We start from the raw sequence: 102,044 nt of genomic DNA on the forward strand, positions 1-102,044 counted from the left end.
CCAGCGCCAGGCCCAGCTCGGCCAGACCCTCCACGGCGGCCTCCCGGATCCAGGAGGAGTTCTCCCCGACCCCGGCCGTGAAGGCGACCGCGTCCACCCGGCCGAGCACGGCCGAGTAGGCACCGATGTACTTCTTCAGCCGGTGCACGTACGAGGCCAGCGCGAGCTGCGCCGAGGCGTCGCCCTCCTCCGCCCGCCGCTGGACCTCGCGCATGTCGTTGTCGCCGCACAGGCCCAGCAGACCGCTCTTCTTGTTCAGGAGCGAATCGATCTCATCCACCGAGAGGCCCCCCACCCGGGCCAGGTGGAAGACGACCGCCGGATCGAGGTCGCCCGAGCGGGTCCCCATGACCAGGCCCTCCAGCGGGGTCATCCCCATGGAGGTCTCCACGCAGACCCCGCCGCGCACGGCCGAGGCGGAGGCGCCGTTGCCCAGGTGGAGCACGATCACGTTCACGTCCGAGGGCGCCTTGCCGAGCAGCGCCGCCGTCGCCCGCGACACGTAGGCGTGCGAGGTTCCGTGGAAGCCGTACCGCCGGATGGAGTACTTGTCGGCCGTCGCGGCGTCGATCGCGTACCGGGCCACGTACTCCGGCATCGTCGAGTGGAAGGCCGTGTCGAAGACGGCCACCTGCGGGATGTCCGCGCGCAGCGAGCGCGCCACCTCGATCCCCGTCACGTTCGCCGGATTGTGCAGCGGCGCGAGCGGGATCAGGCTCCGGATCTCCGCCAGCACCTCGTCGTCGATCACCGTCGGCTGGGTGAACCGCGTCCCGCCGTGCACCACCCGGTGCCCGACCGCGGCCAGTTCGGGTGAGTCCAGGCCCAGCCCGTCGGCGGCCAGCTCCGCCGCCACGGCCCGCAGCGCGGCCCCGTGGTCGGCGATCGGGCCGAGCCGCTCCCGCCGCCCGCCCGAGGCGCCGGGTCCGGCGAGGGGTTCGTGAACCAGCCGGGAGGTCTCCTCCCCGATGCGCTCCACCAGACCGGCCGCCAGGCGGGAGGAGTCCGCCATGTCGAGCAGCTGGTACTTGACCGACGAGGAGCCGGAGTTGAGGACGAGTACGCGCGATGCGGTCACGGTGAGGGGTCTTTCCTTCGGGTGCGGTCGGGTGCGGTGGAGGGTTACTGGGCCTGCGGCCGGGACTGCGCCTGGATCGCGGTGATCGCCACGGTGGTGACGATGTCCTGGACCAGCGCCCCGCGCGAGAGGTCGTTGACCGGCTTGCGCAGGCCCTGGAGGACGGGACCGACCGCGACGGCGCCCGCCGAACGCTGCACGGCCTTGTACGTGTTGTTGCCCGTGTTGAGGTCGGGGAAGATCAGCACCGTCGCGCGGCCGGCCACCTCGGAGCCGGGCAGCTTGGTCGCCGCGACCGAGGGCTCCACGGCCGCGTCGTACTGGATCGGGCCCTCGACCGCGAGGTCGGGGCGCTGCTCGCGGACGATCTCGGTGGCCTTGCGGACCTTGTCCACGTCGGCGCCCGAACCCGAGGTCCCCGTCGAGTACGACAGCATCGCGATCCGGGGCTCGACGCCGAACGCGGCGGCGGTGGCGGCCGATTGGACGGCGATGTCCGCCAGCTGTTCGGCGTTCGGGTCGGGATTGACCGCGCAGTCCCCGTAGACGAGGACCTTGTCGGCCAGGCACATGAAGAAGACGGAGGAGACGATCGACGCCTCCGGCTTCGTCTTGATGATCTCGAAGGCGGGGCGGATGGTCGCCGCGGTGGAGTGCACCGACCCGGAGACCATGCCGTCGGCCAGACCCTCCTGGACCATCAGCGTGCCGAAGTAATTCACGTCGGTGACCACGTCGTTGGCCAGCTCGACCGTCATGCCCTTGTGGGCGCGGGCCTTCGCGTAGTACTCGGAGAACCGTTCCCGCAGCGGTGAGGTCTCCGGGTCGATCAACTGCGCGCCCGAGATGTCGATGCCGAGGTCAGCGGCCTTCTTCAGGATCGCCTGCTCCTCGCCCAGCAGGGTCAGGTCGCAGACCCCGCGCCGCAGCACCACGTCCGCGGCGCGCAGCACGCGCTCCTCGGTGCCCTCGGGCAGCACCACCCGGCGCCGCTCGGACCGGGCCCGCTCCAGCAGCCCGTGCTCGAACATCATCGGGGTGATCCGCTCCGAACGGGCCACCGACAGCAGGCCGCGCAGCTCCTGGGTGTCCACGTGACGCTCGAACAGGCCGAGCGCGGTCTCCAGCTTGCGCGGGGTCGCCGAGTTCAACCGGCTCTGCAGGGAGAAGAGTTCGGCGGCGGTCGGGAAGCTGTTGCCGGCCACCGAGACCACCGGGGTGCCCGGCGCGAGCTTCGAGGCCAGCGTGAGGATGTCCTGCGTCGGGCGCTCGTTCAGCGTCAGCAGCACACCGGCGATCGGCGGGGTGCCCGAGGTGTGCGCGGCCAGCGCGCCCACGACCAGGTCGGAGCGGTCCCCGGGGGTGACGACCAGGCAGCCGGGCGTCAAGGCGTTCAGGAAGTTCGGCAGCATGGCGCCGCCGAAGACGAAGTCCAGCGCGTCGCGGGCCAGCCCGGCCTCGTCGCCGAGCAGCACCTCGCCGCCGAGCGCCCGGGTGATCTGGGCGACGGTCGGGGCGGACAGCGACTTGTCGTCCGGCAGCACGTAGCAGGGCACGGGGAGCCGGGCGGCAAGACGCTCGGCTATGACGTCGCGGTCCTCGGGGGCCACCCGGTTGACCACCATCGCGACGACGTGGCAGCCCAGGCTCTCGTAGGCGCGGTAGGCGTTGCGTGCCTCGGCGCGCACGGCGTCGGCGGAGTGCTTGGTGCCGCCCACCACGGGGACGACCACCGCGCCCAGCTCGTTGGCCAGGCGGGCGTTGAGGGCGAGTTCGTCGGGGAGGTTGGTCTCCGCGTAGTCCGTGCCGAGGACGAGCATGACCTCGTAGTCGCGGGCCAGCCGGTTGTAGCGGTCGACGAGCTGGGAGACCAGCTCGTCGGTGCCCTTCTCCGCCAGGATCGCCGAGGCCTCCTGGTACTCCATCCCGTAGGCCGTCGCCGAGTCCTGGTCTATCCGGTAGCGGGCCTTCAGGAGCTCGAAGAGACGGTCGGGTCCGTCGTGGAGCAGCGGACGGTAGACGCCCACCCGTCCCGTCTGCCGGGTCAGGATCTCCATGATCCCCAGCTCGACGACCTGCCGGCCGTCACCCCGCTCGATGCCGGTCACGTACACGCTGCGCGTCACGCGTGAATCTCCGTCCCATGGTGGAGTCGATTGACCCGATTGGTGTGGGCTTGCCCTCTTGACGATACCGCTGCGGACAGAGGGGACGCCCGCCAGGAAATGGGCCTGTCAGGGGGGTCGAAAGGCCTTCGGAGCGGAGCACCAGGAAGCGCGCCCCACCCCGGGCCCGTGGAACAATCGGACACGATTCACCAATACGCCCTTCATATCTACGGCCAGCCGGTCGCCCGCACGCGTACGGCCGGACGATCAGGAGCAGGAGACACAGCACGATGCGTATCGGAGTTCTCACCGCAGGCGGCGACTGTCCGGGCCTCAACGCTGTCATCCGATCGGTCGTACACCGGGCACTGGTCGGTCACGGGGACGAGGTCATCGGCTTCGAGGACGGTTTCAAGGGCCTCCTCGACGGCCACTACCGCCCCCTCGACATCAACGCCGTCAGCGGCATCCTCGCCCGGGGCGGCACCATCCTCGGCTCGGCCCGCATGGAGCGCGCACGTCTGCACGAAGCCGCCGAGAACGCGCAGGAGCTGGCGAAGCGGTACGGGATCGACGCGCTCATCCCGATCGGCGGCGAGGGCACCCTGACCGCCGCCCGGATGCTGTCGGACGCCGGAATGCCGGTGGTCGGCGTGCCGAAGACCATCGACAACGACATCTCCTCCACCGACCGCACCTTCGGGTTCGACACCGCCGTGATGGTCGCGACGGAGGCCATCGACCGCCTGAAGACCACCGCCGAATCGCACCAGCGCGTGATGGTCGTCGAGGTCATGGGCCGCCACGCCGGCTGGATCGCCCTGGAGTCCGGCATGGCCGGCGGCGCCCACGGGATCTGTCTGCCGGAGCGCCCCTTCGAGGTGGACGCCCTGGTGAAGATGGTGGAGGAACGGTTCTCCCGCGGCAAGAAGTTCGCCGTCGTCTGCGTGGCCGAGGGCGCGCACCCCGCCGAGGGCAGCATGCCGTACGAGAAGGGCGAGATCGACGCGTACGGACACGAGCGCTTCGCCGGCATCGGCAACCGCCTCGCCATCGAGCTGGAGCACCGCCTCGGCAAGGAGGCCCGCCCGGTCATCCTCGGCCACGTCCAGCGCGGCGGGACCCCCACCGCCTACGACCGCGTGCTCGCGACCCGCTTCGGCTGGCACGCCGTCGAGGCCGTCCACCGCGGTGAGTACGGCAACATGACGGCCCTGCGCGGCACCGACATCGTGATGGCCCCGCTGGCCTCCGCGGTCACCGAACTCAAGACGGTCCCCGAGGACCGCATGTACGAGGCCGAATCGGTCTTCTGAGCCCTCCGGCTCCCTCGGGTCCTTCGCCGCGCGGCCGGGACTTCCGACCCCACTTCCGCAGCCGAACGGCCCCGGGTCCGTCCTCCTCCAGGACGGCCCGGGGCCGTTCGCACACGACCCGACGTGTCCTAAGCCGCACCGCCGGCGAGGTTCCAGAAGCGGTCCACGATCTCGGCGAGGAACTCCCGCCCCGCGTCCCCGCTCGCCGCCTCGCCCCCGCCGCCGCCCCAGCTGAGCGTCGCGACCATTCGCGACTGGTACTCGGCGTGCAGCTGCTCCAGCACCCGCTCCAGGTGGCCCCGGGGGATCGGCAGCAGCTTGCCCAGCGGCTTCACGTACGCCTGCCAGCGGGTGGTCACCGCACTGCGCAGGGCGTCGGCGAGCTCCTCGTTCTTGCCGGTGGCGGTCAGGAACTGGGCCAGCGTCAGCCCCAGCACCGTCGCCAGCGCGGCGGACTGCCGCTCGTTGCCCTTCCAGCGCCCGGAGTCCTCCATCTTCTGGTAGGCACCCGGTTCCACGCCGATCCGCCGGGCCAGTTCCTCGGGGGCCAGCCCGCGGGCGATACGGTGCTCCCGCAGGGTGACCGGCTCGGCGAGCAGCTCCCCGGGTGAACACCACAGGACGCCCGCCAACGCTGTGAGCTCGGCGGACGTGGGCGATATCTCGCCACGCTCCCAGGCCATCACCGTCTCGGGCGCGACGACGAGTCCGTACTGGGCGTGAAGGCCGTAGGCGACGTGACCGGGTGCCATGCCCAGGGCCGCGCGCAGGCGGCGCGCGGCGGGGGCATTGAATGGTGGGCTGGATTGCACACGGCACACCGTAGAAGTGGCCAAGGCGCGGCGCCTACAGACCAAACAAACAAGCCCATAACTCGTAGGAAAGTCCTACGGTGTTAAGGGCTTTTGCCGGTCTGTGAGGCGACTGTCCGGTAATCGGGGCACTTGAAGATCCACTTCCGCATACGGTTCCAGGTCGAACCCGGCGGCGCAAGAGTCATCACATCCTCCTCACATGTGAATCGCCGTCCCTTCGCGCGTGCATCACTTTCTTGCCTTGACGTCGGCGTCAAGGCATAGCGTCGGGGCATGCGAATCGGCGAACTGGCGGAACGGGCCGGGACCAGCACGCGGACCCTGCGCTACTACGAATCCCGCGGGCTGCTGACCGCGCGGCGGAGCGGCAACGGGTACCGCACCTACGACGAGGACGACCTGCGCCTGCTGCGCCAGATCCGCATGCTCCAGGACTTCGGGTTCGAGCTGGAGGAGACCCGCCCGTTCGTGGACTGCCTGCGGGCCGGGCACCCCGCCGGGGACTCCTGCCCGGCTTCGCTGGCCGTCTACCGGCGCAAGCTCGCCGAGATGGACGCGCTGATCGGGCAGCTGGCCGACGTACGGGAGCAGGTCGCGCGGCAGCTGGCCGAGGCCGAGGCGGCCGCCGGGGAGCAAGCCGTTCCGCGCTGCGAGATGACGGGCTGAAGAGCCCACGACGTGAGAGGGGAAACGACGTGATCCGTGCCCATGGTGTGCCCGAGGTGACCGACGGGGATTTCGAGGCCGAGGTGCTCGCGGAGCGGGGCCGGCCCGTCCTCGTGGAGTTCACCGCGGACTGGTGCCCTCCGTGCCGGCAGCTCGCACCCGTCCTGTCCGCCGTGGCCGCCGAGGAGGCGGACCGGCTCAAGGTCGTGCAGCTCGACGTGGACAGCAACCCCGCAGCCGTCGCCCGGTACGGGGTGCTGTCCATGCCGACCCTGCTCGTCTTCCGTGACGGCGAGCCCGTCCAGCAGATGGTCGGCCTGCGCGCCAAGCGCAAGCTGCTCCAGGAGCTGGAGGAGGAGATGGCGAAGGCCGTTACGGCCTGAGCCAGATCGTCGCCAGCGGCGGGAGCGTCAGGCGCAGGCTCGCCGGCCGGCCCTGCGCCGGCACCGGCTCGGGCCGCAGCGGCCGCGCGTGGTGGACGCCGCTGCCGCCGTAGAGCTCCTGGTCGGTGTTGAGCACCTCCCGCCACAGCGGCACCTCTTCCGGGACGCCGATCCGGTACCCGTGCCGGACCACCGGGGAGAAGTTCGACACCGCCAGGAGCTGCGAGCCGTCCTGCGCGTACCGCAGGAAGGCGAACACGTTGTCCTCCGCCGCGTCGGCCTCCACCCAGCCGAAGCCCTCCGGAACGGTGTCCCGCTCCCACAGGGCGGGCGACGCCGTGTACGTGCGGTTCAGATCGCGCACCAGGTTCCGTACGCCCCGGTGGTCACCGGCCGCCGCGTACGAGTCGTCCAGCACCCACCAGTCCGGCCCGTACACCTCCGACCACTCCGACCCCTGAGCGAACTCCTGCCCCATGAAGAGCAGCTGCTTGCCCGGGTGGGCCCACATGAAGCCCAGGTACGCCCGGTGCGCGGCACGCTTCTGCCACCAGTCCTCCCCGGGCATCTTCGACACCAGCGAGCCCTTGCCGTGCACCACCTCGTCGTGCGAGATCGGCAGCACGTAGTTCTCGCTGAAGGCGTAGATCATCCCGAAGGTCATGTCGTGGTGGTGGTACTTGCGGTGCACCGACTCCTTCGACATGTAGCGCAGCGTGTCGTGCATCCAGCCCATGTTCCACTTCAGGCCGAACCCCAGCCCGCCCGAGTCCGTGGGCCGGGTGACCCCGTCCCACGCCGTGGACTCCTCCGCGATCGTCACCACGCCCGGGCAGCGCCGGTACACGGTCGCGTTCATCTCCTGGAGCAGCGCCACCGCGTCCAGGTTCTCCCGCCCGCCGTGCTCGTTCGGCGACCACTCGCCCTCGCCGCGCGAGTAGTCGAGGTAGAGCATCGAGGCCACCGCGTCCACGCGCAGCCCGTCGACGTGGAACTCCTCGCACCAGTACACGGCGTTGGCGACGAGGAAGTTGCGCACCTCCTTGCGGCCGTAATCGAACTCCAGGGTCCCCCAGTCCGGGTGCGCGGCCCGGCGCGGATCCTGGTGCTCGTACAGCGGCCGCCCGTCGAACTCCGCGAGCGCCCAGTCGTCGCGCGGGAAGTGCGCCGGCACCCAGTCGACGATCACCCCGATCCCCGCCCGGTGCAGGGCGTCCACCAGGGAGCGGAAGTCGTCCGGCGTGCCCATCCGCGAGGTCGGCGCGTAGAAGCCGGTGACCTGGTAGCCCCACGAACCGCCGAAGGGGTGCTCGGCGACCGGCATGAACTCCACGTGCGTGAAGCCCAGCTCCTTCACGTACACCGGGAGCTGCTCCGCGAGCTGCCGGTAGCCGATCCCGGGCCGCCAGGACGGCAGGTGCAGCTCGTAGACGGAGAACGGCGCCTGGTGGGCGGGGCGGGAGCCGCGCGTCGCCATCCACTCCGCGTCCTGCCACACGTACCGGGAGGAGGCGACCACCGAGGCGTTCGCCGGGGGCACCTCCGCGGACCGGGCCATCGGGTCGGCGCGCAGGGTGTGGCTCCCGTCGGGGCGCGTGATGTCGTACTTGTACAGCGCACCCGCGCCCACGCCCGGCAGGAACAGCTCCCACACGCCGGAGGAGCCCAGCGAGCGCATCGGGTAGGCGACGGAGTCCCAGTACGAGAAGTCCCCGGTGACCCTGACCCCCTGGGCGTTCGGCGCCCACACCGTGAACCGGGTCCCGGCCACGCCCTGGTGCTCCATCGGCTCGGAGCCCAGTGCCTTCCACAACTGCTCGTGGCGGCCCTCGCCGATCAGGTGCAGGTCCAGCTCGCCGAGGGCGGGCAGGAACCGGTAGGGGTCGTGGACCTCGATCTCGTCGCTGTCGTAGGTGACCAGCAGCCGGTAGTCCGGCACCCCGGTGAGCGGCAGCAGCCCGGAGAACAGCCCGTCGCCCTCGTCGAAGAGTTCGGCGCGCAGCCCCTTGGCGACGATGGTCACCGTCTTGGCGTACGGGCGCAGCACGCGGAAGGCCACGCCGCCGCGCTGGGTGCGGGCGCCGAGCACGGAGTGCGGATCGTGGTGGCGGCCCTCCAGGAGCCGGGCCCGTTCCTCCCCGCCGAGTGCCGGGGCCTGCCGGACCCCGTGGGGCGGGGCGGCGCGGCGGGCCCGCGGGGCGCGGGCCTTCTTCGCCGCCGCCGGTACGGGTGCAGCGGCTTCGTCGCGGACGGTCGGTGACGGCTGTCGTGCGGCGCTCACGCGAGCGGCCTCCTCGGGGGCTTCGGGTGGGGGGTGGTGCCCGGGGTGGGCGGGGGCATGCGGTGGGCGGGGCGCTGCGGCTCCGACAGCCGGCGGATCGCGGCCATCGGGACGTGCAGCCAGTCGGGACGGTGCCGGGACTCGTAACGGGCCTCGTACACCGCCTTGTCGGTCTCGTACGCGCGCAGCAGTACGGGATCCTCGCGCGGGTCGCGGCCGGTGGTGCGGGCGTAGCCCTCGCAGAAGGCTGCCCGGCAGTCGTCCGCCCAGGCCGGGGCGAAGGGCCGGTGCGAGCGGGCCGCGTAGTCGAAGGAGCGCAGTATCCCCGCGATGTCGCGGACGGCCGGTTCGGGGCGGCGGCGGTCCGCGAGCGGCCGGGCCGGTTCGCCCTCGAAGTCGATCAGCGCCCAGCTGCCGTCGGCGGTGCGCAGGGTCTGGCCCAGGTGGAGGTCGCCGTGGATGCGCTGGGCGGACACCCCGGTGCCCCGGGAGGCGGCCAGCGCGTCGAAGGCCCCCCGCAGTCCCGCCTCGTAGGGCCGCAGCGCCGGCACCTCCCGGGCGGTGGCAGCCAGCCGCGCCGTCATCCCGGCGGCCAGCCGGGCCGTCTGCTCCGGGCCCAGGGCGAGGGTGGGCAGGGCCGTGGCGAGCGCGCTGTGCACCTCGGCGGTGGCCCGGCCGAGCGCGTACGCCTCGGGGGTGAAGTCCGCCCCCGCGTCGAGCCGGCGCAGCGCCAGCTGCCAGCCGTCGTCGGAGCCGCGCAGGTACGGCTGGAGCACGCCCAGGGTCAGCGGCTCGCCGCCGGGCAGCCCGGCCTCGTACCAGGCGACGGGCGCCGGGACCCGGGTGCAGCCGGCGGACGCCAGCGCACGGGGCAGTTCCAGGTCGGGGTTGACCCCGGGGCCGACCCGGCGGAACACCTTCAGGATGTACGAATCCCCGTAGATCAGCGAGGAGTTGGTCTGCTCGCCGGAGAGCGGCCGGGGTGTGAGCCCGGCCGGGATCGGCGCGCCCGGGTCCCGGTCGAAGCTGAGCGGTCCGAGCGCGCCGGGGGAGCGCAACCGTTCCAGCAGCATCGCCGCGAGCCGGGGGTCGCCCAGTGCCTCGTACACCGCCCGGCCCCGGTAGGGGCCGTCCTCGGCGTGCCCGATCAGCGCGGGCGCGAGGGCCGGCGGCAGCGGGGACGGGCGGATGCCCAGGAGGAGCTGGTAGCAGTCCCCGTCGACGTCGAGGAGCAGGTGCAGCAGTCCGGGGGTGGATCCCGGCGGCAGCAGTTCGGCCGCCGAGACGGCCCTGAGCCTGCTGATGGTGCGGCCCTTGCCCGCGAACCAGCGTTGCGCGGGCAGCCAGGCCCGCAGCATCGGTTCCAGCGGGCCGATCCCGGTGGCCCGGTCGGCAGTCAGCCGGTTCCGGGCGGATGCAGCCTCCGACATGGCGTCGCGTCCTTTCCCCGGGCCGTCACAGAATGCGCAGAGTGTCCCGGATGTGCGGCAGTTGCTTCTCCGGTATGTGGGGGTGTCGGATCAGGATGATCCGTACAGGGGCGGGCGATTGACCCATCCGAGCCGCCCGCCCCGTACCGGGCCCTACTCGGCGCGCTGCTCGCCGCGCTGTTCCTTGCGTAGCCGGAACCAGTAGAAGCCGTGTCCCGCCAGCGTCAGCAGGTACGGCCACTCGCCGATCGGCGGGAAGCGCACGTCACCCGTGAGCTCCACCGGAACCCGCCCGTTGAACGACCGCAGATCCAGCTCGGTGGGCTGCGCGAAGCGGGAGAAGTTGTGCACGCACAGCACCAGGTCGTCCCCGAACTCGCGCAGGAACGCGAGCACCGCCGGGTTGGACGAGGGCAGTTCGGTGTACGAGCCGAGTCCGAAGGCCGGGTTCGCCTTGCGGACCTCGATCAGCCGGCGGGTCCAGTGCAACAGCGAAGAGGGCGAGGACATCGCGGCCTCGACGTTGGTGACCCGGTACCCGTAGACGGGGTCCATGATGACCGGCAGGTTCAGCCTGCCCGGATCGCACGAGGAGAAACCGGCGTTGCGGTCCGGGGTCCACTGCATCGGCGTGCGGACGCCGTCGCGGTCGCCCAGCCAGATGTTGTCGCCCATGCCGATCTCGTCGCCGTAGTAGAGGACGGGCGAGCCGGGCAGCGACAGCAGCAGGGCCGTGAACAGCTCCATCTGCTTGCGGTCGTTGTCCAGGAGCGGGGCGAGCCGGCGCCGGATGCCGATGTTGGCCCGCATGCGCGGGTCCTTGGCGTACTCGGCGTACATGTAGTCGCGCTCTTCGTCCGTGACCATTTCGAGGGTGAGCTCGTCGTGGTTGCGCAGGAAGATGCCCCACTGGCAGCGGTCCGGGATCGCCGGGGTCTTGGCCAGGATTTCGGAGACCGGGTAGCGGGACTCCCTGCGCACCGCCATGAAGATGCGCGGCATGACGGGGAAGTGGAAGGCCATGTGGCATTCGTCCCCGCCCTTCTGGTAGTCCCCGAAGTAGTCGACGACGTCCTCGGGCCACTGGTTGGCCTCGGCGAGCAGCACGGTGTCCGGGTAGTGCGCGTCGATCTCGGCGCGGACCCGCTTGAGGAGCTGGTGGGTGCGCGGGAGGTTCTCGCAGTTGGTGCCCTCCTCGGCGTACAGGTAGGGCACGGCGTCGAGGCGGAAGCCGTCGATGCCGAGGTCCAGCCAGAAGCGCAGCGCCGAGACGATCTCCTCCACCACGGCCGGGTTCTCGTAGTTGAGGTCCGGCTGGTGGGAGAAGAAGCGGTGCCAGTAGTACTGCTTGCGCACCGGGTCGTAGGTCCAGTTCGACGTCTCGGTGTCGACGAAGATGATGCGGGCGTCCTGGTACTGCTTGTCGTTGTCGGCCCACATGTAGTAGTCGCCGTAGGGGCCGTCGGGGTCCTTGCGGGACTGCTGGAACCACTCGTGCTGGTCGCTCGTGTGGTTCATGACGAAGTCGATGATCACCCGCATGCCGCGTTGGTGGGCGGCGTCCACGAACTCCACGAAGTCGGCGAGGTCGCCGAACTCGGGCAGTACGGAGGTGTAGTCGGCGACGTCGTAGCCCCCGTCGCGCAGGGGCGAGGCGAAGAACGGCGGCAGCCACAGGCAGTCGACGCCGAGCCACTGGAGGTAGTCCAGTTTGGCGGTGAGCCCCTTGAGGTCGCCCACGCCGTCGCCGTTGCTGTCGTGGAAGGAGCGGACGAGGACCTCGTAGAAGACGGCCCGCTTGAACCAGTCGGGGTCGCGGTCCTTGGCGGGGGTGTCCTCGAAGGTGTCGGGGACGGGATCGTTGATCATCATGTGGTGGGTGACCCTCCGGTGGGCGGGGACGGTCGCAGGGCGGCCAGTACGTGCGCGGGCGTGCGGCCCGGTTCCAGGCGTACGTAGTTCGCCCTGCCCCAGTGATAGGTCTCGCCGGTGAGCTCGTCGCGCACCGCGAGGGACCCGTGCCAGTCGAGGCCGAGTACCGGCATGTCCAACGAGACCGTCGCCTCCTGGGTGTGGTGCGGATCGAGGTTGACGACCACCAGTACGGAATTGGCGCCCGCGTGCTTCGAATAGGCGATCACCTGTTCGTTGTCGGTCGAATGGAAGTGGATGTCGCGCAACTGCTGGAGGGCGGGGTTGCGGCGGCGCAGCCGGTTCAGGGAGGTGATCAGCGGGGCGATGGTGCGGCCCTCGCGGTCGGCGGCGGCCCAGTCGCGCGGCCGCAGCTCGTACTTCTCGGAGTTCAGGTACTCCTCGCTGCCCTCTCGCACCGGCTCGTTCTCGCACAGCTCGTAGCCGGCGTAGACCCCCCAGGTGGGGGAGAGCGTGGCGGCGAGCACCGCGCGGACCTCGAAGGCGGGACGGCCGCCCTTCTGGAGGTACTCGTGGAGGATGTCCGGGGTGTTGACGAAGAAGTTCGGCCGCATCACCGAGGCCGAGGGCGTGTCCGCGAGCTCCGTCAGGTACTCGGTGAGCTCCGTCTTGGTGTTGCGCCAGGTGAAGTACGTGTACGACTGCTGGAAGCCGATGGAGGCGAGCGCCCGCATCATCGCGGGCCGGGTGAAGGCCTCCGCGAGGAAGATGACGTCCGGGTCGGACTTGTTGATGTCCGCGATCACCTTCTGCCAGAAGACCACGGGCTTGGTGTGCGGATTGTCGACGCGGAAGATGCGGACGCCGTGCTCCATCCAGTACCGCAGGATCCGCACGGTCTCCTCGACGATCCCGGCCATGTCGGTGTCGAAGTGGATCGGGTAGATGTCCTGGTACTTCTTCGGCGGGTTCTCCGCGTACGCGATCGTCCCGTCGGCACGGTGGCGGAACCACTCCGGGTGCTTCTCCACCCACGGGTGGTCGGGGGAGCACTGGAGGGCGAAATCCAGGGCGACCTCCAGGCCCAGCTCGCGGGCGCGCGCCACGAAGGCGTCGAAGTCCTCGATGGTGCCCAGGTCCGGGTGGACGGCGTCGTGTCCGCCCTCGGTGGAGCCGATGGCCCAGGGCACGCCCGGGTCCCAACACCCGGCGGAGAGCGTGTTGTTCGGGCCCTTGCGGTAGGTGGACCCGATGGGGTGGATGGGCGGCAGGTACAGCACGTCGAAGCCCATCGCGGCGATCGCGGGCAGCCGCTCGGCGGCCGTCCGGAAGGTTCCGCTGACCGGCGCCTCGTCGGGTTCGAGCACCGCCCCCTCCGACCGGGGGAACATCTCGTACCAGGAGCCGAAGAGGGCCCGCTTGCGCTCGATCAGCAGCGGCAGCGGCTTGGAGGCGGTGACCAGCTCGCGCAGCGGCTTCTTCGCGAGGGCGGCGGCCACGTCCGGATCGAGGGCGGCCGCGTAGCGCACGGCGACCTCGCCCTCGTCGTCCCGCATCAGCTCGGCGGCGGCCAGCACGACGTCGCGGCCGTCGCGCTTGGGGATCTTGGCGGCGGCCCGGGTGTAGAGCTCCGCCCCTTCCAGGAGGGTCAGCCCGGTGTCGATCCCGGCGGGGATCTTGATGGCGGCGTGCGCCCGCCAGGTGGCCACCGGGTCGCTCCACGCCTCGACGGTGTACGTCCACCTCCCCTCGACCTCGGCGCGGACCCGGGCCCCCCACCGGTCGGTGCCGGGGGCGAGCTCCTGCAACGGCACGGGCGGCCGCAGCCGTCCGGTCGGATCGCGGAGCACTACGTGCGCGGCGAGGGCGTCGTGGCCCTCGCGGAACACGGTGGCGGAAATCTCGAAGGCCTCGTCCACGACCGCCTTGGCGGGTCTGGCGCCGCAGTCGACGGCAGGGCGGACGTCCAGCACGGGAATGCGACCGATCATGATGGGATCACCTGGGGGCAGTTCGCAGGGCTCGGTGACAACAGGCCAGCCGGAATCACGGCTGGTAGTGCACGCTCTGTTCGCTCTGTTTCTAGCCGCTCAAGGGACGGCTGGGCTGCGGGCATGGCCGCTCCTGTCCGCGTTCACTCGGGTGGCGGGGAGAGGTTGTGGGCGGGTGCGCCGTGCGTGTACGGCGCGTGCACCGTGTCGTGCGTCGCGCGTACCCGGGGAGCCCTTCCCACTCTCGCCCCGCCCAATCCGGGTGCTTGGTTAACTACTCGTACGTACTGGCACGGTCGATACCAAGAGCCGGGTCGACATCCGCCGATGCTCAGTCAAGTCGGTTCCGGTGCAGCGTCCGTGGGCGGCGCGCGGGGGAGAATGGCCTGTCACCCCGAGGGGCGGGAGTGATCGATGGGGCGGGCGGGGGTCCTGGAAGATGTGGTCGAAAATGTCCTCGGCCGCGGTGCCGGCGGCGGACAGGTTCGAATGGTTCGCCGACGTCATCGCCGGCGAACTGGCACCGACGGAGCTCCTCGACCCCCCGGCCGGCGGCTTCCGGGCGGAGGCCGGGGCGATCGAGCTGGACGCCGTCCTGTTGTCCACTTTCGAGTGCAGCCCGTGCCAGTCGCGGCGTACACCCGCACAGGTCAGGCAGAACGACCCCGAGCGGTTCCAGTTCTCCCTCCTGACCGGGTCCCCCATGTGGCTGGAACAGAACCGCAACGGGTGCGAGGTGAACCCCGGTGACATGGTGCTCCTGGACACGGCACACGCCAACGCCGCCGGGGCTCTGGGCGAGGAACACGAGATCAGGAACATCGTCATCCAGCTCCCCAGGAACGAGCTGCCCCTCCCGTCCGACAAGACGGACCGGCTGCTCGCCCAGCGGATCTCCGGCGAATCCGGGATGGGCGCGATCCTGGCCGCCTTCATGACCTCGCTGGAATCCCACGCCTCCGAATGCGGGCCCGTCGAACGGAGCCGGCTCGGCCGCGTCGCCGTCGACCTGATCGGCGCCGTCCTCGCCGAGCGCAGCGACACGCACGACGCCCTTTCCCACGAGGCGCGGGGCCGGATCCTGATGGAGCGGATCGACTCCTTCATCGACCACAACCTCGGCGACCCGGGCCTGACCCCGCGGCTCATCGCCGACCGCCACCACATCTCGGTACGACGACTGCACCAGATGTTCCAGGACCAGGAGGACAGCGTGGCCGCGACCATCCGCCGACGGCGCCTGGAACACTGCCACACCGACCTCACCCGACCCGAACTCCTCACCCGCCCCATCGGCGCCATCGCCGCCCGCTGGGGCTTCGGCAACCCGGCGGTCTTCAGCCGCGCCTTCCGCGAGGCGTACGGCATCAGCCCGAGCGAACGGCGCGCGCACGCGGCGGATCCGGGGCAGCCGTGAGCGCGGGGGAGCGGTACGGACCGGTCACCGCGCGGCTCGGCTCGCCCGACCCCCGGGTGCGGGAGGCGGCCGCGCGGGCGGCGGCCGAGGTGGTGTGGGCCCCGCAAGAGGAGCGGAAGTGGGCCTCCGCGCTGGTGGCGGCCGCCCTGCGGGAGGAGGACGCGGACGCCTTGGCGGCGCAGGTCGACGCGCTGCCGTGCGTGGAACCGGCCCTGGACGACGCCGAACTGGACCTGCTCGTCCACCGGTGCGCCAAGTCGCCGGTGCTGGACCGGTTGCTCGAACGGGCCGGCCGGCTGACCGTCCACGACGCGCCGGACCCCGTCGGCGACCTGACACGGGTCGTGGTGCGGTGCCTGCGCGGGGCCCCGCGCCGCGGGACGGTCCTGCGTACGCCCCGCAGGTCGTGGGTGCGGATCGAGCGCATCGAGGGCCCCCTGACGGACCTCGACGTGCTCACACCCGTCCGCACGGCCCGGCTGACGCTGTCCGGCCCGGGCACGCGGGACCTGGCCGTCGGCGACGTCCTGGACGGCGACCCCGGCTCCCGCGCCCACGCGGCCGGGCTCCGTTCCCCCGACCCCCGGGTGCGGGATCTCGCAGCCGACGAGACCCGCGACTGGCCGGACTCCTGGCAGCCGGAGGTCGGCCGGTACCTGTGCGGTGCGCTCGCGATGGCCGCCGTACGGGAGCAGGACCACGGCGCGCTGGAGGCCCAGCTGAATGCCCTGAACGAGCTGAGCCGGTTCCTGGAGGAGCCCGCGCTCGCCGTGCTGCGCACGCTGGACCGCGCCGCGCTGCCCGAGGTCCTGCGGGAGTACCTGGACGACCTGTTGGAAGAGGAGGGTCCTCGCTAGCCTTCCGGGGGTGATGCGCGGGTGCACAGCGTGGTGCGGCCGCTCCGATCCGCAATCCCCTGCGAAGGTGGAACGTGTGAAGGCTATCCGTCGATTCACCGTGCGCCCTGTCCTCCCGGAGACCCTGCTGCCGCTCACCGACCTCGCGCGTAATCTGCGCTGGTCGTGGCATGCCGAGACCCGCGAACTCTTCCAATCCGTCGACCCCGAGGGCTGGCAGGCCGCCGGCGGCGATCCCGTCCGGCTGCTCGGGGCCGTCTCCGCCGCCCGCCTCGCCGAACTGGCCGCCGACCGCCGGTTCCTGCGGCGGCTCGCCGTCGTCGCCGCCGATCTCGATGACTACGTGGGCGGCGGGAGGTGGTACCAGGGGCAGGAGAACGGTGCGGAGCTCCCCGCCGCGATCGCCTACTTCTCGCCCGAGTTCGGGATCACCGCCGCCCTGCCCCAGTACTCCGGCGGCCTCGGGATCCTCGCCGGGGACCACCTGAAGGCCGCCAGCGACCTCGGCGTCCCGCTCATCGGGGTGGGACTCCTCTACCGGCACGGGTACTTCCGCCAGTCGCTCTCCCGCGACGGCTGGCAGCTGGAGCACTATCCCGTGCTCGACCCGAACGAACTGCCGCTCTCCCTGCTGCGGGAGGCGGACGGGGCACCCGCCCGGGTGTCCCTGACCCTGCCCGGCGGCCGCGCCCTGCACGCGCACATCTGGCAGGCCCGTGTGGGCCGGGTGCCGCTGCTGCTCCTGGACTCCGACGTCGAGGACAACGACGCCGCGGCCCGCGAGGTGACCGACCGGCTCTACGGCGGCGGCAGCGACCACCGGCTCCTCCAGGAGATGCTGCTCGGGATCGGCGGGGTGCGCGCGGTCCGTGCGTACTGCGCGATCACCGGGCATCCCGACCCCGAGGTGTTCCACACCAACGAGGGTCACGCCGGGTTCCTGGGGCTGGAGCGCATAAGGGAACTGGAGCGGGAGCAGGGGCTCGGCTTCGACGCGGCCGTCGAGGCGGTGCGCGCCGGGACCGTGTTCACCACGCACACCCCCGTCCCGGCCGGGATCGACCGCTTCGAGCGGTCCCTGGTCGCCCGGCACTTCGGGGAGGGCGGGGAGCTCGCGGGCGTACCGGTCGACCGGATCCTGGAACTCGGGGCCGAGAGCTATCCCGGCGGTGATCCCGGGGTGTTCAACATGGCGGTGATGGGACTGCGCCTGGCGCAGCGCGCCAACGGGGTGTCCACCCTGCACGGCGCGGTCAGCCGCGAGATGTTCGCCGGGCTGTGGCCCGGCTTCGACCCGGCCGAGGTGCCCATCACCTCCGTGACCAACGGCGTGCACGCCCCGACCTGGGTGGCCGCGGAGGTGGTCCGCCTGGGCGCCCGCCAGATCGGCGCGGGAAGGACGGAGGACGCCCTGTCCGTGGGCGGGTCCCAGCGCTGGGACGCCGTCGCCGAGATCCCCGACCAGGACGTGTGGGACCTGCGCCGGGTGCTGCGCGAACAGCTCGTGCAGGAGGTACGGGACCGGCTGCGCGCCTCGTGGCGCCAGCGCGGGGCGGCCGACGCCGAACTGGGCTGGGTGGACTCCGTACTCGACCCGGACGTGCTCACGATCGGCTTCGCCCGGCGCGTGCCCTCGTACAAGCGGCTCACGCTGATGCTGCGCGACCCGGAGCGGCTGCGCAGGCTGCTGCTGGACCCGGACCGGCCGGTGCAGATCGTCGTCGCGGGCAAGGCGCACCCGGCGGACGACGGCGGGAAGCGGCTCGTGCAGGAACTGGTGCGGTTCGCGGACGACCCGCGGGTGCGCCACCGCATCGTCTTCCTGCCCGACTACGGCATGGCGATGGCGCAGAAGCTCTACCCGGGCTGCGACGTGTGGCTGAACAATCCGCTGCGTCCCCTGGAGGCCTGCGGGACGAGCGGGATGAAGGCCGCGCTGAACGGCTGCCTCAACCTGTCCGTGCTGGACGGCTGGTGGGACGAATGGTTCGAGCCGGACTTCGGCTGGGCCATCCCGACCGCCGACGGGCTCGGCGCGGACGAGGACCGGCGCGACCACCTGGAGGCGAACGCCCTCTACGAGTTGATCGAGGGCCGGGTCGCGCCCCGCTTCTACGACCGGGTCGGCCGCACCGGACTCCCCGCGCGGTGGATCGAGATGGTCCGGCGCACCCTCGTCTCACTGGGACCGAAGGTGCTCGCGGGGCGGATGGTGCGTGAGTACGTGGAACGGCTCTACGCGCCGGCCGCACTCGCCCACCGGGCCCTGACCCCCGAGGCGGCGCGCGACCTGGCCTGGTGGAAGGGGCGGGTCAGGGCGGCCTGGCCGCGGGTGGGCGTCGAACACGTGGAGGCGCTGGCCGCGGCTCCGGTCAACGGCACCGCGGAGCTGGGGGCCACCCTCACCCTGCGCGTGCAGGTGTCGCTGGACGCCCTGAACCCCGAGGACGTGGAAGTACAGGCCTTCGCGGGCCGGGTGGACCCGCAGGACGTGATCCGGGACGGGCGGAGCTTCCCGCTCAAGCCGGCCGCCGGGCCCGACATGGAGGGCCGCTGGGTGTACGAGGGCCCGCTCGCCCTCGACCGCACGGGTCCCTTCGGCTACACGGTACGGGTCCTGCCCGCGCACCCGCTGCTGGCGACCCCGGCCGAACTGGGCCTGGTCGCCGCCCCCGTGGACACGGACGCGGGAGGCGGCGTACTGCTGCGCTGAGCCCGGCCCGACCCGGCCCGGTGCGTGGTCAGGGGGCGGGCGGCGGGTCCACCAGCCGCCCGTCCTCCACCAGCATCCCGGCCCGTTTGACGCTGCGCAGGGTCGGGATCACCTCCACCTGGCCCACGCCGTCCACCGCGCCGATCCGCTCGGTCAGGTAGGTGTACAGGGCGTCGGTGTCCCGGCACACCACCACCGCCATCAAGGAGGCCGCCCCGGTGACGGCCGCCGTGAAGGCCACCTCGCGGTGGCCCGCCAGCGCGGCCCCCACCTCCGCCAGCCGGGCCGGCGGCACGGTCAGCACCAGGGTCGCCTCCGCCTCGTAGCCGAAGAGCGCGGGGACGAACTCCACGTCGAAGAAGATCGCTTCGAGGTCCCGCAGCCGTTCGACCCTGCGCCGGGCGGTGGACTCCGACAGGCCCGTGGCCTCCGCCAGTTCCGGATACCCGGCCCGGCCGTCCCGCCTCAGCACGGCGAGCAGCGCGAGCTCGGACTCGTCCATGACGTACCGCTCGGGGGCGGGTCCGGCCGGCGGCCGCCGCAGGGCCTCGATCTGGTCGGGGCGCAGCGCGTCCATGCCCACCCAGGCGTCGCGCCCGCCGAAGAACTTCCGCAGGATGGTGTGGGCACTGATGCCGGTCACCCGGCGGGTGCGCGGCAGCTTGTCCAGCAGCAGGGCGTCGCGGTCCTTGCGGGTACGGGACCGGGTCATGCAGTGGATCTCCGTGCCACCCGAATTCAGGGTCACCCAGGCGATGTCCGGGCGGCGGGCGAGCGCCTCGGCCACCGGGAGCGCCACGTCCGGGGCGCACTGCACCCGCAGCCAGGACTCGAACAGCCCGAGGCGGCTGCCCGTCGGCAGCCCCACGACCCGGACCAGGCCGGCGGTCCGCAGGCGCCGGTAGCGGCGTACGACGGTCTGGTCGGACACCTCCAGGACCTCGGCGAGGCGGCTGAAAGCGGCCCGGCCGTCGATCGAGAGGGCCTGGACGAGGCACTGGTCGAGAGCGTCCAGCACCGCCGGCTCCACCGACTGCTTCTCCGTGATGTTCACGGTTTCCATCATCCCCGACGTGACGGCAATGGAAATCCGTCGGATGAGGATGTGTGGGTGGGGGATGCGTGCGGGGCACAGGCAGCCTGAGGCCACCGGGGAACCACCCCGCGAACCCTCCACCTCCCATCCGAGGAGAACTCCCATGCGTAAATGGCTGCCGTTGACGGCCGTCTGCCTCGGGGCCTTCATGCTCCTGGTCGACGTCACGATCGTGACCGTGGCCCTGCCGGACATGGCCGCCGACATGCACACCGGTTTCTCCGGGCTCCAGTGGGTCATGGACGTCTACGCCCTCGCGCTGGCCGCCCTGCTGCTCGGCGCCGGCTCGCTCGCCGACCGGATCGGCCGCCGCCGGGTCTACCTCGGCGGGATCGCCCTCTTCGCCGCCGCCTCGCTCGCCTGCGGGCTGGCCACCGGCCCGACCGCGCTGATCGCCTTCCGCGCCGTCCAGGGCATCGGCGGAGCCGCCATGTTCGCCACCACCATGGCCCTGCTCAGCGGCGCCTACCAGGGCCGCGACCGCGGAGTGGCCTTCGGGGTGTGGGGCGCGGCCAACGGCGCCGCCGCCGCGTCCGGTCCGATCATCGGCGGGCTGCTGACCGAGCACTTCGGCTGGCGCTGGATCTTCTTCATCAACCTGCCCGTCTGCGCACTGGCCCTGTACGTCACCCTGCGCGCGGTCGCCGAGTCCCGCGATCCGCACGCCCGGCGCCTGGACCTGCCCGGGATGGCCACCTTCACCGCGGGCGCGGCGGCCGTCACGTACGCCGTGATCCGGGGCGGCGAGAACGGCTGGACCTCCGCCACCACCCTCGCACTGCTCGGGCTCGGCGCGGCCGCCTTCGCCGGCTTCGTCCTCGTCGAACTGCGCGGCTCCCACCCGATGCTGGACCTCTCGCTCTTCCGCAGCCCCACCTTCGTCGCGGTCATGGCCGCCGGACTGCTCCTGACCGGCGCGGCGTTCTCGTACCTGATGTACGTCTCCCTGTGGCTCCAGTCCGCCGGGGGGATGAGCCCGGTCGGCGCGGGGCTGGCGCTGCTGCCGATGAGCGCGGCCGGCTTCGTCGTGGCCGCGGGGGCCGGGCGGCTGCTGCACGGGGTCTCGCCGCGGCTGACCATCGGCGGCGGGCTGCTGCTGGTCGGGGTGGGCGCGCTGCTCCAGGCCTGGATGCTGGACGCCGGTGACGGCTGGGCGGTGCTCGTCCCCGGGCTGCTCGTGACCGGAGTGGGCGTGGGCGCGGCGACCCCGGCGCTGGCCGCCACCGCCATGGGGGCCGTGGCCCCGGCCCGGGCGGGCATGGCCGGCGGAGCTCTGAACACGGCGCGGCAGCTCGGCACCGCCCTCGGCATCGCGGTGCTCGGCGCGGTCTTCCACGCGGGGCTGCGGTCGGGGCTCGGCGAGGGCGGCCGGGGGCTGGCGGAGCCGCTCGCCTCGGGCGGGGCCGGACAGTTGCTCGCGGCCGCACCCGCCGGCGCGGCACGCGACGCGCTGGCGGCGACGGTGGACGCCGCCTTCGCGAGCGGGCTGCGGGAGACCTTCCTCACCTCGGCGCTGATGGGCCTGGCCGGCGCCCTGGCGGTGTTCCTCCTGCTGCGGCCCACGGCCCGGCCGGAGGCGTCCGCGGCGGTCCCTCCCCAGGGGAAGGCCGCGACCCCTGCCCGGCCTCTCGGGTGAACCACGTACGACCCCAGGGCGATGAACCGTTCCGGCAGGCCTCCGCGCTCCTACGCTGCCCGCAGATGACGGGCGCAGCCGGTGTCCGCGGACCCGAGGAACGGACTTCCCCCATGCGTCTTCGCACCACCGCCGCCGTGCTCGCCGGAGCCGTCGCGCTCGTGCTGCCCACCGCCGGCCCGTCATCGGCCGACGACCACGACGGGCGGAACCTGGGCCTGCTCCACTACCGGTTCCTCGACGAGGCCGGCGAGGAGCGCACCGGGCAGATCCGACCCGCGGAGAACGACACCTGCTACGTGCTGACGCACACCTCCCGGGACGAGCCCGCCATCGAGATCTGGAACGACACGGAGTCGCTGGCCGTGCTCTTCGGCAACCGCAGCTGCGACGGCCACGCGGAACGGGTGCTGGACCCGGGGGAGCGGGCCCGGAACGTGGACGTCGTCTCCGTCTTCTTCAAGCCCGCCGACGGACGTCACGACTGGCACGGCGGCGGAGGCGACGGTGACGGCCGCGGCGACTGGAACGGCGGCGGCGGTGACGGCGGCGGCCGCTGGGACTGGAACGGCGGTGGCGGTGACGGCCGGGGCGACTGGAACGGCGGCGGCGAGGAACTCCTCCGCCGCTTCAGCGGGTACCTGACCCCGCGGCACTAGGCCGTGACCCCGGCCGCCATCCAGCGCACCACGTCCGCCGCCGCGTACGGCCCGGCGTCCGGGGAGAGGGCCGACAGGAACGACAGGTCCTTGCCGATCGTCACCAGCGGCGGCTCCACCCGGCCACCGGGACGCCGCTGGGCCAGGCCGATGGTGGCCGGCAGACCGTTGCACAGGCACCGGCGGCCCGACGCGTCGGCCGCGTCCCCGCCCTTGCGGACGTACGCGGCCACCGGCTCGGCCGCACACCGGTAGACCAGACCGCGCGGGCCGCGTACCGGCGTGCGCAGGAAGCCCAGGTCGCACACCCGGCGCCGGGCCGCGGCCACCTCCGGCTCGGAGACGGTGCCCGGCGGTTCGGCCGCCTTGAAGGGGAACGAGGTCGGCGAGGCGTCGGGGTCGTTGCGCACGGTGAGGGCGCCCGCGCAGGCCCGGCCGCGCAGCTCCGCGCGCAGACCGGCGGCCATCCCCGACTCCTCGCACAGCGCGAAGGCGCTGCCGACCTGCACCCCGGCCGCCCCCTGGGCCCGGGCGGCGGCCGGCGCCTCCGGGCCGGCCTGCCCGCCGGCCGGCCAGAACGGCAGCCCGAGCGCCGCCATCCTGGCGAGGTCGGGACGGGTCGCGCGGCCCGTACACCGGCTCGCCGTCCTCGTCGAGCCTCATCGGCCCGCGCGGCGGGGCGCTGTGCCCGCCCGCCCCGCTGGTCTCGATCACGAAGCCGTCGGGGCGGGTCGCCTCGTCGCGCGGGAGGTAGGCGGCCATGACGGGCAGCGACACGATGGCCGGCACGTCCGGGCGGCGCAGGGGGCCCGGCAGGTGTCCGCCGAGCAGGGCGGCCGGGTCGAAGACGTGGTCCAGTGGCTGTGCGTCGCCCTCGACGGCGATCTTCGTCACGCAGGGTTCGCAGCGCGCCGGCCGGTCGGCGAGGGCAGGGATCCGACCGGGTACTCCCGCGCCCACGAGCACGTGGTCGACACCTGCCAGGATCGCGCCGAGCGCCCCCGGCTACCGCTGGGAGGTGCCCCCCTGCGGGGGCGGTGGTCCCGGCGGCCACGGCCCCATGGGACAGGGCCGCCCGGGGAGGTCTTCCTCCCGGGCGGCCCCGTGTTCAGCGGTTCAGCAGGTGCTCATCCGGCCCCGGTGGGGGTCAGAAGGTGAGCTTCCAGCTGTCGATCTTGCCGGTGTCGGCCGACGCGTTGTCGCTGACGCGCAGCTTCCAGACGCCCTGGGCCACCTCGGAGGAGGCGTTGACCGTGTAGGACTTGATGATGTTGTCCGCGCTGCTGCCGGTGCGGTTGTGCAGGTTGTACACGCTGCCGTCGGGGGCGACCAGGTCGACCTTCAGGTCACCGATCCAGGTGTGGAGGATGTTGACGTCCACCTTCAGCGTGCTCGGCGCGTTGCCGGTGCGGTTCACGGTGATCGGCGACTCGACGGTGGAGTTGTCGTTGATCGCGTAGTCCGTGGTGTTCTCGAACACGGTCTGCTGCTGGGTGCCGACCGTCCAGGTGAACGCCGCCGTACCGGTCTGGTTCGCGGAGTCCTTCACCGTCACGGTCACGTTGGACGTGCCCGCGGTGCTCGCCGTACCGGAGATCAGACCGGTCGAGGCGTTGATCGACAGGCCGGCCGGGAGCCCGGTCGCCGAGTAGGTCAGCGCGCCGGCGTTGGTGCTGGTGGCCTGGATCTGGAGGCTCACGGCGCTGCCCGTGATGGTGGTCTGGTTACCGGGGTTGGTGACCGAGACGCCGTTCACGATGCGGGCGCCGACGCCGATGCCCGCCCACGCGTTGGCCGTGTTGTTGTAGGTCGCCGAACCGGCGCCGTACAGGTCGGCCGCCGCCTGCAGGGTGGCCGTACGGGCCGCCGCGTAGTTGGTGTTCGACTTGAACAGACCGGTGGTCAGGGCGCGGAACCAGATCTTCGAGGCGGCGTCACGGCCGATGCCGGTGACCGGGAGGCCGTCGGAGGTCGGCGAGTTGTAGCTCACGCCGTTGATGACCTTGGCGCCCGAGCCCTCGGAGGCCAGGTAGTACCAGTGGTTGGCCGGACCGGAGGAGTAGTGGACGTCGATGGAGCCGATGCCCGAGTACCACGAGTCCTTGGACGCGCCGTCCTTGCTCGGCTTGTCCATGTAGCGCAGCGGGGTGCCGTCGCCGTTGATGTCGATCTTCTCGCCGACGAGGTAGTCGCCGACGTCGGTCGGGTTGTTGGCGTAGAACTCGACCGCGGCCGCCATGATGTCGGAGGTGGCCTCGTTCAGACCGCCGGGCTCTCCGCTGTAGGTCATGTTGCCGGTGACCGAGGTCAGACCGTGGGTCATCTCGTGCGCGGCCACGTCGGTGGAGGTGAGCGGCTTGGCGTTGCCCTCGCCGTCGCCGTAGGTCATGCAGAAGCAGGAGTCGTCCCAGAAGGCGTTCACGTAGTTGTTGCCGTAGTGGACCCGGCTGTACGGGGCGACACCGTCGTTGCGCAGACCGTTGCGGCCGTGCACGTTCTTGTAGTAGTCCCACGTGACCGCGGCGCCGTAGTGGGCGTCGGCGCCGGCCGTCTCCAGGTTGGACGCGAGGTTGTTGCCCCAGATGTCGTCCGGACCGGAGAACAGGGTGCCGGTGCCCGAGGTGCCGTGGTTGAGGTTGTAGGTCTTGTGGCCGCCGCGCCCGGCGTCGGTCAGGTTGTAGGTGCTGCCCGACTGCGTGCTGCCGAGGGTCACCTGACCGCTGTACATGGTGTTGCCGGTGCCGGTCTCGATGGCCTGCCAATCGGTGATCTTGGCGCCGGTCTTGGCGTCGGTGACCACGTGGAGCCGGCTCGGGGTGCCGTCGTGCTGGAGGCCGCCGACGACGGTCTCGTACGCGAGGACCGGAGCGCCCTCGGCGGCCCAGACCACCTTGCGGGCGTTCTGGGAGGCCTTGGCCTCCTTGGCACCCGCGGCGTTGGCGGCGGATATCGCCTGGCCCTCGGCGGCGGACGCGGTGACCGTGGCGGAGGTGTCCACCTTGATCTCGTGGTTGGTCGCCTTGGTGACGGACTTGGTGACGCCACCCTTGGCGTGGACGGTGAGGTCGCCGCCGAGGACCGGGAGGCCGTCGTAGGTGCGCTCGTAGGTGGTGTGCGTGGTGCCGTCCGCGTCCTTGACCACATCGCGGACGACGAGCTTCTCGCCACTGCCGAGGCCGAGTGCCTTGGCGGCCTGAGCGGTGGTCGAGTTGGCCTCGGCGAGGAGCGTCGCACGCTCCGAAGCGCTGAGTTTGGCGGGGGCCGCGCCCGGGTTGGGCTGGGCGGCCGTGCGGGCCTGCGACGCGGTGGCGTCGGCTGATGCGGTACCGGCCTGAATGCCGACGGCGAGCATGGCCGCCGCGGCAACGAGCGCGCCGGCCGCAGTGGCACGCCTCTGGGGGGTGGACCTCAACGCAGACTCCTTCTGCAAGGGGGGTTCCGGACGGCTGGGTGGGCCGCCGGGCAGATCAGGGCTGGTGCGATGAACGGTCGAAGAGTGCCACCCACAGCAGGCAATGTCAGGACCGCGTCAAATGATTGGCCAAAAACGGTTCGTTGTTCGATGCGACATATCCGGTATCCGGACTGTTCACTTTTGCGTGCAAGGGGTGGAGTCCGGCATTCGGAGCGTCCGGCACCGCTTGCTAACACTTGGGCAACGGGAGACCGCGTTGCCCGAAACGGCATTTGCCGTACTGGCGTTTGTCGTACTGTTTCTCGGTGCGACCGTTGTCCGTTGCCTGGGGAAGCCGTGGACAGTCGCCGCTGTCATTGACCACGTGCCAGGGGGGCCCATGAGGCATGTCCATATTCCTGCGCAAAGGTTGGCCAGGGCTGCCCGGGACACCCTGGTGCCCGCAAGGAGCCTCGGTGACAAGGCCCGTTGGTACCTGCCCGCCGCACTCGCCGCGGACTTCTTCGGGGCCGCCGTACCCGTGGGCCTCGTCTTCCACGCGGCCCAGCAGGTACGACCCCTCTACTGCGCCCTCGCCGCCGCGCTCGCGTGGACCGGCGTGCAGGCGCTGCGCCGGCGCTACACGGCCCGCGCGCTCGGAGAATCCCGGGGCGTGCTGCCCGTCCTGCACGACTGGCTCATTCTGATCGGCGTCCTGGCCGTGGCCCGTGTGGTGACCGAGGAGGACACGCCCCGGCTGTCCGCGCTGGGCGCCCTCGTGCCCGCCCTCCTCATCACCATCGCCCACCACAAGCTGACCTACCGGCACCTTTCGGCCGCCCGGCGCGAGGCCCAGGCCGTCAGCCGGGTCCTGGTCGTGGGCGAGCCCGACGCCGCCGAGGACGTCATCGCGCACCTCGCCTCGCGCACCGACCACCCGTACGTGGTCGTCGGGGTGGTACCGGTCGGCGACGGCCCGCTCGGCAGCGGTGTACCCGAGGCCGCCCGGCTCGCCACCGACATGCCGGGGGCCCCGAACGGGGACTCCGCCGCCGTCCTCGGAGCCGTCGGCAGCCTCAACGTCGACCTGGTGCTGGTGGCGCCGGGCGCGCGGATCGCGGGGGAGCGACTGCGCCGGATCGCCTGGGCCCTGCACGACGCCGGGCTCGAACTCGCCGTCTTCCCCGGGCTCGTGGAGGTCTCCGTCAAGCGGCTGGAGACCCTGTCCGCGGGCGGGCTCGCCGTACTGCGGGTCGCGCCGCCGGTCAGCCGGGGCGTGCAGACCTTCCTCAAGTCCGCCCTGGACCGGGCGGGCGCCGCGGGCGGGCTGGTGCTGCTCGCACCGGTCTTCCTCGCGATCGTCCTCGCCATCCGCTTCGGCTCGCGAGGCCCGGCCTTCTACCGGCAGGAGCGCATCGGCCGCGACGGGGCCCCGTTCACCATGTGGAAGTTCCGCACGATGGTCGTGGACGCCGAGGCGCGCAAGGCCGAGCTGTCCGGGGCCAACGAGAACGACGGCCTGATGTTCAAGATGCGCCGCGACCCCCGGGTGACCCGGGTGGGCCGGCTGCTGCGTCGCACCTCGATGGACGAACTTCCGCAGCTGATCAACGTGTTGACGGGTCACATGTCGCTGGTCGGCCCGCGCCCGCCGCTGCCGGAGGAGGTGGCGCAGTACGACGAGGTCGAGCTGCGCCGGCTCACCGTGCGGCCCGGCATGACCGGGCTGTGGCAGATCAGCGGGCGGTCGGACCTGTCGTGGGACGAGACGATCCAGCTCGACCTGCAGTACGTCGACAACTGGTCCTTCACCAGTGACGTCGACGTGATGGGCCGTACGCTCCGCGCGGTCGTGGACGGTCGCGGAGCGTACTGAGGCAACCGGGGAGGGGTCAGCCGTTCCGTCCGCTGTCGTCGCTCTGCTCTCGCAGCCACCACCGGTAGGTGGCTGCGATGCCGTCGCGCAGCGGGATGCCGGGCTTCCAGCCGAGCGAGGTCAGACGGGCGACGTCCAGCAGCTTGCGGGGGGTTCCGTCCGGCTTGGAGGTGTCCCACGCGAGGCGGCCCTGGAAGCCGGTCACCTCGGCGACGGTCTCGGCGAGTTCCCGGATGGTCAGGTCCTCGCCGCAGCCGATGTTGACGGGCTCGTCGCCGTCGTACGACTCCAGCAGCACGGCGCAGGCCGCGGCGAGGTCGTCGACGTGCAGGAACTCCCGACGCGGGGTGCCGGATCCCCACAGCGCGACCTCCTCGCGCCCCTCCGCCGCGGCCTCGTGGAACCGGCGGATCAGGGCCGGCAGGACGTGCGAGGACTGCAGGTCGAAGTTGTCGCCCGGGCCGTAGAGGTTCGTGGGCATGGCCGAGATGTACGAGGCGCCGTACTGCTTGCGGTACGACTGGACCTGGACGATGCCGGCGATCTTCGCGAGGGCGTAGGCCTCGTTGGTCGGCTCCAGGGGGCCGGTCAGCAGGGCGTCCTCGTGGATGGGCTGCGGGGCCAGCTTGGGGTAGATGCAGGACGATCCGAGGAACAGCAGCCGACCGACGCCGGCGGCGTGCGCGCCGGCGATCACGCTGAGCTGGATCCGGAGGTTCTCCTCCAGGAACTGCACCGGGTAGGTGCTGTTCGCCATGATCCCGCCGACCTTCGCGGCGGCCAGCACGACGGCGTCCGGGCGGACGTCCTTCAGGTACGCCCCGGTCGCGGTGGCATCGCGCAGGTCGAGGTCGGCGCGGGCGCGGGTGAGCACCTCGTGGCCGTCGGCGGTCAGCCGCCGGGCGACCGCGGACCCCACGAGGCCGCGGTGCCCCGCGACGAAGACACGGGCGTTCGGGGGCAGAAGAGGCGTGCTTGTCATACGGCCGATGATGCCAGTCCGCTCCCGCGGGGGTGGCGGGACGGGGGGCACACCGCCGAGGGCGGTTCCGCCGGGGCCGGGCGCGCGCCGGGGCACCTCCTCGGGCGTCGAACGCTTCCAGGGGGCAAGAGGGAGAGGGTCGTTGCGTTCGGCGCCCTGCGGGGGCACCCCCGCCGCACACCCGGCCCCGTCGAAACCGGGGGCGGCGTGTACGGTACGCATCCAGTCCAGGTTCCGGACAGCGTCGATCCGGGGGGCGCCGCGCGGGGGCGCGACCGCCGGGCCACGGGAACCCGTAGGACACGACCAACTGCAACGAACGGCAACGCACCCCAGGGGGACCGCATGGGCAAGACCGCACTGATCACCGGAGTCACCGGACAGGACGGCTCGTACCTCTCCGAGCTGTTGCTCTCCAAGGGCTACACGGTGCACGGGCTCGTGCGGCGGTCCTCCAGCTTCAACACGGAGCGCATCGACCACATCTACCAGGACCCGCAGACGGCGAACCGCTCCTTCGTCCTGCACCACGCGGACCTCTCCGACGGCGTGGCCCTGGTGAACCTGCTCCGCGAGATACGTCCCGACGAGGTCTACAACCTCGGCGCGCAGTCGCACGTCCGCGTCTCCTTCGACGCGCCGATGTACACCGGTGACGTGACGGGGCTCGGCGCCCTGCGCCTGCTGGAGGCCATCCGGGCCAGTGGTGTCGACACCCGTATCTACCAGGCCTCTTCCTCCGAGATGTTCGGCGCGACCCCGCCCCCGCAGAACGAGGGGACCCCGTTCCACCCCCGCAGCCCCTACGGCGCCGCGAAGGTGTTCGCGTACTGGACCACGGTGAACTACCGCGAGGCGTACGACATGTTCGCCGTCAACGGGATCCTCTTCAACCACGAGTCCCCGCGCCGCGGCGAGACCTTCGTGACCCGCAAGATCACCCGCGCGGTGGCCCGGATCAAGGCCGGCCTGCAGGAGAAGCTGTACCTCGGCAACCTCGACGCCGTCCGCGACTGGGGCTACGCCCCCGAGTACGTGGACGCCATGTGGCGGATGCTCCAGCAGGACGAGCCCACCGACTACGTGGTCGCCACCGGAGTGGCCGCCACCGTCCGGGAGTTCGTCGAGGCCTCCTTCGGTCACGCCGGCCTCGACTGGAACGAGCACGTGCGCTACGACCCCAAGTACGAGCGCCCCAGCGAGGTCGACGCGCTGATCGGGGACGCTTCCAAGGCCGAGTCGCTGCTTGGCTGGAAGCCGACGGTCCTGGTCGCCGAACTGGCCCGGATCATGGTCGACGCCGACATCCGCCAGGTCGAGGACCAACTGGCGGGTGCAACGGTCCGCATCGACCGCTGAAGCCTTATATTTCGCCTACGATTTGCCGTGTCCCGGTCAGTCCGTCAGGTACGACCGGGTCAAACCTGCCGTATGTCCGCAGTGCGCCCTCCAAGCGGAACCTGTTGATTCCAAGTTGGTAGCAATGGGTCAAGCAAGGGGACCGGGCCCTTTCGCGAGCCCTAGTCTGCGCAGGTACATATGGCTGTTCGGACCGTTCCAGCCATCAACACCGGGCACTTGCCCTGGGGGGCTCATGCGTAGATCCAGAGGGCTGACCGCTGCCCTCGTCCTGTCACTGGCCGGTGCCGGCACGGGCATAGGCCTGGTGCTGATGCCCGAGGCGTCCGCCATCACGCCTCCGGTGGCGTTCACCGCCGACGAACTGCCCACCTGGCAGACGAACGGCGTGGTCTGGGCGATGGCCCAGGCGAACGGCACCGTCTTCGCGGGCGGCACGTTCTCCGCCGTGCGCCCGCCCGAGGGCACCGCCGGCACCGAGCAGGAGGCCGTGAACTTCGTGGCGCTCGACGCCGCGACGGGCAACCCCACCTCGTGCAAGCTGGCCTTCACCATCGGCGAGGGCACCGCGACGGTGCGCACGCTGGTCGTGTCGAAGGACAACAAGACCCTCTACGCGGGCGGTTCCTTCGGCGCCGTCAACGGGACCCCGGTGTCCAGCCTCGCCGCGATCGACATCGCGAGCTGCACTCCCAAGCCCTCGTTCCACCCGAGCTTCCCCGCCACCGTGCGCGCGCTCGCCGTCACCGACGACACCCTGTACGCGGGTGGCGACTTCAACTCCGTCGAGGGCCAGACCCGCGAGCGGTTCGCCGCGGTCGACGCCGGCTCCGGAGCGCTCAAGCCGTTCGTCGCCAACGTCGACGAGCCGGGCCGCGCCGTCGAGGTCACCCCCGACGGCAAGAGCGTGCTGCTCGGCGGCGACTTCTTCACCGTCAACGGCAAGACCAGCCACGCCCTGGCCGTGGTCGACGCCGGCACGGGCGCGGTCAAGAAGACCTACACCACCATCCCGTCGAACTCGGTCGTCAAGGACATCGCCACCGACGGCACCAACTTCTACACGGGCAACGAGGGCTCCGGCGGAGGCGTCTTCGACGGCCGCATCGCCCTGGGCCTGGCCGACTTCAACGAGAAGTGGCGCGACCGCTGCCTCGGCGCGACCCAGTTCGTGCTGCCGTACGAGGGCGTCCTGTACAGCTCCTCGCACGCGCACAACTGCTCCACCGAGCAGGAGTTCCCCGACGGGAAGCGGAACTTCCTGCTGGCCCAGAAGACCAACTGGGAAGGCGCCGCCCCGGAGCCCACGTACGGCTTCGTGCGCAGCCCCGGCAAGCTCGGCTGGCACCCCACGGCCAACGACGGCATGGAGGGCACCGAGGGCATCGGCCCGCGCGTCATGGCCGTGGCCGAGAAGAACGACGTCAAGTACATGTGGGTCGGCGGTGAGTTCACCCTCATCAACGGCAAGACCCAGTGGGGTCTGACCCGTTTCGCCTCCACCGGCGACCGCGGCGCCCCGACCACTCCGGTGGTCAGCGCGGGCAGCGTCAAGCCCGGTGAGGCCCAGGTCCGCTGGCGCACCAGCTACGACGCGGACGACAGCAAGCTGACGTACCGCATCTACCGCAACGGCTCGGGCACCCCGATCGCCACCGTCGCCGCGAACTCCCTGGAGTGGGAGCGTCCCCAGGCCTCCTGGACCGACACCACGGTCAAGGCCGGCCAGACGTACACCTACCGCGTGACCGCGACCGACGGCGCGGGCAACACCAGCGCCCTGTCGGCCACCGCCTCGGTGACCGTCCCGACCGCCGTCCAGGGCTACCCCAACCAGGTCCGCGCCGACGGCGCCCAGCTGTACTGGCGCTACGACGACTCGGTCAGCCCGTACGTCGCCGACTCCTCGGTCAGCGGCAACATGAGCGGCCTCCAGCTGAACACCCCGGCCCTGCGCCAGTCGCCCGGAGCCGTCTCGGGGGCCGGCACCGCGATGGGCTTCAACGGCACGAGCCAGCAGGTGTACGGCGACCGCCGCCAGACGGTCGGCAAGGCCTTCACCATCGAGACCTGGTTCAAGACGAACACCACCCGCGGCGGGAAGCTGATCGGCTTCGGTGACAACCAGAGCCGCAGCAGCGGTTCGTACGACAAGCAGATCTACATGACCAACACGGGGCGCCTGGCGTTCGGTGTGTACAACGGCGGGACGAAGGCCATCACCACCGGTCTCCTCGACACGTACAACGACAACAAGTGGCACCACGTGGTCGGCACTCAGGGGCCCACCGGCTTGGCCCTGTACGTCGACGGCAAGCTCAAGGACACGCTGAACACCACCAGCGACCTGACCTACCCGGGCTACTGGCACGTCGGCGGCGACAACCTGGCCAACTGGCCGAACCGCCCGACGAGCAACTTCTTCGCCGGGCAGATCGACGAGACGGCCGTTTACCCGTCGACGCTCACCGCGGCCCAGGTCAAGAACCACTTCGACCTGGCCAGCGCCCCGATCGACACCGTCTCCACGGTGAAGGCGTCCGAGGACACCTACATCAACCAGGGCGCCCCGAGCACCGCCTACGGCACGTCCGCCTCGCTCGCGGTGCGCGGCACCTCGGCGTACGAGACGTACCTGCGCTTCACCCTCCCGGCCGCCCCGGCCGGTCAGGTCCTGAAGTCGGCGTCCCTCCAGTTCAAGACCACGACGCAGACGGGTGCGGGCACCGCCGACAAGGTGTCCGTGGTCCCGGTCACCGGTACCTGGAGCGGCGCGGGCACCACCTTCAACACCAAGCCCACCCTGGGCACCACCCCGCTCGGCAGCATCGCGAGCGTGCCGGACGGCTCGGCCGTCCAGAACGTCCCGCTCGACACCGCAGCTCTGTCGGCCGCGCTGGGCAGCAGCTACAGCTTGGGCCTGACCAGCACGGGCACCGACCCGCTGTGGCTCTGGTCCTCGGAGTCCACCGCGGCGGAGGGCGCCCCGCAGCTGGTGCTCACCTTCGGCGCGAAGTAGCCGCAGGAGCGGGGCCCGGCCGCTGTGGCCGGGCCCCGCACCCCCCTTCAGCAAGTACGCACGTACGGGAGCCATCCGATGTACCGACGCCCCGCAGTGGCTGCTGTTCTGCTGGCCGCGGCCCTGACGCTGACCGCCTGCAGTTCGGACGGCGGCAAGGCCGACTCCGGCGCGGACGCCAAGGCGAAGCCCCCGGCCTCCTCGCCGGTCCCCGACCCCGCGGACACCCCCGCCCCGTCGACCGACCCCAACGCGAAGCCGACGGGCCCCGTCGTGCCCGACGCGAAGCTCACCCCGAAGACGGGCAGCTTCACCGCGCAGGAGAAGCAGTACCTGAGCGGCCGCGTCCCGGAGAAGATGGACCCGGCCGCCGTCCTCCAGGGAGGCCAGGAGGCCTGCCAGCGGGTCTCGCGCACGGCGAAGCACGACAAGGACGCGGCGACCGGGTCGATCATCGCCGGGGAGATCCCGGAGGCGAAGGACGCCATCCCGCTGCTGTGCCCGGAGCACAAGCCGATCCTCGCCGCGGCGGAGAAGGGCTTCCCGGACGGCACCCGCCAGTCGCCCGCGGCGGGCAACTACCGGGCGCTGACCCAGGCCACCACCTGCAAGTGGGAGGCGAAGGGCAAGGACGGCGCGACCCTGGCCGCGGGGCCCGAGGCGACGCCGAAGCCGGGCGACAAGATCACCGCCACGATCCCGGCCGGCACCGCCGAGTTCACCTCCACGGGCTGCTACGCCTGGATCCCCGCGTAAGGCCCCACCGGCCCTCCCCGGGGCTCCGCCCCGGACCCCGGTCCTCAAACGCCGGACGGGCTTGATTTGCCCTGCGGGCAATCCAGCCGCGCTTGCCGGACGGCAGCGGCAACTCCAGCCCCGCCGGCGTTTGAGGCGCGGGGGTCTGGGGGCGGAGCCCCCAGGAGCGGGTCCCGGGCGGAGCCCGGGGAACGGGGGAAGGGCGGGTAGGGGACGGCTCCGCGCAGCGGCCCGGCGGCTAGTGACGCACGGCGTCCCCGTACACCGACAGCAGCGTGTCCAGGACCCCGTCCATCGAGAAGGACTCCGCAGCCAGCTTGCGCGCGGCGCGCGACGCCTCGGCGTTGACCGCGGGGTCGAGCAGGGACAGGACCGCCGCGGAGACCCCCGAGGCCCCCGGATCCACGGCCCGCCCCGCTCCCGCCCCGGCGACATCCCGCGCCAGCCCGTTGGAGTGGGTCACCACCACCGGCACGCCCACCGCCAGCGCCTCCAGCACCGACATCGGGAACGGCTCGTCCACGGACGGCAGTACGTACACGTGCGCCCGGCGCAGCTCCGCCAGGACCTCCTCCGCGGACAGCGCCCCCGGCACCGTGAACCGCTCCGACAGGCCGAGCGCGGCGATCCGCGCGCGGACGGCCGCCAGTTCGCCCTCGTCCGGGCCCGCGACCACGAAATGGGCGTCCGGGTGCACGGCCAGCACCGCCGGCGCCGCGTCCACGAAGTCCACGGGCCGTTTGCGGGCCTGTAGCCGCGCCGAGTACAGGATCCGCGGCGGCCCGCTCGGCGCCGGCCGCGCCTCCTGCGCCGGGGTCCCGTTCACCAGCCGTACCGCACGGGTCAGCGGCGCGCCCACGACCGCCTCCAGGCCCTCCCGTTCGTACGGGGTCAGGTACAGCGCGGCGTCGGCGCCGCGCAGCACCCGGCGTACCGCCACCGCGTCCAGTACCTTCGCCAGCGGCTTCTCGCTCGGGTCCACCATCCCGTGGGTCTGCAACACCAGCGGCCTGCCCGCCCGCAGCGCGGCGAGCGCCACCGGCAGGGTCACCAGGTCCCGCGCCAGGTGCACGTGGACCACATCGGCCTCGCGCACCAGACGTCCGGCCGAGGCCAGCAGCGCGGGCGAGGTCATCCCGCTGAAGCCGAGGGGGAGGAGCCGGCGCGCCGGGAACAGCCTGGCGGGCACCCCCTCCACGGAATCGGGCCACGGCTCGCCGAACCCCTCGCCGAGCGCCACCAGCCGCGCCTCGTGGCCGCGCGCCCGCAGCCCCTTGGCCAGGTTCAGCGCGACCCGGACCGGTCCGCCGAAGGCGTGCGAGGGGGAGTGCAGCGTGACCGCGTGCAGAACCCTCAGACCCGTACCCGACATGCTCACTTCGGCTCCTCGACCGGGCGGCGCCGCCCGTCCTGGGTCTGGAGGGTCAGCTCCGGCAGGTCCCGGTGCACGACCGAGCCCGCGCCCGCGACCGCGCAGCGGCCCACGGTCACTCCGGCCAGCACGGTCGCCCGTACCGCGACCCACGCGCCGTCCTCGACGGTGATGGGCGCGTTGGCGTAGCGGAAGTCGGCGGCCCGGTGGTCGTGCGAGCCGGTGCACAGCAGGGCCTCCTGCGAGAGGCACACGTTCGAGCCGATCACGACCGGCTCCAGGTTCAACAGCCAGGCGCCCTCACCGATCCAGGTGTGGTCCCCGACGGTGAGCTTCCACGGCCACAGCACCCGCACCCGGTGCCGGATCAGCACGCCCTCGCCGATCTCCGCCCCGAACGCCCGCAGCAGCGAGACCCGCAGCCGCGCCGGGCAGAACCAGCTCATGAACAGCGTGTTCATCACCGCGAACCAGAGCGCCTGCGTCAGCAGACCGCGCCCCTTGTCGTATCCGGCCAGCGTGAAGGCAGGAAGGTCACGCAACTGAAGCCCCGATCGTGTCCGCCCCCGGATTCCGTCCGGGGGGACCGCCGCCGGCGCCTCCCCTGGCGCCGCGCGCTCAGACTAGACTGCGCGCGGACCAGGCACATGGGGTGGGGGCGGCAGTGGCAACGGACATACGCAAGCCCCCGATCGCACCCGGACCGCACGACGAGGTCGAGGACGAGTCGAAGTGGGGCAGGGTCACCACCCCGCGCACCCTGCTCTCACGGGCGCTGTCGGTCCCCCTCGCCCTCGGGTTCACCGTCTTCCTGCCGCTCTTCGTGGCCGTGCAGGCCGGTGAGGGCCGGCGCGACGCGGCCTTCTGGCTCCAGCTCCTGCTCACCATGTACGCGGGCGCCCGGCTCTCCGCGATGGTGCTGACCAGCCGCCGCAAGCTGTTGCAGGGCTCCTTCTGGCTGTTCGTCTACATGGCCATGGGCGTGGCCCCGCTCGCGCAGGCCGTCCTGGGCAGGGTTCCGACCCCCGTCGTCGGCCCCCGTTCCGACCTGACCGTCGCCATCGGGCTGGTGCTGCTCGGCTGCCTCGCCTTCGACGTGGGCGCCCTGCTGGCCAGGCACCGGCCGGCCGGCCGTGCGGGCGGCTCCCAGAAGGAGTCGCGGCCGGTCATGGCGCACCGGCGGCGCCTCCAACTGCTCACCGTGATCTCCTTCTTGTGCAGCGCCGCCTTCATCGTGAAGCTCGGCGGCCCGGCCGTCTTCTTCTCCAGCCGCCAGGAGATCATCGCGGGCATCGAGGAGGCGGGCATCTCCGACGGCGACGGCCAGGCCGGACAGGCGCTGCTGCGCGGCTTCGGCACCGTACCGGCGCTGCTCGCGCTGCTGCTGTACACGCGCTGGCTGATCACCTCGAAGTTCGCCCGCCGCAAGGTGTCGGTCATCGTCACCTGGGGGGCGCTCGCCCTCCTCAACCTGGTGGTCAACAACCCGATCTCGAACCCGCGCTACTGGTTCCTGACGGTCATGTTCGCCCTGCTGTTCACCGTCTTCCCGGTGAGCGCCGCGATGTACCGGGTGGCGCTCTCGATGGCGGTGGTCGTCGCCCTGCTCGTCTTCCCGTTCGCGGACCGCTTCCGCTACGACGAGAAGAACTACAAGCCGGTCGAGACCACCTCCTTCCTGGAGCCGATGGCGCTCAAGGACTACGACCAGATCGGCATGTTCGCCAACACCATCACCTTCTCCAACTCCGGCCCCGGCCATTTCTACGGACGCCAACTCGCGGGATCGGTGTTCTTCGCGGTGCCGCGCGCGGTGTGGCCGGGCAAGCCGCGCGACACGGGCGTGATGGTCGGCCAGTGGATGGGCACGGTCAACACGAACCTCTCCTCCCCGATCTGGGCGGAACTCTGGCTCGACTTCGGCCCGCTGGGCATGGGGGCGGGGCTGCTCGGCATCGGGTACGCCTCCGCCCGCGTGGACCGCCGGTACGCCAAGCGCGCCACCCGCAGATCCCCGCCGGGCAGCCTGATCTCGGTGGTGGTCCCGCTCGTGGCGGGGTATTCCTTCATCCTGCTGCGCGGACCGCTGCTCCAGGCGTCGGGCCGGGTCGCGATCGCGGCGATGTGCCTCGCGCTGGTGGCCACCCACCGGCAGGACCGGGCCACGACACTGCGCTGACCGGCCGCGCACGCGGCCGCACGCCGGCCACCGCACACAATCGACGGAAAGCGGGTCGGATGTCCTCCCTCGTGACTCTCGCGGTCGTCGGCGCCGGCGACCGGGGCACCGGTTACGCCCGCTGGGCCCTGGCCCACCCGGACCGGGCGCGGGTCGTCGCGGTCGCCGAGCCGCGCCCGGTCCGGCGTGACCGGTTCGCCGCCGATCACGGCCTGGACCCCGGGGCGGTGGTGGAGGACTGGCGTGAGCTGGCGGCCCGCGGCCGGATCGCCGACGCGGTCCTGATCTGCACCCTCGACCGGGACCACCTGGAACCGGCCCTGGCCTTCGCCGGACTCGGCTGCCACATCCTGCTGGAGAAGCCGATGGCGCTCACCGAGGAGGAGTGCCGGCGGATCGTGTCGGCGGTGGAGCGCGCCGGGGTGACCCTCGCGGTCGGCCACGTCCTGCGCTACACGCCCTATACGCAGGCGCTGAAGGCCGTCGTCGACTCCGGCCGGCTCGGGGAGGTCGTCAGCGTCCAGCACTTGGAGCCGGTCGGCTTCTGGCACCAGGCCCATTCGTTCGTACGGGGCAACTGGCGGCGCGAGGACCAGGCCACCACCATGCTGATGGCCAAGTCCTGCCACGACCTGGACTGGCTGCAGTACGTGCTCGGGCAGCCACCGGTCCGCGTCTCCAGCTTCGGCCGCCTCTCCCACTTCCGGCCGGAGAACAAACCGGCCGGCGCCGCCGACCGCTGCCTGGACTGCGCGGTGGAGACGACGTGCGCGTACTCCGCCAAGCGCGAGTACGGGGAACGACTCGCCCGCGGCGAGCACGGATGGCCGCTGCGCGTGGTGGTCGACGAGTTCGACCCGCGGGCCCTGGAGACCGCCCTGCGCGAGGGCCCGTACGGGCGGTGCGTGTACGCCTGCGACAACGACGTGGTCGACCACCAGGTGGTGGCCATGGAATTCGCGTCCGGAGCGACGGCCACCTTCACCATGACCGCCTTCACCGAATCGGCGGACCGCCAGACCCGCGTCTTCGGCACCCGGGGCGAACTGCGCGGCGATGGCCAGAGCCTGACGCTCTACGACTTCCTCACGCGCACCCAGGAGCCGGTCGGGCTCGCCGCCGAGGGGTCGATGGACGCGGGCGGTGGCCACGGGGGCGGCGACGCCGGGCTGATGGACGCCTTCGTCGCAGCCGTCGCCACCGGAGACCCCGGCCTGGTGAAGTCCGGCCCCCAGGAGTCCCTGACCAGCCACCTGACCGTACTGGCCGCCGAACGCGCCCGGCTGACGGGCACCGTGCAAACCGTCCGGCCGGAGCCGCCGGCGGACCGGGGCCGGCCCGCGCCGCCCGCCACCGCCGGCTGATCCGGTCCGATCCGGGGGAGGAGGCCTACGCCGCGGGCGCGAGGGTCGGTGCGGGATCCGGTCGCAGGCGGCTCACGCGCAACCAGCCGGCGGTCGCCTTCGCCGCCGAGCCGGCCGCCAGACCCCACGCGGCGCCCGCCACGCCCCACAGCGCGTAGCCGCCCAGCAGCAGGGCCACCGCGAGCAGGGAGTAGACCACCTGGAGCGACAGCGTGGCCTTCGGGGCGAGCACGCGCAGGGTGAGCAGCGCGCAGGTGCCCAGCCCCATCACCGCGTACTGCGCGCCGGTCGCGGGCAGCAGCGCGGACGCGGCCGCCCAGGTGTCGCCGAGCAGCGAGGAGCCCACCCGGTCGGGCAGCGCGTACAGCACGGCCCCCCAGCCGGCGCCGATCGCGGCCAGCGCCAGGCCCAGCAGGGCCGTGGCCCGGACGGTGGCCCGCTTGCCGCGCAGCCGCCCGAGGAAGGGGGGCGCGAAGGCGTTCGCGGAGTTGAACAGGACGTTGAGCGGGCCGAAGAGGGTGGTGGCGCCCCGGAGCGCGCCCACGGCGAGGGGGGTCGCGAAGACGCCGAGGCCCAGGACGGCGAGCTGGCTGGAGCCGTTGCCCACCGCGAACTCGACCACGAACCGCTGCCCGAGGTGACCGCGGCGCAGGTACGGCCGCAGGTCCGCGCGCCGCCCGCGTACGTACGGCCGCAGCAGGAACAGCCCGAGCGCCAGCGCGGGCAGCGCGGAGACGCCCCACACCAGCACCAGCCGCCCCGCGGACGCCCCTTCGGGCTGGGCGCCCAGCGCCGCGACCACGCACACCAGCCGCAGCGCGTCGGCCGCCAGCGCCCGCTCGGGCGTGCGCAGCGCGGAGAAGCAGTACCGCAGCCCGTCCTGCAGCAGCACCAGCGGCAGTACGAGGCCCAGCGCGACGAAGGCCCGCCCGGTCGACCCGGGCAGTACCAGACCCACGAGCGCGAGCACAGCGCCCACCGCGGCCGACGAGGCCCCGGTGAAACCGGCGGCCGACCGGGCGAGGTCGCCGACCCGGTCGCCCTTCTCCAGGACGAGGCTCTGGCCGACGTAGGCCATGTTCAGCCCGAGGAGCACGCTGAAGGCGACGTACACCATCGAGAAGTCGGCGAAGCCGGAGGCCGAGGACAGCCGGGCGGCCAGCACCAGCACCAGGATGTTCGTGGCGCTGGAGGCCGCCTGGTCCAGGACCGACGCGATCGCCGCGAGGCCGCGCCGCCTCACCGCCGGCCCGGGCGGACCGTACGCAGGGCGACCGTGTCCGTACCGTCGCCCGGGATGTGCTGCTCGCTCTCCCCGACCTCGTAGCGCAGCGGCTGGGCCTGCCGCGCGGGGGCCGCGACCGGTTCGGCGGGGGCGGCGGACCGGCCGCGGTCCTTGCCGCGGCCGCGCTTCTCGCCGGGCAGCGGAGCGTGCAGCACCGCGCCCAGCACGGTGCCGCCGGCGCCGCTGATGAGCTCGCGGATCCGGGACAGGTCGGAGCGGTGGACGGCGCGCGGGTCGCAGACGACGAGGACGCCGTCGACGCGGTCCACGAGCGCGAGGGCGTCGGCGTAGGACAGCACGGGCGGGGCGAGCACGACGACGGTGGAGTTGGGGGAGTCGGCCTCGGAGATCAGCCGGGTGGCGCGCGGCGAGGTCAGCGAGCGCGCGACGTTGCGCACCGGACGACCCGGGATCAGGTCGAAGGCGCCGGACTCGCCGGCGTCCACGACCAGCTGGCGCCCGTCGGGCCACTCCGTGTCCCCGTGCTGCGCGGGCGGCTGCCCCGCGCCCGGGCCGCCCGCCGCCTGGCTCCACCGCGGCCGTCCGCCCGCGTCGGTGGGCAGCTGGCTGGCCAGCAAGGGGGTGCGCAGGTCGGCCTCGATGAGCAGCACGTCCTTGCCGGTCTCCGCGAAGGACGCGGCGAGGTTCACGGCCACCGCGGCGGCCGTCTCGCTGCTGCCGCGCGGGGCGACGACGAGCAGCCGGCGCCGGTCGGCGAAGCGGGCGTCGTAGGCCAGCCGGAAGGCGACCGAGCGGTACTCCTCGGCGAGTTTGGGATCGGCCTCGCCCGCGGCGAGCAGCGGTCCGCCGCCGGTTCGGTCCCGGGGCAGGTAGCCGAGCACGGGGGCCCGCAGGGCCCGGGCCACGTCGCCCTCGGAGCGGGGCGCCGGGTCGAAGACGAGTCGGACCCAGGCGGCGAGCAGACCGAGGGCCAGGCCCACGGCCGCGCCGAGCGCGAGGGACATCACGATGCCGGGTCCGTCGGAGCCGGGCGGCGGGGTCGCCGCACTGGTGACCCGCCCCGGGGTCATGTCGAGGGCCTCGAGCTTGGTGATGTTGCTGTTGAGGGTGTTGACCTTGCCCTGAAGGTCGGTCTTGGACGCGTAGGCGGCGTCGCGTGCGGCGCCCGCCGGCATCGTGTTGACCTGTTTGACGAGGTCGTCGAGCTGCTTGGCGACCGGGTCGCGCTGCTCCTGGTAGCTCTTGACCATCTTGTCGCGGGTGACGTCGAGGGCTTCCTGCCGCTTGGTCAGGTACGCCTCCGTCATCACGTTGGCCCGCTTGGCGGCCTCCTGGGGGGAGGACGCGGTGTAGGTGAAGCGGAGCACCATCGTCTGCGGCGGGTTGGTCACCTGGAGCCCGCTGCGCAGGGCCGCGAAGCCGGAGGCGCCCACGCCGAGCTTCTTCGCCGCCTCGTTGGCTATGGAGGAGCTGAGCGCGACCTGGCGCTCCGAGCCGATGTTGATCGCCTTGTCGGGGGCGAGGCTCGGGTTGAACGGGTCGTCGGTGGGCGCGCGCAGCACCACGTCGGCGGTCGCGACGTAGGTGTCGGCCGTGGAGACACCGAGGTAGACACCGCCCAGCAGACCGACCCCGATGCCCGCCCCGATGAGCCGGCGGTAGCGCAGGAGTTGTCGGAACTGGTCCCGGAGGAGGTCTGGTTCGTCCTCGGCCGGGGCCGCTGCAGGGCGGTTCGTCTCGATCACGGCCGGGGACCCCCAAGTGCTTCGTCCATCAATGCGTCGATCCGGGCCAGGCCCGCTTCACGGCTCAGGTGGGCCGCCACGTGGCGCGGTCCGGCCGCCCCCAGTACGTCCGCGCCGTCCGGGTCCTCGGCGAGGATCCGCACGGCCTTCAGCAGGGCCTCCGGGTCCTCCGGTGGTACGAGCACCCCCGCGCCCGAGCGTTCCACTTCCTGGGCCGTTCCGCCTTCCGCCGCCACGGAGGCGACGACGGGCCGGCCGGCCTGGAAGTAGGAGGTGAGTTTCGACGGCACGCTCATGTCCATGACGGCGGCGTGCTGCGTGACCGCGAGCACGTCCGCCGCCGCGAGGATATCGGGGAACTCGCCGTCGGCGGCAGGGGGGATGATGTCCAGGTTGGGGACGTCGGCCGCGAGTTCGGCGAGCGCCGAGCGCTGGCTTCCGTCCCCCATCAGGACGAACCGGACGCCGGGATCGAGGCGGGCGGCGCCCACGAGGACTTCGAGTCCCTGCTTGAGCCCCATGTTCCCGGAGTGCAGTACGACGGTCTGGCCGGGGGCCCAGCCCAGGTGGTGGCGGGTCTCGTCGCGCGGCTTGGTGGGCTGCGCCACGTGTGACCAGTTGGGGACCAGTCGGATCTTGTCCGGGTCCACGCCCATGCCGACGACCCGGTCCACGAAGGTCTCGTGGATGACGCCGACCAGAGTGGCCCGCTTGAGGGCGTACGCCTCGGCGCGGCCCGCGATCGCGGCGGCCTTGTCTCCGCCGCTGATCCCGCTCTGCTCGGCGGCGGCGCCCATCAGGTCCTGGACCACGGGTACGTACGGGACCTTCCACCGGGCCGCCAGGCGGGCGGCGAGCACCCCGCCGGCCAGGCTGGGCATCTGGGCCAGGACGGCATCGGGCCTCTGCATCCGGGGCGGGGCCACGGTGCCGTGCAGCAGGATCGATCCTTCGAACAGGGCCCGCTTCACGGCGGTCTGACGCGGCGGCACCGTGTGCGCGCGCCGGTGCACGGTGACCCCCGCGCGCCGTTCCGTGCGCCGGAGCGCCCCCTTGTACTCCGGCTCGACCGACCAGGCCGGGTAGTGTGGCATGCCGGCCAGGACGTGCGTCTCGTGGCCGAGATCTGCCCAGTGCTCCGCGATCTGGGTGGCGTACGGCCCAATCCCCGCGTGCTCGGGAGCGTAATTCGTGGAAACCAGCAGCAGGCGCCGGTTGCCGGATCTCGACACTGAACGTTCCTTCCGCCCCTGGATGATGCGCAGGCCACCCTATTCGTTCACCCGCGTGGTACGGAACGTGCACGCTATTGTCTGCTAATCCGCCGCGCCGGGGGGCGCGGCCCTGGGGGTAAGAGATGACGGAGCGGGAAATGTCGGACTTTGGCGCGCCCGCGCGGCGAGACCACGCCAGGCCCTACCGAGTCGGATACGCACCAGGTGCCTACGACCTGTTCCACATAGGGCACCTCAACATCCTTCGGCACGCCCGCAGTCAGTGCGACTACCTGGTGGCCGGCGTGGTCTCCGACGAGATGGCCGAACTCGCCAAGGGACGGCGGCCGATGATCCCGCTCGTCGAGCGCCTGGAGATCGTCCGCAGCGTGAAGTACGTGGACGCTGCCTTCGTGGAGACCGTCCCGGACAAGGTGGAGACCTGGAAGCAGGTCCGCTTCGACGTCATCTTCAAGGGCGACGACTGGCGGGGGACCGCCAAGGGCGACAAGCTGGAACAGGACTTCGCCGCCCACGGCGTCGACGTCGTCTACTTCCCCTACACCGTGCACACTTCGAGCACCCAGCTGCGCCGGGCACTGGACGCGCTCGCCGAGGCCCCGGCCGCTCCGGGCCAGCTCACCGCCGAACTGCGCTGAGCTCCCGGAACCACTTCGTGAGGAACGCCGCCAGGAACAGCGCGGCGACCGCACCGAAGGCCGCGTAGACGTAAGGGAACAGCTCCCCGCCGCCGAGCAGCAGGAAGACCAGGCAGAACACCCCGTAGTCCACGGGCAGCAACGCCACCGCGCGCAGCGTCGACGGAGCCTCGGCGGGGCTGCCCGGGGCCGGCTTGGCCTTGAGCTTCTCGGTCAGCAGGCCGCCGAAGAAGGTGACCACCGCGGCGAGCTGGAAGCCCAGCGGCACCAGCAGCCAGCCGGCCGCTCCCGTCCCGTACGCGTCGGGGAAACGGTAGAAGGCGATCAGTACGCAGCTGTGCAGGCCGGTGAGTTTGGCGGCGTCCACGACGTGGTCGAGCCACTCGCCCGCCGCGCTGCCGCCCCCGCGCAGCCGCGCGAGCTGGCCGTCGGCGGAGTCGAAGGCGAACCCGAGGGCGAGGGCCGCCCACACGGCGAGCCCCAGCCCCCACGACGGCGCGGCCACGGCGACCAGGGCCACGGCGGCGAAACTGAGGGCGGCGCTGATCAGCGTCACCTGGTTCGGGGTGAGCCCGAGCGCATACGACCCGGCCGCCAGGTACCGCCCCACGGGCCGGTTGACGAACCGTGAGTAGAGCGACACCCCCTTCGCCGACTTCTGCGCCCCGCGCAGCTCTCGCAGCGCGGTTCCGACTCTGCCCATTCGGCGACCCCCTCGATGACGATGTCGATCGAACACATCATCGCAGGGCGGCGCGGAGCCCCTCAGTCGGCGGCTCCTCCTGGCCGGAAGCCGCCGACCCGGAGCAGGAGCACCGCGCGCGCCGGGACCGTCACCGTCTCCCCGCCCCGGTGCCGGGTGCCCGCAGGCGCGGCCTGGTCCTCCCGGGAGGTGTCGAGGACGACCTCGTACGCCTCCGCCCACGGCGCCCCCGGCAGCACCCAGGCCAGCGGCCGGTCCCCGGTGTGCAGCAGGACCAGGAAGCTGTCGTCCGTCACCGGAAGGCCACGCTCGTCACGGCCCGGGATGTCCCGCCCCGACAGGTACATCCCGAGCGCGGCGGTCGGCGCGTACCAGTCCCGCTCCGTCATCTCCACCCCCGCCGGGGTGAACCAGGCCAGGTCCCGCAGGCCGTCCGCTCCCTGTGGCCGCCCGGAGAAGAACGCCCGCCGCCGCAGCACCGGATGCGCGTGCCGCAGCGAGATCAGCCGAGAGGCCAGCGTGAACAGCGACTGCCAGGCCGGGTCCTCCAGCAGTGACCAGTCCACCCAACCCGTCTCGTTGTCCTGGCAGTACGCGTTGTTGTTGCCGCCCTGCGTGCGCCCGAACTCGTCCCCCGCCACCAGCATCGGCACCCCGGTGGAGAGCAGGAGCGTCGTCAGCAGGTTGCGCAGTTGGCGGCGGCGCAGCGCACCGATCCGGGGATCGACGCCCTCGGCGGGTTCCCCCTCCACTCCGCAGTTCCACGACCGGTTGTCGTGCGTCCCGTCCCGGTTGTCCTCGCCGTTGGCCTGGTTGTGCTTGCGCTCGTACGACACCAGGTCCCGCAGCGTGAAACCGTCGTGCGCGGTGATGAAGTTGACCGAGGCGTACGGCCGCCGTCCGCCCCACGCGTACAGGTCGCTCGACCCCGACAGGCGGTACCCCAGGTCCCGTACGTCGGGCAGCGCACCCCGCCAGAAGTCCCGCACGGCGTCCCGGTAGCGGTCGTTCCACTCCGTCCACAGCGGGGGGAACGCGCCCACCTGGTACCCGCCCGAGCCCACGTCCCACGGCTCGGCGATCAGCTTCACCCGCCGCAGCACCGGGTCCTGGGCGATCACCGCGAGGAACGGGGACAGCATGTCCACGTCGTGCATCGAGCGGGCCAGCGCCGCCGCCAGGTCGAAGCGGAAGCCGTCCACCCCCATCTCCGTCACCCAGTAGCGCAGGGAGTCCGTGATCAGCCGCAGCACGTGCGGCCGGCCCGCGTGCAGGGTGTTCCCGCAGCCCGTGTAGTCGGAGTACCGCCGCTGGTCGGACTGGAGCCGGTAGTAGCCGCGGTTGTCGACCCCGCGCAGCGACAACGTCGGACCGAGCTCGCCCGCCTCCGCCGTGTGGTTGTAGACCACGTCGAGGATGACCTCGATCCCGGCCGCGTGCAGGGCCTTCACCATCCGCTTGAACTCCCCGACCTGCCCGCCGGCCGTCCCGCTGGAGGAGTAGCCCGCGTGCGGCGCGAAGTAGCCGATGGAGTTGTAGCCCCAGTAGTTGCGCAGGCCCCGCCGCAGCAGGTGGTCCTCGTGCGCGAACTGGTGCACCGGCAGCAGCTCCACCGCCGTCACGCCGAGCCGCGTCAGGTGCTCGATCGCCGCCGGATGGGCGAGCCCGGCGTAGGTGCCGCGCAGCTCCTCGGGAACACCCGGATGGCGCATGGTGAAGCCGCGCACGTGCAGTTCGTAGATCACCGAATCGGCCCAGGGGGTCTTCGGCCGGACGTCGTCCGCCCAGTCGTCGTCATCGTGGACCACGACCCCCTTGGGGACGAACGGCGCCGAGTCCCGGTCGTCGCGCACGGTGTCCGCGATGTACTGCTGCGGCCAGTCGCGGACGTGCCCGTACACCTCCGGCGGGAGGCGGAAGTCGCCGTCCACGGCCCGCGCGTACGGATCCAGGAGCAGCTTCGCCGGATTGAACCGGGCGCCCGTCCAGGGGTCCCAGCGGCCGTGCACCCGGAACCCGTACCGCTGCCCGGGGCGCACGCCGGGCAGGAAACCGTGCCAGATCTCGTGCGTGAGCTCGCCGAGCGGACACCGGGTCTCCGTGCCGTCGGCGTCGAAGAGGCACACCTCCACCGCCTCCGCGCCCTGCGCCCAGAGCGCGAAGTTGGTGCCCGCCGTCCCGTCGGCGGCGTCGGAGCCCGGTCGGAACCGGGCTCCCAGGGGATGCGAGGACCCCGGCCACACCGGTGGCCCGGGGCGCGCGGACGCCCTCGCCACCTGGCCCCCGACCAGGCCGTTCGGCTGGATCCCGGCGCCGTCGGCCCGCGGTGCGGGCGCGGCGGCGCCGCTCCGCACCGCCGGTACGGCGTTCATGACGGCTTCCACCGCCTCTTGCTCGGCTGCGCTCGACACTGCACGCCTCCACGGCTCCTGGGTACCGGCGGAGGTGCGGCCCCGGCGTCCCGGCCAGGCCCGCCCCCGTCTGGTCCTTCACACTGTTCTGCCCGGACTGCCGTACCCGGAACGTCGACCGCGCTCACGTTTCCCCCGGAGGGGCCCGGTCGTTGGAGGGAACGTGACACTTCTGACGAGGCGGGCAGGGGCGGGCTTGGCCGCCGTGGCGGCTTGGGCGGGCCTGCTCGGCGGCCTGACGGGATGCACCGAGGACGGCCGCTCCCCGGTCGAGATCGCGCTCCCGGGCAAACCCCGCTCGCCGGACGAGGCCATCCGCATCACCCCCGAGGACAACGCCAAGGACGTGCCGGCCGACGGGCGGCTCGTGGTCGCCGTGCCGGAGGGCCGGCTGGAGCGGGTCGTGGTCACCAAGGTGGAGGACGCGCAGGAGGAGCAGGTCCCCGGCTCCATCGCCGAGGACGGGCTCAGCTGGAGCCCCGACCCGGGCTCCGCCCGGCTCGCGCTCGCCGCCAAGTACACCGTGGACGCCGTCGCCCTCGACGGGCACGACCGCCGCCAGGCCCGCCACACCACGTTCACCACCTACGTCCCCGAGGAACGGTTCATCGGCTACTTCAAGCCCGAGAACCGCTCCACCGTGGGCACCGGCATGATCGTCTCCTTCGGCTTCAGCCACCCCATCGAGCGCAAGGTGGAGGTGGAACGGGCCATCACCGTCACCTCCGAACCGCCGGTACCGGTCGTGGGCCACTGGTTCGGCAAGGAACGGCTCGACTTCCGGCCCAAGGAGTACTGGAAGCCCGGCACCCGCGTCACGGTGAAGGTGAACCTGCGCGACGTCGAGGGCGCCCCCGGCTCCTACGGCATCCAGGACAAGACGATCACCTTCACGGTGGGCCGCTCCCAGACCTCGCTGGTGGACGCGGCCGCGCACACCATGGAGGTGCGCCGGGACGGGCAGCTGCTGTCGACCGTGCCGATCAGCGCCGGAGCACCCAAGACCACCACCTACAACGGGAAGATGGTGGTGATGGAGATGTTCGACGTCACCCGCATGAACGGCCAGACCGTCGGCTTCGGCGGCGAGTACGACATCCCCGACGTCCCCCACGCCATGCGGCTCACCTCCTCGGGGACCTTCCTGCACGGGAACTACTGGCTCAGCCCCGACACCTTCGGCTCCAGCAACATGAGCCACGGCTGCGTGGGCCTGCGCGACGACAAGGGCGGCGGCTCGGACACCCCGGCGGGCTGGTTCTTCGACCGGACCCTGGTCGGGGACGTGGTGGAGGTCGTCAACTCGCAGGACAAGACGGTGGCTCCCGACAACGGCCTGGGCGGCTGGAACATGTCCTGGGCGGACTGGGTGGCCGGCTCCGCCATCGCCTGAGCCGTGCGGGTGATCCGTGTGATCGGAATGCCGTACCGGACGAGTGTCCTCCCGCACTCCCGTACGAGGCTCCGCGCAGCCTGTCAGGGCGGACAGGCCCGCCCCACGGACGGAGTGCCATGACAGGCAGGACAGCACGGACAGCGGCGAGGGCGAAGGCGTGGTCGCTCGGCCTCGCGGCCGTGGCGGTGCTCGCCGCGGCGCCGGCACCCGAGTCGGCGAAGGTGGTGCTGCGGCAGACCGACGTGGACACCGGGGCTCCCCTGCGCGGCGCCCGGTTCGAGCTCTGGCGGGAGGCGAACGGCCGGGCCGGACTGCAGACCACCGGCGCGAACGCCGACCGGCTGCGCGGCAGCGGCTGCGTGACCGACGCCAAGGGCACGTGCACGGCCACCCCGCCGGTCGGCGAGACGTACTACTGGCGCCAGACCGCGGCCGCCGTGGGCTACGAGGGGACCGCGGACCCGGTCACCCCCTTCGACCTGGAGGAGGAGGACCTGCCGGAGGGCATCGTCCTCAACGTCCCGCAGCGCAGGAAGGGCGCGGTGCACCGCGGCTCGATCCGCGTCCTGAGCAAGGACGCCAAGACGGGCCGGCCGCTGCGCGGCACGGTGTTCGAGGTCTGGAAGGAGACCAACGGCACCAAGGGCCTCCAGGACCACGGCATCGCTGCCGACCAGCCGACGGGCGGACCCGGCCTGGTTTCCGACGCGGGCGGCATCAGTGACTTCACCGGCCTCTCGGACGGCTCGTACTACCTGACCGAGCGGGACCTCCCCGAGGGGTACGTGATGCCGGAGCGACCGGTGACCGGCCCGCTCGCCCTGGGCGCCGCGACCCCGGGCCGCCGCCTCGTGGTCACCGTCAAGAACGCGCGCGACTACTACGGCAAGCTCCCCGACACGCGGGCCCGCTGAGCCGTCGGGGTGACAGCGTTCACCCCGATGGGCCGGCCCCGGGCGCCGCCACCCCGCCCGGCCGGGTTGGCTGGGGGCAGCGGGGCCCGGCCGGCGGGCCCGAGGAGGCTCCGATGGCCGCAGCCCGGACGACAGCCGTGACGGTCCGCGCGGGCGCGCTCGCCGCCGTACTCGCCCTGGCGGGAACGACCCCGGCGACGGCGGCCCAGGCGCAGGCGGCGCCCGGCCCGGAGCCGGTCACCGCGTGCTGGTCCAACACCGGCCCCTACCAGCGTGAGCTGGAGGCCCATCTGCACCGCCCGGTCGACGGCACGGAGTCCGTGGCGGACTGCCTCGCCATCCGTTCCTTCCAGTGGAAGAACGGGGTCCGCCCGGCCGACGGCTACGCGGGCGTGGACACGTACCGCATGATGCTCGTCGTGGCGGCCCGCCCGAACCCCAACGCCGCCGGCGACTGTCCCGTCGAGGAGGAGCGGGTGACCTGCGTGGACCTGGACCGGCAGTTGCTCTGGGTCCAGGAGGACGACCGGATCGTCTTCCCCGTCGTGCCCATCCGCACCGGCCGGGACGGGGACGAGACCCGCCGGGGCCGGCACGAGATCTACTGGCGCAGCAAGGACCACAAGTCCACGCTCTACAACAACGCCCCCATGCCGTACGCCCAGTTCTTCGACGGAGGGCAGGCCATCCACGCCCGGTCCGACTACCTCTACGCCCACGGCGGCTCCGGCGGCTGCGTCAACCTCGCCGAGCCGGACGCCGTGAAGCTGTGGAACCTGCTCACCGAGGGCGACACCGTCTACGTCTGGGGCACCAAGCCGGGCACCGACGACTGACCGGATCGCGACCGGGGAACGGCCGCGGCCACGGCTTCTTGGGACGGAACGGTGACATGACCGTTTCTCTTCGTGATCCCCCCATGTGATTTCCTGTCGACATGCGCGCGACTGTCCGCGCGCGGGGGACATGGGGAGAACACGAGTGAACCTGCAGCCGATTCGCGGTCGCGCCCGCACCGGCCTGCCGGCCCTTCTGCTGGGGGCGGCCCTGCTGTTCACCACCGCGTGCAGCGGCGGGGGCGGGGGCAACAACGCGGGCACGGGCGGGGACAACGCCGGTGGCGGCGGAGGCAAGACCGGTACGGAGGCCTCCAAGGCCGTCGTCAGCGTCCAGCCCGACGACGGGGCCAAGGAGGTCGCCACCAGCGGCGTCCTGAAGATATCCAGCACCGGTGGCAAGCTCACCACCGTGACCGTCGCCGACACCAAGGGCAACGCCGTCGAGGGCAAGCTGGCCGCCGACGGTGCGAGTTGGGAGCCGGCCCGCAACCTGGCCGCGGCCACCGAGTACAAGGTGCACGCGGTCGCCAAGGACGAAGCCGGCCGGGAGTCGGCCAAGGACACCACCTTCACCACCCTGACCCCGCAGAACACCTTCGTCGGCCACTACACGCCCGAGGACGGCGCGGAGGTCGGCGTGGGCATGCCGGTCTCCATCAACTTCACGCGCGGCATCACCAACACGGAGGCGGTCGAGAAGGCCATCACGGTCACGGCCGAGCCCGCCGTGCAGATCGAGGGCCACTGGTTCGGCAACGACCGTCTCGACTTCCGCCCCGAGAAGTACTGGGCGGCCGGCACCAAGGTCACCGTGAAGCTCGCCCTCGACGGAGTCGAAGGCCGCCCCGGCGTCTACGGCAAGCAGACCCGCACGGTCACCTTCAAGATCGGTCGTTCCCAGGTCTCCACGGTCGACGCCGGCGAGCACACCATGGAGGTCGTGCGCGACGGCCAGGTGATCAAGAACCTCCCGATCACCGCGGGCGCCCCGTCGACGACCACCTACAACGGGCAGATGGTCATCAGCGAGAAGTACAAGGTGACCCGGATGAACGGCGCGACCGTCGGCTTCGGCGGCGAGTACGACATCTCCGACGTCCCGCACGCGATGCGGCTGTCGAACTCGGGCACCTTCGTCCACGGCAACTACTGGGCCTCCTCCGGCACCTTCGGTTCGGAGAACGTCAGCCACGGCTGCGTCGGCCTGAAGGACGTCCGCGGCGCCGGCGACGACAAGCAGCCCGCGGCCTGGTTCTTCAACGAGTCCCTGATCGGCGACGTCGTCGTCGTGAAGAACTCCAAGGACAAGCAGATCGCCCCCGACAACGGCCTCAACGGCTGGAACATGGACTGGGCGGAGTGGATCAAGTAAGCGCGATCCGTACGTAGTCCGGTGGCCCGGTGCTGTGACCCACAGCACCGGGCCACTTCGCGTTAACCGGCGCTAACCTGACCCGTATGACCATCTCTCTCGAAGTCTCCGAAGGCGTCGGCACCATCCGCCTGGACCGGCCGCCCATGAACGCCCTGGACATCGCGACCCAGGACCGGCTGCGCGAGCTCGCGGTGGAGGCCACCGACCGGGCGGACGTCCGCGCGGTCATCCTCTACGGCGGCGAGAAGGTGTTCGCGGCGGGCGCGGACATCAAGGAGATGCAGCTGATGGACCACGCGGCGATGGTCGCCCGGTCCCGCGGTCTGCAGGACGCCTTCACCGCGGTGGCGCGCATCCCCAAGCCCGTCGTCGCGGCCGTCACCGGCTACGCGCTGGGCGGCGGTTGCGAGCTCGCGCTGTGCGCCGACTACCGGATCGCCGCCGACAACGCCAAGCTCGGCCAGCCCGAGATCCTGCTCGGCCTGATCCCGGGCGCGGGCGGCACCCAGCGGCTGTCCCGTCTGGTCGGCCCGTCCAAGGCCAAGGACCTGATCTTCACCGGGCGGATGGTCAAGGCCGACGAGGCGCTCACCCTCGGCCTCGTCGACCGGGTCGTGCCCGCCGCCGAGGTGTACGAGCAGGCGCACGCCTGGGCCGCGAAGCTGGCCCAGGGTCCGGCGCTCGCGCTGCGCGCCGCCAAGGAGTGCGTGGACGCGGGTCTGGAGGCCGACATCGACACCGGGCTCACCATCGAACGCAACTGGTTCGCGGGCCTGTTCGCCACCGAGGACCGCGAGCGCGGCATGCGCAGCTTCGTCGAAGAGGGCCCGGGCAAGGCGAAGTTCGTCTAGATCCTCCCTGGGGGTGGATTAGCCAGGCCTTAAGGCAGCCTTAAGGGGAATCGGTGATCCACTCACCGTGATCGCCTCCGTGCGGTGTGTAACGGCAGGTCAGAGCGGGTTTTGCGGCCCTCTTCATGCCTCCCGCATATGACAGGACACCCCCTTGGATTCGTTGAATCCGGGGGGTGTTTTCCCGTGGAACGGCCCGGAGGGGCGGTGCGGCCGTCCATGATGGGTGCATGGCGGGCCTGGAGGGTGTGGAACAGCCGCGGCAGCGCAGTGGCGCTTCGGTCGTGCGGCTCACGGCGGCTCTTGAGGACGAACAGGGCCTCAAGGCGATGGAGTCGTACGGGAATCCGGCCGAGGCCGAGGTGACGCTGCCGTCCATGCCGGAGTCGGCGAGCACGGCTCGCCGACTCACCCAGTGCGTGGTGATCCGCCTCTGGGGCCTCTCGCCGCAGACCGCCGAGCATGCCGTCCTGCTGGTCTCGGAGCTCGTCGGCAACGCGGTCCGGCACACCGGAGCCCGCTCCTTCGGCTTACGCATGCTGCGCCGGCGCGGCTGGATCCGCGTCGAGGTGCGCGACCCCTCGCGCGGGCTGCCCTGCCTGATGCCGGTCCACGAGTTGGACACCACCGGCCGGGGCCTCTTCCTCGTGGACAAGCTCTCCGACCGCTGGGGCGCCGATCTGCTGCCGCGCGGCAAGATCACCTGGTTCGAGATGCGCGTGGCCGACCGCCAGAACGCCTGAAGCCCCCGGGTCGCCGTGGTGGGGCTGGTGCGGGGGCTTCATGAGGGTGCCGAGGATCGAATGGGGTGTGATCCTCGGCAGGGCGACTTCGCTCGGGTCAATGGGGAAGCCGTGGTTCCGACTATGGCAGACGAGGGCTCAAACGCCAAAAGTCCTTACTCGGACATAAGTGTGCAAATCAGAAGGCGTGCGCGTTGAATCCTAGGTGAGGTGGGCCACTCACCTCGCAATCGATGAATAAGTATCGAACGATACGTGTGAATCGTTGCCCGGATAGCGAACGGAAGCCCCTGAAGGGACTTCCGGCGAACGTCCTGAATTGGGTCAATCATTACCTTCCGGGTCATTCGCCCCTTAAATGGGCAGGTGCTCTCACATCCAGGCCGCCGGGCGGCCCTGCGCGCGGCCACTCTCGGGATGGCCGGCGCGGCGACGGCCGGCCTCACCGCCGCCTGCGGATCGGGCCGCCCCGCCACCGCGCCCTCCGCCCCGCCCCCGGGCCCGGCCAGACCATCCCCCCGGCCCGTGCCGGCCGTCGCCGCCTCCCCGCGCCGGTTCGCGGGGCAGCCCGTCGAGATCGGCCACGGTCCGCGCGACCGCCCCCGGGTCGCCCTCACCTTCCACGGCAACGGGGACCCCGCCATCGCCCGCGCGGTGCTCGCCGAGGCCGAACGGGCGGGCGCGCGGGTGACCGTACTGGCCATCGGGACCTGGCTCGACGAGCACCCGGACATGGCCCGCCGCGTCCTCGACGGCGGCCACGAACTCGGCAACCACACCCAGCGCCACCTCGCGATCAACGAGCTGCCCGAGGCGGAGGCGTACGCCGAGATCACCGGCTGCGCCCAGCGGCTCAAGCGCCTCACGGGCTCCATCGGCACCTGGTTCCGGCCCTCGCAGACCCAGTACGCCACCCCGCTCGTCCGGGGGCTCGCCCAGCGGGCCGGGTACCCGCACGTCCTCTCCTACGACGTGGACTCCCTCGACTTCACCTCGCCCGGTGCCGCGGCCGTCATCCGCACCGTCACCGGCACGATCCACGGCGGATCGGTGGTGAGCCTGCACTTCGGCTACGCGGACACGGTCGACGCGATGCCTCCCCTCCTCGAAGAACTCGCGCGCCGCAAGCTGCGCGCGGTGACCACCACGGAGCTGCTGACCCCATGACGACCATCCGCCTTCCCCGGAAGGCCACCGTGCTGCTCGCCGGTCTGGTCCTCGCCGCCCTGGCCGGCTGCGGATCAGCCGACAAGGGTCCCGCCGAGGCCATGGGCACCAAGGGCCCGGCCAAGCCCGTCAAGGCCGTGCCCGCCATCCCGCCCGGACTGCCCGGCATGCCGCCCGTCCTCGACCCCAATGACGTCTACGCGGCGGACCGGCCGAACAAACTCTCCCCGGTGGTCAAGGACTTCCCGTCCCGCGTCTACGTGCCGAACACCAACTCCAACACGGTGTCCGTCATCGACCCGGCGACGTACCAGGTCATCGACACCATCCCGGTCGGCGTGCAGCCCCAGCACGTGGTCCCGTCCTGGGACATGAAGACCCTGTGGGTCAACAACAACCGGGGCCACACGCTCACCCCGATCAACCCGGCCACCGGCGAGGCGGGCAAGCCGGTGGAGGTGCACGACCCGTACAACCTCTACTTCACGCCCAACGGCAAGTACGCCATCGTCATGGCCTCGCTGGACAAGGAACTGGTCTTCCGCGACCCGCACACCATGGACCGGGTCAAGACGGTCCCGGTGAGCTGCTACGGCGTCAACCACGCGGACTTCTCGCTCGACGGCCGCTACTTCATCGTGAGCTGCGAGTTCTCCGGCGAACTCCTCAAGGTCGACACCGAGAAGATGGAGGTCATCGGGCAGCAGAAGCTGCCGTTCGAGGGCGCGATGCCGCAGGACGTGAAGGTCTCGCCGGACGGGAAGACCTTCTACGTCGCCGACATGATGGCGGACGGCATGTGGGTGCTCAGCGGCGACAAGTTCGAGACGCCCAAGCTGCTGCCCACGGGCAAGGGCTGCCACGGCCTGTACGTCAGCCGCGACTCCAAGGAGATGTACGTCTCGAACCGCGGCGAGGGCACCATCTCGATCTTCGACTTCCCGAAGAACAAGCTCACCAAGAAGTGGGAGCTGCCCGACGGCGGCAGCCCCGACATGGGCGGCGTCTCGGCCGACGGCAAGGTGCTGTGGCTGTCCGGCCGCTACAACTCCGAGGTCTACGCCATCGACACCGTCACCGGCAAGGAGCTCGCGCGGATCCCGGTCGGCAGCGGCCCGCACGGCCTCGCCGTGTACCCGCAGCCCGGCCGCTACTCGCTCGGCCACACCGGCATCTTCCGGTAGCGGGCAGGCGGGAGGGGCCCCGGGAGCTCGCACTGCTCCCGGGACCCCGGTCCGGTACTACCAGGCGACGGGCAGCCGCTCCGGCAGACGCTTGATGAAGCCCGTACGCCAGACCAGGTTCTCCGCGGGGACCGCGAGGCGCAGCCCGGGCAGCCGCTCGACCAGCACCTCCAGCGCGATCTCGGCGTGCGCCCGGCCCAGCGCGGAGGCCGGGCAGAAGTGCCGGCCGGCGCCGAAGGCGAGGTTGGCGTTCGCGCTGTCGCGCTCCAGGTCCAGCTCGTCCGGGTTCTCGAAGGCCGCCGGGTCGAAGTTGGCCCCCTCCAGCAGGACGAGCACCAGTTCGCCCTCCCTGATCAGCACCTCGCCGACCTGCACGTCCGCCAGCGCGATGCGCGGCAGGCCGTCCCCGACGGACAGGTTCCAGCGCAGCAGCTCCTCCACGGCCCGGCCCATGCGCTCCGGGTGGGCGCGCAGGTACCCGATGAGCTCGGGCTTCTGGAGCAGCGCGAGCACCGCGAGCGTCAGGAAGGCGGAGGTGGACACCGCGCCCGCCCCGAAGAGGGAGACGGCGACGGTGGCGAACATCTCGTCGGTCAGGTGCGCAGACTCCGGGTCAGCCTCCCGCAGCTCGGCGAACTTCCCGAGGAGCCCCGTACGCTCCTCGGGGTCCAGTGCGAGCTGCGCCTTCAACTGCCCGGCGAAGTAGCCCACGTCCTTGTACCAGTTGAGGGCCGAGTCGGCGAACGGTTCGCGTGCGGTCATGAACGCGACGTCCAGCCCCGACATCAGCCGGCGCCAGTCCTCGAAGGGCACCCCGAGCACCTCGCAGTGCATGGCCGCCGAGAAGGGGTCGGCGAAACCGGCCCGGAGGTCGGCAGGGCCCCCTTCGGCGACGAGGGCGTCGAGGAGCTCGCCGGCCTTGGCGCGCAGCCGGTCCTGAAGCCCTGCCTGGCGCGGGTTCAGGGCCTTCATCACGGCGCTCCGCAGCCCCGCGCTGTTGATGTTGCCCATGTTGTTGACGACCTCGGGCGGGATCGTCAGCGCGTACTGGCGCGGGACCCCGGCGTTCGCCGTGTCCTTCAGGCTGAAGCGTTCGTCCTCCAGTACCTGCCTGGCCGGCGCGTAGCTGCTCACCAGCCAGGCCGGGTCCCCGGTGAGGGTGCGGACCCTGGCGACCGGGGCCTTCTCGCGCAGCCAGGAGCACTCCTCCGGCAGGACGTCGCCGCGGCGCGAGAGCGGGAAGTCGAGGAGCGGCTGCCCTTCCGGGGTGTTCGGGTCAAGCTGCTCGACACTCATCGAGGTCCCCTCCGGTCGTGGTGTTCTCGGGCCTGACGACGGCGTACGCCTGGTTGCGGGTCGCGCGCAGACCCCCGCCGCGCGCGAAGAGGACGTCCGTCAGCGGCATCTTCACGTGGTACGCGGCCACGGAGGACGGGACGTCGAGGATGCTCGGGGTGTCCACGAAGAACGGCAGCTCGGCTGCCATGTAGTCGAAACAGACGCGCAACTGCTCGTCGGTGATCGATTTACCTTCCGGCAACTTCGACCCGACAAAGTGAAGGGCCATCTCCTCGCAGCCCTTGCGGAATTCATCGTCGGTTTCCAGGAAATGCAGAACCCGTCGGTGCAGCAGCTGGTAAACAGGGTTCGACTGGAACTCGGAAAGCGCCCTCACTCGGATTTCCACCTGCGGAGCGGTCAACTCCGACACGCCTTTGACGATCCTGCGCCGGACCGCCTTGATCTCCTTCGTCGCGCGCTTCTCCGCGTGCTCCCGGGTGTAGCCGAAGGCGGCGAACATCCGGTCCACGTGGAGGTCCGCGTAGACGAAGTCGACCTGCGCGAAGCGGGTCACGGCCCACTGGGCGAGGTCGGCGATGCGCTCGGAACTGAAGTAGCTGTTTCCGGGGCTCACCCCGATGAGCACATGGTCGCCGTCTTCCCAGATGTGTCGGCAGGTACGGGTGAAGGGCAGAACTTCGAATGATGCGTCGTCTGTGATCGTCATTTGAGTGATCGCCCTTTATGCCACTAGTCCCGGGGAGCCCTGCGCTCCTGGTGTGGCGGCAATGCCGTTACGTTATGCGTTGATCCCGGAGCGTGACAAGGGGGTGCCGCAATTGTTGGGTGGAATTATAGATTCCGCCTACCCGGGAGTTAATTGAATTTCTTTCTGCCGCTTGACCGGGACCCGCGGCGGCCCCCGCCCCGGGCGGGGGCTACCCTGGGCCGGTCAACAAGCACCAAGAAGGGGTGGACCCAGTGGCGGACATCGAGAGCGCACGGGCTACGTTCGGCAAGTTCGACGTGAACGGTGACGGCTTCGTCACGGCCGAGGAGTTCAAGGCGGCCATGGCGGCCATGGGCGACCCGTTCGTCACCGCGTCGGTCGCGGACGCCGTGATCGCGGCGAAGGACGAGAACGGCGACGGCCTGCTCAGCTTCGACGAGTTCTGGGCCTCCCTGAACAAGTAGCCGTACCCGCAGCCCCCGCCCGGCCCCGGCCGAGCGGGGGCGCGGTCATGCCCCGGGGGCCCGTGGCCCGGTCGCGTCCTCGACGGTCGTGTCCTCGAAGGTCATGTCCTCGAAGGTCATGTCCTCGACCTCGCCCAGCGCCTCCTCCAGCCAGTGCAGCCAGAACGTCTCCAGGGCGATCCCGCCGTGCAGCACGAGCCGGCGCAGCCGGTCCTCCACGGCGTCCCGCCCGGGTGGGAAGTCCTTCTCCTCGATGGCCTCGTACTGCGCCAACTGTCGCTGGTGCAGCTCCAGATGGCGCCGCAGCTCCGGTCCGAGCCCCTGCGGCCCCACGACGCCCGCCGCGCGGATCCGCAGCAGCAGCGGGTCCCGCATCGGCTTGGGGTCCTGGCTCTCGCCGACCCACCGCGCGAGCTCCGCACCGCCCGCCGGGAGGACCTCGTACTCCTTCTTCTGCCCCCGCAGCGGCACTTCGCTGGGCAGCTCCCGGATCAGCCCCGCCTCCTCCAGCCGGCCCAGCTCCCGGTAGATCTGCTGGTGGGTCGCCGACCAGAAGTACCCGATCGACCTGTCGAACCGCCGGGTCAGCTCCAGCCCGGACGAGGGCTTTTCGAGCAGGGCGGTGAGGATGGCGTGCGGGAGGGACATGCCGCCATCCTAGATATGCCGGTCCTGCCGGGCCCGCGGCAGCTCCAGGACCGCGATCCCCTTCTCCACGGCCACCGCCACGCGGGTGCCGTCGCCGTGGAGGGCCGTCACGGGGTTGGGGACGTGCAGTGAGGGGTTCGGCGTTGCCGCCTCCAGGTCGTGGGCGCTCACGAGGCCGAGCGGGCTCCACGCCCAGCCGGCGGACAGCAGGTGCTGTCCGTCCGGGCTCACGGCGAGCCGGGAGTGGAAGAAGTCGCGGGGCCCGCGCGGCCCGCAGGTCAGCCGCTCACCGCTCGCGGCGTAGGGCGTCCTCATGAGCGGCGAACCTGCCTACTGGCAGGGGGGGCGCCGCCTCCGGAGTTCGGGGGGCGAGCGGATCGCCAGGTCCCCGAGGCCGGGTCGTGGGCGACCAGGCCCGCGACGAAGGCCCCCGGGGCCGGAGCCCGAAGACCGGGGCCCGCCGGCCCCGTCCGGGCGCGGCCGGGTGGCGGCGCCTCCCGGCTCCGGCCAGGGTGGGGGAGTGGCTGCCGAACTCGACTACTCGAACCTCTCCGCCCTCTTCGTGAACTGCACGCTCAAGCGATCGCCCGAGGTCAGCAACACCGAGGGCCTGATCGACAAGAGCCGGGCCGTCATGGAATCGGCCGGAGCCCGCACGTCGCTCATCCGCGCCGTCGACCACGACATCGCGACCGGGGTCTGGCCGGACATGACCGAGCACGGCTGGGAGACCGACCAGTGGCCGGTGCTCTACAGCCAGGTCATGGACGCCGACATCCTCGTGCTCTGCGGCCCGATCTGGCTCGGTGACAACAGCTCGGTGATGAAGCAGGTCATCGAGCGGCTCTACGCCTGCTCCTCGATCCTGAACGAGCAGGGCCAGTACGCCTATTACGGGCGGGTCGGCGGCGCGCTCATCACCGGCAACGAGGACGGCGTCAAGCACTGCGCCATGAACGTCCTCTACAGCCTCCAGCACCTGGGCTACACGATCCCGCCGCAGGCCGACGCGGGCTGGATCGGCGAGGCCGGACCCGGGCCGTCCTACCTGGACCCGGGCTCCGGCGGCCCCGAGAACGACTTCACCAACCGCAACACCGCCTTCATGTCCTGGAACCTGATGCACCTGGCCGCCCTCATCAAGGGCGCGGGCGGTATCCCCGCGCACGGCAACCAGCGCTCCTTGTGGGACGCCGGCTGCCGCTTCGACTTCCCGAACCCCGAGCACCGCTAGCGCAGGGCTCAGCGGGCGATGTCGACGACGAACCGCTCGGGTGAGTGCAGGGGGAAGGCGCGGTAGTAGGGCAGCGTGTCGAAGGCGGCGCCGAAGGTCACGTACCCCTCGAAGTCCCCGGTGAGCGCGATGCCCTTGAGCTTGGGCAGGTCGATCCTCTGCAGCCGGGGCCCGAGGTAGACGTTCCCGCCCGCGTCGTCGTGGGCGGCGGCGGGATGGAGGCGGATCTCCAGGAAGTACCTCCCGGGCAGCGGCACGGGCGTGCCGGACCCGTCGTGGACCAGTTGCCGGACGGGGGTGACGGTCGCGGTGGGGACGTACCCCCGGACGTCGATGACGATCCGGTCATAGGTGGGGTGCCCGGCCCAGCGGGCGTTGACCACGAGCGGGCTGCCGGACTGCGCCCGGGTGGCGGTGGCGGTGGCGGTGGCGGTGGCGGAGGCGGCCGGAGCGGCGAGCGAGAGCCCCGCGGTGAGCAGGACACCGGAGGCCAGGGCCACGATCCGGCGGAACTGTCGGTGGATCATGACGTCCCCTCGATTCTCCAGAGACTGGGGACAAATGCGTCAAATGTGAAGACATCGGACGCACGGCATCGGTTGCACCCGCACCGGGGCCGGTCGGCGCGACCGGAACAGGCTCGGGCGGTTGTCGACCCCGGCGCGCACCGGGCGGTGTGGGCGGTGCTCTACGGGCTTCCGGGCCGATGGGGCTGCCAGGCTTCGCGGCGAGGGCGGCACCGGACGCTTCGCCGGTTCCTCGCCGGTTCGCATGTGATGATCTTGCCAGGAAGGGTCGGGCCCGGTCAGGGTGCTTCCGGGGCGATTGCCGGGCAGGTGCTCGCAACCCCATCTCCGCAGGCCGTGTTGACAGTTGACTGTGTCGGTGGCGGCGGATGCCCACGGGACCCTTCGCTGCGTACTCGTCCCGCATCACATGGAAGGAAACCGGCGTGACATTCGGGGGACAAAACCCGTACGGCCCGACAGGGCAGCCGAACGGACGTCAGGCGCCGCCACGGCCGAGCGTGCCGCCGCAGCCCGGCGCCCCTCCGTACCCCGCCTCACGTCCGTACCCGCACGTGCCGCCCTACGCCCCGTACGTGGAGCACCGCCCGCTCTGGCAGCAGTTTCGCGAGGGTGACTGGCCCCCGTTCCGGGAGCTGCTGAAGCGGGCGCCCATGAACGGCTGCGCGTGGGTCGCGGTCGTGTTCTGCCTGTGGCCGATCCTCATCCCGGCCTTGGCCTATCCGCTGGCTCGCTCGGCCCGCCGGCAGGCGCGGGTGACGTTCCCTCCGCACGTCTACCGCAGCATGTCGGATCCGCAGGTGGTGCGCGTACAGAAGATCAGGGCCGTGGTCGCGCTGGCCGCGTCGCTCCTGATCCTCGTGCTCTACGGCACCGAGTCGGACCTTGCCGAGATGCAGGGGCAGTACCTGCTCAGGCTCGCCATCACGCCGTGGCTGCTGCTTCTCACCGCACCCGCGGTGATCCTGGTCCTGCTACGGCTCGCACCCGAGGCCGCGAGGCCGGGGATGCGCGCCCGCCTCCGGCCCGCCGTGCGCTCGGCCCTCCTGTACTTCGCCGCGTTCACGGCCGTGCCGTTGCTGTTCATGGGCACGAACCTCGTCGTCCGGAGCTTGCAGTCCTCTTTCTACGGCACGTTCCTCGCGCTTCCCGCGCTCGCGCCGGCGGTGTGGATGCTGTTCTTCGTCTGCTTCGCGTCCGCCACGCTGGTCCGCTCCTCGTTCGGTACCGCGGAGGTGCACGCCGCGCTTCCGGCCCTGCTGACGGGTGTGCTGGTGTGGGAGCTCGCGGTCATCAACCTGGTCATGACCGGAATGCCGCCGGGCCCGCTGATCATCGAGATCTGCGCTCTGATCTGCGGCCCGGCATCGGTGTCGGCGGTGGCGTGGTGGGAGATCAGCCGACTGCGCGCGGCATACGGAGTCACTCTGCGGGGGTAGCGACCGCGGAACGGGGACACGACGGGGAAAAGGCCCCGGCCGGCGTCGCGGGATGCGACGGCCGGACGGGGCCCGGAACCTCAGCGGTCCTGGAACCTCAGCGGTCCTGGAACCTCAGCACTCGATGACGTTGACCGCGAGGCCGCCGCGGGCCGTCTCCTTGTACTTGATCTTCATGTCGGCGCCGGTCTCCTTCATGGTCTTGATGACCTTGTCGAGGGAGACCTTGTGGCTGCCGTCGCCGCGCATCGCCATCTTCGCCGCGGTGACGGCCTTGACCGCCGCCATGCCGTTGCGCTCGATGCACGGGATCTGCACCAGGCCGCCGACCGGGTCGCAGGTCAGGCCCAGGTTGTGCTCCATGCCGATCTCGGCCGCGTTCTCCACCTGCTCCGGGGTGCCGCCCAGCACCTCGGCGAGGGCGCCCGCCGCCATCGAGCAGGCCGAGCCCACCTCGCCCTGGCAGCCGACCTCGGCGCCGGAGATGGAGGCGTTCTCCTTGAACAGCATGCCGATCGCACCGGCCGCGAGGAGGAAGCGGACCACGCCGTCCTCGTCCGCGCCGGGCACGAAGTTCATGTAGTAGTGCAGGACCGCGGGCAGGACCCCGGCCGCGCCGTTGGTGGGCGCGGTGACGACCCGGCCGCCCGCCGCGTTCTCCTCGTTGACCGCCATCGCGTAGATCGTGGTCCACTCGCTGCGGTGCATCATCGGGTCGCCCTCGGTGCGCAGCTGGCGCGCGGTGGAGGCGGCCCGGCGCTTGACCCGCAGGCCGCCCGGCAGGATGCCCTCGCGGGACATGCCGCGCGCGACACAGGCCTGCATGACGCGCCAGATCTCCAGGAGGCCCTCGCGGATCTCCTCCTCGGTGCGCCAGGCCTTCTCGTTCTCCAGCATCAGGGACGAGATCGACAGGCCGGTCTCGTTCGCGAGGCGCAGCATCTCGTCGCCGGAGCGGAAGGGGTACTTCAGCACCGTGTCGTCGAGCTTGATCCGGTCCTCGCCGACCGCGTCCTCGTCCACGACGAAACCGCCGCCGACCGAGTAGTACGTCTTCTCCAGCAGCGGGGCGCCGGCCGCGTCGTACGCGAAGAGGGTCATGCCGTTCGCGTGGTACGGCAGCGAGCGCCGGCGGTGCAGGATCAGCTGGTTCGGCTCGTCGAAGTCGATCTCGTGGCCGGCACCTATCTCCGTGCCCAGCAGCCGCAGCCGGCCGGTCTTGCGGATGCGCTCGACCTCGTCGTCCGCCGTCTCCACGTTGACCGTGCGGGGGGAGTGGCCCTCCAGGCCCAGCAGCACCGCCTTGGGGGTGCCGTGGCCGTGGCCGGTGGCGCCGAGGGAGCCGAACAGCTCGGCCCGTACGGACGCCGTCTGGGCGAGTACGCCGTCCTTCTTCAGCCGCGTCACGAACATGCGCGCCGCGCGCATCGGACCGACCGTGTGGGAGGAGGACGGGCCGATGCCGATGGAGAAGAGGTCGAAGACGGAGATGGCCACTGGCGGACTCCCTTGTCTGCTCGTGGGGTGGGAGGGGGCAGGAGAGGTGTATTGCGGATTTTGTCCGGCAGGCGAGCTTATCGCGGTGACGTGAACGGCTCGTCTGCCGGACGAGGTGGTGTGCGTTACGCGGACGGGTCAGGCGGGTGTCAGCTCACGCTCCGGAGCCGGTACGTCGCCGCGTGCGGCCGTGTCGGCGTCGAGGACCGGGTCGGGGCCGGGCAGGCCCGCGTGGTGGGCCTTCACCCCCGCCCGCACGGCCCAGAAGTACGTACCGAGGGCCATGACCGCCACCAGGGCGATGTCCACGCCGCCCGGGATGGCGCCGCGGCCGCCGAAGTCGGCGGAGCCGAGCCAGGAGAGCAGGGACAGGGCGCCGAGGAAGAAGACGATCCACCAGGCGGGGGCGAACTGCCGCGCGAGGTTCCGCTCGCCCTTGCGGGAGAGCACCAGCGCGGCGATCGGGGCGGCCAGCAGGGTCAGGGCGGTGACGATGCCGGTGTTCGGCCACTTCGACCAGTACAGCGCGCAGGCCGCGAAGACGAAGGTCAGCGGGCACAGGATCCTCGCCGCCGGGAGGCGGAACGGACGGGGCAGACCGGGCTTCGTACGGCGGAAGACGCCCACCGCGACCGGACCGATCAGGTACGAGATCACCATGGCGGCCGAGATGATCGGAGCCAGGGTCTTCCAGCTGTGGCCGACGGTGACCAGCAACAGGACCGAGAAGCCGAGGTTCATCCACATCGCCGGGCGCGCGGTTCCGTAGACGGGGTGGGTCTGGGCCAGCTTCTTCGGGAAGAAGCCGGTCTCGGAGAGGTTCTGAACCATGTACGCGGCCGAGGCCACATTGGCGATGTTGGAGCCGGCGGGGGAGATGAAGGCGCCGAACTGGAGCATCACCACGACCCAGTGGATCATCAGCAGCTTGGCGAGGTCGGCGAAGGGCGAGTTGAAGTTCACGCCCGACCAGCCGCCGGCCTGCGCCAGGTGCTCCGGCGGCACGGAGCCCAGGAAGGCGGCCTGGAGGGCGAGGTAGATGACCAGGCCCAGCGCGAGCGCGCCGACCAGGGCGATCGGGATGGCGCGGCCGGGGTTCTTGGCGGCGCCGCCCAGGTTCACGACGGCCTGGAAGCCGTTGAAGGCGAAGACCACGCCGCAGGTGGTGACCGCGGTCAGGACGGCGGTCCAGCCGTTCGGGGCGAAGCCGCCGTGGGCGGTGAAGTTGTCGGTGTGGAAGCCGGAGGCGATCAGCGCGACGACGGCGAGCACCGGGATCGCGAACTTGACCAGGGTGAGGAGCGAGTTGATCTTCGCCAGCAGCTGGACCGACCAGTAGCAGGACAGCCACAGCAGCACGGTCAGGACCAGCGCCACCGCCATGCCGAAGACGGTCAGCTGGTGGGACTGCGCGTCCACCAGCTCCTTGGCCCAGCCGAAGCTCCAGGAGGACATGTACTGCGTGGCCGCGATCGACTCGATCGGGATCAGCGAGGCGACCGCGATCCACACCGCCCAGCCCGTGATGAAGCCGAGCACCGGGCCGTGCGAGATGGATCCGTACCGGGCCATGCCGCCGGGGATCGGGTAGGCCGCGCCCACCTCCGCGTAGGACATGGCGATCATGCCGATGAAGACCGCGCCGATGACCCAGGCCACGAGCGCCGCGGGGCCGGCGACCTGGGCGGCCGTACCGGCGCCGAAGAGCCAGCCCGATCCGAAGATCGAGCCGATGCCGATCATGACCAGCGCGAAGAGACTGAGTCCCTTCTTGTTGGCTGCGCTCATGTCCATGGGGGTGTCCGTCCTGAGGGGGATGCCTTTATTTCGAGCCTATTTGCCGTTTTTTTGTTCTTTCAGTGGCAATGGGCCGCATCCACCTGGGGCTTTGGTCATGAAAAGGGCCCGACCCTGTGCAAAACAAGGCCGGGCCCCCTCCGGGCCGGCGCCTAGAGCGACGGGTACAGCGGGAACTTCGCGGCGAGCGCGGAGACGCGCGCCTTGAGGGCCTCGGCGTCGTAGGCGGGCTTCAGCGCCTGCGCGATGATCTCGGCGACCTCGGTGAAGGCCTCGGCGTCGAAACCGCGGGTGGCCAGGGCCGGCGTACCGATCCGCAGACCCGAGGTGACCATCGGCGGCCGCGGGTCGTTCGGGATGGCGTTGCGGTTGACCGTGATGCCGACCTCGTGGAGGCGGTCCTCGGCCTGCTGGCCGTCCAGCTCGGAGTTGCGCAGGTCGACCAGGACCAGGTGCACGTCGGTGCCGCCGGTGAGGACGTCCACGCCCACGGCCTTGACGTCTTCCTGGACCAGGCGGGCGGCGAGGATCTTCGCGCCCTCCAGGGTGCGCTCCTGGCGCTCCTTGAACTCCGGCGAGGCCGCGACCTTGAAGGAGACGGCCTTGGCCGCGATCACGTGCTCCAGCGGACCGCCCTGCTGACCCGGGAAGACCGCGGAGTTGATCTTCTTGGCCAGCTCCTGCGTCGACAGGATGACACCGCCGCGCGGACCGCCGAGGGTCTTGTGCGTGGTGGTGGTGACGACGTGGGCGTGCGGCACCGGGTTCGGGTGCAGACCCGCGGCGACCAGACCGGCGAAGTGCGCCATGTCGACCATCAGGTACGCGCCGACCTCGTCCGCGATGCGGCGGAAGGCGGCGAAGTCCAGCTGGCGCGGGTAGGCGGACCAGCCCGCGACGATCAGCTGCGGCTTGGACTCCTTGGCGAGGCGCTCGACCTCGGCCATGTCGACCTCGCCGGTCTCGTCGACGTGGTACGGGACCACGTTGTAGAGCTTGCCGGAGAAGTTGATCTTCATGCCGTGGGTCAGGTGACCGCCGTGGGCCAGGTTCAGGCCCATGATCGTGTCGCCCGGCTTCAGCAGCGCGAACATCGCGGCGGCGTTGGCCTGCGCACCGGAGTGCGGCTGCACGTTCGCGGCCTCGGCGCCGAACAGCGCCTTGATCCGGTCGATCGCGATCTGCTCGACGACGTCGACGTGCTCGCAGCCACCGTAGTAGCGGCGGCCCGGGTAGCCCTCGGCGTACTTGTTGGTGAGGACGGAGCCCTGGGCCTCCATGACGGCGACCGGAGCGAAGTTCTCCGACGCGATCATTTCCAGGGTCGACTGCTGGCGCACGAGCTCGGCGTCGACGGCTGCGGCGACGTCGGGGTCGAGTTCGTGAAGAGGGGTGTTCAGTACGGACATCAGGATCCCCTGGGGTCAGTTACCGGCGGTGAGGGAGGCGTACTCCTCGGCGGAGAGCACGTCCTTGGGCTCCTCCGAGATGCGCACCTTGAACAGCCAGCCGCCCTCGAACGGGGCGGAGTTCACCAGGGACGGGTCGTCGACGACGTCCTGGTTGGCCTCGACGACCTCACCGGAGACGGGGGAGTACAGGTCGCTGACCGACTTCGTCGACTCCAGCTCGCCACAGGTCTCGCCCTCGGTGACGGTCTGGCCGACCTCGGGGAGCTGGGCGTAGACGACGTCACCGAGCGCGTTGGCCGCGAACTCGGTGATGCCGACCGTCGCGACGCCGTCAACGACGTCCGACAGCCACTCGTGCTCCTTGGTGTAACGCAGCTGCTGGGGGGTGCTCATGACCTGATTCTCCTGGATGCGCGGGGGTGGAAACGAACGGTGGTCTTGGGTACTGCGACATCGCCGCACGGGGCACCCGGGCGGCAGGCCTGACTACAAGGACTACTTCTGCCGCTTGTAGAACGGCAGAGCGACGACCTCGTACGGCTCATGCGTACCGCGAATGTCGACGCCGACGCCGGAGGTGCCGGGCGCGGCGTGCGCCGCGTCGACGTACGCCATGGCGATCGGCTTGCCCAGGGTCGGGGACGGGGCGCCGGAGGTGACCTCGCCGATCACCTGGCCGTCGGCGACGACGGGGAAGCCGGCGCGCGGGACGCGGCGGCCCTCGGCGACCAGGCCGACCAGCTTGCGCGGCGGGTTGGTGGCGGCGCGCTCGGCGGCGGCCTCCAGGGCGGCGCGGCCGACGAAGTCGCCCTCCTTCTCGAACTTCACGACCCGGCCCAGACCCGCGTCGAACGGGGTGAGGGAGGTGGTCAGCTCGTGCCCGTACAGCGGCATGCCCGCCTCCAGGCGCAGGGTGTCGCGGCAGGACAGGCCGGCCGGGACCAGGCCGACGCCCTCGCCGGCCTTGGTCAGCGCCTGCCACAGCTCCACGGCGTGCTCGGGCGAGACGAACAGCTCGAAGCCGTCCTCGCCGGTGTAGCCCGTACGCGCGATGAGCGCGGGCACGCCGGCCACGGTGCCCGGCAGGCCGGCGTAGTACTTCAGCCCGTCCAGGTCGGCGTCGGTGAGGGAGGCGAGGATGCCGGGGGACTCCGGGCCCTGCACCGCGATCAGCGCGTACGCGTCGCGGTCGTCGCGGACCTCGGTGTCGAAGCCGGCCGCGCGCTCGGTCAGCGCGTCCAGAACGACCTGCGCGTTGGAGGCGTTCGCGACGACCATGTACTCGGTCTCGCCGAGGCGGTAGACGATCAGGTCGTCGACGATGCCGCCGTCTTCCCGGCAGATGTGCGTGTAGCGGGCGCGGCCGACGCCGACGGTGGAGATGTTGCCGACCAGCGCGTAGTCCAGGGCCTTGACGGCCTCCGGCCCGGTCAGGGTGATCTCGCCCATGTGGGAGAGGTCGAAGAGACCGGCCTTGGTGCGGACGGCGTTGTGCTCGTCGCGCTCGCTCGCGTACCGCAGGGGCATGTCCCAGCCCGCGAAGTCGGTCATGGTCGCACCGAGGGAACGGTGCAGCGCATCGAGGGCGGTCAGGCGGGGGGCAGTGCTCATGGGTGTGGCTCCCGGGTCCCAGGGCATGACATGACGAGGAGGGGTCCTCCCCATCTGTCATCGGAACCTGAGAGGTTCGCCGAGAGTTCCTGACGCGTCAGGGATCTCCGGCTTGCACCTTGGGTGGAGCTGCCGAGCAGCTCGCTTTTCAGATCTGCCTCATCCACGCGGTACGGGGCCTGAGAGATTCAAGGGAGGTTCTTGCTCCTTCGGCGCCCACGCACCGCCTTGCGGCGTGCGGGGACTCTCCCGCGCGGATTCAAGCGGCCGGTATGCAGTTGGTGATGCGGTTGGTCCAGATGGCGCACATCATTGCACGCCGTGGTGGTGATCGGGTGGGCGGGCCCGAAAGATCGTGCGGCTGTCCAGGGCGTGGACCGGACCCGTCCCGGAGCGTGGACCGGGGCGTGGACCGGAACCGAAGCTGCCGGATTACCGTCTCTTTACACTCAGTGGGCAAGGGTCCTGGTGACCCGATTCGGGGGAGGCGAGCACTGTGCGGAGATTCGTAGGTGCGGCGGCGGCCGCGGGGACCGTGGGTGCGGTGCCGACGCAGCGGGCCGGTGTTCCGGCCCGGGCGCGCGGGCACGAGGCCGGGCCCGTACGGGACCTGCGCGGACCGGGCGTGCGGGGCCCTCAGCGGCTCCGCTTCGCCGAGGGCGACATCGTGGTCGTGTCGGGCCTGCCGGGGGGCGGCAAGAGCACGCTGATCAAGCGGGCGGCGGCCGAGGGCGGGACCGAGGGCGGCGCCATCGACTCCCAGGACACCCGCGAGCGCTGGGAGCGCCGGATGCCGGGGGCTCTGCCGTACGCGGTGTACCGGCCGCTGGTGCGGGCCGCGCACTACTGGGGGCTGTGGCGGCACCTGCGCTCCGGGCGCTCCGTCGTCGTCCACGACTGCGGTACGCAGAGCTGGGTGCGGGGGCTCCTCGCGGCGGCGGCCCGGCGGCGGGGGCGCGCGCTGCACCTCCTCCTGCTCGACACCAGCCCCGAGGAGGCCCTGTCCGGGCAGGCGGCCCGGGGCCGCGGGGTCTCGGCGTACGCCTTCGCCCGCCACCGGGGCGCGGTGGCCCGCCTCCTGCGCGAAGCGGAAGCCGGCCGCCCGCCGGCGGGCTGCGCCTCGGCCACCCTCCTGGACCGCCGCTCCGCCGCCGCGGTGACCCGTATCGCCTTCCACGGCTGACGCCGCCGGGGCGGAGCCCCGGAGCGGCGCCGCAGACGAACGCTCGACCCCGGCGGAGCCGTGTCGGACCGGGCCGGTACCCTGCGGGGCGACGAAACGCGGGATCACGGAGGCACGTACATGCACAGCGGCGGCGGCTGGCCGGGTAATGAGCTGGAGCAGGTGCTCGGGGCGGCGCTCGGGCAGCCGGACGCCGGCGGGCGGATCCTGGAGGTGCTCGGGCGGAGCCAGGTGTGGGTGCCCCTGCCCGCCGGCGCCGGCGCCGAGCAGGGCGGCGCCGAGGGCCTGACCCTGCCCACCATGGACATCGGCGGCGCCGCGTACGTCCCGGTCTACAGCTCGGAGGCCCAGTTCCTCGCCTGCGTCGGCCCCGGCATGGACTTCACCGTGGCCCCCGCCGTCGAGTTCGCCCGCGGCCTGCCCCCGCAGCTCGGCATCGCGCTCAACCCCGAGGGCGCCGTCGGCGTCCCCCTCCCCCCGCCCGCCGTCGCGGAGCTCTGCCGCAGCGGCCGGACCCCCCTCGACGGTCCCACCACCGGCGGCCGGGTCCGGCTCTACGAGCCCGACTGGCAGGAGGACCCGGTGGACTTCCTGGCCGCCGCCGCGGAGGAGTTCCGGGCGACCGGGGTGGTCTCCGCCGCCCACCGCTGCCTCGCGAGCATCGAGGGAGGCGAGCCGCAACTGTTCATCGGTGTCCGACTGGTGGGATGGGAGCCCGAGACCCGGAACGCCCCGATGGACGCCCTCGGGCGGGCCCTGACCCGCGTACCGCCGCCCTGGCCCGTGCAGTTGATCCTGCTGGACGCGGCCGAGGACCCGGTCACGGACTGGATTCGTGAGCGCGTACGCCCCTTCTACCTCCCGTAGGGCCGCTTAAGCTGTTCTCGCGTTGACGTCGGGCGGAAGAAGAGACGAAGAGGGGTACCGGGTGAGTGCGTCAGGCACGGCCGCGGCCGGACAGGTCGAGCACATGCTGCGCCAGGTGACTCCCGGGCGCTACGAAAGCTACGAGTCGCTCCTGCACGCCCTCGCCGAGGGCCGGCTGTGGATGCTGCTGTGGCAGGGGCAGCCGGGCTCACCGGACGCCCAGTACGGCGGCATGGAGGTCGAGGGCCTGGGTTACGCGCCCTGCGTGACCTCCCCGCAGGAGCTGGCCGCCAGCGGCTGGGGCCGGGGCTACGAGGTCGTCACCGGCCGGGACATCGCCCGCGCGCTCTATCCCGACCGCTGGGGCCTGTGGCTCAATCCGCACGCCCAGGGCGGCGGCGTCGGCATCCCGTGGGCGGACCTGCGCCGGATCGCCACCGGCCTGGACCGGATGCCGGCCGGCCCGCTGCGGATGTCCGAGCCCGCCATCGAGCTGCCGCAGTTCTACGGGCTGCTGACCCAGCACGCCCACCGGACGCCCGCCGTCCGCTCACTGCGCCGCGCCTGGGTGCAGCCCGCGCTCGGGTCCCCGTACCTCGCGGTGGGGCTCGACCTCTACGACGCCTCCGCGCCCGCGCTGGAGTCCGTACGGGAGATGATGCGCCAGTCGGTCGGCGTCGTGCCCGAGGGCGTACCCGTGTGCACGGTGGCGCTCGCGGACGAGCACGACCCCGTCGCGATGTGGCTGCGCGCGCAGACCCGCCCGTTCTACGACCGCGAGGGCCAGGCACCCGCTTACTGACGGGTAGAAACCTGCACTTCCGGACATCCGCATATTGAGACATCCGTCTCGAAGGCCGCACCGATCACATCGGTGCGGCCTTCGCCATATCCGCCGAATCAGCCCAAGATCCTTGCCTGAAATGGCAGTTGGGTGGGATGTCCGTTCCGCGTCGAACGGGCGGAGTTTCACCGCTCAACAGACCTTGCCGTTCGGATAACGGAAGGTGTAGCCGCAGATCACGGTTGCGCATCACATCCCCGACGGGTCTGGCGGCCGATCGAGACGCCGTTGAAGACTCCCCCCACCGAAGGCAGGTCAGTCCCGCAACCACCAGCTCTTCACGTGCACTTCAGACGCATTTCGCGTCAATCGCACCATCAGCGACGCCGAAAGAACCAAGCCGCCACAGCGGCGGGCATGGGCCGGCCACAGTCGGCCGAGAGGGGTCCCCACCACGATGACGGCACCACTGCACGACACCAGCGCGGCCGAGCCCGCAGCCGTGGCCGCCCCGGAAGTTCCGCAGAAGGCGATCGAGGGGCGCTCGCCGTGGCGGATCGCCTGGCTGCGCCTCAAGCGCGACAAGGTCGCCCTGGCCGGCGGTGTCGTCGTGCTCCTGCTGATCCTCGTCGCGATCTTCGCGCCGCTGATCGTCAAGGCCTTCGGCCACCCGCCGGAGGAGCTGCACGAGGACCTGCTGGACCCGCTGCTCGGCTTGCCGGCCGGCGACTGGGGCGGCATGAACGGCGACTTCCTGCTGGGCATCGAGCCGGTCAACGGCCGCGACGTGTTCAGCCGGATCGTCTACGGCGCCCGGATCTCGCTGCTGGTGGCCTTTCTGTCCGCCTTCGTGGCGGTCTCGCTGGGCACCGTCTTCGGCGTCATCGCCGGATACTTCGGCGGTTGGGTCGACGCGGCCATCAGCCGCGTCATGGACCTGCTGCTGGCCTTCCCGCAGCTGCTCTTCATCATCGCGCTGATCTCGGTGGTCCCCAGCAAGCTGTGGGGCTTCGAGGGATCGGGCCTGCGCATCGCGGTGCTGGTGCTCGTCATCGGCTTCTTCGGGTGGCCGTACATCGGCCGCATCGTCCGCGGGCAGACCCTGTCGCTGCGCGAACGCGAGTACGTCGAAGCGGCCCGGAGCCTCGGCGCCGGCCGCGCGTACATCCTCTTCCGCGAACTGCTTCCGAACCTGGTGGCGCCCATCACCGTCTACTCGACGCTGATGATCCCCACCAACGTGCTGACCGAGGCCGCCCTGAGCTTCCTCGGAGTCGGCGTCAAGCCGCCCACGCCGTCCTGGGGAGAGACCCTCTCCACGGCAGTGCGGACCTACGAGGACGATCCGCTCTTCATGATCTTCCCCGGCGTAGCGATCTTCATCACCGTGCTGGCCTTCAACCTCTTCGGCGACGGCGTCCGCGACGCCCTCGACCCGAAGGGTTCCCGCTAGCAGCCGCAGGGCGCACACCAGATCCCGGCTTCGAGTTTCGAGCCGTAAGTAACCAGTACACCGGAACTACAACGGAGGGTTGCGAGCATCGTGACTACCCATCGCACGTCGAAGCGCAGGCTTGCCGCTGGCACGGCCGTCGTGCTCGCGGCCATGCTCACCGCCACCGCCTGTGGCGGCAGCGACAAGAAGGACGACAAGCCCGCCGGCGCCGCAGGATTCAACGCGGGCATAGGCAAGATCGCCAACGCGTCGGACAAGAAGGGCGGCGAGCTCAAGTTCGTCGGTACCCAGGAAGCCGACTCGTGGGACCCGCAGCGTGGTTACTACGGCTTCATGTGGGACTTCTCCCGCTACTACGCGCGTCAGCTGGTCAGCTACAAGGCGGCCCCGGGTGAGCAGAGCACCGAGCTGGTGCCCGACCTCGCCACCGCGAAGGCCGAGATCAGCGACGGCGGCAAGACCTACAAGTACACCCTCAAGGACAACGTGACCTGGGAGGACGGCACCCCCGTCACCGCCCAGGACGTCAAGTACGGCATCGAGCGCACCTGGGCCCAGGACGTCATCTCCGGCGGCCCGGTCTACCTGATGCAGGTCCTCGACCCGAAGACCGAGTACCAGGGCCCGTACAAGGACACCGCCCCGGACAAGCTCGGCCTCAAGGCGATCGAGACCCCGGACGCGAAGACCATCATCTTCAAGCTCCCGGCGCCCAACGGTGACTTCGAGCAGATGCTGGCCATGCCCGCGGCGAGCCCGGTCAAGCAGGAGAAGGACACGGCGGCCAAGTACGGCCTGAAGCCCTTCTCCAACGGCCCGTACAAGATCGACTCGTACGAGCCCAACAAGAGCATGAAGCTCTCGCGCAACGACAAGTGGAAGCCCGAGTCGGACACCATCCGCAAGGCGCTCCCGGACTCCATCTCGGTCACGTTCATGGCGAACGCGGACGACATGGACAAGCGCCTGATGAACGGCGAGTTCGACCTGGACATCAACGCGACCGGCATCGGCCAGGCGGCCCGCGCCACCGCGCTGAAGGACCACAAGGAGAACCTGGACAACGGCCAGACCGGCTTCATCCGGTACGCCGTCATGCCGACCACCGTCGCGCCGTTCGACAACGTCGAGTGCCGCAAGGCCGTCATCTACGCGGCCGACCACAAGTCCCTGCAGACCGCCCGCGGCGGCCCGCAGGCCGGTGGCGACATCGCCCCGAACATGCTCCCGGCCGGCATCAAGGGCTCCGACCCGACGTACGACCCGTACGGTGTCCTGAAGAACGACGGCAAGCCGGACGCGGAGAAGGCCAAGGCCGCGCTGAAGGCCTGTGGCAAGGAGTCGGGCTTCAAGACCACGATCGCGGTCCGCAACAACAAGCCGGTCGAGGTCGCGACCGCCGTCTCGCTGCAGAACGCCCTGAAGCAGGTCGGCATCGAGGCCGACGTCGACCAGTTCGACGGCGCCCAGACCTCCGGCATCATCGGTTCGCCGAAGGTGGTCAAGGAGAAGGGCTACGGCATCATCATCATGGGCTGGGGCGCCGACTTCCCGACCGGTCAGGGCTTCTCCCAGCCGCTGGTCGACGGCCGCTTCATCCTGCAGAGCGGTAACAACAACTTCTCCGAGCTGAACGACCCGGCGGTCAACAAGCTGTTCGACGACGCCATCGCGGAGACCGACCCGGCCAAGGCCGGCGACATCTACAAGCAGATGAACCAGAAGGTCTCCGAGGCCGCGGTCTACCTTCCCTTCGTCTACGACAAGACGATCACCTGGCGCTCCACCCGGCTGACGAACGCCTACACCTCGGACGCCTACAACGGTCGCTACGACTACGCGTCCCTCGGCGTCACCAAGTAACACCCGTCAGACCAGGCTCAGTTCCAGTTTCCAGTGTTCCAGTGCCACACCCGCTAGGCACGAAGGGCAGGTGATGGCCGCGGTTACGGCTTGGGGGCGCTCTCCAGAAGAGGGCGCCCCCGGGCCGCAGCCAGGCCGAGCGCAGTGCTTGCATATCTCACCCGACGGATCTTCGCCGTCATCGTCATGCTGTTGGTCATCACGCTGGTGACCTTCGGAATCTTCTTCCTCTTCCCGAAGCTGATCGGGACCGATCCGGCTCTGTACTTCGTCGGGAAGCAGTCCGACCCCGCCGCGATCGAGGGCATCCGGCAGAAGATGGGTCTCAACGACCCGATCCTCGTCCAGTTCGGCAAGTTCGTCGTCGGGCTGGTGGCGGGTCGTACGTACGCCAACGGCTCCGACGTCACGCAATGCGCCGCGCCCTGCTTCGGCTACTCCTTCAAGACCGAGCAGGAGGTCTGGCCGCTGCTGCTGGACTGGCTGCCGGTCACCCTCTCCCTCGCCGCCGGCGCCGTCGTCATCTGGGTCATCGGCGGTGTCGCCACCGGCGTCCTCTCCGCCCTCAAGCGCGGTACGGTCCTGGACCGTTCGGCGATGGGCGTCGCCCTCGCGGGCGTCTCCCTCCCCATCTACTTCACGGGCATGCTCTTCATCGCCTTCTTCTCCGACCAGCTCGGCTGGTTCGGCAGGCCCGAGGCGACCTTCGCCGAGGATCCCGGCAAGTGGTTCAACGGCATGGTCCTGCCGTGGGTCTCGCTCGCCTTCCTCTACGCGGCGATGTACGCGCGCCTCACCCGCGCCACCATGCTCGAAGTCCTCAACGAGGACTACATCCGCACGGCCCGCGCCAAGGGCCTGACGGAACCGGTCGTCATCGGCAAGCACGCCATGCGCTCGACGATGACCCCGATCCTGACCGTCCTCGGCCTGGACCTCGGCGCCCTGATGGGCGGCGCGGTGCTCACCGAGTCCACGTTCTCGCTGCACGGCCTCGGCTACAGCGCCGTCCGCGCCATCAGCGACCACGACCTGCCGGTCATCCTCGGCATCACCCTGATCTCCGCCTTCTTCGTCGTCGCGGCGAACCTCATCGTTGACCTCATGTACGCGGTGATCGACCCCCGAGTGAGGCTGTCATGACCGAACTGACCAAGACCGGAGCTCTCAACGAGCCCGTCGGCGGCCCGGGGGAGCCCTCCGGCTCCTTCCTCGAGGTCCGCGACCTCAAGGTGCACTTCCCGACCGAGGACGGCCTGGTCAAGTCGGTCGACGGACTCTCCTTCTCGCTGGAGAAGGGCAAGACCCTCGGCATCGTGGGCGAGTCCGGCTCCGGCAAGTCCGTCACCTCGCTGGGCATCATGGGCCTGCACCGCGTGGGCCAGTACGGCCGCCAGCGGGCCCGGATCTCCGGAGAGATCTGGCTCAACGGCAAGGAGCTGCTCTCCGCCGACGAGGACGAGGTGCGCAGGCTGCGCGGCCGGGAGATCGCGATGATCTTCCAGGACCCGCTGTCCGCGATGCACCCGTACTTCACCATCGGCAAGCAGATCGCCGAGGCCTACCGGGTGCACAACAAGGTCGACAAGAAGGTCGCCCGCACGCGGGCGGTCGAGCTCCTCGACCGCGTGGGCATCCCCGAGCCGCACAAGCGGGTCGACAACTACCCGCACGAGTTCTCCGGCGGCATGCGCCAGCGCGCGATGATCGCGATGGCGCTGGTCAACAACCCCGAACTGCTCATCGCGGACGAGCCGACGACCGCCCTGGACGTCACCGTCCAGGCCCAGATCCTCGACCTCATCCGGGACCTGCAGAAGGAGTTCGGCTCCGCGGTCATCATGATCACGCACGACCTCGGCGTGGTCGCCGAGATGGCCGACGAACTCCTCGTGATGTACGGCGGCCGGTGCGTCGAGCGGGGCACCGCCGAGAAGGTCTTCTACGAGCCCCGTCACCCGTACACCTGGGGCCTGCTGGGCTCGATGCCGCGCATCGACCGCGAGCAGACCGAGCGCCTCATCCCGGTCAAGGGCTCGCCGCCCAGCCTGATCAACATCCCGAGCGGCTGCGCCTTCAACCCCCGATGCCCGTACGCCGACGTACCCAAGGGCAACGTGACCCGCACGGTCCGGCCGGAGCTGGTCGAGGAGGACGGCAACCGCCACTGGTCCGCCTGCCACATGTCGGCGGAGGAGCGGACCCGGATCTGGACCGAAGAGATTGCGCCGAAGCTGTGACCGACACGCCTGACAAGAAGAAGACGGCCACCGCGTCCATCCCGGCGCAGGCCACCGGCTCTCCCGACGCCGTCGCCGCTCCCGATGTACTCCTCAAGGTCACCGGGCTGACGAAGCACTTCCCGATCACCAAGGGACTGCTGCGCAGGCAGGCCGGCGCGGTCAAGGCCGTCGACGGCATCGACTTCGACGTCCGGCGCGGGGAGACCCTCGGGGTCGTGGGCGAGTCCGGCTGCGGCAAGTCCACCATGGGCCGGCTGATCACGCGGCTGCTCGAACCGACCGGCGGTACCGTCGAGTTCGAGGGCAAGGACATCACGCACCTGGGCGTGGCGGGCATGCGCCCGATGCGCCGCGACGTGCAGATGATCTTCCAGGACCCGTACGGCTCGCTGAACCCGCGCCACACGGTGGGCACCATCATCAGCGCGCCGTTCAAGCTCCAGGGGGTCACCCCGGAGGGCGGCCTGAAGGCCGAGGTCCAGCGGCTGCTGTCCCTGGTGGGCCTCAACCCGGAGCACTACAACCGATACCCGCACGAGTTCTCCGGCGGCCAGCGGCAGCGCATCGGCATCGCGCGGGCGCTCGCGCTCAAGCCGAAGCTGGTGGTGGCGGACGAGCCCGTCTCGGCGCTGGACGTCTCCATCCAGGCCCAGGTGGTCAACCTGCTGGACGACCTCCAGGAGGAGCTCGGCCTCACGTACGTGATCATCGCGCACGACCTGTCGGTCATCCGGCACGTGTCGGACCGCATCGCGGTGATGTACCTCGGCAAGATCGTCGAGCTGGCCGACAACAAGTCGCTGTACGACGCGCCGATGCACCCGTACACGACGGCCCTGATGTCGGCGGTGCCGGTCCCGGACCCGCGCCGGCGCGGCGCGAAGAGCGGCCGGATCCTGCTCAAGGGTGACGTGCCGTCGCCGATCTCGCCGCCGAGCGGCTGCCGCTTCCACACGCGGTGCTGGAAGGCGACGGAGATCTGCACGACGAAGGAGCCGCCGCTGGTGGCCCTGAAGACGGGCCACCAGGTGGCCTGCCACCACCCGGAGAACGCCCCCGACCAGGCCCCGGGCGACAAGCCCCTGCCGGGAGCGTCGGACGCGGTGGACACGATTTCGGAGTAGCCCCCGAAACCCGGCGGGGCCGGCCGGCCCGACCCCGCCGGCCCCGCGCCGCGCCCCGGCAACCCCACGCGTCCCCCGACGGGCGACAATGGCCCGGTGCCCCACGATCTCTTCCCGGCGGAGATCCAGCATGCCCTGGACCTCGCCGGCATCTTCGTCTTCGCCACCGCCGGCGCCCTGCTCGCAGTCCGCAAGAACTTCGACGTCTTCGGCATCGCCGTCCTCGCCCTGGTCACCGCGCTCGGCGGTGGCCTCTTCCGCGACCTGGTCATCGGCGCCGTTCCCCCGGCCGCCTTCGGCGAGCTCAGCTTCTTCATCACCCCGCTCGTCGCCGCCGGGATCGTCTACTTCCTGCATCCCGAGGTCCAGCGGATCAACCGGGCCATCAACGTCTTCGACGCGGCCGGCCTCGGCCTGTTCTGCGTGACGGGCACGACCAAGGCGTACGGCTTCGGCCTCGGCCTCACCGCGTCCGCCGCGCTGGGCGTGGCGACCGCCGTCGGCGGCGGCGTCCTGCGCGACGTGCTCGTCAACGAAGTGCCCTCGCTGCTGCGCGACCGTGAGATGTACGCCGTCCCCGCCGTCGTCGGGGCCTCGATGGTCGCCCTCTGCATCCGCTTCGACGCCCTCAACGCCTTCACCACCGGTCTGGCGATCGTCACCACGTTCGTCCTGCGGCTCCTCGCGATGCACTACCACTGGCGGGCTCCGCTGGCCTGGAACCGACGCTCGTCCGTGGCCGAAGAGCCGTAACCAAACCGGACCTCGCAAAGCTACCGCTTAGTAGCAAGCCGGTGTACCGTCGTTTACATGTCACATGCAGCTGCCAAGGCAACCATCGGCGACAGCGAGTTCGACCGCGACACCACCGTCACCGCCCGTGCGGACGAGCCCGGGGTGTACGACGCGGAACTCTCCGCCGGCTGGACGATCATCACCGCCGTCAACGGCGGCTACCTGCTGGCCCTGGTGGGCCGGGCCCTGTCGGCGGCCCTCCCGCACCCGGACCCGTTCACCGTCTCAGCGCACTACCTGACCTCCTCGGTGCCCGGCCCCGCGGTGATCCGCACGCAGGTCGTCCGGGTCGGCCGCACCCTCTCCACCGGCCAGGCCTCGCTGTTCCAGTACGACGAGAACGGCGTCGAGGTCGAGCGCATCCGCGTCCTCGCCTCCTACGGTGACCTCGCCTCGCTCCCCGAGGACGTCCGCACCACCGCCATCGCGCCCGTGATGCCGGCCTACGAGGACTGCCTCGGCGCCGAGGCGGGCTCGGCCCCGATCCCCGGCAGCTCCGCGATCGTCGACCGGCTCCGGCTGCGTCTGGACCCGGCGACCGCGGGCTGGGCCGTCGGCGCGCCCTCGGGCAAGGGGGAGATGCGGGCCTGGTTCGAGCTGGCCGACGGCCGCGACGCCGATCCGCTGTCCATGCTCCTCGCGGTCGACGCGCTGCCGCCGACCGTCTTCGACCTGGGCCTGATCGGCTGGGCCCCGACGGTGGAACTCACCACCCACATCCGCCGCCGCCCCGCTCCGGGCCCGCTCCGGGTGTCCATCACCACCCGGAACCTGGCCGGTGGCTTCCTGGAGGAGGACGCCGAGGTCTGGGACTCCGCGAACCACCTGGTGGCCCAGTCCCGCCAACTGGCCCGCGCCCCCCGCCAGTCCTGACCCGGCCTCCGCCGGGCAAATCCAGTCCCGGCCTCCGCCGGGTAAACCAGCCCCGCCGGCGTTTGAGGCGCGGGGTCCGGGGCGGAGCCCCGGGTCCTCTCAGCCCGTCCGGCGTTTGAGGACCGGGGTTCGGGGTGGAGTCCCGGCTGGGGTCCCCCCCGGACGGAGTCTGGGGGATGGAGAAAGGGCGGGGCGGGGACCGGCTCCGCGCAGCGGCCCCACCCGCGCAGTCGCCCGCCCACGCGCAAGCCCCCCGCCCGGGAGAGCCAAGGCCCCGGCCCGGGAGAGCGAAGGCCCCCGCCGGGGAGAGCCAAGGTCCCGCCGGGGGGCAAGCGCACCGGACGCGACTCGTAGAATCGGGGGATCATGGCCTACCTCGACCACGCCGCAACCACCCCCATGCTGCCGGAGGCCGCCGCGGCGATGACCGCGCAGTTCTCCGCGACGGGGAACGCGTCCTCCCTCCACGCCGCCGGCCGCCGGGCCCGCCGCACCGTCGAGGAGGCCCGCGAGGCCTTCGCCGAGGCGATCGGCGCGCGCCCGAGCGAGGTGGTCTTCACCGCCGGCGGCACGGAGGCCGACAACCTCGCCGTCAAGGGCCTGTACTGGGCCCGGCGCGACGCCGACCCCGCCCGCACCCGGGTCCTCGCCAGCCCCGTCGAGCACCACGCCGTGCTCGACGCCGTCCACTGGCTCGCCGAGCACGAGGGCGCGCAGGTCGAGTACCTGCCCGTGGACCACTACGGCCGCGTGCACCCCGAGGCCTTCCGCGAAGCCGTCGAGCGCAACCCCGAGGACGTGGCCCTCGCCACGGTCATGTGGGCCAACAACGAGATCGGCACCGTCATGCCGGTCCGTGAACTGGCCGACGTCGCGGGCGAGTACGGGATCCCACTGCACTCCGACGCCGTCCAGGCCTTCGGGCAGCTCGACGTCCGCTTCGGCGACAGCGGCCTCGCCGCGATGACCGTCAGCGGCCACAAGGTCGGCGGCCCCTACGGCATCGGCGCCCTGCTCCTCGGCCGCGACCAGACGCCCGTACCCGTCCTGCACGGCGGCGGCCAGGAGCGGCACGTGCGCTCCGGGACCCTCGACGTGCCGGCCATCGCCTCCTTCGCGGTGGCGGCCGTACTGGCCGCGGAACGGCGCGAGCGGTTCGCCGCCGAGATCGGCGCCCTGCGCGACGAACTCGTCGCCGCCGTCCGCGCGGCCGTGCCGGACGCCGTCCTCGGGGGCGACCCCGACGACCGGCTCCCGGCCAACGCCCACTTCAGCTTCCCCGGCTGCGAGGGCGACTCCCTGCTCCTGCTGCTCGACGCCCAGGGCATCGAGTGCTCCACCGGATCGGCCTGCACCGCCGGTGTGGCCCAGCCCAGCCACGTCCTGCTGGCCACCGGCACCGACCCGAAGCTGGCCCGCGGCACCCTGCGCTTCTCCCTGGGGCACACCTCCACCAAGGAGGACGTGGCGGCCCTGGCCGCGGCCATCGGCCCGGCCGTGGAACGCGCCCGCACGGCGGGCCTCAGCTGAGCCCCCGGGCCCTATGACGACAGGTGCGACCGCACGAGGGCGATGTACCTGTCCCAGTCCCAGTGCGGGCCGGGATCCGTGTGGTCGGCGCCCGGGACCTCGGAGTGCCCCAGGATGTGCTTGCGGTCCGCGGGTATGCCGTAGCGGCGGCAGACGTCCGCCGCCAGTACGGCCGATGCCGCGTACATCGTGTCCGTGAAGTCCTTGGGCCGGTCCACGTAGCCCACGTGCTCGATCCCGACGCTGCGCTCGTTCATCGAGCGGCTGCCCGAGTGGAAGGCCACGTCGAGCTCCCGCACCATCTGCTCCACATGACCGTCCCCGCGCACGATGTAGTGTGCCGACGCCTTGTGCCAAGGGTTCTTGAAGGCGTCCACCGAGGACTCGAAGCCGCCCTGGGTGACGTGCACGACGATCCGGTCCACCCGGTAGTCGTCCGGCCGGTCCGCCAACCGCCAGTTCGCCGGCGAGGCCGCCGTCCAGCTCGCGCCCGCGTGGTCCAGCTCGCCCTCCTTGCGCGGCTTGGCCACACCGGGCACCAGCCACCAGCCCCGGCGGATCTCGTCCCGCCCGGCGATCGCCGCCACCGTGAAGATCCCGAGCCCCCCGAACAGCACCGCCCTGCGGGTCCGGCTCCTGCCCGGCGGCTTCTTCCCCTCGCCGTTCGCCTGCTTCCCCATGTGATCCACCCCCCACAGCCGATAACGCGCTGTGACCCCTTGCGGTTCCCCGTACCCTGGACGGTGCTATGACTGAGAACCTGCCGCGCACCGCCCGCCCCCTTCGCGTCCTGGCCGCCATGTCCGGCGGAGTGGACTCCGCCGTCGCCGCCGCCCGCGCGGTCGAAGCCGGGCACGACGTGACCGGCGTCCACCTGGCGCTCTCCGCGAACCCGCAGTCCTTCCGGACCGGCGCCCGGGGCTGCTGCACCATCGAGGACTCCCGCGACGCCCGCCGCGCGGCCGACGTCATCGGCATCCCCTTCTACTGCTGGGACCTCGCCGAGCGCTTCCGCGAGGACGTGGTGGAGGACTTCGTCTCCGAGTACGAGGCCGGACGCACCCCGAACCCCTGCCTGCGCTGCAACGAGAAGATCAAGTTCGCGGCGCTGCTCGACAAGGCCCTCGCCCTCGGCTTCGACGCCGTCTGCACCGGCCACTACGCGACCATCGTGGAGAAGGAGGACGGCACGCGCGAGATGCACCGCGCCTCCGACATGGCCAAGGACCAGTCGTACGTCCTCGGCGTCCTCGACGAGAAGCAGCTGGCCCACGCCCTCTTCCCGCTCGGTGACACGATCACCACGAAGGACGAGATCCGGGCCGAGGCCGAGCGCCGCGGTCTGGCCGTCGCGAAGAAGCCCGACAGCCACGACATCTGCTTCATCGCCGACGGCGACACCCAGGGCTTCCTCGCGAAGCGCCTCGGCAAGGCCGAGGGCGACATCGTCGACGAGGCGACCGGCGAGAAGGTCGGCACCCACGACGGGGCGTACGGCTTCACCATCGGCCAGCGCAAGGGCCTGCGCATCGGCCACCCGGCCCCCGACGGCAAGCCGCGCTACGTCCTCGACATCTCCCCGGTGAACAACACCGTCACCGTCGGCCCCGCCGAGGCCCTCGACGTCATCGCCCTGACCGCGATCCGCCCCCGCTGGTGCGGCTCCACGGCCGCCGCCCCGGGCACGTACACCGCCCAGCTGCGCGCCCACGGCGGCGAGGCCGAGGTCTTCGCCGAGCTCGTCGACGGCGAGCTGCGCGTCTCCTTCACCGAGCCGGTCCGCGGCGTGGCCCCCGGCCAGGCGATCGTGCTCTACGACGGCACGCGCGTGGTCGGCTCCGCCACCATCGCCACGACGCGGCGGGCAGCGGCCGCCGCGCTCTGACCAGCCCCTGGTGCGGGCGGCGGGCGGCGCGGCCAGACTCGGAAGTGCGGAACCCGGGGGCGGGAGGGGCAGGAACCTCCGGGCCGTACCGCCGAGGGGACACCACATGAGCACCTCAACCCACCGCGTCCGCCGTCTGACCGTGGCCGCCTGTGCGGCATCGCTGCTGTTCAGCGGGGCCGCGGCGGGCGTGGCCGTCGCGGCCGTGCCCGACACCGTGCGGGACTCGAACGCCGACGAGATCGTCCAGCTGGTCAATGCGGAGCGGGTCAAGGCCGGCTGCGAGCCGCTGACCGTGAACGCCCAGCTCACCCAGGCCGCGCAGGCCCACGCCGAGGACATGGCCAAGAACAACCTCACCGGCCACACAGGCTCCGACGGCTCCAACGAGGAGACCCGGCTCGACCGGGTCGGCTACAACTGGAGCGCCTGGGCCGAGAACGTCTCCGGCCCGGGCTACCCCGACTCCAAGGCCCACGTCGTCGGATGGATGAACAGCAGCGGCCACAAGGGCAACATCGTGAACTGCAACTTCACCGAGACGGGCGTCGGAGTCTCCGGCGACCGAGCCGTCCAGATGTTCGGCAGGCCCATGTGACGCCACCGCGTCGGCCCGGTCCGCCGGGCGCCTCGGGCGCGCCCGGCATGCCCGGCCCGGCCGTCAGGCCACCTTGAGGACGATCTTGCCGGTGGTGCGGCCCAGCTCGCCGATCTCGTGGGCCTTCCCGGCCTCCGCCAGCGGCAGCACCGTCTCGATGACCGGGCGCAGCCTGCCCTCCTCCACCAGGGCCGCGATCTGCACCAGGCCCCGGAAGTCCGGCTCGACCAGGGTCCAGCCGGTGCGGACGCCCTCCGCCTGCGCCGGTACGCCGTCCGGGGAGGGCAGGGTCACCAGGTGCCCGCCGGGCTTGAGGACCTTCAGCGACCGCTCGCCGTTGTCCCCGCCGAGGGAGTCGATCACCACGTCCACGTCCGAGACCGCCTCGGTGAAGTCCGCCGACCGGTAGTCGATCAGTTCATCGGCACCCAGTTCGCGCAGCAGGCCGTGCTTGGCCTCGCTGGCCGTGCCGATCACGTACGCGCCGAGCGCCTTGGCGATCTGCACCGCGAAGTGGCCGACGCCGCCCGCCGCCGCGTGGACCAGCACCCGCTGCCCGGCGGTGACCCCGGCCGTGTCCACCAGCGCCTGCCAGGCGGTCAGCGCCGCCAGCGGCAGCGCGGCCGCCTCCACGTGGTTCAGCGAGGCGGGCTTGCGGGCGAAGTGCCGAGCCGCGCCCACCACGTACTCGGCGTACCCGCCGGCCTGGCGCGGGAAGCTCGGCATCCCGTACACCTCGTCGCCGGGGGAGTAGAGGGTCACGCCGGGGCCGACCGCCTCCACGGTGCCCGAGACGTCCCAGCCGACGATCGGGACCTCGCCCCAGGCGATCAGGCCGCCGCTGGCCCGCGTCTTCCAGTCGACCGGGTTCACGCCCGCCGCGTGGACGCGCACCAGGATCTCGTTCAGGCCCGGCTCGGGCCGCTCGATCTCCTGCTCGACCAGGGTCTCGGGGCCGCCCCACTGGCTCACGACGATCGCGCGCATGTCTGTTCTCCTCGTTTCGTTCGAGTACCTCGGTACCGGGGGTTTTCCCCGGCGACGCGTCCCAGATTCGGGCAGCGCGGCAGTCGGTGGTGTTGGCCGAATGGCCACTATGTGACAGGATCTGGCCATGGGCGAAATGAGTGAATCGACCACTGTGCCCGCGGCGGCGGAGCAGGGGAGCGGCGGACGGGACCGGCACCGGATCGCGGTGCTCGCCCTGCCCGGCTTCCCCCCGTTCGAGCTGGGAATCCCCTCCCGCGTCTTCGGCAGCGCCGTGGACGAGGCCGGCGAGGCCCTCTACGAGGTCGTCGTCTGCACCGCCGACGGCCGTCCCGTGCTCAGCGACTCCGGGTTCACCCTCCAGCCCGCCGCGGGGCCCGAGGCCCTCGCCACCGCCGACACCGTGATCGTCCCGCCCACCCACGCCATGCCCGAGCTGGCCGACGGGGGCCCGCTGCCACCCGAGGTGGCCGAGGCCATCGCCGGCATCCGCCCAGGCACCCGCCTGGTCTCGATCTGCTCCGGCTCCTACGTGCTGGCCGCCGCCGGACTCCTCGACGGCCGCCCCGCCACCACGCACTGGAACCTCGCCACCGAGTTCCGCCGGGCCTACCCCCGGGTCCGCGTCGACGAGGACGTCCTCTTCGTCGACGACGGCGACGTCCTGACCTCCGCCGGGGTCTCCGCCGGAGTCGACCTGTGCCTCCACCTGATCCGCCGCGACCACGGCGTCGCCGTCACCAACCGCGCCGCCCGCATGTGCGTCGTACCGCCCTGGCGCGACGGCGGCCAGGCCCAGTACATCGACCGGCCCGTCCCCGAGCCCACCGTCGCCACCACCACCGCCACCCGCGCCTGGGCCCTGGACCACCTCGACGAACCACTGACCCTCGCCGAGCTCGCCGCCCACGCCCGGATGAGCCTGCGCACCTTCACCCGGCGCTTCCGCGACGAGGTCGGCATGACCCCGGTCCAGTGGCTCACCGGGCAACGCCTCGAAGCCGCCCGCCACTTGCTGGAGACCACCGACCTCCCCGTCGACCTGGTCGCCCACCGCTCCGGCTTCGGCTCCGGCAACTCCCTGCGCCAGCACATGCGTACCGCCTTCGGGGTCTCCCCGATCGGCTACCGGCGTACCTTCCAGGCCCGGGACATGACCTCGGAGGTCATCGCCACCGCGGCCCTTCCTTGACAAGATCGGATCAACAAGCCGATCAGCCAGGGAACTTGTGGAGGCCGCACCATGACCGCGTACGCCATCGGACACATCCGTCCCGAGACGATGAACGAGGACATCCTGCGCTACGTCGAGGAGATCCAGGCCACGATGGACCCCTTCGGCGGCCGCTTCCTCGTCCACGGCAAGGAGGTCGAGGTCAAGGAGGGACCCTGGCCCGGCACGGTCGTGATCATCGGCTTCCCGGACATCGAGAAGGCCCGCGCCTGGTACGACTCGGACGCCTACCAGGCCCTCATACCGCTGCGCACCGACCACATCGCGGGCGAGGTCATCCTGGTCGAGGGCGTCCCGGCCGACTACGACCCCACGAAGACGGCCGCGGCCCTGCGCGAAGCCGCCGGTCTCTGACGATGGGCAACCGCGCCGTCTTCGTCATCGCCGGGCCCGAGGGGCACACCCGCCACCGCTCCTCCTTCGGGGCGGTGGACCTGGTCCTCGACCTCCTCGGCGGGCCGGAAGCGGCGCTGCCGTTCATGCGCGACCACGCCGTCGAGGAGGGCTGGTACCCCGACGACATGGTCGAGGCGGGCGTACTCGCCGACCCGGCCCGAAGGCTCCTGCTGCTCTTCGCCTGGGAGGGGCCGACCGCCTCCCCGCGCACCCGGGCCGCCACCCTGGAGCTGCTGAGGTGCGCGTGGCCCGGGTGGGAGGTGCGCTGGCTGTACGACGGCCAGCGCGGGCTGCGCACCCACCTCGGCCTCGACCCGGGGGAGGAGGCCGCCGCCGTGTACCCCGGCCCGGCGCTGGAGCCGGGCGACGAGGAGCTCGCCGACCCCGACCCGATGGTGGCCGTGGTGACCACCGAGGACGGGCGCTGCCACGTCCTGGCCGACATCGAGGACCACCCGGTCGAGGAGGGGCCGGCCCTGCTGGACCGGCTCCGCGACGCCCCGGACCACGGGAGCCACCGGCTTGGGGCGGAGGCGGGGATCCACGTGGACCCGGAACGGCGCAGGGTCGGCTGGTGGCTGAACACGGCCCGGTCCCGCCCGGCCGAGGCGCGCTGGCCCGGCTGGACCGTGGAGTTCTGGGAGGACCGCCGGGAAGAGCACCGGCGGGCCTCCGGCGGCCGCTTCGACCCGCCCGCGCCGGATCGCGCCGCCGCGCTGGCCTGCGTACGGGACGAGGCGCTGGAGCGGTGGTCCGGGCCCCGGCACGACGTACGGGCCGGGCTCGCGGCCGCGCACCCGCACATGGTGCTCGGCAGCGGCTTCGCCCCAGGCGTCACGGCCGACCGGGCGGCCACCGCGCGGGCCGCGATCGAGGCGGCGTACCGGGCAGCGACCGCCCGGCCCTGACGGGGTGCGAGCATGGCGGTATGGCTACTCACCTGATCACCGGTGCCGGTTCCGGCATCGGCGCCGCCGTCGCCGCCCGGCTGCACGCCCGCGGCGACGACCTCGTCCTGCTCGCCCGTGACGCCGCCCGCGGCAAGCAGCTCGTCGAGCGTTTCCCCGGCGCGCGGGCGCTCGTGGGCGACCTCTCCGACCCCGACCGGCTCTCCTGGGCCTTCTCCAAGCAGCCGATCCCGGAGCGCATCGACTCCCTCCTGCACGTCGCGGGCATCGTCGACCTCGGCCCCGTCGGCGAGCTGCGGCCCAAGACCTGGCACCAGCAGCTCAACGTCAACCTGATCGCCCCCGCCGAGGTGACCCGGCTGCTGCTGCCCACCCTGCGCGCCTCCAAGGCCACCGTCGTCTTCGTGAACTCCGGCGCCGGCCTCACCGCCCACGCCGACTGGAGCGCGTACGCCGCCTCCAAGCACGGACTCAAGGCGCTCGCCGACTCGCTGCGCGCCGAGGAGAAGCCCAACGGCATCCGCGTCACCTCCGTGTACCCGGGTCGTACCGCCAGCCCCATGCAGGCCAAGGTGCACTCCCAGGAGGGCAAGGAGTACGACCCCGAGCGCTGGATCGACCCCGAGTCGGTGGCGACCACCATCGTCATGGCCGTCGACCTGCCCCGCGACGCGGAGGTCAACGACCTGACCGTCAGGCCCGGACGATGACCGCGAGCGCCACCGGCGTCGGATCGCTGCCCGGCGGCGACGCCCGCGAGGCCGCCAAGACCGTCACCGGTTCCTTCGAGGAGTTCCCGTACCTCCCCGAACTGCCCGCCCGGGGGCCCGGCGCGGACATGATCGGCCGTTCCCTCGGCCTGCTCGTCGACATGTACGCGCACGTGGAGCCCAGTGGCTGGCGGATCAGCGACCGGCCCGGGCGGGACACGCGGCGGGCCCGGTCCTGGCTCGGGGAGGACCTCGACGCCCTGGAGGAGTTCACCCAGGGGTACACCGGCAAGCTCAAGGTCCAGGCCGTGGGGCCGTGGACGCTGGCCGCCGCACTGGAACTACACGGCGGCGAGGCCATGCTCCAGGACGCCGGCGCCTGCCGCGACCTGGCCGGATCGCTGGCCGAGGGACTGCGCGAGCACCTGGCCGACGTACGCAAGCGGATCCCCGGGGCGGACATCGTGCTCCAGGTCGACGAGCCGTCGCTGACGGCCGTGCTGCTCGGACGGGTGCGGTCCGCGAGCGGGTACCGGACCTACCGGGCCGTCGACCGGCAGGTCGTCGAAGGCGCGCTGCGGGACCTCTTCGCCGTCCACGACGGAGAGGTGATCGTGCACTCCTGCGCCCCCGAGGTGCCCTTCGGGCTGCTGCGCCGGGCCGGCGCCACGGGCGTGTCGTTCGATTTCTCGCTGCTCACCGAGCGCGAGGATGACGCCATCGGGGAGGCCGTCGAAGGCGGTGCGAAACTCTTCGCCGGAGTGGTGCCGGGCACCGACGGTCCGTTGTCGGACCCTGCCGGTAGCGTCATGGGTGTCAGGAAGCTCTGGCGCAGGCTGGGACTGGCCCCGGGGACTCTGGCGGAGTCCGTCGTGGTCACTCCGTCGTGTGGTCTGGCGGGCGCTTCACCCGCCTACGCCCGCGCGGCGCAGGCGCATTGCGTCAGGGCGGCGAGGTCGCTCGCCGACAACCCTGAGTGACGGTCGAGACGGGGCACGGGAGGACACGGCATGGCAGCCGAACAGCAGGACACGGCAGTACCGGCGGCGGTGCGTGAGCAGCACCAGCTGCTGGCCGAGCAGGTCGAGGAGCACCGCTTCCGGTACTACGTGAACGACCAGCCGGTCGTCAGCGACGCCGAGTTCGACAAGCTGCTGCGCTCGCTGGAGGCACTGGAGGAGCAGTACCCCGAGCTGCGCACGCCCGACTCGCCCACCCAGAAGGTGGCCGGGGCGTACGAGACGGACTTCGCCTCGGTCGAGCACCGGGAGCGCATGCTCTCCCTCGACAACGCCTTCGACGACGAGGAACTGTCCGCCTGGGCCGACCGCGTCGCGCGGGACGTGAACACCCCGGACTTCCACTACCTGTGCGAGCTGAAGGTGGACGGCCTCGCCGTCAACCTCACCTACGAGCACGGCCGCCTCACCCGGGCCGCCACCCGCGGCGACGGCCGCACCGGCGAGGACATCACGCCCAACGTCCGCACCATCGCCGACATCCCGGACCGGCTGAAGGGCGACCGGATCCCGGCCCTCGTCGAGATCCGCGGCGAGGTCTACTTCCCCATGGAGAAGTTCGAGGAGCTCAACGCCCGCCTCGTGGAGGCCGAGGGCAAGCCCTTCGCCAACCCGCGCAACGCCGCGGCCGGTTCGCTGCGGCAGAAGGACCCCAAGGTCACCGCGAGCCGCCCGCTGCACATGGTCGTCCACGGCATCGGCGCCCGCGAGGGCTTCGAGATCGAGCGCCAGTCGCAGGCGTACGAACTGCTCCACGAGTGGGGCCTGCCCACCGCCCAGCACAACAAGGTGGTCTCCTCGCTCGCCGAAGTCCGCGAGTTCATCGCCCACTTCGGCGAGAACCGGCACTCGGTGGAGCACGAGATCGACGGCGTGGTCGTCAAGCTCGACGAGATCGCCCTCCAGGGCAGGCTCGGCTCCACCGCGCGCGCCCCGCGCTGGGCGATCGCCTGGAAGTACGCCCCCGAAGAGGTCAACACCAAGCTGATCAACATCCGGGTCGGTGTCGGCCGCACCGGGCGGGTGACGCCGTACGCGCAGGTGGAGCCGGTGACGGTGGCCGGCTCCGAGGTGGAGTTCGCGACCCTGCACAACCAGGAGGTCGTCAAGGCCAAGGGCGTCCTCATCGGGGACACCGTCGTCCTGCGCAAGGCGGGCGACGTCATCCCCGAGATCCTGGGCCCGGTGGTCGACCTGCGCGACGGCAGCGAGCGCGAGTTCGTGATGCCCGCCGTCTGCCCCGAGTGCGGGACGGAGCTGCGGCCGATGAAGGAGGGGGACATCGACGTCCGGTGCCCCAACGCGCAGACCTGCCCGGCGCAGCTGCGCGAGCGGGTCTTCTACCTGGCCGGCCGGCAGAGCCTGGACATCGAGAACTTCGGCATGGTGGCGGCGGCAGCCCTGACCGGCCCGCTGGAGCCGGCCCGGCCGCCGATGCTGGACGAAGGAGACCTCTTCGACCTCACGATCGAGGACCTGCTGCCCATCAAGGCGTACGTCCTCGACCAGGACAGCGGCCTGCCCAAGCGGGATCCGAAGACCGGTGAGGAGAAGATCGTCACGGTCTTCGCCAACCAGAAGGGCGAGCCGAAGAAGAACGCCCTGGCGATGCTGGAGAACATCGCGGCGGCCAAGGACCGCCCGCTCGCCCGGATCATCAACGGCCTGTCGATCCGTCACGTCGGCCCGGTCGCGGCCGAGGCGCTCGCCCGCGAGTTCCGGTCGATCGAGCGCATCGAGCAGGCCACCGAGGAGGAGCTCACCGCCACCGACGGGGTCGGCGCGATCATCGCGGCCTCCCTCAAGGAATGGTTCGCCGTCGACTGGCACCGGGAGATCCTGCGCAAGTGGCGCGAGGCCGGGGTCCGGATGGAGGAGGAAGGTTCCGCCGAGGAGACCGGTCCGCGCCCGCTGGAGGGGCTCACCGTCGTCGTCACCGGCACTTTGCAGAGCCACACCCGGGACGGGGCCAAGGAGGCCCTGCAGAACCTCGGCGCCAAGGTCACCGGATCCGTCTCGAAGAAGACCTCGTTCGTCGTCGTCGGGGACAATCCCGGCTCCAAGTACGACAAGGCCGTGCAGTTGAAGCTCTCCATCCTCGACGACGCCGGTTTCGCGGTACTCCTGGAACAGGGCCCGGACGCGGCGCGCGAAGCCGCCCTCCCGCTGGACGGCGGAGCCGCCGAGGAGTAAGGACGGAGTAGCGAAGGCGAACGGATGCATGGCGTGCGGCCGTACGGGCGGGCGCACGCCAGGCGCGACCGTCGGTGGTAAACGGCTGGTACAAGGCTGGTCGCAGGGCGGTGACCTGTCGGATCATCGGATGGGTGAGCAGGGGGTCCTGGTCCAAACTCACCCGTTCGGCGGATACCGTACTGATGAGGATGGCTGGGACGCATTCGGGCAACCACTGCCGACGGCTGCCCCTGGGAGCCTCCCGCGTCCTACTGTTGAGGGGTGCGCCAGTCGTGCACGGCAGCGGGATGCGATTCCGGCCGTGATGGCATGACATCGGGGCCATCGCGTGACATCGGCATCGCCGGCTGTGAGAGGGACGGGCATGAAACCCACCGAAAGCGCCGACCCGTCACCTGAATTCGGCGGGGACATCCCGTCCATGCGGGCGGGCCGGCTCGGTGTCCTGGGTGCCAGGACACCGGAGACCCGACCGCTCGACACGGGTGCGGGCGGGCAGGGACGGGGCAACGTGCTGCCCTTCCTCGTCGTGGGCCTGTCCGCCGTGATCCTCATCGCGGGCATCGTCTCCGCGCTGAGCAGCCGTCAGGCACTGTTCCCCGGTGGCTCGGTCGGCTGGGCCCTCGCCCTGCTCACCGGCATCATCGTCGGCCACCTCGTGGCCCTCGGCCGCGACCGCTGGTGGGGCGGCACCGGATCGGGCGCCGCCCTCACCCTCGGCGTCCTCCTCCTCTACGGATGGGTTCCGGCCGGACTCGTCTCCCTCGCGGTGGTCTCCCTGGTCGGGGCCGCGCGCCGGCACCGCTGGCGGCAGGGGCTGGTGCACGGCTCGGTCGACGTCCTCGGCATCGGCGCGGGAGCCCTCGTACTCTCCGCCTTCGGTGAGCGGCCCTCCGTCGAAACCCCCTGGAAGCCCACGGGCTGGGGGCTGGACGCCGTCCCCGAGGTGATCCTCGTCGCCCTCGCCTACCTGCTCGTCACCCGGGTCGTGCTGTGGGCGGCGCTCGCCCCGCGCGGTGGCGGCCTGCCCACCGTCGCTCGCACCGCCCTGCTCCGCCAGGCCCTGGTCGCCGTCGCGCTGCTCGGGATCGCACCGCTGATCTGCGCCGTCGCCGTCACCCAGCCGGTGCTGCTGCCGCTCTTCGCCGTACCGCTGATCGCGCTGGACTCCACCCTGTGGATCGCCCGGGCGCGCGCCGAGGAGCAACTGCGCGACCCGCTGACCGGGCTGCCGAACCGGCAGTGGCTGCTGGAGCGGGCCTGGACCGCCCTGGACGAGGCTGAACGTTTGGGCACCCGGGCAGCCCTCGTGCTGATCGACCTGGACCGCTTCCGCGCCGTCAACGACACCCTCGGCCACCTCGCGGGCGACCGGTTGCTCCTCCAGATCGCCGAGCGGCTGCGCCAGGCCCTGCCCGAGGACGCCGAGGCGGCCCGGCTCGGCGGCGACGAGTTCGCCGTCCTGCTCCCCACGACCGACTCCACCACCAGCGCCCAGCGGATCGCCCGCCACCTGGTGGCCGAACTCAGTTCCCCCCTCGACCTGGACGGCCTCACCCTCGTCCTGGAGGCCAGCGCCGGCCTCGCCGTCTTCCCCGACCACGCGCTCGACGCGGAGGGGCTGCTGCGACGCGCGGACGTGGCGATGTACCAGGCCAAGCGGGACCGCACGGGCGTGGAGGTGTACGAGTCCAAGCGGGACAGCAACACGCCCGACCGCCTCGGCCTCCTCGGCGATCTGCGGCGGGCCCTGGACGCCGGTGAAGTGGAACTCCACTACCAGCCGAAGGTCCGCTTCGACGGCCAGGTGGCCGGGCTCGAAGCCCTGGTCCGCTGGGTCCACCCGGAACGCGGCCGGGTACCCCCCGACGAGTTCATCGCCATCGCCGAGACCTCCGGTCTGATGCCCCACCTGACGGAGTACGTCCTGGAGACGGCCCTCGCCCAGGTCGCCCGGTGGCGCGCGCAGGGCCTGAAGGTCCCCGTCGCCGTCAACGTCTCGCCGCGCGACGTCCACACCCCCGGCTTCGCCGGCGCGGTGGCCGCGCGCCTCGCCCGGCACGGCGTACCCGCGAGCGGCCTCCAGCTGGAAATAACGGAACACGTCCTGCTGGAAGACCCCCAGCGGGCGGCCGACACCATGGCGGGCCTGACCGGGCACGGCGTGAAGATGTCCCTGGACGACTTCGGCACCGGCTACTCCTCCCTGGTCCACCTGCGGCGGCTGCCGGTCAGCGAGCTGAAGATCGACCGGTCTTTCGTGGGCCGCCTCGCCGTGGACGCCCAGGACGCGGAGATCGTGCGCTGCACGGTGGACCTGGCCCACTCCCTCGGCCTCCTGGTGGTCGCCGAGGGCGTGGAGGACGACGAGACGTGGGAGCGCCTGCGGGACCTGGGCTGCGACGCGGTCCAGGGCTGGCTGGTGGCGGCCGCGATGCCGCCGCAGGAGGCCACGGCCTGGCTCCTGGCCCGCGGTGAACGCGGCTGGCGCCGCCCGGCCGACATCACGGCCGAACTGGCCGCCGCCGAGGCCGACGCCGTCTGACCCCGTCGGGTCCGCGGGTGCGGCTCCGCCGCTGGGGCTCCGCCCCGGACCCCGCGCCTCAAACGCCGGCGGGGCTGGTTTGCCTCCGGCGAGGCTGTGATGTGCTGCGCGGATCCAGCCCCGCCGGGCGACGATCCAGCCCCTCCGGCGTTTGAGGAGCGGGTCTGGGGCGGAGCCCCGGTTCTTTGACCCGCACCCGGGAGGCCCCGCGCAGCGGCCCCGCAGCCGGCCCCGTACCGGCACCGGCGGGTAACCGTTTAGCGGCGCAGCCACCCGGCCCCATAGGATTGGGCCCGAAACCTACACACTCAAAACCCCCAGAGGATCGCTGCATGCCTGGCATCACGCGCGAGGAGGTCGCCCACCTCGCTCGGCTGGCACGTCTGGAGCTCAAGGCCGAAGAGCTGGACCACTTCGCCGGACAGCTCGACGACATCATCGGCGCGGTCGCCCGCGTTTCCGAGGTCGCCGACCGAGACGTACCGCCGACCTCCCACCCGCTGCCGCTGACGAACGTCTACCGCGCGGACGAGGTCCGTTCTTCGCTCACCCCCGAGCAGGCGCTCTCCGGCGCTCCCGCCCAGGAGCAGCAGCGTTTCAAGGTGCCGCAGATCCTGGGGGAGGACTAACAGCCATGACCGACCACATCATCAAGCTCACGGCAGCCCAGACCGCCGAGAAGATCGCCTCCGGCGAGCTCACGGCCGTCGAGGTCACCGAGGCCCACCTGGCCCGCATCGACGCGACCGACGAGAAGGTCAACGCCTTCCTCCACGTCGACCGCGAAGGCGCCCTCGCCCAGGCCGCGGCGGTCGACGCCAAGCGCGAGCGCGGCGAGAAGCTCGGCCCGCTGGCCGGCGTACCGCTCGCCCTCAAGGACATCTTCACCACCGTCGGGGTCCCGACCACCGTCGGCTCGAAGATCCTCGAAGGCTGGATCCCGCCCTACGACGCCACCCTGACGCGCAAGCTCAAGGAAGCCGACGTCGTCATCCTCGGCAAGACCAACATGGACGAGTTCGCCATGGGGTCCTCCACCGAGAACAGCGCCTACGGCCCCACCGGCAACCCGTGGGACCTCACCCGGATCCCCGGCGGCTCCGGCGGCGGTTCCGCGGCCGCGCTGGCCGCCTTCCAGGCGCCTCTCGCCATCGGCACGGACACCGGCGGTTCCATCCGCCAGCCCGCCGCCGTCACCGGCACCGTCGGCGTCAAGCCCACCTACGGCGGCGTCTCCCGCTACGGCATGGTGGCCTTCTCGTCCTCCCTCGACCAGGGCGGTCCCTGCGCCCGTACGGTCCTGGACGCGGCCCTCCTCCACGAGGTCATCGCCGGCCACGACCCGATGGACTCCACCTCCATCGACGCCCCGGTCCCGCCGGTCGTCGAGGCGGCCCGCAACGGCTCCGTCGCCGGCATGCGCGTCGGTGTCGTCAAGCAGTTCGCGGGCGATGGCTACCAGGCCGGCGTCGTCCAGCGCTTCAACGAGTCGGTGGAGCTCCTCAAGGAGCTCGGCGCCGAGATCGTCGAGCTGGACTGCCCGTCCTTCGACCTCGCGATGGCCGCGTACTACCTGATCGCGCCGTCCGAGTGCTCCTCGAACCTGGCCCGCTTCGACGCCATGCGCTACGGCCTGCGCGTCGGCGACGACGGCACCAAGTCCGCCGAGGACGTCACGGCCCTGACCCGCGAAGCCGGTTTCGGCGACGAGGTCAAGCGCCGCATCATCCTCGGCACGTACGCGCTCAGCTCCGGCTACTACGACGCGTACTACGGCTCCGCCCAGAAGGTCCGCACGCTCATCTCGCAGGACTTCGAGAAGTCCTTCGAGCAGGTCGACGTGATCGTCTCCCCGACGACCCCGACCACCGCCTTCCCCATCGGCGAGCGCACCGACGACCCGCTCGCCATGTACCTCGCGGACCTGTGCACCATCCCGACCAACCTGGCCGGCAACTCCGCCATGTCGCTGCCCTGCGGCCTGGCCCCGGAGGACGGTCTCCCGGTCGGACTGCAGATCATTGCCCCGGCGATGAAGGACGACCGCCTCTACAAGGTGGGCGCGGCCGTCGAGGCCGCCTTCGTCGAGCGCTGGGGCCACCCGCTGCTCGAGGAGGCTCCGTCGCTGTGAGTTCCAGTGCACTGTCCAAGGCCAAGGGCTTCAAGAAGTCCAAGTCCGGTACCTACCTGTCGATGGGCACCACCGCCTTCGGCGCCATCAGCGTGATCAAGCAGGTCAAGAAGGCCCGCACCGAGCACGACACGCTGAAGCTGGTCGACGCCGTGGTGTCCGCCGCCGCCATCGTCACCGGCCTCGCGATCCTGTACCGCGAGCTGAAGCGCCTGGGCGACGACGACGTCCTGCTGGGCTGAGAGGGAAAGTTTCACCGTGACCACCTTCACCGAACTGCTGTCGTACGACGCGGCTCTCGCGACGTACGACCCCGTCATGGGCCTCGAGGTCCATGTCGAGCTCGGCACCAGGACCAAGATGTTCTGCGGCTGCTCGACCGAGCTGGGCGCCGACCCCAACTCGCAGACCTGCCCGGTCTGCCTGGGCCTGCCCGGCGCGCTCCCGGTCGTCAACGCGATCGGCATCGAGTCCGCCATCAAGATCGGCCTCGCGCTGAACTGCGAGATCGCCGAGTGGTGCCGCTTCGCCCGGAAGAACTACTTCTATCCGGACATGCCGAAGAACTTCCAGACCTCCCAGTACGACGAGCCGATCGCCTTCAACGGCTACCTGGACGTCCAGCTGGAGGACGGCGAGATCTTCCGCGTGGAGATCGAGCGCGCCCACATGGAGGAGGACACCGGCAAGTCGCTGCACGTCGGCGGCGCCACCGGCCGTATCCACGGCGCGTCCCACTCCCTGCTGGACTACAACCGCGCCGGCATCCCGCTCATCGAGATCGTCACCAAGCCGATCGAGGGCGCGGGCGAGCGGGCCCCCGAGGTTGCCAAGGCGTACGTCGCCGAGCTGCGCGAGGTCATCAAGGCGCTCGGCGTCTCCGAGGCCCGCATGGACAAGGGCCAGATGCGCTGCGACGTGAACCTGTCGCTGCGCCCCAACGGGACGAAGGAATTCGGCACCCGTTCGGAGACGAAGAACGTCAACTCGCTGCGCTCAGTCGAGCGTGCGGCGCGCTTCGAGATCCAGCGCCACGCGGCCGTCCTGCAGTCCGGCGGCTCGATCGTGCAGGAGACCCGGCACTTCCACGAGGAGGACGGCTCCACCACGGCCGGCCGCATCAAGGACAACGCCGAGGACTACCGCTACTTCCCGGAGCCCGACCTGGTCCCCGTGGCCCCCGCCCGTGAGTGGGTCGAGGAGCTGCGCGCCGGTCTGCCCGAGATGCCGCGCGTGCGCCGCAACCGGCTCCGCGAGGAGTGGGGCGTGAACGAGCACGACATGCAGTCGATCCTCAACGCGGGCGCGGTGGACTCCATCGTCGCCACCATCGAGGAGGGCGCCGACTCGGCCGCCGCCCGCAAGTGGTGGATGGGCGAGCTCGCCCGCAACGCCAACGAGCAGGGCGTCTCGGTCGACGAGCTGCCGATCACCCCGGCCCAGGTGGCCCGGGTCGCGGCCCTCGTCGCGGACGGCTCGCTCAACGACAAGCTGGCCCGCCAGGTCATCGAGGGCGTCCTCGCCGGCGAGGGCACCCCGGACGAGGTCGTCGACAAGCGCGGCCTGAAGGTCGTCTCGGACGAGGGCGCGCTGGGCGCGGCCGTGGACGAGGCCATCGCGGGCAACGCGGCCATCGCGGACAAGATCCGCGGCGGCAAGGTCGCCGCCGTCGGCGCCCTGGTCGGCGCGGTCATGAAGACCACCCGCGGCCAGGCCGACGCGGCGCGCGTCAAGGAGCTCATCCTGGAGCGCCTGGGCGTAACGGAGGGCTGAGCCCGCTCGTACGCCGTACAGGGCGCCCCGCACCGGTTTCCGTACCGGAGCGGGGCGCCCTGCCGCGTCAGCGCTTGAGCGTGGGCGCGCCCAGGACGACGTAACCCTCGTTGGAGCCGCAGGTGTCCTCGACGCGGATGCGCAACCGCAGCGCGTCCTTGACCTGCAACGTCTTGGTGACCGGCTTGCCCAGCCGGACCTCCTCGTTGAACAGCGCGGGCTTGTCGTCGATGGCGACGGAGATCCGCCCCGACTCGACGGGCGAGGTGTCGTCGATCCCGGCCGTGAACTCCAGAGTGGACCAAGCCCGGTTGAGGTTGAACTCGGTGGACGAGCTCTGCGAGCATTTCGCGACGAACGCGGTGCCGAAGGACTTGGTGTTCAGCGTGACGGAGTGGACCCAGAAGCCGTTCAGCGTGTCGATGGGACTGAGGTTGGTCAGGTCCACGACGTCGCTCTCCGACGCGGTGCCCGGCTCCGTCGCCCGCACGCTGCCCGACGGCGAATCCGTCGGGCTGGTGGCGGCGCTCTTGGCCGGCGTGCTCGACGGGGAGCCGGCCGACGGGGTCGGGGTTGCGGAGGCGCTGCCGCTCCCGCCCGGTTTCGCGCCGTCCGCCTGCGTGCCCTTGTCATCGTCCTTCAAGAGCCGAACGCCGATCACCGCGAGCGTCGCCAGTACGAGGACCGCCGCCGCAGAGCCGAGGACCAGGCCCGTCCGCCGCTTCTTCGCGGGAGGAGGGGCCGGGGTGGCGGCAGGGTTCGGGTGGTACGCCGGCCCGTACCCGATGGGCACGTGCACGGACTCCGGGGCGGGCGCCGGATCGGGGACCGTCACCGGAGCCGTCGCCGGAGCCTCGGCATGCGGGGCATGCGGGGCATGAGGCGGCGGTGCCTGGGCCGCCGGGGCCTGGAGCGGCGCGTACGCCGGGAGAGGGGTCACCGGCTGCGGCGGGGCCGCCGGCAGGGGCGGCGGGAGCACCGGCTTCGCCGGGACCGCCTCCTGGACCGCACGCTGCGAGGTCGACGTGGTCGTGGACACCACCGCGTGGCGGATGTCCTTCATCCAGCCGGCCAGGTTCACCGGCCGCTGCCCGGGGTCGGTCGCGTAGATCGAGGCGATCCGCGCCCGCTGCTCCGCGTCCAGCACCGCGAACTGCGGCAGCGCCACCAGGGCGCGAGCCAGCAGCTCGGGGGTCGAGGGCGGGGATTCCCCGCTCAGCAGGAAGTACGCGATGGCCCCGAAGGCGTACCGGTCCGTGCCCGGGGTCCGCTTGCCGTCGAAGACCTCGGGCGCCGCGTAGCCCGGGGTGAACCACACCTCGGCCGTCTGGTGGTCGGCGGTCAGCTTGCTGAGGCCGAAGTCCACCAGCGTGGCCTGCCCGTGGGCGTCGACCATCACATTGCCGGGGGAGAGGTCACCGTGGATGACCTGCCGCCCGGACGGGGTGGCCTTCCCCGAGTGCAGCCAGTCCAGTACGTCGGCCAGCTGCTCCAGCGTCCGCATCACCTCGCGCCGCTCGGCGGCCGTCGCGAGAGTCCGTTCGGCCCGCCAGTCCCGCAGGTCCAGCCCGTCGACGTGGTTCATGACGAGGACGAGCGCCCGCCCGGTCAGCGTCCCCGACTCCCCGGGCCGGTGGATCGGCGGGCCCTCGAAGTGCTCGCGTACGCCCACCACACCGGGCCGGTGCACGAACCGCAGCAGCTCCGCCTGCTCGTTCCACTTCTGACTGATCCGGTCGAAGACCTCGGGCGTGATGGTCGTCTTGGAATCGAGTACCTTGACGACCACGGGCTCGGAGCCCCCGGCCAACTCGATCTCCGCGAGATAGAGCACGGCCTCCCCGCCGCGCCCGATCGACCGGAGTAACCGGTAGCGGTCGGCCGCCGCGTCCGGCCCGATGTGCAGGTTCTGGCTGGTCATTTTTCCCCCACCGCCGATGGTGTGATGGGGGATCAGCTTCCAGTGGGCGGACGCGCACGGTCAATGGGAATCGGCATCCCGTTAGGGTGACGTGACGATACGACCACCCGTCAGACCGGCGCGCTCAGAAAGGCGAGGCGGGCCCGCTTCGCCGGCAGGTACACCTCGGGCAGGTCGATCTCCGGCAGTTCGATCTCGGGGCCGAGCACGAAACCGGTCCGCTCCAGCAGGGAGACGGCCTTCTCGTTGCGGGCGTCCGGCTCGGCGACCACCCGGCGGGCGGCGGGGTCCGAGAACACGAACGCGATGAAGGCCGTCATCAGGGCCGCCGTGAAACCGTGCTCGGCCGCCCCCCTGGCCGGTCCGAGCAGCAGGTGCACGCCCACGTCCCCGGGCCGCACCTCGTAGCACTCGCCGACCCGGTCCTCGGCGCAGTCGTACGTCTGGAACAGCGCGACCGGCACCCCGTCGCGGCGGGCCAGGAACGCGTGGTGCGTCGTACGCCGGTCGACGTCCTCGTAGATCTCCTGGACGAGCTCGCGACTGGCCTCGCGCATCCCCCAGAAGCGGGCGCGGTCCTCGGTCACCCAGCCGTGGATCAGGGCGGAGTCGGCGGCCGGGTCGACAGGGGTGATGGTGACCGTGCCGAAGCCCTCGACGGGGTGGCTGTACACGGGCTGCCGGGTGGAGGCGGTGCTCATATCGATTCCTTGGTGAGGCGGGCCCAGTCGGTGACGACGGGGACGAGTTCGCACCGCGCCCACAGCGGAAGCTGGTCGCGGTGGTGCGGCGATCCGGTGACGCCGTCCGCGCCCAGCGGGACCGCCCACAGGCTGTCCTCCCGGCGGGCGAGGTCCCAGACGTAACGGGCCGCCGAGGCGCGGGCGGTGAGGTCGGTGAAGCCGGGGACGGAGGAGGTCGCGTTCACGCAGTCGTGGTCGCCGCCGAGACCGGGCCACTCGGCCTGCGGATCGGGCAGCGCCGACCAGGGGGCCAGTCGGTGGACCTCGGACCACGCGGTCTCGGGCGCGTCGGCCGCCGCGGTCTCCTCCAGTGCGGCGCGGACGTGCGCCGCACGGTCCAACTCCGGCAGCAAGGGGGCGGCCAGCAGCCCCTCCAGGGCGTAGCCGATCCGGGGGACCAGATACAGCCAGGGGTGGAAGACCTCGGGACCGTCGGGCGCGCCCCACAGGTCCGCGAAGACGGGATCGGCGGCGAGACGGCGGACGGTCGCGGTCCGGAAGGCCGCGAAGAGGGTGGCGTCGGCGCTGTCGGCGTCCATGTGCCGGTCCCAGGCCAGCAGCCGGGTACGCAGTTCCCGCGCGGCCGGGGTCAGGTCCGCGAAGCCGGGCAGCAGGTCGAGCAGCGGCGCCGCCGAGCCCAGGTACGTGTCCCGGTGTACGTCGGCCATCGCCTTCGGGGACCACCGGGTCTGGCCGCTGAGCAGCTCGCGGATGCGGTTGGCGCGGTGCGGGGGAGCGAACTCCACGCCGAGTGGGGAGGCGATCCCGCGGGCGTTCGCCATCACGGCGAAGCCCTGCACCGGCTCGTCGGGGGTCTCGGCCCAGCCCTGCCAGGCATGCCGCGCGTCCCGCGCGGGAACGGGGCGCAGCCGGTTCGCGGGGTCGCGCAGCGGCACGGCGCCCGCGACCCGGTGCAGCAGGCCGCCTTCGGAGTCGGCGGCGTGGACGACGTTGACGGGTTCGGCCCAGCCGTCGAGGGCCCGGTCGACGTCGGCGACGGTGCGCGCCCTCAGCAGGGCGGGGAGCGCGGCGAACCCGAGGTCCTCGCGGACCCGCGGCGGGTAGCGGAGCGAGAGCGTCTGCTCGTCGGGCGCTTGCGTCCGGACGACCACCGGGCCTCGGGCGGTCTCCAGCACCTCCACCTCGACGTCCTCGCCGCCGGCCACGCGGACGGTCTCCGTGTGGCGGTGCACCGGTTCCCACTCGCCGTCCGGGCCCAGTGCTTCCACGGCGGAGCCGGCTCGGCGCAGCTCCTCGACGTACAGGTCCTGGTAGTCGGCCATCGCGTTGGTGATGGCCCAGGCGACGGTGCCGGCGTGCCCGAAGTGCGCGAGTCCGGGAACGCCGGGGACGGCGAGGCCGAGGACGTCGTACTCCGGGCAGGAGAGACGTATCTGCTGATAGACGCCCGGGTCCTCGATGAACCGGTGCGGGTCGCCCGCGATGATCGCCGCACCGGTGACGGTCCGGTCGCCCGGCACCAGCCAGCCGTTGCTGCCGGCGGTGCCGGGCCCGTCGGTGGCGAACAGGGTGGCCGCTTCGTCGCCGAGGGCGCGGGCCGCGCGCTCGCGCCACAGCTTGGTGGCGAAGCCGGAGAACAGGATGTGCGTGGAGATCCAGATGCCCAGCGGAACCCATGGTTCCCAAGGAGCCGGGGTCAGACCGGTACGGGCGAAACGCCCGTCACGGGCCGCGCCGGCGGCGAGACCGTCGTTGATCCCGTCCACATAGGCGCGGACCCAGGCGGCGGTCTCCGCGTCCAGCGCCTCGTAACACCGCCGGGCGGTGTCGGCGAGGAGGCACTGGCGGGCGAAGCGGTCCCAGGCGACGGATTCGGCGCCGAGGAAGGCGGCGCTGGAACCCTGCGCCCGGTGGCGCTCGACCTCCAGCTGCCAGGCCCGGTCGAAGACGGTGGCGCGGCCCTGGGCGTAGGCGAGCCCGAGGTGATCGGCCGCACGGAGGTGGGGGATGCCCCAAGGGTCACGGAAGACCTCGTACGCACCGCTGTCGCTGCTCACACTCTCCCCCAAGGCCAATCGCGAATTAGGTTAGGCTGGCCTAACTATAGGGGTTGTGAGCCGGTGGCTCCGTCGATCGCCTCCCGGAGGAGGGCGGCGTGGCCGTTGTGGCGGGCGTACTCGTGGATGAGGTGCAGCACGAGCGGCCGCAGCGAGGCCTCCTCCTTCCAGCTCGGTACGTACGCCGTCACGTCGAGGGACCCGGCCTCGGCCTCGATGTGGCGGGCGAGGGCCACCTCGGAGGCGTCGTAGGCGGCCTGGGAGTCGTGGTCTTCCGACCACAGGTGCGGGAGCTCCTCACCGCCGAACACCCGCCGGAACCGTGCCGCTCGACCTCGGCCATGTGCCGGACGAGGCCCAGCAGGGAGAGGGCGGACGGCGGCATCGAGGCGCGGAGCCCCGGGTCTTTCAGCCTCGCCGGCGTTTGAGGCGCGGGGGTCTGGGGGCGGAGCCCCCGGGACGGGTCCGGGCGGAGCCCGGGGAACGGTGGAAGGGCGGGTAGGGGACTGCTCCGCGCAGCGGCACCCCCGGGGGCGGCCCGCACGTGAGGGGCCGT

83 protein-coding genes, 1 pseudogene and 1 riboswitch (1 of these 85 cut by a window edge) are annotated in these 102,044 nt (G+C 71.6%); of the genes and pseudogenes, 50 read left to right on the forward strand and 34 right to left on the reverse strand.

All coding sequences use genetic code 11. The features are described from left to right. Together ACIQ5Y_RS17180 and pta are read right to left on the reverse strand one after the other, a co-directional pair. Window positions 1-1,078: the 5' portion of an acetate/propionate family kinase gene (locus ACIQ5Y_RS17180; RefSeq protein ID WP_403880495.1), read on the reverse strand. 137 nt of this gene lie to the left of the window's left edge; 1,078 of the gene's 1,215 nt are visible here — the first part of the coding sequence; it begins with the start codon at window positions 1,076-1,078; its stop codon lies beyond the left edge, outside the window. A 44-nt stretch (window positions 1,079-1,122) separates the two neighbouring features. Beyond that, window positions 1,123-3,204 (reverse strand): phosphate acetyltransferase, encoded by a 2,082-nt coding sequence (gene pta, locus ACIQ5Y_RS17185; protein WP_403880497.1) that lies wholly within the window; start codon window positions 3,202-3,204, stop codon window positions 1,123-1,125. A 272-nt stretch (window positions 3,205-3,476) separates the two neighbouring features. On the opposite strand from pta, the gene ACIQ5Y_RS17190 reads away from it, so the two are divergent. Next, window positions 3,477-4,502, forward strand: a complete 1,026-nt coding sequence (locus tag ACIQ5Y_RS17190; protein ID WP_385122155.1) for an ATP-dependent 6-phosphofructokinase — start codon at window positions 3,477-3,479, stop codon at window positions 4,500-4,502. Window positions 4,503-4,630: 128 nt separating this feature from the next. Here ACIQ5Y_RS17190 and ACIQ5Y_RS17195 read toward each other — a convergent pair whose 3' ends face one another. Then, window positions 4,631-5,323 (reverse strand): helix-turn-helix domain-containing protein, encoded by a 693-nt coding sequence (locus tag ACIQ5Y_RS17195; RefSeq protein ID WP_403880499.1) that lies wholly within the window; start codon window positions 5,321-5,323, stop codon window positions 4,631-4,633. A 267-nt stretch (window positions 5,324-5,590) separates the two neighbouring features. Between ACIQ5Y_RS17195 and ACIQ5Y_RS17200 the strand changes: the two genes are divergently transcribed. Then, window positions 5,591-5,983 carry a MerR family transcriptional regulator gene (locus tag ACIQ5Y_RS17200; RefSeq protein ID WP_403880501.1) on the forward strand — a complete coding sequence of 131 codons (393 nt, stop codon included), beginning with the start codon at window positions 5,591-5,593 and terminating at the stop codon, window positions 5,981-5,983. 29 nt (window positions 5,984-6,012) lie between these two features. Beyond that, window positions 6,013-6,366 (forward strand): thioredoxin family protein, encoded by a 354-nt coding sequence (locus tag ACIQ5Y_RS17205; protein WP_403880503.1) that lies wholly within the window; start codon window positions 6,013-6,015, stop codon window positions 6,364-6,366. Here the strand turns inward: ACIQ5Y_RS17205 and glgB are convergent. The 4 genes from glgB to ACIQ5Y_RS17225 all read right to left on the reverse strand — a co-directional run bounded on the left by glgB (window position 6,356) and on the right by ACIQ5Y_RS17225 (window position 13,940). Then, on the reverse strand, window positions 6,356-8,647 hold the full coding sequence (glgB, locus tag ACIQ5Y_RS17210; RefSeq protein ID WP_403880505.1) for a 1,4-alpha-glucan branching enzyme: 2,292 nt from the start codon (window positions 8,645-8,647) through the stop codon (window positions 6,356-6,358). The two genes, ACIQ5Y_RS17205 and glgB, sit on opposite strands and share 11 nt — an antisense overlap. Then, window positions 8,644-10,077 carry a maltokinase gene (locus tag ACIQ5Y_RS17215; RefSeq protein ID WP_403880507.1) on the reverse strand — a complete coding sequence of 478 codons (1,434 nt, stop codon included), beginning with the start codon at window positions 10,075-10,077 and terminating at the stop codon, window positions 8,644-8,646. The genes glgB and ACIQ5Y_RS17215 overlap by 4 nt, the downstream gene beginning before the upstream one ends. Window positions 10,078-10,230: 153 nt before the next feature. Beyond that, window positions 10,231-11,949 carry a maltose alpha-D-glucosyltransferase gene (gene treS / locus ACIQ5Y_RS17220; protein WP_403880509.1) on the reverse strand — a complete coding sequence of 573 codons (1,719 nt, stop codon included), beginning with the start codon at window positions 11,947-11,949 and terminating at the stop codon, window positions 10,231-10,233. Next, entirely contained in the window at window positions 11,946-13,940 is a 1,995-nt protein-coding gene (locus tag ACIQ5Y_RS17225; protein ID WP_403880511.1) for a maltotransferase domain-containing protein, read from the reverse strand. Before ACIQ5Y_RS17225 ends, treS begins: the two co-directional genes overlap by 4 nt. Before the next feature lie 451 nt (window positions 13,941-14,391). Here ACIQ5Y_RS17225 and ACIQ5Y_RS17230 point away from each other — a divergent pair, with 451 nt between their 5' ends. The 3 genes from ACIQ5Y_RS17230 (at window position 14,392) to glgP (ending at window position 18,927) form a co-directional block, all read left to right on the forward strand. Further along, a complete protein-coding gene (locus ACIQ5Y_RS17230) occupies window positions 14,392-15,357 on the forward strand; it encodes a helix-turn-helix domain-containing protein (RefSeq protein WP_403880512.1) in 966 nt (321 codons plus the stop codon). After that, window positions 15,354-16,214 (forward strand): hypothetical protein, encoded by an 861-nt coding sequence (locus ACIQ5Y_RS17235; protein ID WP_403880514.1) that lies wholly within the window; start codon window positions 15,354-15,356, stop codon window positions 16,212-16,214. Before ACIQ5Y_RS17230 ends, ACIQ5Y_RS17235 begins: the two co-directional genes overlap by 4 nt. A 76-nt stretch (window positions 16,215-16,290) precedes the next feature. Beyond that, complete coding sequence (gene glgP / locus ACIQ5Y_RS17240) at window positions 16,291-18,927, forward strand: alpha-glucan family phosphorylase (RefSeq protein WP_403880516.1); 2,637 nt, start codon at window positions 16,291-16,293, stop codon at window positions 18,925-18,927. Between the two features lie 28 nt (window positions 18,928-18,955). On the opposite strand, the gene ACIQ5Y_RS17245 is transcribed toward glgP, so the two are convergent. Then, complete coding sequence (locus tag ACIQ5Y_RS17245) at window positions 18,956-19,990, reverse strand: Lrp/AsnC family transcriptional regulator (RefSeq protein WP_403880518.1); 1,035 nt, start codon at window positions 19,988-19,990, stop codon at window positions 18,956-18,958. A gap of 136 nt (window positions 19,991-20,126) precedes the next feature. Here ACIQ5Y_RS17245 and ACIQ5Y_RS17250 point away from each other — a divergent pair, with 136 nt between their 5' ends. Beyond that, window positions 20,127-21,659 carry an MFS transporter gene (locus ACIQ5Y_RS17250; RefSeq protein ID WP_403880520.1) on the forward strand — a complete coding sequence of 511 codons (1,533 nt, stop codon included), beginning with the start codon at window positions 20,127-20,129 and terminating at the stop codon, window positions 21,657-21,659. Window positions 21,660-21,772: 113 nt separating this feature from the next. Next, on the forward strand, window positions 21,773-22,318 hold the full coding sequence (locus tag ACIQ5Y_RS17255) for a hypothetical protein (protein WP_403880522.1): 546 nt from the start codon (window positions 21,773-21,775) through the stop codon (window positions 22,316-22,318). On the opposite strand, the gene ACIQ5Y_RS17260 is transcribed toward ACIQ5Y_RS17255, so the two are convergent. Further along, window positions 22,315-22,917 carry a hypothetical protein gene (locus ACIQ5Y_RS17260; protein ID WP_403880524.1) on the reverse strand — a complete coding sequence of 201 codons (603 nt, stop codon included), beginning with the start codon at window positions 22,915-22,917 and terminating at the stop codon, window positions 22,315-22,317. The two genes, ACIQ5Y_RS17255 and ACIQ5Y_RS17260, sit on opposite strands and share 4 nt — an antisense overlap. A gap of 548 nt (window positions 22,918-23,465) precedes the next feature. Next, window positions 23,466-25,730 carry a M4 family metallopeptidase gene (locus tag ACIQ5Y_RS17265; protein WP_403880526.1) on the reverse strand — a complete coding sequence of 755 codons (2,265 nt, stop codon included), beginning with the start codon at window positions 25,728-25,730 and terminating at the stop codon, window positions 23,466-23,468. A 382-nt stretch (window positions 25,731-26,112) separates the two neighbouring features. On the opposite strand from ACIQ5Y_RS17265, the gene ACIQ5Y_RS17270 reads away from it, so the two are divergent. Beyond that, complete coding sequence (locus tag ACIQ5Y_RS17270) at window positions 26,113-27,588, forward strand: sugar transferase (protein WP_403880528.1); 1,476 nt, start codon at window positions 26,113-26,115, stop codon at window positions 27,586-27,588. Between the two features lie 16 nt (window positions 27,589-27,604). Here the strand turns inward: ACIQ5Y_RS17270 and ACIQ5Y_RS17275 are convergent, their stop codons facing one another. Next, on the reverse strand, window positions 27,605-28,570 hold the full coding sequence (locus ACIQ5Y_RS17275) for a GDP-L-fucose synthase family protein (RefSeq protein WP_403880530.1): 966 nt from the start codon (window positions 28,568-28,570) through the stop codon (window positions 27,605-27,607). A 345-nt stretch (window positions 28,571-28,915) separates the two neighbouring features. Here ACIQ5Y_RS17275 and gmd point away from each other — a divergent pair, with 345 nt between their 5' ends. The 3 genes from gmd (at window position 28,916) to ACIQ5Y_RS17290 (ending at window position 33,704) form a co-directional block, all read left to right on the forward strand. Further along, window positions 28,916-29,929 (forward strand): GDP-mannose 4,6-dehydratase, encoded by a 1,014-nt coding sequence (gene gmd, locus ACIQ5Y_RS17280; RefSeq protein ID WP_403880532.1) that lies wholly within the window; start codon window positions 28,916-28,918, stop codon window positions 29,927-29,929. A 235-nt stretch (window positions 29,930-30,164) separates the two neighbouring features. Beyond that, entirely contained in the window at window positions 30,165-32,948 is a 2,784-nt protein-coding gene (locus ACIQ5Y_RS17285) for a LamG-like jellyroll fold domain-containing protein (RefSeq protein WP_403880534.1), read from the forward strand. 96 nt (window positions 32,949-33,044) lie between these two features. Continuing rightward, window positions 33,045-33,704, forward strand: coding sequence for a hypothetical protein (locus ACIQ5Y_RS17290; protein ID WP_403880536.1), 660 nt, complete (start codon window positions 33,045-33,047; stop codon window positions 33,702-33,704). A gap of 238 nt (window positions 33,705-33,942) precedes the next feature. Here the strand turns inward: ACIQ5Y_RS17290 and ACIQ5Y_RS17295 are convergent, their stop codons facing one another. Together ACIQ5Y_RS17295 and ACIQ5Y_RS17300 are read right to left on the reverse strand one after the other, a co-directional pair. Further along, entirely contained in the window at window positions 33,943-35,061 is a 1,119-nt protein-coding gene (locus ACIQ5Y_RS17295) for a glycosyltransferase (RefSeq protein ID WP_403880639.1), read from the reverse strand. Between the two features lie 17 nt (window positions 35,062-35,078). Continuing rightward, window positions 35,079-35,618, reverse strand: coding sequence for a WcaF family extracellular polysaccharide biosynthesis acetyltransferase (locus tag ACIQ5Y_RS17300; RefSeq protein WP_403880538.1), 540 nt, complete (start codon window positions 35,616-35,618; stop codon window positions 35,079-35,081). Window positions 35,619-35,740: 122 nt separating this feature from the next. Between ACIQ5Y_RS17300 and ACIQ5Y_RS17305 the strand changes: the two genes are divergently transcribed. Next, complete coding sequence (locus ACIQ5Y_RS17305; RefSeq protein WP_403880540.1) at window positions 35,741-37,255, forward strand: hypothetical protein; 1,515 nt, start codon at window positions 35,741-35,743, stop codon at window positions 37,253-37,255. Window positions 37,256-37,314: 59 nt separating this feature from the next. Continuing rightward, window positions 37,315-38,619, forward strand: coding sequence for a Gfo/Idh/MocA family protein (locus ACIQ5Y_RS17310; RefSeq protein ID WP_403880542.1), 1,305 nt, complete (start codon window positions 37,315-37,317; stop codon window positions 38,617-38,619). A gap of 25 nt (window positions 38,620-38,644) precedes the next feature. On the opposite strand, the gene ACIQ5Y_RS17315 is transcribed toward ACIQ5Y_RS17310, so the two are convergent. From ACIQ5Y_RS17315 to ACIQ5Y_RS17325, 3 genes are read right to left on the reverse strand one after another with little or no spacing between them, the layout of a single operon-like run. Next, window positions 38,645-39,862, reverse strand: a complete 1,218-nt coding sequence (locus ACIQ5Y_RS17315; protein WP_403880544.1) for a hypothetical protein — start codon at window positions 39,860-39,862, stop codon at window positions 38,645-38,647. After that, complete coding sequence (locus ACIQ5Y_RS17320; protein ID WP_403880546.1) at window positions 39,859-41,610, reverse strand: lipopolysaccharide biosynthesis protein; 1,752 nt, start codon at window positions 41,608-41,610, stop codon at window positions 39,859-39,861. Before ACIQ5Y_RS17320 ends, ACIQ5Y_RS17315 begins: the two co-directional genes overlap by 4 nt. Then, a complete protein-coding gene (locus ACIQ5Y_RS17325) occupies window positions 41,607-42,812 on the reverse strand; it encodes a glycosyltransferase (protein WP_403880641.1) in 1,206 nt (401 codons plus the stop codon). The genes ACIQ5Y_RS17320 and ACIQ5Y_RS17325 overlap by 4 nt, the downstream gene beginning before the upstream one ends. A 170-nt stretch (window positions 42,813-42,982) precedes the next feature. On the opposite strand from ACIQ5Y_RS17325, the gene ACIQ5Y_RS17330 reads away from it, so the two are divergent. After that, window positions 42,983-43,483 (forward strand): adenylyltransferase/cytidyltransferase family protein, encoded by a 501-nt coding sequence (locus ACIQ5Y_RS17330; protein ID WP_384587905.1) that lies wholly within the window; start codon window positions 42,983-42,985, stop codon window positions 43,481-43,483. On the opposite strand, the gene ACIQ5Y_RS17335 is transcribed toward ACIQ5Y_RS17330, so the two are convergent. Both ACIQ5Y_RS17335 and glgX read right to left on the reverse strand, forming a co-directional pair. Beyond that, window positions 43,464-44,186 carry a CDP-alcohol phosphatidyltransferase family protein gene (locus tag ACIQ5Y_RS17335; protein WP_403880548.1) on the reverse strand — a complete coding sequence of 241 codons (723 nt, stop codon included), beginning with the start codon at window positions 44,184-44,186 and terminating at the stop codon, window positions 43,464-43,466. The two genes, ACIQ5Y_RS17330 and ACIQ5Y_RS17335, sit on opposite strands and share 20 nt — an antisense overlap. Before the next feature lie 62 nt (window positions 44,187-44,248). Further along, the gene (gene glgX, locus ACIQ5Y_RS17340) at window positions 44,249-46,597 is read right to left on the reverse strand and encodes a glycogen debranching protein GlgX (RefSeq protein ID WP_403880550.1); all 2,349 of its coding nucleotides are present in this window, start codon (window positions 46,595-46,597) and stop codon (window positions 44,249-44,251) included. Between the two features lie 172 nt (window positions 46,598-46,769). Here glgX and ACIQ5Y_RS17345 point away from each other — a divergent pair, with 172 nt between their 5' ends. The 8 genes from ACIQ5Y_RS17345 (at window position 46,770) to ACIQ5Y_RS17380 (ending at window position 55,066) form a co-directional block, all read left to right on the forward strand. Then, complete coding sequence (locus tag ACIQ5Y_RS17345) at window positions 46,770-47,990, forward strand: Ig-like domain-containing protein (RefSeq protein ID WP_403880643.1); 1,221 nt, start codon at window positions 46,770-46,772, stop codon at window positions 47,988-47,990. Window positions 47,991-48,109: 119 nt separating this feature from the next. Next, window positions 48,110-48,907 carry a collagen binding domain-containing protein gene (locus ACIQ5Y_RS17350; RefSeq protein WP_403880552.1) on the forward strand — a complete coding sequence of 266 codons (798 nt, stop codon included), beginning with the start codon at window positions 48,110-48,112 and terminating at the stop codon, window positions 48,905-48,907. A gap of 113 nt (window positions 48,908-49,020) precedes the next feature. Beyond that, window positions 49,021-49,743, forward strand: coding sequence for a L,D-transpeptidase family protein (locus tag ACIQ5Y_RS17355; RefSeq protein ID WP_403880554.1), 723 nt, complete (start codon window positions 49,021-49,023; stop codon window positions 49,741-49,743). 130 nt (window positions 49,744-49,873) lie between these two features. Continuing rightward, window positions 49,874-51,118, forward strand: a complete 1,245-nt coding sequence (locus ACIQ5Y_RS17360; protein ID WP_403880556.1) for an Ig-like domain-containing protein — start codon at window positions 49,874-49,876, stop codon at window positions 51,116-51,118. A gap of 86 nt (window positions 51,119-51,204) precedes the next feature. Beyond that, window positions 51,205-51,972, forward strand: coding sequence for an enoyl-CoA hydratase/isomerase family protein (locus ACIQ5Y_RS17365; protein WP_403880558.1), 768 nt, complete (start codon window positions 51,205-51,207; stop codon window positions 51,970-51,972). A 230-nt stretch (window positions 51,973-52,202) separates the two neighbouring features. Next, the gene (locus ACIQ5Y_RS17370) at window positions 52,203-52,715 is read left to right on the forward strand and encodes an ATP-binding protein (protein ID WP_403880560.1); all 513 of its coding nucleotides are present in this window, start codon (window positions 52,203-52,205) and stop codon (window positions 52,713-52,715) included. Window positions 52,716-53,132: 417 nt separating this feature from the next. Continuing rightward, complete coding sequence (locus ACIQ5Y_RS17375; protein WP_403880645.1) at window positions 53,133-53,882, forward strand: polysaccharide deacetylase family protein; 750 nt, start codon at window positions 53,133-53,135, stop codon at window positions 53,880-53,882. Then, window positions 53,879-55,066: a YncE family protein gene (locus ACIQ5Y_RS17380; RefSeq protein WP_403880562.1), complete on the forward strand. Its 1,188-nt coding sequence runs from the start codon at window positions 53,879-53,881 to the stop codon at window positions 55,064-55,066. The genes ACIQ5Y_RS17375 and ACIQ5Y_RS17380 overlap by 4 nt, the downstream gene beginning before the upstream one ends. Before the next feature lie 57 nt (window positions 55,067-55,123). Here ACIQ5Y_RS17380 and ACIQ5Y_RS17385 read toward each other — a convergent pair whose 3' ends face one another. Further along, window positions 55,124-56,362, reverse strand: a complete 1,239-nt coding sequence (locus ACIQ5Y_RS17385) for a cytochrome P450 (protein WP_403880564.1) — start codon at window positions 56,360-56,362, stop codon at window positions 55,124-55,126. Then, window positions 56,343-57,074 (reverse strand): tRNA-dependent cyclodipeptide synthase, encoded by a 732-nt coding sequence (locus tag ACIQ5Y_RS17390; protein WP_403880566.1) that lies wholly within the window; start codon window positions 57,072-57,074, stop codon window positions 56,343-56,345. The genes ACIQ5Y_RS17385 and ACIQ5Y_RS17390 overlap by 20 nt, the downstream gene beginning before the upstream one ends. Before the next feature lie 254 nt (window positions 57,075-57,328). Here ACIQ5Y_RS17390 and ACIQ5Y_RS17395 point away from each other — a divergent pair, with 254 nt between their 5' ends. After that, on the forward strand, window positions 57,329-57,541 hold the full coding sequence (locus ACIQ5Y_RS17395; protein ID WP_403880567.1) for an EF-hand domain-containing protein: 213 nt from the start codon (window positions 57,329-57,331) through the stop codon (window positions 57,539-57,541). 45 nt (window positions 57,542-57,586) lie between these two features. On the opposite strand, the gene ACIQ5Y_RS17400 is transcribed toward ACIQ5Y_RS17395, so the two are convergent. Further along, complete coding sequence (locus ACIQ5Y_RS17400) at window positions 57,587-58,189, reverse strand: PadR family transcriptional regulator (protein ID WP_403880569.1); 603 nt, start codon at window positions 58,187-58,189, stop codon at window positions 57,587-57,589. 9 nt (window positions 58,190-58,198) lie between these two features. Next, window positions 58,199-58,504 (reverse strand): hypothetical protein, encoded by a 306-nt coding sequence (locus tag ACIQ5Y_RS17405; protein ID WP_403880571.1) that lies wholly within the window; start codon window positions 58,502-58,504, stop codon window positions 58,199-58,201. 205 nt (window positions 58,505-58,709) lie between these two features. Between ACIQ5Y_RS17405 and ACIQ5Y_RS17410 the strand changes: the two genes are divergently transcribed. Next, window positions 58,710-59,423, forward strand: coding sequence for a flavodoxin family protein (locus ACIQ5Y_RS17410; RefSeq protein WP_403880572.1), 714 nt, complete (start codon window positions 58,710-58,712; stop codon window positions 59,421-59,423). An 8-nt stretch (window positions 59,424-59,431) separates the two neighbouring features. Here the strand turns inward: ACIQ5Y_RS17410 and ACIQ5Y_RS17415 are convergent, their stop codons facing one another. Next, on the reverse strand, window positions 59,432-59,950 hold the full coding sequence (locus ACIQ5Y_RS17415) for a hypothetical protein (RefSeq protein ID WP_403880574.1): 519 nt from the start codon (window positions 59,948-59,950) through the stop codon (window positions 59,432-59,434). Between the two features lie 575 nt (window positions 59,951-60,525). Between ACIQ5Y_RS17415 and ACIQ5Y_RS17420 the strand changes: the two genes are divergently transcribed. Beyond that, window positions 60,526-61,389: a hypothetical protein gene (locus ACIQ5Y_RS17420; protein WP_403880576.1), complete on the forward strand. Its 864-nt coding sequence runs from the start codon at window positions 60,526-60,528 to the stop codon at window positions 61,387-61,389. Window positions 61,390-61,503: 114 nt separating this feature from the next. On the opposite strand, the gene ACIQ5Y_RS17425 is transcribed toward ACIQ5Y_RS17420, so the two are convergent. The 5 genes from ACIQ5Y_RS17425 to gcvT all read right to left on the reverse strand — a co-directional run bounded on the left by ACIQ5Y_RS17425 (window position 61,504) and on the right by gcvT (window position 67,706). After that, on the reverse strand, window positions 61,504-62,886 hold the full coding sequence (locus tag ACIQ5Y_RS17425) for an L-serine ammonia-lyase (RefSeq protein ID WP_403880578.1): 1,383 nt from the start codon (window positions 62,884-62,886) through the stop codon (window positions 61,504-61,506). A gap of 138 nt (window positions 62,887-63,024) precedes the next feature. Continuing rightward, on the reverse strand, window positions 63,025-64,680 hold the full coding sequence (locus tag ACIQ5Y_RS17430; RefSeq protein ID WP_403880580.1) for an APC family permease: 1,656 nt from the start codon (window positions 64,678-64,680) through the stop codon (window positions 63,025-63,027). A gap of 155 nt (window positions 64,681-64,835) precedes the next feature. Then, entirely contained in the window at window positions 64,836-66,092 is a 1,257-nt protein-coding gene (glyA, locus tag ACIQ5Y_RS17435; RefSeq protein ID WP_403880582.1) for a serine hydroxymethyltransferase, read from the reverse strand. A gap of 15 nt (window positions 66,093-66,107) precedes the next feature. Next, window positions 66,108-66,488 carry a glycine cleavage system protein GcvH gene (gcvH, locus tag ACIQ5Y_RS17440; RefSeq protein ID WP_403880584.1) on the reverse strand — a complete coding sequence of 127 codons (381 nt, stop codon included), beginning with the start codon at window positions 66,486-66,488 and terminating at the stop codon, window positions 66,108-66,110. 102 nt (window positions 66,489-66,590) lie between these two features. After that, complete coding sequence (gcvT, locus tag ACIQ5Y_RS17445; protein WP_384587839.1) at window positions 66,591-67,706, reverse strand: glycine cleavage system aminomethyltransferase GcvT; 1,116 nt, start codon at window positions 67,704-67,706, stop codon at window positions 66,591-66,593. 158 nt (window positions 67,707-67,864) lie between these two features. Further along, window positions 67,865-67,968, reverse strand: a riboswitch (glycine riboswitch). 273 nt (window positions 67,969-68,241) lie between these two features. On the opposite strand from gcvT, the gene ACIQ5Y_RS17450 reads away from it, so the two are divergent. The 11 genes from ACIQ5Y_RS17450 (at window position 68,242) to ACIQ5Y_RS17500 (ending at window position 80,424) form a co-directional block, all read left to right on the forward strand. After that, window positions 68,242-68,889 carry an AAA family ATPase gene (locus tag ACIQ5Y_RS17450; protein ID WP_403880647.1) on the forward strand — a complete coding sequence of 216 codons (648 nt, stop codon included), beginning with the start codon at window positions 68,242-68,244 and terminating at the stop codon, window positions 68,887-68,889. Window positions 68,890-69,009: 120 nt separating this feature from the next. After that, window positions 69,010-69,756, forward strand: a complete 747-nt coding sequence (locus tag ACIQ5Y_RS17455; RefSeq protein WP_403880586.1) for an enhanced serine sensitivity protein SseB — start codon at window positions 69,010-69,012, stop codon at window positions 69,754-69,756. A 61-nt stretch (window positions 69,757-69,817) separates the two neighbouring features. Beyond that, entirely contained in the window at window positions 69,818-70,558 is a 741-nt protein-coding gene (locus ACIQ5Y_RS17460; protein WP_403880588.1) for an enhanced serine sensitivity protein SseB C-terminal domain-containing protein, read from the forward strand. Window positions 70,559-70,997: 439 nt separating this feature from the next. After that, a complete protein-coding gene (locus ACIQ5Y_RS17465; protein WP_403880590.1) occupies window positions 70,998-71,993 on the forward strand; it encodes an ABC transporter permease in 996 nt (331 codons plus the stop codon). Window positions 71,994-72,083: 90 nt separating this feature from the next. Beyond that, a complete protein-coding gene (locus ACIQ5Y_RS17470) occupies window positions 72,084-73,859 on the forward strand; it encodes an ABC transporter substrate-binding protein (protein ID WP_403880592.1) in 1,776 nt (591 codons plus the stop codon). Window positions 73,860-74,003: 144 nt separating this feature from the next. After that, the gene (locus ACIQ5Y_RS17475; RefSeq protein WP_403880594.1) at window positions 74,004-75,002 is read left to right on the forward strand and encodes an ABC transporter permease; all 999 of its coding nucleotides are present in this window, start codon (window positions 74,004-74,006) and stop codon (window positions 75,000-75,002) included. Next, window positions 74,999-76,099 carry an ABC transporter ATP-binding protein gene (locus ACIQ5Y_RS17480; RefSeq protein ID WP_403880597.1) on the forward strand — a complete coding sequence of 367 codons (1,101 nt, stop codon included), beginning with the start codon at window positions 74,999-75,001 and terminating at the stop codon, window positions 76,097-76,099. The genes ACIQ5Y_RS17475 and ACIQ5Y_RS17480 overlap by 4 nt, the downstream gene beginning before the upstream one ends. After that, window positions 76,096-77,226, forward strand: coding sequence for an ABC transporter ATP-binding protein (locus ACIQ5Y_RS17485; RefSeq protein ID WP_403880598.1), 1,131 nt, complete (start codon window positions 76,096-76,098; stop codon window positions 77,224-77,226). Before ACIQ5Y_RS17480 ends, ACIQ5Y_RS17485 begins: the two co-directional genes overlap by 4 nt. Window positions 77,227-77,322: 96 nt before the next feature. Beyond that, complete coding sequence (locus tag ACIQ5Y_RS17490) at window positions 77,323-77,979, forward strand: trimeric intracellular cation channel family protein (RefSeq protein WP_403880599.1); 657 nt, start codon at window positions 77,323-77,325, stop codon at window positions 77,977-77,979. Between the two features lie 57 nt (window positions 77,980-78,036). Further along, the gene (locus ACIQ5Y_RS17495) at window positions 78,037-78,894 is read left to right on the forward strand and encodes a thioesterase family protein (RefSeq protein WP_403880600.1); all 858 of its coding nucleotides are present in this window, start codon (window positions 78,037-78,039) and stop codon (window positions 78,892-78,894) included. Window positions 78,895-79,260: 366 nt separating this feature from the next. Then, entirely contained in the window at window positions 79,261-80,424 is a 1,164-nt protein-coding gene (locus tag ACIQ5Y_RS17500; protein WP_403880601.1) for a cysteine desulfurase family protein, read from the forward strand. A gap of 11 nt (window positions 80,425-80,435) precedes the next feature. On the opposite strand, the gene ACIQ5Y_RS17505 is transcribed toward ACIQ5Y_RS17500, so the two are convergent. Then, window positions 80,436-81,104 (reverse strand): N-acetylmuramoyl-L-alanine amidase, encoded by a 669-nt coding sequence (locus tag ACIQ5Y_RS17505; RefSeq protein WP_403880602.1) that lies wholly within the window; start codon window positions 81,102-81,104, stop codon window positions 80,436-80,438. Between the two features lie 68 nt (window positions 81,105-81,172). Here ACIQ5Y_RS17505 and mnmA point away from each other — a divergent pair, with 68 nt between their 5' ends. Further along, entirely contained in the window at window positions 81,173-82,309 is a 1,137-nt protein-coding gene (gene mnmA, locus ACIQ5Y_RS17510; protein ID WP_403880603.1) for a tRNA 2-thiouridine(34) synthase MnmA, read from the forward strand. A 106-nt stretch (window positions 82,310-82,415) separates the two neighbouring features. After that, window positions 82,416-82,907, forward strand: a complete 492-nt coding sequence (locus ACIQ5Y_RS17515) for a CAP domain-containing protein (protein ID WP_403880605.1) — start codon at window positions 82,416-82,418, stop codon at window positions 82,905-82,907. 63 nt (window positions 82,908-82,970) lie between these two features. Here the strand turns inward: ACIQ5Y_RS17515 and ACIQ5Y_RS17520 are convergent, their stop codons facing one another. Continuing rightward, on the reverse strand, window positions 82,971-83,894 hold the full coding sequence (locus ACIQ5Y_RS17520) for an NADP-dependent oxidoreductase (RefSeq protein ID WP_403880607.1): 924 nt from the start codon (window positions 83,892-83,894) through the stop codon (window positions 82,971-82,973). 136 nt (window positions 83,895-84,030) lie between these two features. Here ACIQ5Y_RS17520 and ACIQ5Y_RS17525 point away from each other — a divergent pair, with 136 nt between their 5' ends. The 11 genes from ACIQ5Y_RS17525 to gatB all read left to right on the forward strand — a co-directional run bounded on the left by ACIQ5Y_RS17525 (window position 84,031) and on the right by gatB (window position 96,806). Next, window positions 84,031-85,086: a GlxA family transcriptional regulator gene (locus ACIQ5Y_RS17525; protein WP_403880649.1), complete on the forward strand. Its 1,056-nt coding sequence runs from the start codon at window positions 84,031-84,033 to the stop codon at window positions 85,084-85,086. Between the two features lie 51 nt (window positions 85,087-85,137). Then, window positions 85,138-85,482 (forward strand): DUF1330 domain-containing protein, encoded by a 345-nt coding sequence (locus tag ACIQ5Y_RS17530; RefSeq protein ID WP_403880609.1) that lies wholly within the window; start codon window positions 85,138-85,140, stop codon window positions 85,480-85,482. Between the two features lie 2 nt (window positions 85,483-85,484). After that, window positions 85,485-86,432: a hypothetical protein gene (locus tag ACIQ5Y_RS17535; protein ID WP_403880611.1), complete on the forward strand. Its 948-nt coding sequence runs from the start codon at window positions 85,485-85,487 to the stop codon at window positions 86,430-86,432. Between the two features lie 20 nt (window positions 86,433-86,452). After that, window positions 86,453-87,142, forward strand: coding sequence for an SDR family oxidoreductase (locus tag ACIQ5Y_RS17540; protein ID WP_403880613.1), 690 nt, complete (start codon window positions 86,453-86,455; stop codon window positions 87,140-87,142). Beyond that, on the forward strand, window positions 87,139-88,122 hold the full coding sequence (locus ACIQ5Y_RS17545; RefSeq protein WP_403880615.1) for a methionine synthase: 984 nt from the start codon (window positions 87,139-87,141) through the stop codon (window positions 88,120-88,122). Before ACIQ5Y_RS17540 ends, ACIQ5Y_RS17545 begins: the two co-directional genes overlap by 4 nt. Before the next feature lie 30 nt (window positions 88,123-88,152). Beyond that, window positions 88,153-90,354, forward strand: a complete 2,202-nt coding sequence (gene ligA, locus ACIQ5Y_RS17550) for an NAD-dependent DNA ligase LigA (protein WP_403880616.1) — start codon at window positions 88,153-88,155, stop codon at window positions 90,352-90,354. A 367-nt stretch (window positions 90,355-90,721) separates the two neighbouring features. Beyond that, window positions 90,722-92,902, forward strand: coding sequence for a putative bifunctional diguanylate cyclase/phosphodiesterase (locus tag ACIQ5Y_RS17555; protein ID WP_403880618.1), 2,181 nt, complete (start codon window positions 90,722-90,724; stop codon window positions 92,900-92,902). Between the two features lie 332 nt (window positions 92,903-93,234). Next, window positions 93,235-93,531: an Asp-tRNA(Asn)/Glu-tRNA(Gln) amidotransferase subunit GatC gene (gene gatC, locus ACIQ5Y_RS17560; protein ID WP_403880620.1), complete on the forward strand. Its 297-nt coding sequence runs from the start codon at window positions 93,235-93,237 to the stop codon at window positions 93,529-93,531. Window positions 93,532-93,536: 5 nt separating this feature from the next. After that, complete coding sequence (gene gatA / locus ACIQ5Y_RS17565; RefSeq protein ID WP_403880622.1) at window positions 93,537-95,033, forward strand: Asp-tRNA(Asn)/Glu-tRNA(Gln) amidotransferase subunit GatA; 1,497 nt, start codon at window positions 93,537-93,539, stop codon at window positions 95,031-95,033. Further along, window positions 95,030-95,275 carry a hypothetical protein gene (locus tag ACIQ5Y_RS17570; protein WP_384589538.1) on the forward strand — a complete coding sequence of 82 codons (246 nt, stop codon included), beginning with the start codon at window positions 95,030-95,032 and terminating at the stop codon, window positions 95,273-95,275. Before gatA ends, ACIQ5Y_RS17570 begins: the two co-directional genes overlap by 4 nt. Before the next feature lie 16 nt (window positions 95,276-95,291). Continuing rightward, a complete protein-coding gene (gatB, locus tag ACIQ5Y_RS17575; protein ID WP_403880624.1) occupies window positions 95,292-96,806 on the forward strand; it encodes an Asp-tRNA(Asn)/Glu-tRNA(Gln) amidotransferase subunit GatB in 1,515 nt (504 codons plus the stop codon). A gap of 67 nt (window positions 96,807-96,873) precedes the next feature. Here the strand turns inward: gatB and ACIQ5Y_RS17580 are convergent, their stop codons facing one another. The 4 genes and pseudogenes from ACIQ5Y_RS17580 to ACIQ5Y_RS17595 all read right to left on the reverse strand — a co-directional run bounded on the left by ACIQ5Y_RS17580 (window position 96,874) and on the right by ACIQ5Y_RS17595 (window position 102,032). Next, a complete protein-coding gene (locus ACIQ5Y_RS17580) occupies window positions 96,874-98,727 on the reverse strand; it encodes a serine/threonine protein kinase (protein WP_403880626.1) in 1,854 nt (617 codons plus the stop codon). Window positions 98,728-98,837: 110 nt separating this feature from the next. Beyond that, a complete protein-coding gene (locus ACIQ5Y_RS17585) occupies window positions 98,838-99,428 on the reverse strand; it encodes a GNAT family N-acetyltransferase (RefSeq protein WP_403880628.1) in 591 nt (196 codons plus the stop codon). Further along, window positions 99,425-101,488 (reverse strand): penicillin acylase family protein, encoded by a 2,064-nt coding sequence (locus ACIQ5Y_RS17590; protein WP_403880630.1) that lies wholly within the window; start codon window positions 101,486-101,488, stop codon window positions 99,425-99,427. The genes ACIQ5Y_RS17585 and ACIQ5Y_RS17590 overlap by 4 nt, the downstream gene beginning before the upstream one ends. A gap of 44 nt (window positions 101,489-101,532) precedes the next feature. Continuing rightward, window positions 101,533-102,032, reverse strand: a pseudogene (locus ACIQ5Y_RS17595) (DUF664 domain-containing protein). Window positions 102,033-102,044 lie beyond the last annotated feature (12 nt).

It is taken from the genome of Streptomyces sp. NPDC096339 (assembly GCF_044762985.1).
GTDB lineage: Bacteria > Actinomycetota > Actinomycetes > Streptomycetales > Streptomycetaceae > Streptomyces.

What these genes read in the sequence shown, in the direction of transcription:
- ACIQ5Y_RS17190 (WP_385122155.1), top strand. Translation starts at nt 3,477, where the DNA reads ATGCGTATCGGAGTTCTCACCGCAGGCGGCGACTGTCCGGGCCTCAAC.
- ACIQ5Y_RS17200 (WP_403880501.1), top strand. Translation starts at nt 5,591, where the DNA reads ATGCGAATCGGCGAACTGGCGGAACGGGCCGGGACCAGCACGCGGACC.
- ACIQ5Y_RS17215 (WP_403880507.1), bottom strand. Translation starts at nt 10,077, where the DNA reads ATGTCGGAGGCTGCATCCGCCCGGAACCGGCTGACTGCCGACCGGGCC.
- treS (WP_403880509.1), bottom strand. Translation starts at nt 11,949, where the DNA reads ATGATGATCAACGATCCCGTCCCCGACACCTTCGAGGACACCCCCGCC.
- ACIQ5Y_RS17225 (WP_403880511.1), bottom strand. Translation starts at nt 13,940, where the DNA reads ATGATCGGTCGCATTCCCGTGCTGGACGTCCGCCCTGCCGTCGACTGC.
- ACIQ5Y_RS17230 (WP_403880512.1), top strand. Translation starts at nt 14,392, where the DNA reads ATGTCCTCGGCCGCGGTGCCGGCGGCGGACAGGTTCGAATGGTTCGCC.
- ACIQ5Y_RS17245 (WP_403880518.1), bottom strand. Translation starts at nt 19,990, where the DNA reads ATGGAAACCGTGAACATCACGGAGAAGCAGTCGGTGGAGCCGGCGGTG.
- ACIQ5Y_RS17250 (WP_403880520.1), top strand. Translation starts at nt 20,127, where the DNA reads ATGCGTAAATGGCTGCCGTTGACGGCCGTCTGCCTCGGGGCCTTCATG.
- ACIQ5Y_RS17255 (WP_403880522.1), top strand. Translation starts at nt 21,773, where the DNA reads ATGCGTCTTCGCACCACCGCCGCCGTGCTCGCCGGAGCCGTCGCGCTC.
- ACIQ5Y_RS17260 (WP_403880524.1), bottom strand. Translation starts at nt 22,917, where the DNA reads ATGGCGGCGCTCGGGCTGCCGTTCTGGCCGGCCGGCGGGCAGGCCGGC.
- ACIQ5Y_RS17270 (WP_403880528.1), top strand. Translation starts at nt 26,113, where the DNA reads ATGAGGCATGTCCATATTCCTGCGCAAAGGTTGGCCAGGGCTGCCCGG.
- ACIQ5Y_RS17275 (WP_403880530.1), bottom strand. Translation starts at nt 28,570, where the DNA reads ATGACAAGCACGCCTCTTCTGCCCCCGAACGCCCGTGTCTTCGTCGCG.
- gmd (WP_403880532.1), top strand. Translation starts at nt 28,916, where the DNA reads ATGGGCAAGACCGCACTGATCACCGGAGTCACCGGACAGGACGGCTCG.
- ACIQ5Y_RS17285 (WP_403880534.1), top strand. Translation starts at nt 30,165, where the DNA reads ATGCGTAGATCCAGAGGGCTGACCGCTGCCCTCGTCCTGTCACTGGCC.
- ACIQ5Y_RS17310 (WP_403880542.1), top strand. Translation starts at nt 37,315, where the DNA reads ATGTCCTCCCTCGTGACTCTCGCGGTCGTCGGCGCCGGCGACCGGGGC.
- ACIQ5Y_RS17330 (WP_384587905.1), top strand. Translation starts at nt 42,983, where the DNA reads ATGTCGGACTTTGGCGCGCCCGCGCGGCGAGACCACGCCAGGCCCTAC.
- ACIQ5Y_RS17335 (WP_403880548.1), bottom strand. Translation starts at nt 44,186, where the DNA reads ATGGGCAGAGTCGGAACCGCGCTGCGAGAGCTGCGCGGGGCGCAGAAG.
- ACIQ5Y_RS17350 (WP_403880552.1), top strand. Translation starts at nt 48,110, where the DNA reads ATGACAGGCAGGACAGCACGGACAGCGGCGAGGGCGAAGGCGTGGTCG.
- ACIQ5Y_RS17355 (WP_403880554.1), top strand. Translation starts at nt 49,021, where the DNA reads ATGGCCGCAGCCCGGACGACAGCCGTGACGGTCCGCGCGGGCGCGCTC.
- ACIQ5Y_RS17360 (WP_403880556.1), top strand. Translation starts at nt 49,874, where the DNA reads ATGGGGAGAACACGAGTGAACCTGCAGCCGATTCGCGGTCGCGCCCGC.
- ACIQ5Y_RS17365 (WP_403880558.1), top strand. Translation starts at nt 51,205, where the DNA reads ATGACCATCTCTCTCGAAGTCTCCGAAGGCGTCGGCACCATCCGCCTG.
- ACIQ5Y_RS17370 (WP_403880560.1), top strand. Translation starts at nt 52,203, where the DNA reads ATGGCGGGCCTGGAGGGTGTGGAACAGCCGCGGCAGCGCAGTGGCGCT.
- ACIQ5Y_RS17375 (WP_403880645.1), top strand. Translation starts at nt 53,133, where the DNA reads ATGGCCGGCGCGGCGACGGCCGGCCTCACCGCCGCCTGCGGATCGGGC.
- ACIQ5Y_RS17380 (WP_403880562.1), top strand. Translation starts at nt 53,879, where the DNA reads ATGACGACCATCCGCCTTCCCCGGAAGGCCACCGTGCTGCTCGCCGGT.
- ACIQ5Y_RS17385 (WP_403880564.1), bottom strand. Translation starts at nt 56,362, where the DNA reads ATGAGTGTCGAGCAGCTTGACCCGAACACCCCGGAAGGGCAGCCGCTC.
- ACIQ5Y_RS17390 (WP_403880566.1), bottom strand. Translation starts at nt 57,074, where the DNA reads ATGACGATCACAGACGACGCATCATTCGAAGTTCTGCCCTTCACCCGT.
- ACIQ5Y_RS17400 (WP_403880569.1), bottom strand. Translation starts at nt 58,189, where the DNA reads ATGTCCCTCCCGCACGCCATCCTCACCGCCCTGCTCGAAAAGCCCTCG.
- ACIQ5Y_RS17405 (WP_403880571.1), bottom strand. Translation starts at nt 58,504, where the DNA reads ATGAGGACGCCCTACGCCGCGAGCGGTGAGCGGCTGACCTGCGGGCCG.
- ACIQ5Y_RS17415 (WP_403880574.1), bottom strand. Translation starts at nt 59,950, where the DNA reads ATGATCCACCGACAGTTCCGCCGGATCGTGGCCCTGGCCTCCGGTGTC.
- ACIQ5Y_RS17430 (WP_403880580.1), bottom strand. Translation starts at nt 64,680, where the DNA reads ATGGACATGAGCGCAGCCAACAAGAAGGGACTCAGTCTCTTCGCGCTG.
- glyA (WP_403880582.1), bottom strand. Translation starts at nt 66,092, where the DNA reads ATGTCCGTACTGAACACCCCTCTTCACGAACTCGACCCCGACGTCGCC.
- gcvH (WP_403880584.1), bottom strand. Translation starts at nt 66,488, where the DNA reads ATGAGCACCCCCCAGCAGCTGCGTTACACCAAGGAGCACGAGTGGCTG.
- gcvT (WP_384587839.1), bottom strand. Translation starts at nt 67,706, where the DNA reads ATGAGCACTGCCCCCCGCCTGACCGCCCTCGATGCGCTGCACCGTTCC.
- ACIQ5Y_RS17455 (WP_403880586.1), top strand. Translation starts at nt 69,010, where the DNA reads ATGCACAGCGGCGGCGGCTGGCCGGGTAATGAGCTGGAGCAGGTGCTC.
- ACIQ5Y_RS17465 (WP_403880590.1), top strand. Translation starts at nt 70,998, where the DNA reads ATGACGGCACCACTGCACGACACCAGCGCGGCCGAGCCCGCAGCCGTG.
- ACIQ5Y_RS17480 (WP_403880597.1), top strand. Translation starts at nt 74,999, where the DNA reads ATGACCGAACTGACCAAGACCGGAGCTCTCAACGAGCCCGTCGGCGGC.
- ACIQ5Y_RS17495 (WP_403880600.1), top strand. Translation starts at nt 78,037, where the DNA reads ATGTCACATGCAGCTGCCAAGGCAACCATCGGCGACAGCGAGTTCGAC.
- ACIQ5Y_RS17500 (WP_403880601.1), top strand. Translation starts at nt 79,261, where the DNA reads ATGGCCTACCTCGACCACGCCGCAACCACCCCCATGCTGCCGGAGGCC.
- ACIQ5Y_RS17505 (WP_403880602.1), bottom strand. Translation starts at nt 81,104, where the DNA reads ATGGGGAAGCAGGCGAACGGCGAGGGGAAGAAGCCGCCGGGCAGGAGC.
- mnmA (WP_403880603.1), top strand. Translation starts at nt 81,173, where the DNA reads ATGACTGAGAACCTGCCGCGCACCGCCCGCCCCCTTCGCGTCCTGGCC.
- ACIQ5Y_RS17515 (WP_403880605.1), top strand. Translation starts at nt 82,416, where the DNA reads ATGAGCACCTCAACCCACCGCGTCCGCCGTCTGACCGTGGCCGCCTGT.
- ACIQ5Y_RS17520 (WP_403880607.1), bottom strand. Translation starts at nt 83,894, where the DNA reads ATGCGCGCGATCGTCGTGAGCCAGTGGGGCGGCCCCGAGACCCTGGTC.
- ACIQ5Y_RS17525 (WP_403880649.1), top strand. Translation starts at nt 84,031, where the DNA reads ATGAGTGAATCGACCACTGTGCCCGCGGCGGCGGAGCAGGGGAGCGGC.
- ACIQ5Y_RS17530 (WP_403880609.1), top strand. Translation starts at nt 85,138, where the DNA reads ATGACCGCGTACGCCATCGGACACATCCGTCCCGAGACGATGAACGAG.
- ACIQ5Y_RS17535 (WP_403880611.1), top strand. Translation starts at nt 85,485, where the DNA reads ATGGGCAACCGCGCCGTCTTCGTCATCGCCGGGCCCGAGGGGCACACC.
- ACIQ5Y_RS17540 (WP_403880613.1), top strand. Translation starts at nt 86,453, where the DNA reads ATGGCTACTCACCTGATCACCGGTGCCGGTTCCGGCATCGGCGCCGCC.
- ACIQ5Y_RS17545 (WP_403880615.1), top strand. Translation starts at nt 87,139, where the DNA reads ATGACCGCGAGCGCCACCGGCGTCGGATCGCTGCCCGGCGGCGACGCC.
- ligA (WP_403880616.1), top strand. Translation starts at nt 88,153, where the DNA reads ATGGCAGCCGAACAGCAGGACACGGCAGTACCGGCGGCGGTGCGTGAG.
- ACIQ5Y_RS17555 (WP_403880618.1), top strand. Translation starts at nt 90,722, where the DNA reads ATGAAACCCACCGAAAGCGCCGACCCGTCACCTGAATTCGGCGGGGAC.
- gatC (WP_403880620.1), top strand. Translation starts at nt 93,235, where the DNA reads ATGCCTGGCATCACGCGCGAGGAGGTCGCCCACCTCGCTCGGCTGGCA.
- gatA (WP_403880622.1), top strand. Translation starts at nt 93,537, where the DNA reads ATGACCGACCACATCATCAAGCTCACGGCAGCCCAGACCGCCGAGAAG.
- ACIQ5Y_RS17580 (WP_403880626.1), bottom strand. Translation starts at nt 98,727, where the DNA reads ATGACCAGCCAGAACCTGCACATCGGGCCGGACGCGGCGGCCGACCGC.
- ACIQ5Y_RS17585 (WP_403880628.1), bottom strand. Translation starts at nt 99,428, where the DNA reads ATGAGCACCGCCTCCACCCGGCAGCCCGTGTACAGCCACCCCGTCGAG.